At 64.7% G+C, this 115,343-nt stretch carries 93 protein-coding genes and 7 other RNA genes (2 of these 100 running past the window's edge); 45 read left to right on the top strand and 55 right to left on the bottom strand.

Annotation, left to right across the window (positions count from 1 at the left end):
- The 3 genes from ASF90_RS09050 to ASF90_RS09040 form a co-directional block, all read left to right on the top strand.
- Positions 1-915: the 3' portion of a TonB-dependent receptor gene (locus ASF90_RS09050; protein ID WP_055848701.1), read on the top strand. It extends 1,800 nt beyond the left edge of the window; the window shows 915 of its 2,715 coding nt (coding positions 1,801-2,715); its start codon lies beyond the left edge, outside the window; it ends in the stop codon at positions 913-915.
- Positions 916-1,244: 329 nt separating this feature from the next.
- Positions 1,245-2,231: a L,D-transpeptidase gene (locus tag ASF90_RS09045; protein ID WP_055850299.1), complete on the top strand. Its 987-nt coding sequence runs from the start codon at positions 1,245-1,247 to the stop codon at positions 2,229-2,231.
- 2 nt (positions 2,232-2,233) lie between these two features.
- On the top strand, positions 2,234-2,944 hold the full coding sequence (locus ASF90_RS09040) for a M23 family metallopeptidase (RefSeq protein WP_055848697.1): 711 nt from the start codon (positions 2,234-2,236) through the stop codon (positions 2,942-2,944).
- A 119-nt stretch (positions 2,945-3,063) separates the two neighbouring features.
- Here the strand turns inward: ASF90_RS09040 and ASF90_RS09035 are convergent, their stop codons facing one another.
- Complete coding sequence (locus ASF90_RS09035) at positions 3,064-3,828, bottom strand: SDR family oxidoreductase (RefSeq protein ID WP_055848694.1); 765 nt, start codon at positions 3,826-3,828, stop codon at positions 3,064-3,066.
- Between the two features lie 33 nt (positions 3,829-3,861).
- Between ASF90_RS09035 and ASF90_RS09030 the strand changes: the two genes are divergently transcribed.
- Entirely contained in the window at positions 3,862-4,875 is a 1,014-nt protein-coding gene (locus ASF90_RS09030) for a LysR family transcriptional regulator (RefSeq protein ID WP_055848691.1), read from the top strand.
- A gap of 245 nt (positions 4,876-5,120) precedes the next feature.
- Here ASF90_RS09030 and fhuE read toward each other — a convergent pair whose 3' ends face one another.
- Positions 5,121-7,304, bottom strand: coding sequence for a ferric-rhodotorulic acid/ferric-coprogen receptor FhuE (fhuE, locus tag ASF90_RS09025; protein ID WP_055848688.1), 2,184 nt, complete (start codon positions 7,302-7,304; stop codon positions 5,121-5,123).
- A 737-nt stretch (positions 7,305-8,041) separates the two neighbouring features.
- On the opposite strand from fhuE, the gene ASF90_RS09020 reads away from it, so the two are divergent.
- A complete protein-coding gene (locus ASF90_RS09020; protein WP_236699256.1) occupies positions 8,042-8,983 on the top strand; it encodes an alpha/beta hydrolase in 942 nt (313 codons plus the stop codon).
- A gap of 276 nt (positions 8,984-9,259) precedes the next feature.
- Here ASF90_RS09020 and tkt read toward each other — a convergent pair whose 3' ends face one another.
- From tkt to ASF90_RS08955, 13 genes are all read right to left on the bottom strand, one after another.
- Positions 9,260-11,260: a transketolase gene (tkt, locus tag ASF90_RS09015; protein WP_055848685.1), complete on the bottom strand. Its 2,001-nt coding sequence runs from the start codon at positions 11,258-11,260 to the stop codon at positions 9,260-9,262.
- Positions 11,261-11,496: 236 nt separating this feature from the next.
- Entirely contained in the window at positions 11,497-12,777 is a 1,281-nt protein-coding gene (locus tag ASF90_RS09010) for a dicarboxylate/amino acid:cation symporter (protein WP_115513753.1), read from the bottom strand.
- A 1,315-nt stretch (positions 12,778-14,092) separates the two neighbouring features.
- The gene (locus tag ASF90_RS09005; protein WP_055848679.1) at positions 14,093-15,871 is read right to left on the bottom strand and encodes a BatD family protein; all 1,779 of its coding nucleotides are present in this window, start codon (positions 15,869-15,871) and stop codon (positions 14,093-14,095) included.
- Positions 15,868-17,697, bottom strand: a complete 1,830-nt coding sequence (locus ASF90_RS09000) for a tetratricopeptide repeat protein (RefSeq protein ID WP_055850295.1) — start codon at positions 17,695-17,697, stop codon at positions 15,868-15,870. Before ASF90_RS09000 ends, ASF90_RS09005 begins: the two co-directional genes overlap by 4 nt.
- Entirely contained in the window at positions 17,694-18,701 is a 1,008-nt protein-coding gene (locus ASF90_RS08995; protein WP_055848677.1) for a VWA domain-containing protein, read from the bottom strand. Before ASF90_RS08995 ends, ASF90_RS09000 begins: the two co-directional genes overlap by 4 nt.
- Complete coding sequence (locus ASF90_RS08990; RefSeq protein ID WP_055848674.1) at positions 18,698-19,159, bottom strand: DUF4381 domain-containing protein; 462 nt, start codon at positions 19,157-19,159, stop codon at positions 18,698-18,700. The genes ASF90_RS08995 and ASF90_RS08990 overlap by 4 nt, the downstream gene beginning before the upstream one ends.
- A 2-nt stretch (positions 19,160-19,161) precedes the next feature.
- Positions 19,162-20,124 carry a DUF58 domain-containing protein gene (locus ASF90_RS08985; RefSeq protein WP_055848671.1) on the bottom strand — a complete coding sequence of 321 codons (963 nt, stop codon included), beginning with the start codon at positions 20,122-20,124 and terminating at the stop codon, positions 19,162-19,164.
- 22 nt (positions 20,125-20,146) lie between these two features.
- Entirely contained in the window at positions 20,147-21,166 is a 1,020-nt protein-coding gene (locus ASF90_RS08980) for a MoxR family ATPase (RefSeq protein ID WP_055848668.1), read from the bottom strand.
- A 288-nt stretch (positions 21,167-21,454) separates the two neighbouring features.
- Positions 21,455-23,404, bottom strand: a complete 1,950-nt coding sequence (locus ASF90_RS08975) for a type IV pilus secretin PilQ family protein (RefSeq protein ID WP_055848665.1) — start codon at positions 23,402-23,404, stop codon at positions 21,455-21,457.
- A 19-nt stretch (positions 23,405-23,423) separates the two neighbouring features.
- Positions 23,424-23,957 carry a pilus assembly protein PilP gene (locus ASF90_RS08970; protein WP_055848662.1) on the bottom strand — a complete coding sequence of 178 codons (534 nt, stop codon included), beginning with the start codon at positions 23,955-23,957 and terminating at the stop codon, positions 23,424-23,426.
- Entirely contained in the window at positions 23,954-24,619 is a 666-nt protein-coding gene (locus ASF90_RS08965) for a type 4a pilus biogenesis protein PilO (RefSeq protein WP_055848659.1), read from the bottom strand. The genes ASF90_RS08970 and ASF90_RS08965 overlap by 4 nt, the downstream gene beginning before the upstream one ends.
- Positions 24,616-25,401 carry a PilN domain-containing protein gene (locus ASF90_RS08960; protein WP_055848656.1) on the bottom strand — a complete coding sequence of 262 codons (786 nt, stop codon included), beginning with the start codon at positions 25,399-25,401 and terminating at the stop codon, positions 24,616-24,618. Before ASF90_RS08960 ends, ASF90_RS08965 begins: the two co-directional genes overlap by 4 nt.
- Positions 25,401-26,459, bottom strand: a complete 1,059-nt coding sequence (locus tag ASF90_RS08955) for a pilus assembly protein PilM (RefSeq protein WP_055848653.1) — start codon at positions 26,457-26,459, stop codon at positions 25,401-25,403. Before ASF90_RS08955 ends, ASF90_RS08960 begins: the two co-directional genes overlap by 1 nt.
- Positions 26,460-26,578: 119 nt before the next feature.
- Between ASF90_RS08955 and ASF90_RS08950 the strand changes: the two genes are divergently transcribed.
- Both ASF90_RS08950 and ASF90_RS08945 read left to right on the top strand, forming a co-directional pair.
- The gene (locus ASF90_RS08950; RefSeq protein ID WP_115560172.1) at positions 26,579-29,104 is read left to right on the top strand and encodes a penicillin-binding protein 1A; all 2,526 of its coding nucleotides are present in this window, start codon (positions 26,579-26,581) and stop codon (positions 29,102-29,104) included.
- Positions 29,105-29,608: 504 nt separating this feature from the next.
- Positions 29,609-30,256, top strand: a complete 648-nt coding sequence (locus ASF90_RS08945; protein WP_055848645.1) for a hypothetical protein — start codon at positions 29,609-29,611, stop codon at positions 30,254-30,256.
- A 171-nt stretch (positions 30,257-30,427) separates the two neighbouring features.
- Here ASF90_RS08945 and ASF90_RS08940 read toward each other — a convergent pair whose 3' ends face one another.
- From ASF90_RS08940 to kdgD, 11 genes are all read right to left on the bottom strand, one after another.
- Positions 30,428-31,717 carry a citrate synthase gene (locus ASF90_RS08940; RefSeq protein ID WP_039409911.1) on the bottom strand — a complete coding sequence of 430 codons (1,290 nt, stop codon included), beginning with the start codon at positions 31,715-31,717 and terminating at the stop codon, positions 30,428-30,430.
- A gap of 229 nt (positions 31,718-31,946) precedes the next feature.
- Complete coding sequence (locus ASF90_RS08935) at positions 31,947-32,189, bottom strand: type B 50S ribosomal protein L31 (RefSeq protein ID WP_010364531.1); 243 nt, start codon at positions 32,187-32,189, stop codon at positions 31,947-31,949.
- Positions 32,190-32,260: 71 nt separating this feature from the next.
- Positions 32,261-33,199 (bottom strand): nucleoside hydrolase, encoded by a 939-nt coding sequence (locus tag ASF90_RS08930; RefSeq protein ID WP_055848642.1) that lies wholly within the window; start codon positions 33,197-33,199, stop codon positions 32,261-32,263.
- 138 nt (positions 33,200-33,337) lie between these two features.
- Positions 33,338-35,482: an ATP-dependent DNA helicase RecG gene (gene recG / locus ASF90_RS08925; RefSeq protein ID WP_055848639.1), complete on the bottom strand. Its 2,145-nt coding sequence runs from the start codon at positions 35,480-35,482 to the stop codon at positions 33,338-33,340.
- Positions 35,483-35,507: 25 nt separating this feature from the next.
- Positions 35,508-35,888, bottom strand: coding sequence for a RidA family protein (locus tag ASF90_RS08920; protein WP_022972872.1), 381 nt, complete (start codon positions 35,886-35,888; stop codon positions 35,508-35,510).
- 704 nt (positions 35,889-36,592) lie between these two features.
- Positions 36,593-38,134, bottom strand: a complete 1,542-nt coding sequence (garD, locus tag ASF90_RS08915; protein ID WP_055848636.1) for a galactarate dehydratase — start codon at positions 38,132-38,134, stop codon at positions 36,593-36,595.
- A 35-nt stretch (positions 38,135-38,169) separates the two neighbouring features.
- On the bottom strand, positions 38,170-39,441 hold the full coding sequence (locus tag ASF90_RS08910) for an OprD family porin (RefSeq protein WP_055848634.1): 1,272 nt from the start codon (positions 39,439-39,441) through the stop codon (positions 38,170-38,172).
- A gap of 76 nt (positions 39,442-39,517) precedes the next feature.
- On the bottom strand, positions 39,518-40,873 hold the full coding sequence (gene gudD / locus ASF90_RS08905) for a glucarate dehydratase (protein WP_115560173.1): 1,356 nt from the start codon (positions 40,871-40,873) through the stop codon (positions 39,518-39,520).
- Positions 40,874-40,892: 19 nt separating this feature from the next.
- Positions 40,893-42,272: an MFS transporter gene (locus ASF90_RS08900; protein WP_055848631.1), complete on the bottom strand. Its 1,380-nt coding sequence runs from the start codon at positions 42,270-42,272 to the stop codon at positions 40,893-40,895.
- A 116-nt stretch (positions 42,273-42,388) separates the two neighbouring features.
- Entirely contained in the window at positions 42,389-43,969 is a 1,581-nt protein-coding gene (locus ASF90_RS08895) for an aldehyde dehydrogenase (NADP(+)) (RefSeq protein WP_055848628.1), read from the bottom strand.
- Positions 43,969-44,886: a 5-dehydro-4-deoxyglucarate dehydratase gene (gene kdgD / locus ASF90_RS08890; protein ID WP_055848625.1), complete on the bottom strand. Its 918-nt coding sequence runs from the start codon at positions 44,884-44,886 to the stop codon at positions 43,969-43,971. Before kdgD ends, ASF90_RS08895 begins: the two co-directional genes overlap by 1 nt.
- Positions 44,887-45,184: 298 nt before the next feature.
- On the opposite strand from kdgD, the gene ASF90_RS08885 reads away from it, so the two are divergent.
- The gene (locus ASF90_RS08885) at positions 45,185-46,054 is read left to right on the top strand and encodes a LysR family transcriptional regulator (RefSeq protein ID WP_055848622.1); all 870 of its coding nucleotides are present in this window, start codon (positions 45,185-45,187) and stop codon (positions 46,052-46,054) included.
- Positions 46,055-46,146: 92 nt separating this feature from the next.
- On the opposite strand, the gene ASF90_RS21900 is transcribed toward ASF90_RS08885, so the two are convergent.
- Both ASF90_RS21900 and ASF90_RS08880 read right to left on the bottom strand, forming a co-directional pair.
- Positions 46,147-46,223: non-coding RNA, sX9 sRNA (locus ASF90_RS21900), on the bottom strand.
- 55 nt (positions 46,224-46,278) lie between these two features.
- The gene (locus ASF90_RS08880) at positions 46,279-48,450 is read right to left on the bottom strand and encodes a bifunctional (p)ppGpp synthetase/guanosine-3',5'-bis(diphosphate) 3'-pyrophosphohydrolase (RefSeq protein WP_055848620.1); all 2,172 of its coding nucleotides are present in this window, start codon (positions 48,448-48,450) and stop codon (positions 46,279-46,281) included.
- Between the two features lie 199 nt (positions 48,451-48,649).
- On the opposite strand from ASF90_RS08880, the gene ASF90_RS08875 reads away from it, so the two are divergent.
- The 9 genes from ASF90_RS08875 (at position 48,650) to ASF90_RS08835 (ending at position 58,660) form a co-directional block, all read left to right on the top strand.
- Positions 48,650-49,348, top strand: coding sequence for an HAD family hydrolase (locus ASF90_RS08875; RefSeq protein ID WP_055848617.1), 699 nt, complete (start codon positions 48,650-48,652; stop codon positions 49,346-49,348).
- 25 nt (positions 49,349-49,373) lie between these two features.
- A complete protein-coding gene (locus tag ASF90_RS08870; RefSeq protein ID WP_055848614.1) occupies positions 49,374-50,327 on the top strand; it encodes a sugar-binding transcriptional regulator in 954 nt (317 codons plus the stop codon).
- Between the two features lie 185 nt (positions 50,328-50,512).
- Positions 50,513-51,856: a sugar ABC transporter substrate-binding protein gene (locus ASF90_RS08865; protein WP_082473468.1), complete on the top strand. Its 1,344-nt coding sequence runs from the start codon at positions 50,513-50,515 to the stop codon at positions 51,854-51,856.
- A gap of 130 nt (positions 51,857-51,986) precedes the next feature.
- Positions 51,987-53,282 carry a carbohydrate porin gene (locus ASF90_RS08860; RefSeq protein WP_082473467.1) on the top strand — a complete coding sequence of 432 codons (1,296 nt, stop codon included), beginning with the start codon at positions 51,987-51,989 and terminating at the stop codon, positions 53,280-53,282.
- A 102-nt stretch (positions 53,283-53,384) separates the two neighbouring features.
- Positions 53,385-54,254, top strand: a complete 870-nt coding sequence (locus tag ASF90_RS08855; protein WP_055848611.1) for a sugar ABC transporter permease — start codon at positions 53,385-53,387, stop codon at positions 54,252-54,254.
- Position 54,255: 1 nt separating this feature from the next.
- Positions 54,256-55,086: a carbohydrate ABC transporter permease gene (locus ASF90_RS08850; protein ID WP_055848609.1), complete on the top strand. Its 831-nt coding sequence runs from the start codon at positions 54,256-54,258 to the stop codon at positions 55,084-55,086.
- 25 nt (positions 55,087-55,111) lie between these two features.
- Positions 55,112-56,131, top strand: coding sequence for an ABC transporter ATP-binding protein (locus ASF90_RS08845; protein WP_055848606.1), 1,020 nt, complete (start codon positions 55,112-55,114; stop codon positions 56,129-56,131).
- Positions 56,132-56,215: 84 nt separating this feature from the next.
- Positions 56,216-56,995 (top strand): SDR family oxidoreductase, encoded by a 780-nt coding sequence (locus ASF90_RS08840; protein WP_201782820.1) that lies wholly within the window; start codon positions 56,216-56,218, stop codon positions 56,993-56,995.
- Between the two features lie 3 nt (positions 56,996-56,998).
- Complete coding sequence (locus tag ASF90_RS08835) at positions 56,999-58,660, top strand: FGGY-family carbohydrate kinase (RefSeq protein WP_055848603.1); 1,662 nt, start codon at positions 56,999-57,001, stop codon at positions 58,658-58,660.
- A gap of 405 nt (positions 58,661-59,065) precedes the next feature.
- Here ASF90_RS08835 and rpoZ read toward each other — a convergent pair whose 3' ends face one another.
- The 3 genes from rpoZ to ASF90_RS08820 form a co-directional block, all read right to left on the bottom strand.
- On the bottom strand, positions 59,066-59,365 hold the full coding sequence (gene rpoZ / locus ASF90_RS08830) for a DNA-directed RNA polymerase subunit omega (RefSeq protein WP_002812428.1): 300 nt from the start codon (positions 59,363-59,365) through the stop codon (positions 59,066-59,068).
- A 312-nt stretch (positions 59,366-59,677) separates the two neighbouring features.
- Positions 59,678-60,289, bottom strand: coding sequence for a guanylate kinase (gene gmk, locus ASF90_RS08825; RefSeq protein WP_055848600.1), 612 nt, complete (start codon positions 60,287-60,289; stop codon positions 59,678-59,680).
- A 111-nt stretch (positions 60,290-60,400) separates the two neighbouring features.
- Entirely contained in the window at positions 60,401-61,261 is an 861-nt protein-coding gene (locus tag ASF90_RS08820) for a YicC/YloC family endoribonuclease (RefSeq protein WP_055848598.1), read from the bottom strand.
- Positions 61,262-61,374: 113 nt separating this feature from the next.
- Here ASF90_RS08820 and rph point away from each other — a divergent pair, with 113 nt between their 5' ends.
- The 9 genes from rph to ASF90_RS08780 all read left to right on the top strand — a co-directional run bounded on the left by rph (position 61,375) and on the right by ASF90_RS08780 (position 69,178).
- Positions 61,375-62,100, top strand: coding sequence for a ribonuclease PH (rph, locus tag ASF90_RS08815; protein WP_055848595.1), 726 nt, complete (start codon positions 61,375-61,377; stop codon positions 62,098-62,100).
- A complete protein-coding gene (locus tag ASF90_RS08810; RefSeq protein WP_055848592.1) occupies positions 62,097-62,489 on the top strand; it encodes a VOC family protein in 393 nt (130 codons plus the stop codon). The genes rph and ASF90_RS08810 overlap by 4 nt, the downstream gene beginning before the upstream one ends.
- On the top strand, positions 62,486-63,085 hold the full coding sequence (gene rdgB / locus ASF90_RS08805; protein WP_055848588.1) for an RdgB/HAM1 family non-canonical purine NTP pyrophosphatase: 600 nt from the start codon (positions 62,486-62,488) through the stop codon (positions 63,083-63,085). Before ASF90_RS08810 ends, rdgB begins: the two co-directional genes overlap by 4 nt.
- A 16-nt stretch (positions 63,086-63,101) precedes the next feature.
- Positions 63,102-64,259: a radical SAM family heme chaperone HemW gene (gene hemW / locus ASF90_RS08800; protein ID WP_055848585.1), complete on the top strand. Its 1,158-nt coding sequence runs from the start codon at positions 63,102-63,104 to the stop codon at positions 64,257-64,259.
- A gap of 195 nt (positions 64,260-64,454) precedes the next feature.
- A complete protein-coding gene (locus ASF90_RS08795) occupies positions 64,455-66,881 on the top strand; it encodes a DUF1631 domain-containing protein (protein WP_055848583.1) in 2,427 nt (808 codons plus the stop codon).
- Positions 66,878-67,225 carry a PilZ domain-containing protein gene (locus tag ASF90_RS08790; RefSeq protein WP_055848580.1) on the top strand — a complete coding sequence of 116 codons (348 nt, stop codon included), beginning with the start codon at positions 66,878-66,880 and terminating at the stop codon, positions 67,223-67,225. Before ASF90_RS08795 ends, ASF90_RS08790 begins: the two co-directional genes overlap by 4 nt.
- A gap of 59 nt (positions 67,226-67,284) precedes the next feature.
- On the top strand, positions 67,285-68,610 hold the full coding sequence (pepQ, locus tag ASF90_RS08785; protein WP_055848577.1) for a Xaa-Pro dipeptidase: 1,326 nt from the start codon (positions 67,285-67,287) through the stop codon (positions 68,608-68,610).
- 64 nt (positions 68,611-68,674) lie between these two features.
- A non-coding RNA gene (locus ASF90_RS21895) (sX9 sRNA) lies at positions 68,675-68,751 on the top strand.
- A 31-nt stretch (positions 68,752-68,782) separates the two neighbouring features.
- Entirely contained in the window at positions 68,783-69,178 is a 396-nt protein-coding gene (locus ASF90_RS08780) for an XVIPCD domain-containing protein (protein WP_055848575.1), read from the top strand.
- Between the two features lie 99 nt (positions 69,179-69,277).
- Here ASF90_RS08780 and ASF90_RS21890 read toward each other — a convergent pair.
- The 3 genes from ASF90_RS21890 to ASF90_RS08770 all read right to left on the bottom strand — a co-directional run bounded on the left by ASF90_RS21890 (position 69,278) and on the right by ASF90_RS08770 (position 71,469).
- Positions 69,278-69,354, bottom strand: a non-coding RNA gene (locus tag ASF90_RS21890) — sX9 sRNA.
- Positions 69,355-69,581: 227 nt separating this feature from the next.
- The gene (locus ASF90_RS08775) at positions 69,582-70,913 is read right to left on the bottom strand and encodes an aminopeptidase P N-terminal domain-containing protein (protein ID WP_055848572.1); all 1,332 of its coding nucleotides are present in this window, start codon (positions 70,911-70,913) and stop codon (positions 69,582-69,584) included.
- 13 nt (positions 70,914-70,926) lie between these two features.
- Positions 70,927-71,469, bottom strand: coding sequence for a YecA family protein (locus ASF90_RS08770; protein ID WP_055848570.1), 543 nt, complete (start codon positions 71,467-71,469; stop codon positions 70,927-70,929).
- A gap of 237 nt (positions 71,470-71,706) precedes the next feature.
- On the opposite strand from ASF90_RS08770, the gene ASF90_RS08765 reads away from it, so the two are divergent.
- The 3 genes from ASF90_RS08765 to ssrS all read left to right on the top strand — a co-directional run bounded on the left by ASF90_RS08765 (position 71,707) and on the right by ssrS (position 72,504).
- Complete coding sequence (locus ASF90_RS08765; RefSeq protein WP_055850286.1) at positions 71,707-71,928, top strand: TIGR02449 family protein; 222 nt, start codon at positions 71,707-71,709, stop codon at positions 71,926-71,928.
- Positions 71,925-72,224: a cell division protein ZapA gene (locus ASF90_RS08760; protein WP_055848567.1), complete on the top strand. Its 300-nt coding sequence runs from the start codon at positions 71,925-71,927 to the stop codon at positions 72,222-72,224. The genes ASF90_RS08765 and ASF90_RS08760 overlap by 4 nt, the downstream gene beginning before the upstream one ends.
- A 96-nt stretch (positions 72,225-72,320) precedes the next feature.
- Positions 72,321-72,504, top strand: a non-coding RNA gene (ssrS, locus tag ASF90_RS21885) — 6S RNA.
- Between the two features lie 459 nt (positions 72,505-72,963).
- Here the strand turns inward: ssrS and ASF90_RS23400 are convergent.
- Positions 72,964-73,197, bottom strand: a complete 234-nt coding sequence (locus ASF90_RS23400) for a hypothetical protein (RefSeq protein ID WP_153066576.1) — start codon at positions 73,195-73,197, stop codon at positions 72,964-72,966.
- A 149-nt stretch (positions 73,198-73,346) separates the two neighbouring features.
- Here ASF90_RS23400 and ASF90_RS08755 point away from each other — a divergent pair, with 149 nt between their 5' ends.
- The 5 genes from ASF90_RS08755 (at position 73,347) to ASF90_RS08735 (ending at position 76,771) form a co-directional block, all read left to right on the top strand.
- The gene (locus ASF90_RS08755; protein WP_055848564.1) at positions 73,347-73,937 is read left to right on the top strand and encodes a 5-formyltetrahydrofolate cyclo-ligase; all 591 of its coding nucleotides are present in this window, start codon (positions 73,347-73,349) and stop codon (positions 73,935-73,937) included.
- Positions 73,934-74,404, top strand: a complete 471-nt coding sequence (locus ASF90_RS08750) for an EVE domain-containing protein (protein ID WP_055848561.1) — start codon at positions 73,934-73,936, stop codon at positions 74,402-74,404. Before ASF90_RS08755 ends, ASF90_RS08750 begins: the two co-directional genes overlap by 4 nt.
- Before the next feature lie 99 nt (positions 74,405-74,503).
- On the top strand, positions 74,504-75,151 hold the full coding sequence (rpiA, locus tag ASF90_RS08745; protein ID WP_055848559.1) for a ribose-5-phosphate isomerase RpiA: 648 nt from the start codon (positions 74,504-74,506) through the stop codon (positions 75,149-75,151).
- Positions 75,152-75,402: 251 nt separating this feature from the next.
- A complete protein-coding gene (locus ASF90_RS08740; RefSeq protein WP_055848557.1) occupies positions 75,403-75,849 on the top strand; it encodes a DUF192 domain-containing protein in 447 nt (148 codons plus the stop codon).
- Positions 75,850-75,889: 40 nt separating this feature from the next.
- Positions 75,890-76,771, top strand: coding sequence for a SirB1 family protein (locus ASF90_RS08735; protein WP_055848554.1), 882 nt, complete (start codon positions 75,890-75,892; stop codon positions 76,769-76,771).
- A gap of 698 nt (positions 76,772-77,469) precedes the next feature.
- Here ASF90_RS08735 and ASF90_RS08725 read toward each other — a convergent pair.
- Positions 77,470-77,661, bottom strand: a complete 192-nt coding sequence (locus ASF90_RS08725) for a rubredoxin (RefSeq protein WP_082473519.1) — start codon at positions 77,659-77,661, stop codon at positions 77,470-77,472.
- A gap of 72 nt (positions 77,662-77,733) precedes the next feature.
- On the opposite strand from ASF90_RS08725, the gene thiE reads away from it, so the two are divergent.
- Both thiE and ASF90_RS21875 read left to right on the top strand, forming a co-directional pair.
- Complete coding sequence (gene thiE, locus ASF90_RS08720; RefSeq protein ID WP_055848547.1) at positions 77,734-78,357, top strand: thiamine phosphate synthase; 624 nt, start codon at positions 77,734-77,736, stop codon at positions 78,355-78,357.
- Between the two features lie 1,436 nt (positions 78,358-79,793).
- Positions 79,794-79,868: non-coding RNA, sX9 sRNA (locus ASF90_RS21875), on the top strand.
- Between the two features lie 4 nt (positions 79,869-79,872).
- On the opposite strand, the gene ASF90_RS23845 is transcribed toward ASF90_RS21875, so the two are convergent.
- Positions 79,873-83,055, bottom strand: coding sequence for a TonB-dependent receptor plug domain-containing protein (locus tag ASF90_RS23845; protein ID WP_055848545.1), 3,183 nt, complete (start codon positions 83,053-83,055; stop codon positions 79,873-79,875).
- Between the two features lie 305 nt (positions 83,056-83,360).
- Here ASF90_RS23845 and hemL point away from each other — a divergent pair, with 305 nt between their 5' ends.
- Together hemL and ASF90_RS08700 are read left to right on the top strand one after the other, a co-directional pair.
- Positions 83,361-84,650 (top strand): glutamate-1-semialdehyde 2,1-aminomutase, encoded by a 1,290-nt coding sequence (gene hemL, locus ASF90_RS08710; RefSeq protein ID WP_055848541.1) that lies wholly within the window; start codon positions 83,361-83,363, stop codon positions 84,648-84,650.
- Between the two features lie 741 nt (positions 84,651-85,391).
- The gene (locus ASF90_RS08700; protein WP_055848535.1) at positions 85,392-88,160 is read left to right on the top strand and encodes a LuxR C-terminal-related transcriptional regulator; all 2,769 of its coding nucleotides are present in this window, start codon (positions 85,392-85,394) and stop codon (positions 88,158-88,160) included.
- A gap of 153 nt (positions 88,161-88,313) precedes the next feature.
- Here the strand turns inward: ASF90_RS08700 and azu are convergent, their stop codons facing one another.
- From azu to ASF90_RS08670, 7 genes are all read right to left on the bottom strand, one after another.
- Positions 88,314-88,763: an azurin gene (azu, locus tag ASF90_RS08695; protein ID WP_055848532.1), complete on the bottom strand. Its 450-nt coding sequence runs from the start codon at positions 88,761-88,763 to the stop codon at positions 88,314-88,316.
- A 160-nt stretch (positions 88,764-88,923) separates the two neighbouring features.
- A non-coding RNA gene (locus tag ASF90_RS21870) (sX9 sRNA) lies at positions 88,924-89,000 on the bottom strand.
- A 128-nt stretch (positions 89,001-89,128) separates the two neighbouring features.
- Positions 89,129-90,331 (bottom strand): pyridoxal phosphate-dependent aminotransferase, encoded by a 1,203-nt coding sequence (locus ASF90_RS08690; protein ID WP_055848529.1) that lies wholly within the window; start codon positions 90,329-90,331, stop codon positions 89,129-89,131.
- Between the two features lie 30 nt (positions 90,332-90,361).
- Positions 90,362-90,865, bottom strand: coding sequence for a RidA family protein (locus ASF90_RS08685; protein WP_055848525.1), 504 nt, complete (start codon positions 90,863-90,865; stop codon positions 90,362-90,364).
- 22 nt (positions 90,866-90,887) lie between these two features.
- Positions 90,888-91,313 (bottom strand): cytochrome c, encoded by a 426-nt coding sequence (locus ASF90_RS08680; protein WP_055848522.1) that lies wholly within the window; start codon positions 91,311-91,313, stop codon positions 90,888-90,890.
- A complete protein-coding gene (locus ASF90_RS08675; RefSeq protein ID WP_055848519.1) occupies positions 91,310-92,917 on the bottom strand; it encodes a flavin monoamine oxidase family protein in 1,608 nt (535 codons plus the stop codon). Before ASF90_RS08675 ends, ASF90_RS08680 begins: the two co-directional genes overlap by 4 nt.
- 67 nt (positions 92,918-92,984) lie before the next feature.
- Positions 92,985-95,267 carry a TonB-dependent receptor gene (locus ASF90_RS08670; RefSeq protein WP_193552635.1) on the bottom strand — a complete coding sequence of 761 codons (2,283 nt, stop codon included), beginning with the start codon at positions 95,265-95,267 and terminating at the stop codon, positions 92,985-92,987.
- 391 nt (positions 95,268-95,658) lie between these two features.
- Here ASF90_RS08670 and ASF90_RS08665 point away from each other — a divergent pair, with 391 nt between their 5' ends.
- Positions 95,659-96,276 (top strand): HAD-IA family hydrolase, encoded by a 618-nt coding sequence (locus ASF90_RS08665; protein WP_055850284.1) that lies wholly within the window; start codon positions 95,659-95,661, stop codon positions 96,274-96,276.
- A 528-nt stretch (positions 96,277-96,804) separates the two neighbouring features.
- Here ASF90_RS08665 and ASF90_RS08660 read toward each other — a convergent pair.
- Positions 96,805-98,031 carry an acetylornithine transaminase gene (locus ASF90_RS08660; RefSeq protein ID WP_055848513.1) on the bottom strand — a complete coding sequence of 409 codons (1,227 nt, stop codon included), beginning with the start codon at positions 98,029-98,031 and terminating at the stop codon, positions 96,805-96,807.
- Between the two features lie 72 nt (positions 98,032-98,103).
- Between ASF90_RS08660 and ASF90_RS08655 the strand changes: the two genes are divergently transcribed.
- Entirely contained in the window at positions 98,104-98,976 is an 873-nt protein-coding gene (locus tag ASF90_RS08655; protein WP_055848510.1) for an ion transporter, read from the top strand.
- 276 nt (positions 98,977-99,252) lie between these two features.
- Here ASF90_RS08655 and ASF90_RS08650 read toward each other — a convergent pair whose 3' ends face one another.
- The 4 genes from ASF90_RS08650 to ASF90_RS08635 form a co-directional block, all read right to left on the bottom strand.
- A complete protein-coding gene (locus tag ASF90_RS08650) occupies positions 99,253-100,194 on the bottom strand; it encodes a YiiG family protein (RefSeq protein WP_055848506.1) in 942 nt (313 codons plus the stop codon).
- A gap of 125 nt (positions 100,195-100,319) precedes the next feature.
- The gene (locus ASF90_RS08645) at positions 100,320-101,267 is read right to left on the bottom strand and encodes a YiiG family protein (RefSeq protein WP_236699255.1); all 948 of its coding nucleotides are present in this window, start codon (positions 101,265-101,267) and stop codon (positions 100,320-100,322) included.
- Between the two features lie 378 nt (positions 101,268-101,645).
- Positions 101,646-102,461 carry an NAD(P)-dependent oxidoreductase gene (locus ASF90_RS08640; RefSeq protein ID WP_055848502.1) on the bottom strand — a complete coding sequence of 272 codons (816 nt, stop codon included), beginning with the start codon at positions 102,459-102,461 and terminating at the stop codon, positions 101,646-101,648.
- A 134-nt stretch (positions 102,462-102,595) separates the two neighbouring features.
- Positions 102,596-103,255 carry a serine/threonine-protein kinase gene (locus ASF90_RS08635; RefSeq protein ID WP_055848499.1) on the bottom strand — a complete coding sequence of 220 codons (660 nt, stop codon included), beginning with the start codon at positions 103,253-103,255 and terminating at the stop codon, positions 102,596-102,598.
- Positions 103,256-103,417: 162 nt separating this feature from the next.
- Here ASF90_RS08635 and ASF90_RS08630 point away from each other — a divergent pair, with 162 nt between their 5' ends.
- Positions 103,418-105,505, top strand: a complete 2,088-nt coding sequence (locus ASF90_RS08630; RefSeq protein WP_055848496.1) for a bifunctional DedA family/phosphatase PAP2 family protein — start codon at positions 103,418-103,420, stop codon at positions 105,503-105,505.
- A 152-nt stretch (positions 105,506-105,657) separates the two neighbouring features.
- On the opposite strand, the gene ASF90_RS21860 is transcribed toward ASF90_RS08630, so the two are convergent.
- From ASF90_RS21860 to ASF90_RS08610, 5 genes are all read right to left on the bottom strand, one after another.
- A non-coding RNA gene (locus ASF90_RS21860) (sX9 sRNA) lies at positions 105,658-105,734 on the bottom strand.
- Positions 105,735-106,229: 495 nt separating this feature from the next.
- Positions 106,230-107,114, bottom strand: coding sequence for a bestrophin family ion channel (locus ASF90_RS08625; RefSeq protein WP_055848493.1), 885 nt, complete (start codon positions 107,112-107,114; stop codon positions 106,230-106,232).
- 284 nt (positions 107,115-107,398) lie between these two features.
- On the bottom strand, positions 107,399-107,995 hold the full coding sequence (locus tag ASF90_RS08620; protein WP_055848490.1) for an LON peptidase substrate-binding domain-containing protein: 597 nt from the start codon (positions 107,993-107,995) through the stop codon (positions 107,399-107,401).
- Positions 107,995-109,362: a UDP-N-acetylmuramate:L-alanyl-gamma-D-glutamyl-meso-diaminopimelate ligase gene (gene mpl, locus ASF90_RS08615; RefSeq protein ID WP_193552609.1), complete on the bottom strand. Its 1,368-nt coding sequence runs from the start codon at positions 109,360-109,362 to the stop codon at positions 107,995-107,997. Before mpl ends, ASF90_RS08620 begins: the two co-directional genes overlap by 1 nt.
- 342 nt (positions 109,363-109,704) lie before the next feature.
- Entirely contained in the window at positions 109,705-110,268 is a 564-nt protein-coding gene (locus ASF90_RS08610; protein ID WP_055848486.1) for an adenylate kinase, read from the bottom strand.
- A 159-nt stretch (positions 110,269-110,427) separates the two neighbouring features.
- On the opposite strand from ASF90_RS08610, the gene ASF90_RS08605 reads away from it, so the two are divergent.
- The 3 genes from ASF90_RS08605 to ASF90_RS08600 all read left to right on the top strand — a co-directional run bounded on the left by ASF90_RS08605 (position 110,428) and on the right by ASF90_RS08600 (position 112,962).
- The gene (locus tag ASF90_RS08605) at positions 110,428-111,684 is read left to right on the top strand and encodes a 6-phosphofructokinase (RefSeq protein WP_055848479.1); all 1,257 of its coding nucleotides are present in this window, start codon (positions 110,428-110,430) and stop codon (positions 111,682-111,684) included.
- Positions 111,685-112,060: 376 nt separating this feature from the next.
- Entirely contained in the window at positions 112,061-112,492 is a 432-nt protein-coding gene (locus ASF90_RS23385) for a hypothetical protein (RefSeq protein WP_153066577.1), read from the top strand.
- An 8-nt stretch (positions 112,493-112,500) separates the two neighbouring features.
- Positions 112,501-112,962, top strand: coding sequence for a DUF2846 domain-containing protein (locus tag ASF90_RS08600; RefSeq protein ID WP_055848475.1), 462 nt, complete (start codon positions 112,501-112,503; stop codon positions 112,960-112,962).
- Between the two features lie 48 nt (positions 112,963-113,010).
- Here ASF90_RS08600 and ASF90_RS08595 read toward each other — a convergent pair whose 3' ends face one another.
- Positions 113,011-113,535: a hypothetical protein gene (locus tag ASF90_RS08595; protein WP_055848472.1), complete on the bottom strand. Its 525-nt coding sequence runs from the start codon at positions 113,533-113,535 to the stop codon at positions 113,011-113,013.
- Positions 113,536-113,783: 248 nt separating this feature from the next.
- Between ASF90_RS08595 and ASF90_RS08590 the strand changes: the two genes are divergently transcribed.
- Positions 113,784-115,343 carry the 5' portion of a sodium-translocating pyrophosphatase gene (locus ASF90_RS08590; protein ID WP_055848469.1) on the top strand. The gene runs 468 nt beyond the window's last position, so only the first 1,560 of its 2,028 coding nucleotides appear in the window; it begins with the start codon at positions 113,784-113,786; its stop codon lies off the right edge, out of view.

The raw sequence follows: 115,343 nt of genomic DNA, 5'->3' as shown, positions 1-115,343 counted from the left end.
GGCAATTTCGTCGGCACCGGCAGCACCTATGGGCAAGTGTTGCCCGGCATCAGCATCAACTATCGGCCCGACGATCTCACCGTCTACCGCGCCTCGCTACGCCGCAGTTTCAGCCGCCCGGCCTTCGGCCTGATTTCCGGCGAGACGGTGTACACCATCGACGACACCCAGCGCGTGGTCGGCATTTCCAAACCCAACCCCGAGCTGCAGCCGAGCAAGGCCGACAACGCCGATCTATCGGCCGAGTTCTACGACCACAACGGCGGCGTGCTCAGCGCCTCGACCTACTACAAGCGCATCACCGGCTTCATCTACACCTCGCAGTCGGCCACCAGCAACGACAACACACTCGGCGGATTGGTGCCCACCGGCACCACCTTCGAAAACGGCGTGCCGGTGACCATGCCGCAGAACGGCGGCACCGCCACGCTGTACGGGCTAGAGCTAGCCGGTAGCAAGCGTTTGCAGGACTTGCCGGGCATCTGGAGCAACCTTGGCGTCACCGCCAACCTCACTCTGCAGCGCAGCGAAGCGGACAGCAAACGGGCCGATCAGCCGAAAAAAACCTGGTTGCCGCGTGCACCCGAGCGCATCTACAACCTGGATCTGTTCTACGACGATGCGCACCTGCGCGCAGACCTGAGCTACCACTACACCGGCCTGCAATTGCTGGGACTGACCAGCGACCGGCTCAATTACTACCTGCAGCCGGTCAAGTCACTGGACTTCAGCGCCACCTATCACCTGCCGCACCACGTCGACGTGGGCGTGTCGGCCAAGAACCTGCTCAATGCCGCCACGTTCTACGAAACCCAGGGCAAGTCCGATCGCTACATGGCCTACGACCCCGGCGCCGATGGCGCTTATGTGCAGACCGGACGGGCGTACCTGCTGACACTGGGCTATACCTACTGACGACCAAGCGTGTGCGGCACGCGGCCAGGTGCGTGCACTCGCACGTGGGCGCACCAGTCATCCGCCGATTGTCTGCGCATGAGGCAGGCGGTCGATTTCCGGCTGATGGTGCGGACTTGCACATGCGCAGCTATCCGCGACACCACGCGCAACGTGGCGGTGTCGCGCGGGCGGTCGCGCGGGCGGTCGCGCAACGTAGCACCGTATCGTCGTGATTGGCCACTGGCCGCAGCGACACTACGTCTCAAGTCAGTCAACGTGCAGCCATTTCACGCAGAGAGCGCAGCCCGGTCGGGCAAGGTGCGCGCATGCCTTTCCCGGATCTGCACATGCCATCACGCTCTTACGCTCGCGTTTGTTTGCTCGCTCTGTCGTTGAGCGCTTCGCTATCTGCGCTGGCACAGGCACAGCAACCCGCACCTGTCGCCGCACCTGCGCCGACGGCTACGTCTGCCGCAAAAGCCGTCGCGACCGGCGCACGCTCGGATCTGCATGCACAGGTACTGCTGGACCGCGCGCATTTTTCGCCGGGCCAGATCGATGGCGAACGCGGCTCGAATCAAAAGCGCGCGGTGTCCGGGTTTCAGGCCGCGCACAACATCAAGGTGACCGGCGAACTGGACGACGCCACCTGGCAGGCACTGCAGGCCGACAGCACGCCGGCACTGGTGCAATACACACTCACCGATGCCGACGTTGCCGGCCCGTTCCAGCCGATTCCCAAGGGTCCCGCAGAGCAAGCCAAGCTGCCTTCGCTTGGCTATACCTCGGTGGATGAGTCACTGGGCGAGCGCTTCCACGCCGACCCGGCGCTGCTACGCCAGCTCAACCCCGGCGTGGAGTTGAGCAAGGCCGGCGGCGTGATCCAGGTTCCCAACATCGACGGCGTTGCGCCGCTGGCCAAACCGGCCAAGCTGGTCGTGGACAAATCCGATTCGACGCTGCGCCTGTTCGATGCCGACGGTAAGGTCTACGCACAGTTCCCGGTGTCGTCGGGCAGCAAGCATGATCCATTGCCGATCGGGCGCTGGAAGATCCTGGGCATCTCGCGCGAACCGGTATTCAAGTACAACCCCAAGCTATTCTGGGACGCGAAAAAAGGCGATCAAAAAGCCACGTTGCCGGCAGGTCCGAACAATCCGGTTGGCCGGGTGTGGATCGACCTGTCCAAACCGCATTACGGTCTGCACGGTACGCCGGAGCCCGGCCATGTCGGCAAGACCGAATCGCACGGCTGCGTGCGTCTGACCAATTGGGACGTGGTCAATCTGGCCAGCGTGGTCGGCCCGTCGGTTCCGGTGGTAATGCAGGAGTAAGCATGAAACTGCTGATGATTCTGGTTGCAGGCGTGGCAATCGGTGCAGGCGGCTATTGGTGGCTGGAACGCGGCGCGCCGGAGGCAACGGTCACGCCGTCGGCGAGTGCGCCGACGGTGATTGCGCAGCCCACCGACACTGCAGTGGTTGCTGCACCTGCTGCGCAACCCGCACCAACATCGCTGCCATCGGATGCTGTGCCTGCACAGCAAAGTCCGGCCGCGCCCGCACCGCCTGCTTCTACTCTGGCAGCCAATATGACATCAGCTGGCACCGGTCTGCTGATCCCGGTACAGGGCATCGACCGCAGCAAATTGCAGGACACCTTCACCGACGCGCGCAGCGAAGGCCGCGTGCATGACGCCATCGACATCCTGGCGCCGGCCGGTACGCCGGTACTTGCGGTGGCAGATGGCACGGTCGAAAAACTGTTCGACAGCGAACGCGGTGGACTGACCGTGTACCAGTTCGAGCCCGGCGGCACGTACTGCTACTACTACGCGCATCTGGAACGCTACGCCGATGGTTTGGCCGAAAAACAGTCCATCAAACGTGGCCAGGTCATCGGCTATGTCGGCAGCACCGGCAATGCCAATCCGGCCGCACCGCATCTGCACTTCGAGATCCATCGCCTGGGGCCGGAAAAGCAGTGGTGGAAGGGAGAGGCGTTGAACCCCTATCCCGTATTGCATGGCGATCAGCCCCTGCAGTGAGGCAACGACGCAACGCCTGGCATACATCGCCGCGCATCGTCATCGCGCTCCCCGCAATGCGCTGGCTTGCAAGCGGTGATGTCGTCGAACGGCATCGCCGCACTGTCTGACTCATCAAATCAGATCAACATCCCGCCCGAGACCTCGATGCGTTGTGCATTGATCCATCCGGTGCCGGGTGCGAGCAACGCTGCCACCACCGGCCCGATGTCGTCCGGCAGGCCGGGCCGGCCCAGTGCGGTGACCGAGGACACCATCGCATTGACCTGCGCGTTGTCGCGCACGCTGCCGCCATTGAAGTCGGTCTCGATGGCGCCCGGCGCCAACGTATTTGCGCGAATACCACGCGCGCCCAACTCTTTTGCAAGATAACGGGTGAACACTTCCACCCCGCCCTTCATCATCGCGTAGGCCGACGAACCCGGCAGCGCGAAGCGCGCGAGGCCGCTCGACACGTTGAGGATGCGCCCACCATCGGCGATCAGCGGCAGTAGCGTCTGGGTGAGAAAGTACGGCCCCTTGAGATGGATATCCACCAGCGCATCGAACTGCGCGGGCGTGGTATCGGCAATGGCCGCATGCAATCCGGTGCCGGCATTGTTGACCAAGGCATCGAACTGCGTGCGCCCCCAATCGGCGAGCACGTCCTTCAGCTGCGCGGCGAATGCGCTGAAGGTCTCGGCCTGCGCAACATCCAGCGGCAACGCATGCGCGCGCCGGCCCAGTGCCTGGATCTCTGCTACCACGGCGGCGGCTTCGTCGGCCTGGCTGCGGTAGGTCAGCACGATATCGTTGCCTGCGGCAGCGAGCGCAAGCGCGGCATTGCGGCCAAGGCCGCGACTGCCGCCAGTGATCACGGTGATGGGTGTGGTGGTGGTCGACATCGGCACGCTCCGTAGTGGGTGTGGCCCAGGCTATTGCGCTTGCTGCGCTACATAAATCGGCTCACGCTGATTGCACCGTTCAAGATAATCGACCAATCGATGGACACCCTGGAATCCTTGCGCGCCTTTCTGCGCGTTGCCGAGCTGGGCAGTTTCACCCGCGCCGCCGACACGCTTGGCTTACCCAAGGCCAGCGTGTCGACCGCCGTGCAGCGGTTGGAGGCATCTCTCGGCACACAGCTTTTGCATCGCACCACACGGCGTGTGCAACTCACCGGCGACGGCACGGCGTTCTATCAGCGCAGCCGCGACCTGCTCGACGACATGGACGAGTTGCACAGCATGTTTCAGCGCGAGCATGGGCAGCTGCGCGGGCGTCTGCGGGTGGACATGTCGGCGGGCATCGCGCGTCATTTCGTGATCCCCGCCCTGCCCGCGTTCCTGGCACGGCACCCACAACTGGAAGTGGAAATCAGCGGCACCGACCGCCGCGTGGATGTGGTGCGCGAGGGGTTCGACTGCGTGCTGCGTGTGGGCACGCTGGAAGACACCAGCCTGGTCGCGCGCCCGCTGGGCGCGTTTCGCATCGTCAGCTGCGCCAGCGCCGAGTATCTTGCGCGCCGCGGCATGCCAACCTGCCTGGACGATCTGGCGCAGCACGATCTGGTGCATTACGTGCCAACGCTTGGGCAACGCTCGCCCGGCTTCGAGTATCACGATGGGCAGCGTTACCAGCTGCTGCCCATGCGCGGCCCCGTGACGGTCAACAATGGCGATGCGTATCTGGCTGCTGCGTTGGCGGGGCTGGGCATCATCCAGGCACCGGCCAGCCCGTTACGCCCGCATCTGGACAGCGGCGCACTGATCGAAGTGCTGGCCGATCTGGCACCCGAGCCGATGCCCGTCACGTTGCTCTACGCGCAACGCCGCCATCTGCCGCAGCGCGTACGCGCCTTCATGGACTGGGTAGCCGAAGTGATGGCACCGCAGTTGCAGCCTTTGTTGCCTTGGGAGAGTGCGATTGAAGTTGCGATTGCGATCGCGTGAAGAAGATGCTGCGTTTCGATCGAACGGTGAAACTCGCGCATCACTCCTGCAGCGCTGTCACTGCATTCCTGGCAACGGCTGTAAACAGCCTTTGCGGCATGCTGCGCGAATTTTCCACCGCCACCGCAAGCTCCGCGATACATCAGCGCAGAGCGACCCGACACACAAAAAAACACAGGCACCCTTGCAGGTGCCTGTGTCACTTCAGCAGGATCGAACGTCAAACCAGCTGACGTCGCCCTCGATCAGAACGCGTAGTTGAAGGTCAGCATGCCGTTGCGCGATGCGCCCCATGCGCCATAGCCACCATTGAATTGCGCGTAATAGCGCTTGTCGAGCAGGTTATCGACGTTGAGCTGCACCGAGAACTGCGGCGACAGACGGTAGCGAGCGAATGCACTGACCAGGGTGTAGGCACTCTGCTGGAACGTGCCGTACACCGGGTCCACGTAGTACGAACGGTTCTGCCAATTGATACCGGCGCCCACGGTCAGGTCGCTCCACGCACCTTGCGGGGTGTAGCTGTTGAACAACTTGATGGTGGTGCGCGGCAGGTGCGTATTGATCGACGTGCCGCTGTCGTCGCGGGCGGTGTAGTGCGAGGCACCGAAGGTCGCATTCCAGCCAGTGGCCAGACGGCCGGACAGCTCGAAGTCGAAGCCTTCGCTGACCACGCCACTGGCCGCCTCATAAGCAGACTCGCTGCTGCCCGGCACAAAGCCGCCGGTGGCCACGCCCAGGTTGTCCTGCTCGATGCGGAACAGCGCCAGCGAGGCATTGAGCTGGTCGTCGAACCAGGCGGCTTTGACGCCGGCTTCGTAGCCCTTGCCGCTCAGCGGATCGAGGTAGCCGCCGTTGGCATCGCGCAAGGTCTGCGGGTTGAAGATCTCCGTGTAGCTGACGTAGGTCGACCATACGTCGTCGATGTCGTAGACCAGACCGGCGTACGGGGTGACTTCGGTCTGGCTATCGGAGAACGGCACCAGCCCCTGCGCCGCATCGGCGTTGCGGCCATCGATTTGCCAATCGGTATAGCGCGCGCCCACCAGCAGCGTCAGCGGCTCGGCCAGCGAAAAACGTGCGGCCACATAGGCGGCCTTCTGCTTGATGGTGCCTTCGCTCTGCACCGTGCGCGGGCTCCAGTTGGGTTCCGGATACGCGCCGTTCCAGCCGAGGTAGCTGTCCAGCGGCGCCGGGAAATCGAAGGTGCCGTTGTTGACGTACTCGCGGCGGTTGTAGCTGGCGCCGGCCACCAGATGATGCTCGCGGCCAAACAACTGGAACGGACCTTCCGCGTAGACGTCGGCGCCATCGGCCTTGCGCTCGGTCTGGTAGTTGCCCGAATACGGCACCACGCCACCGCCGGTGGCGCGGTCGAAGCCGAAGATCGTATAGAACGGATAGAACAGGTGATTGGACGCTTCGGTCTTCTCGTGGCTCACGTTGGCCTTGAGGGTCCAACCGTTGTCGAAGCTCTGTTGCAGGCTGGCGAAGATACGCTGCAGACGCGTGTCCCAGAACGTCCAGTCGGCGGCGGGATTGAACGAGCGGTCGTAGTTGGTGCGGGTGCCATCGCTGTAGAACAGCGGGAAGCCGCCCCAGGTGACGTCGTCGGATTCCTTCTTCTGGTATTCGTAGCCCACGCTCAGCAAGGTGCTGTCGGTGAGGTCGGCATCGATGATCGCCGAGCCGATCTTCTTGCGCAGGTTATAGCGATCCATATCGGATTCGCCGTCCTGATACACGCCGACCACGCGTGCGCGCACGGTGCCTTCAGGGCTCAACGGCACGGTGACATCGGCCACGCTGCGGGTCTTGTTGAAGTCGCCACCGCCTACCGACACGGTACCGGTGAAGTCGCGGCTCACCGCATGCTTGCGTACCAGATTGATCGAGGCCGACGGGTTGCCCGAGCCGGTCAGCAGGCCGGTGGCGCCACGCACCACTTCCACCCGGTCGTACAACGCCACGTCCAACGCCGAATCGCCATAGCTCCAGGCCTGCTCCATGTACGCCGGAATGCCATCGAACTGGTAGTTGTCGATGTAGAAACCGCGCGCATAGAACTCCAGCCGTTCGCTATCGCTCTGGGCCACCGAGATACCGGAGACGTTGTTGAGCACATCGGTGATGCTCTGCAGGTTCTGGTCGTCCATGCGGTCGCGCGTGATCACGCTGACCGACTGCGGAATCTCGCGCAGCGACAGGTTCATGCGCGTGCCGGCGGTGGTCTTTTCCACCGTATAGCCCTTGACCAGCTCGCCCTGCACGTTGAGCCGGTCCAGCGTGGTGACCTCGGCATCGCCGGTCGGCGTTTCGGCCATGGCCTGACCTGCCGACAATGTGCACAGCGCGGCGAACACCGCATGCGACAGCGCGCGCGGGCGCGGCCCAATGAGAAGAAGACGCATTACGGCAAGACGATTCATCACAACTCCAGCGCAGACAGTCGAGGGCAAGCCGCCACGCGAAGGCGGCGGTATACAGGGGGAGGACGCACCGCGAAACCGCGGCAGTGCAACATTTTAATGGGAATGATTCACATTTTAAATAGGCAACGCCAGGGTCGGCCGGCAGAAAGGCCGGCCCAAGCGAACGCCACAGCAAGGTTTTGCGCCTGCCAGCGGCCTCGACCGGTACACGCTCCTCGGTCAAGCGGACAGCACATCGAGGCGTCACTCGCATGCAGCACGCACACATCGGCGCACTGAACTGGCTGCAGCGCTAGCGCGCGAAAGCGGTGCACTGGTCGGCGACGCTTACGGAGCGCGATCACAACGGCCTGGTCAGCACGGCCATCGCCACCGCTGACACCTGCGCCGCATCGCCTTGCCATCGCAGACCCCAGTCCCACGCGAGTCGCAAACTGATCAGCGTAGTGGCGTGTAGGTACGAGCGAGGACCAGCGATCAACCGATAGATCGCGCACTGCTGCGATCTGCATTGCAGCAGGACTCACGCTGCGGTGATACTCGGATGAGCGCCGCAGGACTGGCTTTGCGTAGCGCAAACACGCAGCACCACGAGGGATCGCATGAAGAAGACTTGGAAGGGTGGCGCGCTGTTGCTGCTTTGCGCCTCTGCTGTCGTCGACGCACACGCGGAAGAAGTCGCAGTGAGCGCTGCCTGCCAGCAGCCGGGTACCAGTGTTGCGGAATCCGGCCTTGTGCAGATCGGCGGCATCGCGCAATGGGTCACCATCGACGGGCAGGATTGCCGCAACCCGGTCGTGCTGATCGTGCACGGCGGGCCGGGCAACCCCAATACGCCCTTTGCGCAGCAGTTGTTCGGCAGCTGGACGCAGCACTTCACCATCGTGCAATGGGATCAGCGCGGCGCAGGCAAGACCTACGCTGCCAGCACGCCGGCCGATGGCGACACGTTGACCGTGCAACGGCTGAGCGAGGATGGCGTGGCGATCGCCCGCTATGCCGCGCAACGGCTGGGCAAGCGCACGTTGATCCTCATGGGTGGCTCATGGGGGTCGGCGCTGGCGGTCAACATCGCCATGGCGCAACCGGACCTGTTTCAGGCCTATGTCGGCACCGCGCAACTGGCCAACTACCAGGACGACATGGCGGCGAGTTACGCAAAGACATTGCAGCTGGCGCGCGCGGCCAGCGATACCGAGGCCATCGGCAAACTGGAAAAGATAGGCCCTCCGCCGTGGATCAACCCACGCAACTTCGGCATCCTGCGGCGTCTGACACGTACCTACGAAGCGCTGCAGACCGAGCCTGCGCCCGCGGGCTGGTTCACCTTCGCGCCGGACTACGACACGCCGGAATACCGCGCCGCGTACGAGGCAGGAGAGGATTATTCGTTCCTGCAGTTCGTCGGTCTGCACGGCGACGGCATGGGCCCGGGCATCGATCTGCGCACACTGGGAACCCGCTTCGCCATGCCGGTCTATCTGTTGCAGGGCGACCAGGACCTGGTCACGCCAGCAGAGGTCAGCAAAGCCTATTTCGATGCGATTTCTGCCCCGAGCAAGGCGTTTTTGCCGCTACCGCGCACCGGGCACGACCCCAACCCGACCATGATGGACGCGCAGTTGAAGGTACTGGAACGGATTCGTGCAGAGACGCTGGTGAAGCACGCGCGCTAGGAGCGGGACGCCACTACTGCACGGCCATCCGGCGGCCTGGTGCTGCGTGGTGCAGCACTCTTGCATCACCGGCATGCCGCGACTGCTTGCCCCACGCGTAGACGCGTTCTGCAACGCAGACCCGCCACCTGGGCATTGCGCCCTCTCAGCATCACAAGGGCCGGGAGCCGCAACCGATTCCGCAGCAATGCGCGCATCCAACGATGACGTCACTGGCAGCCACAACGAAAAACGCCGGCATTGGCCGGCGTTTTTCTTATCCGCAACGCTGCGCGCTTACAGCGCCTTCGCCGCCTGCACCACGTGCTCGGCGGTGATCTTGAAGTACGCGTACAGCTGATCGGCCGGGGCCGAGGCGCCGAAGGTGTCGATACCGACCACATCGCCATCCAGGCCGACATACTTGCGCCAGAAGCCAGTCACACCCGCTTCCACCGCCACGCGCTTGCGCACTGCATTGGGCAACACCGATTCGCGATACGCCGCATCCTGGCGATCGAATACATCGGTGGACGGCATCGACACCACGCGTGTCTTCAAACCGGCCGCATCCAGCGTCTTCTTGGCTTCCACCGCCAGGCCCACTTCCGAACCGGTGCCGATCAGGATCACGTCCGGCGTGCCGCCTTCCGCGTCGGCCAGCACGTAGCCACCGCGTTCGATCAGCTTGATCTGCTCGGCGCTGCGCGGCTGGTGCTGCAGATTCTGGCGGCTGAAGATCAGGCAGCTCGGGCCGTCCTTACGGGTGATTGCGGCCTTCCAGCTCACCGCCGACTCAACCGCATCGCCCGGGCGCCATACATCGTTGTTGGGGATGTAGCGCAGCGATGCCAGGTGCTCCACGGGCTGATGGGTCGGGCCGTCTTCGCCCAGGCCGATCGAGTCGTGCGTGTACACGTGGATGGCATGCGCCGGATTCAACGCGCTCATGCGCACGCCATTACGCGCGTAGTCGCTGAACACCAGGAAGGTGGCGTCGAACGGAATGAAGCCGCCATGCAGCGCCAGACCATTGGCAATGGCGGTCATGCCGAACTCGCGCACGCCGTAATACACGTAGTTGGCATCCGGGTCGTCGGTGGCCACCGACTTGCTGGCCTTCCACAGGGTCAGGTTGGAATGCGCCAGATCGGCCGAGCCGCCGATCAACTCGGGCAGCAACGGCGCAAACGCTTCGATCGCCAGCTGCGAGGCCTTACGCGAGGCGATGGTCTGGCCGTCTTCCTGCGCCTTGGCGATGTAGGCATCGGCCTGGGCGATGAAGTCGGCCGGCAGCTCGGCGTGCGAGCGACGGGTCAGTTCGGCAGCTTCGGCCGCGTACTGCTTGCCGTACTTGTCGAACAACTGCTCCCACTCGGCCTGACGCAGCGTGCCAGTGCCACCTGCGCGCCAGCCGGCGTAGATTTCTTCGGGAATTTCGAACGGACCATACGGCCATTCCAGCGCCTTGCGGGCACCTTCCAGCTCTTCCTTGCCCAGCGGCGCGCCGTGCGAGGATTCCTTGCCGGCTTTGGTGGGCGCACCGAAGCCAATTTTGGTGCGGCAGCAAATCAGGGTTGGCTTGTCGCTGTTTTCCAGCGCCGCTTCAATCGCCGCCTTGATCTTGTCGGCATCATGCCCGTCCACATCGCGGATCACGTGCCAGCCGTACGCTTCGAACCGTGCCGGTGTGTTGTCGTTGAACCAGCCATCGGTGTTGCCGTCGATGGAGATATGGTTGTTGTCCCAGAACGCGACCAGCTTGCCCAGGCCCCAGGTACCGGCCAGCGAGGCGGCTTCGTGCGAGATGCCTTCCATCAGGCAACCGTCGCCCATGAACACCCAGGTCCGGTGGTCGACGATCTGCAGCTCCGGACGGTTGTAGCGCTGCGCCAGCAACTTCTCGGCCAGCGCAAAGCCCACTGCATTGGCGAAACCCTGCCCCAGCGGACCGGTGGTGGTCTCCACGCCGGGGGTTTCGCTGCGCTCGGGGTGGCCGGCGGTCTTGCTGTGCAACTGGCGGAACTGCTTGAGCTGCTCGATCGGCAGGTCATAGCCGGTCAGGTGCAGCAGCGCGTACTGCAGCATCGAGCCGTGGCCGTTGGACAGCACGAAGCGGTCGCGGTTGAACCACTGCGGGTTGTTCGGGTTGTGCCGGAAATAATCGTTCCACAGCACTTCGGCGATATCGGCCATGCCCATGGGCATGCCGGGATGGCCAGACTTGGCGGCTTCGACCGCATCTGCGGCGAGAAAACGGATGGCGTTGGCCAGCTGGCGGCGGGTGGGCTGGGTCATGGGCGTCTATGGAAGCGGAGGGGAACACCGCTGGAAGCGGAGACCCCTATTCTCCCACAGAGCGTGTTAGCGGGGCCGGGATTGGGGGGTGCGGGAATGGAGAATTGAGAATGGGGAATCGGATGCAGTGTTGCAGCTTGGCGGCTAACGCCGCTCGCACCGCAGTCACCGCTGCGACGGAACCTCACATCACCCGTCCCGATCGCACCAGCCCGCTCTTCCCCATTCCCCATTCCCTATTCCTCGCCCTTGGCCACCAGGGTCGTCAACGCCAGATCGCCAGTGACATTGAGTGCGGTGCGGCACATGTCCAGGAAATGGTTCACACCCAGGATCATGCCGATGCCGACCGGGTTGACCCCGACCATGGCGCAGATCAGCGCCACCACCGGCAGCGAGCCCGACGGCACGCCGGCGGTGCCGATCCCGCCCAGGATGCACACCAGCATCACCATGAACTGCTGGCCGATGCTCAGGTCGACATTGAAGAACTGCGCCAGGAAGATCACGGTGACGCCCTCGAACAGCGCGGTGCCGTTCTGGTTTGCGGTGGCGCCGACGGTGAGCACAAAGCGCGACACGCGCGGCGGCAGGCCCATTTCATCGGCCACGCGCAGGGCGGTAGGCAGGGTTGCGTTACTGGAGGCGGTGGAGAACGCCATCATCGTGGCCTCCTGGGTCTGCTTGAAGAAGCCCAGCGGCGAGCGCCCGGCAAACTTCACCGCCAGCCCGTAGCTGACCACCATGTGCAAGCCCAACGCCAACACCACCACGCCCACGTAGGCGCCCAGGCGGATCAGCAGATCGAACCCGAACAGCGCGGCCAGGTTGAACATGAAGCAGGCCACCGCATACGGGGCCAGACGGATCACCAACCCGATCAAGGTCATCGAAATTTCGAAGATGCCTTCGATGCCGCGCTTGAGCGTGGCGACCTTTTCGTCGGCGGTCAGCACCATGCCGACGCCGAACATCACTGCAAAGAACATCAGCGACAGGATCGCGCCATTGCTCGAGGCGGCCGCGACTACGTTGTTGGGAACGATCGACAACAGCATGTCCATGCCCTGCGGCTGGGTGCCGGAGCTGGAGATGATCTCGCGGGTGCGTTCGGCGTTTTCCTGGATCAGCTGATTGGCCAGCTGCGGGTCCACGCCCGCACCGGGCTTGAGCACATTGACCAACACCAGACCGAGCAGCACCGCGATGCCGGACAACACGACGGTGTAGCCCAGCGTGCGCCAGCCCACGCGGCCTAGCGCGCGGATGTCGCCCATCTCGGAGATGCCCATCACCAGTGCCGAAAACAACAGCGGCACGATCAGCATGAAGATCAGATTGAGGAAGATCTGCGAGAACGGCGTGGTCACGTACTTGGTCGCCAGGCGCACCCACTCGGCATCGCTGCCGGCCAGATAGTAGACGGCCAGACCCAGCAATAGGCCGACGGCGAACCCAATGCCCATCTTCCAATGCAGGGGCAGGCCCGGGCGGCGTGCGGCTGGGGATGCAGTCATCTGGTGGGCCTTGATCTGGACACAAAGGCCGGAGCTTAACAAACGCCATCGAGGCAGCCACGCCGCGCTGCACCTGCCCGAGGGTAGGTGTACCTCTCAAGGGCAGTTGCTGCGAGCGTTGCGACGGCAACACACGCATCGCGCGCAAGGCCTGGCAGGTCCGGCCAGTGACCGGCTCGGCTTGAATCAGGAAGCGATTCCCCTACTGCTGCACGCGCTTGTACTGCAGCACGCGCTGGTGGGTTGCTTTGTCGAATGCTCGCGCTTGGATGCTCGTGTCGATGCAGGCTGCCATTGCGCTTGGCGCTTGGCGGTTGGCGCCGGGGCCTGGGACTTTGGGCTTGGCATCAACTCATTTCACTGCGGCTGAGGCTTTGAGCTTTGACACCGGATAACTCTTCTAAAGCCAAGCCGGTCGAGGGCGCGATGCCCTCACCACTTCCGGGACACGCCGTAAATCCGTCCTTGGAGGCTCGGTGGCAGCATCCATGCCGCCACACGGTCCCGCAAGCGGCAAGGACACCGCACCATGACGTTGGTCGGTGTTTGCCTGAAAAAGCTGATCGCAGCGCGTGGCACGCTAGCTTGCCGATGCAAGCAACTGCGTTATCGACTTCAACAAACGTAGGCGCAAAAAGGTAGCGCTAGCGAGCGCCATGGATCGCAGAGCGAACTTACGCATTGCTCGCCCATGCACACCGACCGACGCAACTGGCCCTTGCCCGCTTACCGTCGCGGGACCTTTGGCGGCATGGATGCCGCCAAAGAGCCTACACGGACGTACTTGCGGCGTGTCCCGCGATGGTGGGTGGGCAAGGGCCCTGCAGCGAAGTGGCCGTTGATCTGCTTGCGTTGGAAGGATGACAAAACTCGCCGTTATCCGAACGCAGGCGTCATACCTTGCTTGCACCATGCACACCGACACTATTGATTGGTCCTTGCCCGCTCACCGTCGCGGGACCTTACGCGGCATGGATGCCGCGTAAGAGCTTACAAGGACGTACTTGCAGCGTGTCCCGCGATGGTGGGCGGGCAAGGGCCTCGCAGCCAAATCGCAGCCGCAACGCCTTGTTTTCGGCAACGCAGCTGATCGCAGGAACCAGGAGCTGCAAACAAAACGTAGCAAGCAGTTTTCAGGTACATGCGTCGACGACGCGCTTAGAACCGAAGTGTCCGAATGAGACCTGAGTTCAGAGCGCCAGCCGCACCGACTGGCGACTGCACACGCGTTGTTAACTGCTCTGAGAGCCACAGCGATGCACAACTAAGGCGCCGCTTCATGACCTGTCGGCCTGCGCCGATGCCGCGCAGGCGATCAAGTCGCTGGCGGATACAACGGCGCCAGCACCTCAGGTTCTGCAGCGCTCGCGTGCCGCCAGCGAGGCCCCTTGGCAAAGGCCTCGCGCAATGCCGCACGCGCGCCCGCCACATCGCCATCGCCGCCCCAACGGGCGCGCTGCATGCGTGCCACCGCAACGCGCTGGGCAGGATCCGCCAGCGCCGACAACACGCTGTCGATATCGGCCACGCCAGCCATGCCGCACAGCACGGTAGCCACATCGTCCATGCCACCGCTATCCAGCGCGCGGCGCAACTCGGCCACGCCATGCGTCACGCGCCGGCCAGGCGCGGGCGCATCGCCGCCGTTGGCACTGGGAGCACTGTGCAAGCCACCGCGCTTACGCAACAACGCCCACACCAGCGTGACGACCCATAGCAACGCAAAACCCAGCGCCGCAGCGATCCAGCCCCATGGCCGTTGCGCGGGCAGTGGTGGCTGCAAACTCAGCGTGCCAGCCGTGGGCACGGGCGCTGCAGCAGTGCTCGACGGGCTTGCGGCGGGCGCAGGCGCAGGCGCCGCGAAAGCGCCACTCCCCGCGGCCACGTCCAAGGTCAGATCCGGCACCGAGGCCGTCTTTGCCGCGCCCGCACCGACGTCCCACCACGCCACCTGCAGACCGGGCACGACCAACGGGCCGGCGCGGTTGGGCACGATCGAATAGCGACGGGTCAGCCGCAGCTGCGGCGAGCCGTCCACAAAACGTTCTTCGTATTGCGGCGGCTCGGCGAACACCTGCGCATCGGGCACGCTCGGCGTGGGCAACTCGGGGAACTGTGCCTGGGTAGCGCCACGCGCGCTGGCTTCCACCACGAACTGCGTCGCTTCCCCGGCGGTTGCGCGTTGCGGCGTGGCCGTATAACGCAGCTGCAGGCTACGCAGCGGCAGCCACGGCTGCGGCGCAGTGGCCGGCTGCGCGCGCACCTGCAGCGGAATGCTGGCGCTGCGCGCACTCAGTTCGCCATTGCCACGACCGAAATAATCATCGAAGAAACCGCCCGCCGAGCGGCCATTGAAGCGCGCCGACGGCAACAGCAAGCGGCCGCTGCGCTCGGGCACCAGCAGATAGCGCCGCTCCACCACGTTGTACTGCCGTCCGTTGACCAGCTTGACCGAACTGACGTCATCGCCGATGCGTTGCAGCGATGCGCCATCGGGCGCTTCCAGATCGAGCTCGCCGGAGGCCAGCTGATTGGCGAAGTACAACCGCACCACCACGCCCACACTTTGCTGCACGTAGGGCTGCGGGTCGTCCACCTGCGTCTGGACGAAGACCTCTTCATTGCCCTGCGCTGCGCTTGGCTCGCTGGCAGCAGCGCTGCCGTTGCCGTTGCCACCACCACTGCGATTTCCAGTGCTATTGCTTGCCGGATCGTTCGCCGAGGCCACCACCTGCAGTCGCAGCGGCTCGGTGCGTTCGTTGCCGACCCGGATCGCGGGCACGATCAGCTCGCCGCTCTTGCGCGGCGTCAACACCACGCCGAATAACGCGCGTACCGTTACCGACCCGTTGGTCACCTGCATCTGCTGATTGGCGCTCTTGGCGCCCAGCGCAAAATCGTTGCGCAACGGTGTGTAATCCGGATCGACGCCGCGCTGGTCGGTTTCGATATTCAACATGACCACGTCGCCGGCATTGGCGCTGTCGCGGTCCAGCCAGGCGCGCGTGACCGCACCCACCGGTGTGCAAACGAACAACATCATGCTCGCCAGCATGCCGATCGCACCGCGGCGCAAGTGGTGTGTGCCGATCATCGTCCGTCCCGTTGTCTGCGTTCGTATTCCAGCCTGAATTTGGTGCGCAGCAGGCTGCCCGGATCGTCCGGCACCCGCCGTAACCACGCATCCACTGCCTGACGTTGCTCGCGCTGCTCCGGCGTCTCGCTTGCCATCGCGGCCTCCGGCTTGCCTTTCGCATCGGCGCCCTTGTCGCCGGCCTGCGCCATGGCTTGCTGCATCTTGCGACGCTGCGCCTCGTCGGCCTGCTGCTGCGCCTTTGCATCGGCCGATTGCGGTGGCGTGTCTTGCTTGCTTTGCTCGCCCTTGCCGTCCTTGGACGATTGCTGCTGCGACTTGCCGTCCTGCGGTGTCTGCGCGTCGGACGGTGGATCCTTGCCGTCCTGCTTGCCTTGCTCACCTGGGGTGTTCTGCCCATCTTTGCCGGCGTTTTTAGCGTTCTGCTGGTCTTGCCCGGACGACTCCTGACCGGGCTTGTTCTTGCCCGACTGGTTCTGATCCTTGGACTGGCCTTTGCCATCCTTGTCGTTCTGCTGCTGGCGCTTGCGCGCTGCATCGACCGCCGCGCGATTGGCGATCGCATCGGCCTGCTTGGGATGCTGCTTGAGCGCACGATCGTAGGCCGCAATCGCCTCGTCGTACTGGCCTTGTCGCGCCAGCGCATTGCCCAGGTTGTAAAGCCCCTCGTCGGTCGGCACGCTTTCGAATGCCTTTTGCGCAGCGGCAAAATCGCCCTTGCGGTACGCCTGCACGCCGGCATCCAGGCGCTGCTGCTGCACCTGATCAGCGCGCTGCCACAAGGTGCCGTCGGCCGCCTGTGCAGGCTGCGCCAGCGGCAACACGCACATCAACGCGACCATCGCCACGACTGCGCGGCGTCGAAACGCCAACAGCGAAAACAGCATCACCGGCAGCACCAGCCAGTAGCCTTCGTCGAGCCAGGTCTTGCCGCCGTTGGCTTCTGAGGTTTCATCGGCCAGCGGCTGTTGCGCGGGATCGAGCACCCCCAGCGCTTGCAGATCGGCGTCGTCCGGCGCGATGCGCGCGTAGCGCCCGCCGCCCTGCCCGGCCAGGTCGCGCAGGCTTGCCTCATCCAGTTTTGCCTGCGCGATCTCGCCGCTGCCGGTGCGGTAGGCGGCGCCACGTGGGCTGCCTACGCCGAGTGCGGAAACATGGAACCCACCTGCGCGTGCGGTGCGTGCGGCGCTTTCCGCCGAGCTGTCGGCGCTATCGCTGACCAGCAGGATATCGCCCTGTTTGAAGCCCGCCTGCTGCAACAGCCGGGCGGCTGCATCGATGGCCCTGTCGGCACGTTTGCCGTCCACCGGCATCACCGATGGCGACAGCGCATCCAGAAACAGCGCCACGTTGGCCGCGTCTTCGGTCAATGGCGCAACGGTAAAGCTTTCGCCGGCATAGACCAGCAGCGCCACGTCGCCGCCAGCGCGCTTGCGCAGCAGCGTGGCAAGTTTGGCGCGGGCCTGCAGCAGGCGCGATGGCGGCAGATCGGTCGCATTGCTGCTGGACGACAGATCCAGCACCACCACCAACGGCATACTCGATTGAAACACCGGGCGCTCGATCTGCCGCCAGCTCGGCCCGCTCATCGCCACCACCGCAAGCGCATAGGTCAGCGCGGCCAGCACGAAGCCCCACCAGCCCCGCCGGCCACCGGCAACCAACAAGGCCGGCAACAAATGCGCGTCCACGCTGTTGCGCCACACATTGGCGCTGCGTCGACGCAGGTGCCACAGCAGCGCTGCCGGCACGATCAGCAACAGCGCCCACAGCCAATCCGGGCGCAGCAGATGCAGTGTGGCCAGTCCTTCCGACAGCGCGTTCATCGCCATCTCCGCGGCAGTACGTAAGCAAGCAAGGCAATCAGCAAGGCTGCGCCCAACGGCCAGTAATAGCGCTCCACACGCGGCTGCACCGACGGGCCGACCGCCTTCACCGGCTCCAGTCGATCCAGCTCGGCATAGATGCCGGCCAGCTCTTCGGTATCGCGGGCGCGGAAGAAGCGCCCACCGGTCTGCTCGGCAATCTTGCGCAAGCCCGCCTCATCGATATCGTCGTTGCCGCCTGCCGGGATCGGCACGCCGAACAACGAGTAACCGCCGCGACCGCCGAAGGCGATGGTGTGCACACGCACGCCCTCTGCCTTGGCCAATTCGGCCGCCTTCAACGGATTGAGCACACCGGCGGTATTGACGCCATCGGTGAGCAACACCACCACGCGCTGGCCCTGTTTCTGTTCGCGCAGCCGTTTGACCGACAACGCGATCGCATCGCCAATGGCGGTCTCGCGCCCGGCCAGCCCCACCACGCTGTCGGCCAGCTGGTCGCGTACGGAGGTCAGGTCGGCAGTGAGTGGTGTGAGCGCATAGGCGCGCTGGCCGAAAACCAGCAGGCCGACGCGGTCGCCGTTGCGCCGATCCAGAAAGTCCGACAACACCGCCTTGGCGGCGGTGAGGCGATCGACCACATTGCCGCCAAGCACCATGTCCGGCTCGCTCATGCTGCCGGACAGATCCACCGCCAGCATCATCTGCCGCGCCTCGCGCGGCGGCTGGATCACCTCACCCAATTGCTGCGGACGCGCCAGCGCGGCGCACAACAGAAACCAGCCCAGCCATGCCAGCCAGCGCGGCATGCGCAAGGCGGGCACGCGCCGTGCCTGGGCGACTGCATGCAATTGATCGGCATACGGCACACGTAGCGCGGCCGTGTCGGCACGGCGCTGCGGCCAGAACCACATCAGCAGCGGCAGCGGCATCAACCACCACGCCCATGGCCACGCGCAATGCGCCAACGCGTCCTGCCATTGCGACCACTGCAGCCAGTTCATCGCTGGCCCCGCATCAGCCGCAAGAAACGTTGCCGCGCCAACGCCTGCACGGCATCCAGATCGGTCACTGCCGGTGCGCGTTGAAACCCACCTTCGAGCAAGGCCCGTCCTGGCCCCTGCGAAAACGCCTGGGTCTTGCTCTTGCGCCCGTCCAGAAACCGCAACCACGCCTCGCCCTGGAAGCGGTCGGCCTGCGTATCCACCGTGCGCGCCGCGCGGCGCAACAGCATCGACAAGGTCGCCAGGCGCTGCGCAGGCGTCGTCGCACGCTGCAGCTCGGCATCGAAGGCAGCCAACCAGCCGCGCTGCTGCCGACGACGACGCCACCACCAGAACCACGCACCAACCAGCATCAGCACGACCACAGCGATCACCAGCCACCACCCCGGCGCCAACGGCCACCACGACGGCGACGGCGGCAGATGGACATCGCGCAGCGGAAGCGACTGCGGTGCCATCGTCATGCGCCCCGCATCAGCGTACTGCCGCTCAACCACGCATCGCTGGCATCGTCGGTAGACAGCCGATGCAAGCGCACGCCACGCGATCGCAGCGTCGTGGCCAGCTGTTCCAGCGGCGCGACGAACTCGGCCTGCCAGCGCGCACGCGCGGCCTGGCTTCCGAGGTCCACCGCAATGCGCTCGCCTCGCACATCGAAGCTCAGCGCCCGCGCCGGCGGCGACAGTTCCAGGGGATCGACCAACACGATCACCACCACCTCGTGATGCAACGCCAGACCAGACCAGCGCGTCGCAGAAATCTTGCTCGCACTTCGCGCATCGGCCAGCACCGTCAGGCGCGCACCAGGACGCAGCAGGCGCGCCGCATGGTCCAACGCAACCTCCAGCCCGGCATCGCCAGACGGCGGCTGCGCATACCAGCGCGCCAATGCATCCAGCACCGGCAGCACACCGCGCTGACCCGACCGAGGTGCAATCGGTGCTTCGCTGGCGGTACCCCGCAACGCGGCAATCCGGTCGCCCTGCCGCTGCGCCAGCCATGCTGCCACCGCGCCAGCGCGCGCCGCCTGCACCGACTTGTAGCGCACCCGCGTCCCGAAAAAGAGCGCAGGCGAGGTATCGGCAACGATCAGACTCAAGCGTTCGCGCTCGGCCTGAAACAATTTGGTATGCGCACGCCCGGTCCGTGCGGTGACGCGCCAATCGATATGCCGCGCATCGTCGCCGGCGACATATTCGCGCGACTCGGCGTACTCCATCCCACGCCCGCGGGTGGTGGCCGGCACTGGCCCCACCAACCCATGTCGGCCACGCCCCGGCTGCCCGCGATGCAACGCAGTGCCACGCAATGCGATCAACTCGGCAAGGCTTGGGCGCAGGCCATCGCCGGCAACGGACGAAGCGGGATGTGCGGGGGAGGAAGACGGCATCGAAGACATCGGAGTCGGGCGAGAGGGCAGCATCCCTCGGCAACCCGCTGCCCGATCAGGGCAGCGGAATCTTGTCCAGCAACGCAGCAACCAGGCGTTCGCCATCCCAGCCTTCCGCCGTGGCTTCGTAACTGGGCAACACGCGGTGGCGCAGCACGTCCGGCGCGATGGCGCGAATGTCGTCCGGGGTCACGTAGTCGCGCCCGGCCAGCCACGCACGCGCACGCGCGCAGCGCTCCAGTGCAATCGAGCCACGCGGGCTCGCGCCCCAGGCAATTCGCCGCGCCAATGCAGGGTCGTAACGTTGCGGATCACGCGAGGCCAGCACGATTTCGATCAGATAGCGCTCGAGCTGTGGCGCCAGATGCACATCCAGCACCACACGTCGTGCGGCGAAGACGTCTTCCAGCGGAATCTTGTCCGGCACGGTCTCGTGCTTTTCCAGCGTGTCGCGCGCCGCTTCGCGTGCCAGACGCAGGATTTCCGCCTCCGCGTCGGCCTGCGGATAACCGATGCGCACATGCATCAGGAACCGATCCAGTTGCGCCTCGGGCAACGGGAACGTGCCTTCCTGCTCGATCGGGTTCTGGGTCGCCATCACCAGGAACAGCTGCGGCAACGCATAGGTATGACGACCGACAGTGACCTGCCGCTCCCCCATCGCTTCCAGCAACGCAGACTGCACTTTGGCGGGCGCGCGATTGATCTCGTCGGCCAGCAGGATGGGATGGAAGATCGGCCCTGGCATGAACTCGAAACGGCTGTCCTGCGGACGCCAGATCTCGGTACCGGTCAGATCGGAGGGCAGCAGGTCAGGAGTGAACTGCACCCGCGCGAAGTCGGCTTCCAGTCGCGAGGCCAGCGCACGGATCGCGGTGGTTTTGGCCAACCCTGGCGCGCCCTCGACCAGCAAATGGCCATCGGCCAGCAAGGCGATCAGCAGCCGCTCGACCAGCGCAGACTGACCGACGATGCGCTGCGCCAATGACTCGCGCAGAGAAGTGAATTGACGATGCAGCCGGTCCTCGGCGGGCGCGGCAGCGGCTTCGGGGGGCAATAGCGGCGGTGCGTTCATAGGACCAGTGTGACCGATTCGAACGCAATTGGTTCACTTGCCGATGGCGAGAGGTTCAGTGAGTGACCGGGGTCATGCTCCTACCCAAGCCATAGCGAGCGTGACCATTTACCGGTTAACAGCGCAGGGCAAACCTGAGAAGCAGAGATCTGGATAGATGATCACACGATCATCAGACTATGCATACACCGCGCTCGGATGCGCGCTTGGCAGCACTCAAGCAGTCTCTAAAAAGTAGACCCTGAAAAAGAAGAAGGCCGCTTTCGCGGCCTCCTTCATGCATTGCGTTCAGCGCGCTGCGCTTGCCACTCGCAATACCTTTGGGGTGACAAAGACCAACAACTCGGCCTTCTCCTTGCTGCGCCCACGCTTCTTGAACAGATTGCCCAGGAATGGGATATCGCCCAGAAACGGCACCTTCGACACGCTTTCACGATCTGTGAATTCGTATACACCACCGATCACTACCGTCTCGCCATCACCCACCAATACTGCCGTATTGACTTCCCGACGGTTAATTTCCGGCACGGTACCGTACTGCGGCAGGTCGATAAATCGCGCAACCTCATCCTTTTTGACATTCATATTTAAGAACACGCGATTGTCGTTCGTAATCGTCGGCGTGACCTTCAGTTCAAGCAGGACTTCCTTGAACTGCACGTTAGCCTGCGAGCCGCCGCCTGCAACACCTGCACCGCTGATCGTTACATAGCCGATTTCGCGACCCTGCTTGATCACACCCTCGCGCTGGTTGGCGGTCACGATGCGCGGATTGGAAACGACTTCGCCGCGCCCTTCTTCCTGCATCGCCGACAGCTCGATATCCAGGTTGAAGTTAGAACCCAACAAGGTATAGGCGAGACCCGCCGCACCACTGTTCGTGAAGCCTCCTGCCCCAAGATCGAGATTCAGCCCGGACGGAAACAGATGCGCCGGCAACGTCGTCTGTGTGCCGCCATTAGCACGCTCCAGGCGAGCTTGCGCAGAAGTGTTGAGGTAGTTGACGTTACTTTCCAGCGAGCCGCTGAGGATACCCCGGCCAGTCGCGCCCGTGACACCAAAGCGCGCACCAAGATCCCGCGCAAACGTATCAGTCGCAATCACGATCCGGCTTTCGATCAGCACCTGATCCACCGGGCGATCGATATGCGAAATCAACTCGCGCATCTGCGCGACCTTCTTCGGAATATCACTGATCATCAAGGTGTTGGTGCGCTCGTCCGCCACCAAACGGCCGCGCGGTGATAGGAACCCATTGTCCTGCTGACCGCCACCGCCACCGCCACCACCCTGACCGCCACCACCACCACCGCCACCAATCCCCTTCGCCTCAGTCAGCGCTTTAAAGATCACAGCAGCATTGTGGTAATTGATCTGCACGTAGTCGGTGATCAAATCCTCGCGGTTTTCGATCGCGATGCGGGCGTCTTCCTTGTCCTGCTCGAACTTGGCCAGCTCCGGCTGCGGGGCGACCCACACCACGCCACCGTCGCGGCGCTTGTCCAGGCCCTTGGCCCGCAGCACGATGTCCAGCGCCTGATCCCACGGCACGTTCATCAAGCGCAGCGTGACATTGCCCTGCACGGTGTCGGAGGCGACGATGTTGAGATTGGATTCCTCGGCGATCAGCTGCAGCACGGTGCGCACCGGCACGTCCTGGAAGTTGAACGTCACCGGGCGACCGCTGTAGCCGCGCGCTGCAATCTGCGCGGCGGCCTGGGTCACCGCTGCCGAGCTCACGCCGCCGACGGCCGGCTGGCCCTTGCGCGGGGTGATCTCGACCACGTACTCGTTACCGGTCTGGTAGGCCAGCGAGTCGAACGCACCCTTGGTCGACAGCACCAGCTGCGAACCCGAGCCAGACGGCTTGACCTCCACCCGCTGCACCGGCGTTGCGAAGTCGGTGACGTTGAGGGGGCGCTGCAGTTCCGGCGGAAGCTTGGCGTTGCTGATATCCACCAGCACGCTGTCGCCCTGGGTGCGCAGGTCCGGGCTGGCGCCCTGACCGTCGAACTTCAGGATCAGACGGCCAGCGCCATCTTCGCCGCGTTTGAAATCGATCTTGGACACCGTCAGGCTCGCCGGAGCGGCCTTGGCCGGATCCTGCGCAGGCTGGGTCAGCGCGGCGGCTGCGAACGAGCTGCCACTGGCCAGCGCCAGCGCTAATCCCAACGCGCAAGCCTGGAGCATCGCGTGGCGCCGAACCGGACGCAGCCGCTGTGCATTGGAAAACGTCATCGTGCTATCCCCTATCACTTTATTGATCATCCAATGCGAGTGCGGCCGGCCGTTCAAGCCATCCACCCGCACCGTCCGGCACAAGTTCAATCAGCTCGATGCGGTCTTCGTAGACCCCGGTTACCCGGCCATCGCTCTGTCCCAGATACACACCCGGCCGCACCCGGTACGTCACCTTGTCCGGTGCCATCACCAGCGCGATCAGACCCGAGCCGCCTCCAATGGTCCCCACCATGTCGAGGGCGTCGAGCGGGAAGGCTTCCAACGGTTCCTTGCGCCGGTTCGGATCGGGCCGCGTGCCATTGCTGCCTTCCGCAGTCACCCACGCATCGCTGAACGGGTCGCGCATCACTTGTGCTGCGTATTCGAATGTCTCGAACTGCTGCATCACCGGCAGCGGCTCCAGCGGTGGCGCAGGACGCGCACGCACTTCGGCCACCCAGGCATCTAGATTCGGCGCATCGCCGGGCGTGCTGGTCACGCCACGCGTACACGCCGGCAATACTGCAATTAGCGCCACGCAGGACAATATCTTGAGCAATTTCATGGTCATTGGCCGCCCTTCTTCGCAGCGTCGGCCGCAGCCTTCTCCTGCACGGCCATTTCCTCATCGTCTAGATAACGATAGGTCTTGACCGTGCCGGACAGCTCCAGTGCACCGCGCGGCGTGATGCCGGCCTTGGCATCCCTGGGCTTGAGGTTGATGTCGTGCATGGTCAGGATCACCACGCGCGGCAGCGAGGCCACGCCGCTGACGAAGGCACCGAACTGGTGGTAGCTGCCCACCATGCGCAGAGCGATCGGCTTCTCGGCGTAGAACTCCTTCGGCGATTCCGGACCAGGCTGGAACAACTCGTTCGACAAGCCGCTGGACAGCGCGGTCTGCGAAATGTCGATGATCAGATCCGGCATTTCGGTCTTGCTGGGCAGCTGACGCAGCATCTGCTGCAGCACCTGTTCCATCTGCGCGAGCTGCTGTTTGAGCGGCTCCAGATTCACCGCCCGCCCCTGCTGGGTCTCGAACTCGGTGCGCAGCTGGGATTCGGTGCCTTCCAGTCCTTCCAGTTCATCGCGTTTGCTGCTGATCAACAGGAACCAGGCCAACACCATGATGAACAGCCCGACCAGCACACAGAACACGATGCGCGCCTGCTGCGGCCAACCGCCGATGTTGTTGAAGTCCAGATCGCTGAGCTTGAATGATTTCTTACTCATGACGCCGCCCCCTCCTGCGGCCGATTGGCAGGCGCCGGCGCTGCCTGCGGTGCAGCTGCAGGTGCGCTCGGCGGCGTTGCTGGCGCAGGCGCCGCTGCCGGAGCAGCAGGCGTCGTACCGGCCGGCGTTGCACCTGGTGCGGCAGTACCCGGCGCAGCCGGATCCACCACCGCGGGCGCGGCGCCGTTCTTGTCAGTCTCGTTCGGGTTGGCCAGCTTGACCTTCAGCGTGAACACGTACGGCAACGCCTTGGTGTCCATCGACGAAGCCGCAGGCTGGCCCGCCGCCTTGTCCTGGCTCTTGGCCTCGATGATCGACAGGTCCGGATTGGTCATCCAGCCCGAGCCTTCCAGATTGCGCATGTACGCACTGACGCGCGCATTGGACTGCGAGCGACCTTCCAGGGTCAGGATGTCGCCGTCCTGCTTGATGTTGGTCAGCGCCACGCCATCGGGAATGGTGCGGACCAGCGAATCGAACAGGTGCACCATCTGCGAGCGGTTGGCCTGCAGTTCTTCGATCACCTTCTTGCGGGCGAGCAGACGGTCCTTTTTCTTGTCGAGTTCCTTGATCTCTTCGTTCTGCGCCTTGACCTTGTCGATCTCGGCGGTCAGGAACGCATTGCGCTCGGTCTGCCCACTGATCTGCCCGTCGTAGTAGAACCAGATCAGCGCCGACAACAACACGCCGCCCAACGCGGCGAAGCCCAGCATGGAATAGAACTCACGCTCGCGCGCCTTCCGGCGCTCGGCGCGCCAGGGCAATAGATTGATTCTTGCCATCAGTCAAAGCTCCTCAGGGCCAGGCCGGTGGCGATCATCAATGCAGGCGCATCCAGCGCCAGCGCGTGGGCCTGAACCTTCGGACCCAGCGTCATCTGCGCGAGCGGGTTGGCGACCACGGTGGTCACGCCCAACTGCTCTTCCACCATCTCCGGCAGGCGCGACAGCGCGGCGCAACCGCCAGCCAGCACGATGCAGTCGACGCGATTGAACTCGCTGCCCGCATAGAAGAACTGCAGCAAACGGCTGATCTGCTGCACCGTCGCTTCCTTGAACGGCTCCAGCACTTCGACCTCGTAGCTCTCCGGCAACCCGCCCTGACGCTTGGCCAGGCCGGCCTCTTCGTAGGTCAGGCCATAGCGGCGCATCACTTCGTCGGTGAGCTGCTTGCCGCCGAACACCTGTTCGCGGCTATACAGGCTACGACCGGAGCGCAGCACGCTCAGCGTGGTCATGGTGGCGCCGATGTCGACCAGGGCCACCACCGCATCGGCGGCCACCGGCAGTTCGCTAGCGACCAGGGCAAAGGCGTTTTCGACCGCGAAGGCCTCCACGTCCATCACCTTGGCGGTCAGACCACCGAGTTCCAGCGCCGATTGGCGCAGTTCCACATTCTCCGAGCGCGAGGCGGCCAGCAGCACCTGGACCATGTCCGGGCTGTTGGGCATCGGGCCGAGCACCTCGAAGTCGAGATTCACTTCCTCGATCGGGTACGGAATGTAATTGGTGGCTTCCAGTTCGACCTGGGCCTCCAGATCGCTGTCGTCCAGATCGGCCGGCATCGGGATCAACTTGGTGATCACCGCCGACCCGGCCACGGCCGCAGCGGCATTCTTTGCCTTGCTGCCGGAGCGGTTGATGGCGCGGCGAATGGCTTCGCCCACCGCCTCCACTTCGACGATGTTCTTTTCCACGACCGCATTCGGCGGCAATGGTTCCACCGCGTAATGTTCCACGCGATAACGGTTCCCGCTGCGCGACAGCTGCAAGAGCTTCACGGCAGTAGAACTAATGTCGACACCAATGAGTGGCGACTGACTCTTGGGTAAAAGCCCCACGGTAACTCCCCTGCCGACGGGCACTTGGACGCATGTCTGCGCCCTCGTATTAATAATCAAATTTTAACAGTTGACAAGCCCTTCACGCGCCAGGCAATGACCTCGCGAACGTGACCCCAGTGCTGTCTTCTGCGATCCCCAGAGTTCGGCCCCAGCCAAACTCGGCGTCATCTATACTCTGTGGCCAAGAAATCTGCAATCGGAATCTCTCTTACATGCCCCGTATTCGCCGTTGGCTGGGCTGGATCCTGGCCACGCTCGTTGTGCTCGCACTGCTCGGCGCTATTGCTGCCGGCGGCCTGTATTACGCCATTTCCTCGAAGTTGCCGGACGTGCAGTCGCTCAAGCAGGTCGAGCTGCAGGAGCCGATGTACGTCTACTCCAGCGACGGCCGGCTGATGGCCGTCTATGGCGAGACCCGGCGCTACCCGATCCAGATGAAGGACGTGCCGCTGCGCTTGAAGCAGGCCTTCCTGGCGACCGAGGACGCGCGTTTCTACGAGCACGGAGGCGTGGACTACAAGGGCATCGCCCGCGCAGTGTGGCTGCTGGCCAGCACCGACGCCAAGCGCGTGCCGGGCGGCTCGACCATCACCCAGCAGGTGGCGCGGCAGTTCTTCCTCAGTTCCGAATACAGCTACACCCGCAAGCTGGCGGAGATCCTGCTGGCGCGCAAGATCGAGAGCGAGCTGAGCAAGGACGAGATCTTCGAGCTGTATCTCAACAAGAGCTTCTTCGGCAACCGCGCCTATGGCGTCGGTGCCGCCGCCGAGTACTACTACGGCAAGAAGATGAGCGAGTTGAGCCTGGACGAGATGGCCTCGCTGGCCGGTATCCCCAAGTTCCCGTCCAGCGGCAACCCGATCAGCAACCCCGAGCGCGCGCGCGAACGCCGCGACTACTACGTGCTGCAGCGCATGGCCGACCTGGGCTTCGTGACCCAGGCCGAGTCCGACGCCGCCAAGGCGGTGCCGATGCACGCCAAGCCGCACGAGCCGCCTGTCGAGGTGTACGCCCCGTACGTGGCCGAGCTGGTGCGCCAGGAGATGATCGCCAAATACGGCGGCGATGTGCTCAACAAGGGTTACCACGTCACCACCACCATCGATTCCACCTTGCAGACCGGTGCCGATGCTGCGATCAGCGAAGGCCTGCGCCTGTACGACCACCGCCACGGCTGGCACGGTGTGGAGCAGCATTTCGATGTTGCCGCCGATGCGGATGCGCCGGCATTGGCCAAGCATCTGTCGGGCGTGTTTACTCAGGGCGGCCTGCGCGCAGTGATCGTGGCGCGCACCAATGCCGACGGCGGCGTCACCGTCGTGCAGAGCGACAAGACCGAGCTGACCCTGCCGGCCAGCGCCAGCCGCTGGACCAACAAGACACCGGCCAAGTTGCTGACGCGCGGCGACCTGACCCGCATCCGTGCCGGCGAGAAGGACGGCGAATGGATCATCGACCAGCTGCCGCGTGGCCAGGCGGCGCTGGTGTCGCTGGATGCCAACAGCGGCGCACTGCGCGCCCTGGTCGGCGGCTTCAGCTTTGCCGGCAACAAGTTCAATCGTGCCACCCAGGCGCGGCGCCAGCCCGGCTCCAGTTTCAAGCCTTTCGTGTATGCCTCGGCGTTCGAAAAAGGCTTCAACCCGGCCTCGATCGTACTGGATGCGCCGGTGGTGTTCCGCGATCGTCGCGGCAAGACCTGGTCGCCGCAGAACGACGGCGGCGGCTTCCGCGGCCCGATGCGTCTGCGCGAGGCGCTGGTGCAATCGCGCAACCTGGTGTCGGTGCGCCTGCTGGATGCGATCGGCGTCGACTTTGCACGTAAATACATCAGTCAGTTCGGTTTCCAGGAAGCCGAGTTGCCGCCCAACCTGTCGATGTCGCTGGGCACCGCGTCGCTGACGCCGCTGTCGGTGGCGCGCGGCTACGCAGTGTTCGCCAATGGCGGCTCGCGCGTGGACACCTGGATCGTGGACGAGGTGAAAGATCGCGACGGCAATGTGGTGTTCAAGGAAGTGCCGGCGGTGGCCTGCCGCACCTGCGCGTTGCAGGGCGGCACCGCCGCGCCGGTGAGCCAGGTAGTGGACGGGTTCAACTTCGGCGCGCAGGCGCCGGCCACGCCGCCCGCGGCTCCGGCTGCCGATGCAGCACCGACGCCAGCAGAAACCGCGCCAGCGGCAATCGCCGAAACCAAGATCGCACCGCGCGCCATCGATGCGCGCACCGCTTACCAGCTGGTGTCGATGATGCGCGACGTAGTCCAGCGTGGCACCGGCACGGCGGCCAAAGTGCTGGGACGCGAAGACGTAGGCGGCAAGACCGGCTCGACCAACGATCACCGCGATGCCTGGTTCTCCGGCTTCGGCGGCCCGTACGCCACCACCGTGTGGGTGGGCCGCGATGACTTCCGTTCGTTGGGCTATCGCGAGTACGGCGGCAAGGCCGCACTGCCGATCTGGATCGACTACATGCGCGTGGCACTGAAGGACAAGCCGATCGCCGCCAACGACCCGCCCGAGGGCATGACCCAGGCCACCATCAATGGCGCGGTCGAATGGGTCAAGAACGAAGATCTGGATCGCCTGCAGGATTACGACTACGGCCTGCAGGAACAGCAAGACGAGAAGGCCTTCGATATCTTCTGACGGCGGGGATCGGGAATCGTGAGTGGGGAATCGTGACGGCGTGGCTGTCCGGTTCCCCATTTTTTTGGGCGCACATTTTTGGGTAAGTAGCTCAAGCTGCACGAGTCACCCGTGAGTGGCGCTGGAGCAGGGCGCGACGCGCTGCTTAGTTACCAGTCCTGGCTGGGCGGACATAGCCGGCGACGCTACACACTGTCCCTTGCTACGCACCAGCCCGGTCGCCAACGCACTGCCCGGACCGATCTTTTGCGCGAGCCGGCAAGGCCAGCAGCTGTTCGACCACGCACTATCGCGACTCGCTGCAGGCCTGGTTGCCGGCGCGGCAGCGCCTGCATCTCACCGGTTGATACCCTCCTCCCGAAGCCGCGGCCGTGCCCTCCGACACGCAAGGTATCGGCATCGCGCTGCTACGCGATCGCTTCCTCGGAGGGGCCGGGAAGCATTCGCCACGTTTTCATGCGGCTGTTGTAGAGTCGAGCTCAGGTTCATCAGGGGAGCCCGGTCATGCATCACGCACGCCAACACGCCGATACGCGCACCCGAGAACGCCGTCATCGGCTCGCCCACGAGGCCGCCAGATTGATGGCAGAAGGCGGTATCCGCGACTTCCACCAGGCCAAGCTCAAGGCTGCCAGCCGGCTCGGCATCCATGACGACGCATCGCTGCCGCGCAATCGCGAGATCGAAGACGCACTGCGCGAGTACCAACGTCTGTTCGCCGGGCCAGACCACGCAGCGCGGTTGCGTCAACGCCGAGAAGCCGCCTTGCGTGCGCTGGATTTTCTCCGCCCATTCCAGCCGCGGCTGACCGGCCCGGTCCTGGATGGCACCGCCGATGCGAACGCCCCGGTACAACTGCAGCTGCACAGCGACGATCCGGACGCGGTGCAGCGGTTTCTGGAAGAACACCGCATCCCTGCCGAGGCGCGCACGCGCCGTCTGCGACTGGACCGCGAGCGTAACGGCGACTTCCCGGTCTGGCTGTTCAGTGCCGAGGAACTGACCTTCGACCTGACCGTGCTGCCTTACGACGCCCTGCGCCAGGCGCCGCTGTCGCAGCTGGACGAAAAACCGATGCCACGCGCCTCGGCTGCACAGCTGCGGCAGTTGCTTGCCGAACAGGAGAGTGCCGCCTACCAGCAGCGGGACTGAGCGCACGCACTCCATTGCTGAGCGCGCCATCAGCACTCACCCGAAAGATTGCGCGCTACGTTTTTCCAGCCCTTCTTGGCAAGCGCGCCCTGTTCCACTAAACGCACCAGGCCACAACGAAAACGCCCCGCAAGTGCGGGGCGTTCGTTTACGCAGACGACTTTGAGCCGATTAACGCTTGGCGCTGTCGGTGTAGTCGCGCTTGTCGTAGCCGGTGTAGATCTGGCGCGGACGGCCGATCTTCATTTCCGGGTCGACCTGCTGCTCCAGCCAATGCGACACCCAACCGGCGGTGCGCGCGATGGCAAACATCACGGTGAACATTTCCACCGGGATATTGAGCGCCTTGTAGATCAGGCCCGAATAGAAGTCGACGTTCGGATACAGCTTGCGCTGCACGAAGTAGTCGTCCTTCAATGCGGCTTCTTCCAGCTTCAATGCCACTTCCAGCAGCGGATCGTTGACGCCCAGCTCACCCAGCACCTTGTGGGTCATCTCGCGGATGATCTTGGCGCGCGGGTCGAAATTCTTGTAGACGCGATGACCGAAGCCCATCAGACGGAACGAGGAGTTCTTGTCCTTGGCCTTGGCCACGGCCGACTCGACGTTATCGGCAGTGCCGATTTCTTCGAGCATCTTCAACACCGCTTCGTTGGCGCCGCCGTGTGCCGGGCCCCACAGTGCGGTGATGCCGGCAGCGACCGACGCATACGGATTGGCACCGGTCGAACCGACCAGACGCACGGTCGAGGTCGAGGCATTCTGCTCGTGATCGGCGTGCAGAATGAACAGCAGGTCCAGCGCCTTGGCGACAACCGGGTTGATCTCCAGCGGCTCGCTCGGCACTTCGAACATCATGTGCAGGAAGCGGTCGACGTAGTTCAGATTGTTGCGCGGATAGCGGATCGGCCAGCCGATCGAGTAACGATACGCCGCAGCCGCCAGGGTCGGCACCTTGGCGATCAGACGGATGGCGGCCTGACGGCGCTGCTCCGGATCGTTGAGGTCCAGGGTGTCGTGGTAGAACGCCGACAGCGAGGCGACCGAACCGGCCAGCATGGCCATCGGGTGCGCATCGTGGCGGAAACCGCCGAGGAAGTTCTTCAGCGACTCGTGCATCATCGTGTGATGCGTCACTTCGTGGTCGAACTTCTTGAATTCGTCCGCCGTGGGCAGTTCGCCGTTCATCAGCAGGTACGAAACTTCCAGGAAGCTGGACTTCTCGGCGAGCTGTTCGATCGGATAGCCGCGGTACAACAACACGCCGTTGTCGCCATCGATATAGGTGATGGCCGACTTGCAACTGGCGGTGGCGGTAAAGCCCGAGTCGTAGGTGAACAGACCGGTTTCTTTGGTCAGCTTGGAAATATCGACGCAATCATTGCCCAACGTGGGCTTGAGAACCGGCAGAACAACCGACTTGTCGCCGGCGTTGAGCGTGACCTGATCAAGATCGGACACTGTGTACGCTCCTTCAGTGGAAGGCGCCTGATCCCACATGGGCAGGCACGTGATGGAAGTCCAAGGCATCGCCTCGGATCACGTCATTATCGCACAGCAGCATTTTGGCCGTCGCTTGGACAGAAGTCGTAGACGCACCTGTCGGGACCACGCAAACGAAGCGCCCACGCCCCAAAAAACAACGGCCGCGCAATGCGCGGCCGTTGTCGGTACAGCCCGTCCTGCAAGTTCAGCGCGCGTAGCGCTTCTGGAACTTGTCGATACGGCCGCCGGTGTCGATCACCTTGTGCTTGCCGGTATAGAACGGGTGCGACGCGGAGGAAATTTCCACCTTGATCAGCGGATATTCCTGGCCGTCTTCCCACTTCACGGTCTCTTTCGAGCCCATGGTGGAACGGGTCAGAATCTTGAAATCGGACGTCACGTCGTGAAAGACGACGTCTTTGTAGTTGGGATGCACGTTATCTTTCATGGACTTGGCGCCGGGCTGCCTGGATAAGCCGGTCATTATAGCGGCCTGCATCCGCCCGGCGCAAGTTGGCCCTAGACGCCCGCCAATGCCGCCCCGACCAGGCCGTAGAACCGCTGGCGGTCGTACTCCAGCAGCAGATTGGCATTGTCGGGCGAGCCGCCCTGCCGGTTCCAGTCCACCAGGGTCATGCCGCGGGTGTGCGTGCCGGACAATTCGATATGCACCGGGCGCTGCTCCAGACGCTGGGCGCCGTCCGGGTGCAGGGCGAACGCCATCGCCAGTGCGTCGGCGGCGTACCAGTACTCGCCGCGGCTGTCTTCGGACCACAGGCGGGTCTTGCGCGAGATTTCTTCGTAGAAGCGGGCGCGAGCGCTATCGGCGGCCAGCCATTGCTCGACATCGCGATGCAGCAGGCCGTGCGCGATGGTGGCTTCCCAGTCGGCCACGTCGAAGTGCGGGAAGCCACGGAACACGATGTGTGCGGCCTCCGGGTCGAAGCCGATGTTGAATTCAGCGGCAGGCGTGATGTTGCCGTGCCCGGTCAACGCCCCACCCATCACCACCAGCCGGCCGACGCGCTGCGGCAGGCTCGGGTCCAGGGTCAGCGCCAGGGCCAGATTGGTCAGCGGGCCCAGGGCGACCAGCAACAGCTCGCCCGCGTAGTCGTGCGACAGGCGCAGGATGGCGAGCGCAGCATGCTCGGCCTCGGCGCTGCGCTTGGCCGCCGGCAGGCCGACATCGCCGAAGCCATCGATGCCGTGCACGTGCGCCGCATCGACCGAGGGGTGCAACAGCGGCTGCGGGCAGCCGGCGTACACCGGCACATCCGCGCGGCCGGCGACCTCGCAGACCTTCAAGGCGTTGCGCACGGTGTGCTCCAGCCCCACGTTGCCGGCCGCGATGGTCAGGCCAACCACCTCGTGACGGGTGTCGTTGAAGGCCATCAGCAGCGCCAGCGCGTCATCCACGCCCGGGTCGGTGTCGATCAGCAGCGGTATCTTTTTTGTCATGGGAGTCGGGATTGGGCATTCGGGATTCGTTGCAGCATCTTCGCAAGGATCGGCCGGTCACGCGAACGCCCAGGATATACAGGCGGCGGCAGCGCTTGCTTTTACGATTCCCGATTCCCGATTCCCGATTCCCACCACTCAAGCGGCGGCATACCGCACTGCGCTGCCGATCCAGCGTGCAACGACACGGTCGGCAATCTCCGGCGCTTCGGCCAGCAACCGCTCGGCCAGCACCTGCACGCGCGGCAGCAACCCGGCGTCGCGGGCCAGGTCGGCGATGCGGAAGCTGGCCAGACCAGTCTGCCGGGTACCGAGCAATTCGCCGGGACCGCGCAATTCCAGATCCTTTTCTGCAATCACAAACCCATCGTTGGTCTGGCGCATGGTTTCCAGGCGTTGGCGCGCCATCATGGACAGCGGCGCCTGATACAACAGCACGCAACTGGACGCTGCGGCGCCGCGGCCGACGCGGCCACGCAGCTGATGCAGCTGCGCCAAGCCGAGACGCTCGGCGTTTTCGATGATCATCAGCGAGGCGTTGGGCACGTCCACGCCGACTTCGATCACCGTGGTGGCGACCAGCAAATCGCTGCGGCGCTGCTTGAAATCGAGCATGGCCTTCTGCTTTTCGGCGGGCTTCATGCGGCCATGCACGAGCGCGACGCGCACGCCGGGCAACTGCGCCGATAAGGCCTCGAAGGTGACTTCGGCAGCCTGCGCTTCGATGCGCGGCGGGCCAGCCGGTGCGGCCTTGCCGGGGTCTTCGCTTTCTTCGATGAGCGTGCACACCCAATATGCCTGCCGTCCTTCGGCGCAGGCGGCGCGGATGCGTTCGACCAGATCGGGGCGCCGTTCTGCGCTCAGGACAATGGTCTGCACCGGCGTACGGCCGGGCGGCAGTTCGTCGATGGCCGACACGTCCAGATCGGCGTAGGTGGACATCGCCAGGGTGCGCGGGATCGGCGTGGCAGTCATCACCAGCTGATGCGGCACGCTGCCGGCGCCCGCCCCCTTGTCGCGCAGTGCCAGACGCTGATGCACACCGAAGCGGTGCTGCTCGTCGATGATGGCCAGCGCCAGGTCGTGGAAGACCACCGCTTCCTGCATCAAGGCATGCGTGCCGACCACCACCTGGGCCTGGCCGGAGGCGACCTCGGCCATCGCCGCAGCGCGCGCCTTGCCGGTGACCTTGCCAGCCAGCCAGACGATGCGCACACCTAGCGGCTCGAGCCAGCCGCGCAGGTTGGTGAGATGTTGCTCGGCCAGCAGTTCGGTGGGCGCGGCCAGTGCGACCTGCTTGCCCTGCTCCACCGCCAGCATCGCTGCCAGGGCCGCAACCACGGTCTTGCCGCTGCCGACATCGCCCTGCACCAGCCGCAGCATCGGCGAGGGCTGCGCCAGGTCGTGCGCGATCTGTTCGAACACGCGTTGCTGCGCACCGGTGAGCTGGAACGGCAATGCGGCGCGCAGCCGCTGCACCAGCGTGCCGTTGCCGGGCAACACAGGCGCATGGAACCGCTGCAGGGCGATGCGTTGGCGACGCAGGCTGAGTTGGTGCGCAAGCAGTTCTTCGAGCGCCAACCGCTGTTGTGCCGGGTGCCCGCCGGCGAGCAGCTGCTGCGGGTCGGTGTTCACCGGTGGGCGGTGCATGGTCAGTAATGCAGTGCGCAGCGAAGGCAGGTGTTCGTCCTGCAGCCAATGCGGCGGCAGCAATTCCAGTGCGGCTTCTGGCGGCAACCGCTCGAGCGCCTGGCCGATGAATTTGCGCAGCGTGGCCGGGCCGACGCCTTCGAGCACCGGATAGACCGGGTCCAGGCTGTCGCCCAGTTGCGCGTCTTCATCCGCCGCCAGCACGCGGTAACTGGGATGGACAATTTCCCAACCGTTCTGGCCGGGCTTGGGCGTGCCGAACACGCGCACGCGCGTGCCGACCGCAAACTGCGCGACCTGCGCGGCGCGAAAATGAAAGAAACGCAGCACCACGCTGCCGTGCGAGGCGTCCGAGATCGCCACGCGCAGCACCGGACGGAAGCGGAAGCCGCGCTCCACCGCCTCCACGCGCCCCTCGATCTGCGCCGGCACGCCGCTTTGCAACTGCGCGATCGTGGTCAGCCGGGTACGGTCTTCGTACCGCAGCGGCAGATGCAGCCACAGGTCCTGCACGCTCAGGATGCCGCGCGCGGCGAACTTGTCGGCCACTTTCGGGCCGACGCCGGGCAGGCTGGACAGCGGAGCCTGGCCGGCGACGGCCAGGCTCGGCGTGGCGACGCGCGCTCGCGGCACGGCGGGTCGGATCAGTCGCGCCGGATCACTCGAGCACCATCACCGCATCGACTTCGAAACCGGCGCCCTTCGGCAGGCCGGAGACTTCGATGGTGGAACGCGCCGGGAACGGGGCCTGGAAGTAGTCCTGCATCACCGCATTGACGGCGGCGAACTGGCCCAGGTCGGTGAGATACAGACCCAGACGCACGATCTTGTCGAGCGAGCCACCGGCGGCTTCAGCCACGGCCTTGAGGTTGTCGAACGCGCGGCGCGCCTGCGCACCAATGTCGCCCGGCACGATCTCGCCGGTGGCCGGATCCAGCGGGATCTGCCCGGAGAAATACACGGTGTTGCCGGCGCGCACTGCCTGCGAGTAAGGGCCGATGGCGGCAGGCGCCTGGTCGGTATGGATGATCTGGGACATGGCGACTCCGTCAACACTGAAAACGAACGCGCATTGTATCGGCGCATGCCGTTGACGGGCGAATGGGAGGATCTGCGGTGACGGCGCGAGGGCGGTGGCTGGTGGCGTAGCGGCGGGTTGCGTGGTGGCTTGGGTATCTTGCGATGGTGGTAATGGTGATGGTGGCCGTGGCTGTTTGTTTTCGCCTACGCGCGATGGTTTCGGTGCGGCTGTCCGTGTGCGTTGTTGGCGGCTGCGTGACATGGCGGATGAGGCTGCGCACGTACCCTCATCCGCCCCTTCGGGGCACCTTCTCCCGGCGGGAGAAGGGAACAGTGAGCCCTCACCCGCCACGAGGGCATCTTCTGCCGATTGGAGAAGGGAAGTGGCGAGCCCCTTTGTTGCTGGGAACGCTAGGCCCTCTTCTGCGGGAGAGGGTTGGGGTGAGGGTCCGGGCGAAGCCCCGTTAAGTGACTGGCGCCATGGCGCGGCAAGCGCTGCGTCGCTGCGATGCTCCAGGGATGCGAGAGATGGCGCGCAGTCGTCACGACGCGCGGATGCGCTCACGACACCGAAGACGCGTAGCACCACACCGCCCACACCGACTCTGCACGGTCCACACCGACTCTGAAAAACCGACCACGCCTGCGCGGCAGCGGAACAGTCGCGCCAAGGGCTGTGTCGTGCCGCTGCCCGGGAACGCAGAGACGCGCAAACCAGCAGGATTAGGTAATCGGCGCCGGATTGAACAAGGCCAGATCGTTATGCAGGCGGTGATGCTCGGTCCAGGTGGGCTGGCCGCTGGCCACGTCCAGATAGCGCTGAAACAACTCCCAGCCCAATTGCTCCAGCGTCTTGGCGCCGGTCGCCACGCCGCCGGCGTCGATGTCCATCAGGTCGGACCAGCGCTGCGCCAGTTCGCTGCGGGTGGCGACCTTGATCACCGGCACCATGCCCAGGCCGTACGGCGTACCGCGCCCGGTGGTGAAGACATGCAGATTCATGCCGGCCGCCACCTGCAGCGTGCCGCAAACGAAATCGCTGGCCGGGGTGGCGCAGTACTGCAGCCCGCGTCCTTTGACGCGCTCGCCGGGCGGCACCACGCCATTGATCGGCGAGGCGCCGGATTTGGCGATCGAGCCCATTGCCTTTTCGACGATGTTGGCCAGCCCGCCCTTCTTGTTGCCGGGCGTGGTGTTGGCGCTGCGGTCGGCCTGGCCGCGCGCCAGGTAGGCGTCGTACCAGGCCATTTCGCGCACCAGCGCCTTGGCCACCTCGGCAGTGGCGGCGCGCGGCACCAGCAGGTGGATGCCGTCGCGCACTTCGGTATTTTCCGAGAACATCACCGTAGCACCGGCGCGCACCAGCAGGTCGGCAGCCACGCCCAGACCCGGGTTGGCGGTGACGCCGGAAAACGCATCGCTGCCGCCGCATTGCATGCCCACCACCAGTTCGCTGGCCGGCACGGTTTCGCGGCGACGCAGGTCCAGATGGCGCAAACGCTCTTCGGCCATGGCCATGATCGAGCCCACCATGTCGGCAAACCCCAGGCTGGCTTCCTGCAGGCGGTAGACGGCGCTGTCGTCGGCGCTGGCATCGTCCGGCAGCAGGCGCTCGGGTGCGAGTTTTTCGCAGCCCAGGCCCACGATCAGCGCCTGCCCGCCGAAGTTGGGGCTGCGCGCGATGTTGCGCAACGTGCGGATGGGGATGATGGCTTCGGGCGCGGTGATCGCCACGCCGCAACCGTAGACGTGATTGACCGCCACCACGTCGTCGACATTGGGATACTTGGGCAGCAACTCGGTGCGAATGCGGTCCACCGCGTGACCGAGCACACCCACCACGCACTGCACGCTGGTCATGATGCCCAGGATGTTGCGCGTGCCGACGCTGCCATCGCGGTTGCGATACCCCTGGAAGGTGTAGCCCTCCAAGGGCTCGGGTGCGGGCGCCGCTTGCAGCGACAGATCCAGCGCAGCCAGATCGGGCGCTTCGGGCATGTCCAGCAGGTGCTCGCTCACCCAGGCGCCGCGCGCGATGTCGGCATTGGCGGTGCCAATCACTGCGCCCAGGCGGATCACCGGCGCGCCGGCGGGCAGGTCGAGCAGCGCCATCTTGTGGCCCTGCGGAATGTGTTCGATGGCGGTGAGCCCGTCCGGAAAAGTGGCACCGGCCGGCGCGCCATCATCGTTGACGACGATGGCGACGTTGTCGCGCGCATGGGCGCGAATGCTGAGCCAACGAGTGGGTTGCTGGGTTGCGGACATCGTGGGGCTACCTTGCAAAACGGGGATGGAGTGCATTACCGGTCGGGGCTGTCGAACTGACGGCGGTACTGCAGGATCAAGCGGTTTTCATCGACATTGCGCTGGTAATTGGAGCGGAAGGTGCCGTTGAACCAAATGACGCTCACATGCTTGAAGCGCTCGCTCTGGAATTGATAGGTGGTCAAGACATCCCGGGCCCATTCGCGGCCTTCGCCGGCATAGGTTGCCGGCTGTGCATGGTCGCCGCTGATGTAGCGCGCCATGACGCTGAGCCCGGGGATGCCGATGCTCTTGCCATCGATGCTGTAACGCAGCTGCCAGCTGCGCTCGCCGCGTTCGAGAAAGTCGTTGATGAAGGTCCAGTTGAAGACATTGCCATCGGTGCCGCCCGGCCAGGGCATGGCACTGGGGCCGGATAGGCGTTGATAGCCGGCGCCGAATTCCTGCCCACCCGTGCGCCAGGACAGCATGCTGCTGAACATGCGGTTGTCGATCGGCCCGGCACGCGATTGGCCGATGTCATCGGTGCGGAAATAGCGCAGGTCCACACGCAACTGATCCTTGCCGAATTTATGGGTCTGGATCAGGTTGTAGAGCTGCTGCCGGTAGATGTCTTCCATCACCGCGCCCTGATAGCGCAGCTGCGTGCCGGGTGCAACGCTGTAGGTAGCCGAGACCAGATTCAACGCATCCGAATCCGGCGTGCCCAGAAAGCGACGGTTCTTGTTGGTCAAGGTGATCGGCACGCGCGAGTCGCCGTCGCGGTACCAGGCGCTGGTGAAGCGGGCCAACAGCAGATCGAGCTTGGGCACGTCCTTGGATTCCAGCGTCACGCCTTGAAACGTCTCCGGCATGATGCGGGTGATGCTGGCGCGCACCAGCGGCTCGTTGGGAATGAAGCTGCCCCACTTCAATTCGGTCTGCGAGGCACGCAGTTTGAGCGTCGGCGCCACTCGCGTCAGTGCATGTTGCGCGGTGCCGTCGTCGTTATTGGGCAGCAGGCCGGTGCCGCCTTCGGCGCGCACGCCATCGAGCTTCAAATCACCGATGCCGAGCAGATCCAGCCCTACTCCGATAGGGCCGTGCGTGTAGCCGCTCTTGGCATCCACCACGACGCCCTGCGCCCATTCGGCACGCTTGCCCTGCCCTTCGCCGCTGCGGAAATCGCGGTTGTAATAGAAGTTGAGCGCGGTGACCTCGGCCGTTGCGCCATTCCAGAATCCTGCGTCCGGTTCCTGCGCACGCGCACGTCCGCCCGCACCGACCGCCAGCAGCGCCGCGCTGCCGAGTGCCATTACATGTTTCATCGACCAGCTCTCCACCTGCCAGACCTCTTGGACGCAGCCGCTGCATGCCGTGCATTCGGCTGCAGCCACCGCACGGTTAGCGCACCAGGCACGGGCGCTTGTTGTCGAAGGTCCAGTTGGGAATCAAGGCCTGCATCGCGGCAGCATCATCGCGCGCGCCCAGGCTCAGATTTTGGTAAGTGCGATGCGCCGCTTCCAGCGCATCCATATCGAGTTCGACACCCAAACCGGGCTTTGCCGGCACCTGGATCTGGCCACCGACGATCTGCAACGGGTGATGGGTCAGGCGTTGGCCGTCCTGCCAGATCCAGTGCGTGTCGATCGCGGTCACCTGCCCCGGCGCTGCGGCGGCCACGTGGGTGAACATCGCCAGCGAAATATCGAAGTGGTTGTTGGAGTGCGAGCCCCAGGTCAGGCCCCAGTCGCGGCACAGTTGCGCCACCCGCACCGAGCCTTGCAACGTCCAGAAATGCGGGTCGGCCAGCGGGATATCCACCGATTGCAGCTGGATGGCGTGGCCCATCTGCCGCCAGTCGGTGGCGATCATGTTGGTGGCGGTCGGCAAGCCGGTGGCGCGACGGAACTCGGCCATGATCTCGCGGCCGGAATACCCCTCCTGCGCACCGCACGGGTCTTCGGCATAGGCCATCACGCCGTGCATGTCGCGGCACAGGGCAATGGCCTGATCCAGCGACCACGCGCCATTGGGGTCCAGCGTGATGCGTGCCTGCGGAAAACGTTCGTGCAACGCGTGAATGGCATCGATTTCGTCTTCGCCACGCAATACGCCGCCTTTGAGCTTGAAGTCGCGAAAGCCGTATTTTTCGTAGGCCGCTTCGGCCAGGCGCACGACCGATGCCGGCGTCAAGGCTTCCTGGTCGCGCACCGCCTCCCAGTCATCGCGGGCACCGCTGCCGTCGCGATAGTCGAGCCCGGTTTTGCGCCGGTCGCCGATGAAGAACAGATAACCCAGCACATCCACCGCGTCGCGTTGCTGGCCTTCGCCGAGCAGGGCAGCGACCGGTTGATCGAGGAATTGCCCCAGCAGATCCAGCAACGCCGATTCGATGGCGGTCACCGCGTGGATGGTGATGCGCAGATCGAAGGTCTGCAGACCACGTCCGGCGCTGTCGCGGTCGGCAAACGCGGTGCGCACCTGATTGAGGATGCGTTGATACTCGGCGATGGAGCGGTCGCGAATGAGCGGCGCCGCCTCGTGCAGCAAGCCGGCGATGGCCGCGCCGCCAGGCACTTCGCCCACGCCGGTGCGGCCGGACGAATCGCGCAGCACCAGCACATTGCGGGTGAAATACGGCGCGTGCGCGCCACTGAGGTTCAGCAGCATGCTGTCCTGGCCGGCGACCGGTACCACGCGGATGTCGGTGATGCGCGGCGTGGCGCCGATGCTTGCAGGTGCGGTGTGGATATTCATCGAAAATCTCCGAAGACGGTCACAGCGGTGCGGGCACGGGCATGGACGGGCCGCCGGGCGGCGCCTTGAGTTCCACGCGCTTGATTTCGCCCACCACCACCAGATAGGACACCACCGCCAGCAAGGCATTGAGCCCGACGAACACCAGCGCCCATTCGAAGGTGCCGGTGGTGGACACGATGTAGCCGATCACGATCGGCGTGGTGATGCCGGCGATGTTGCCGAAGGTATTGAACAGGCCACCGGACAGGCCGGCAATTTCCTTGGGCGAGGTGTCGGCCACCACCGCCCAGCCGAGTGCGCCGATGCCCTTGCCGAAGAAGGCCAGCGCCATCAGCCCCACCACCATCCATTCGGCCTGCACGTAGTTGCAGCCGATCATCGTCACCGACATCAACATGCCGACCACGATGGGCGTCTTGCGCGAGACGGTGAGCGAATAGCCACGCCGCACCATGCGGTCGGACACATAGCCGCCCAGCACGCCGCCGATAAAGCCGCACACCGCCGGCAAGGAGGCCACAAAGCCGGCTTCCAGGATCGACATGCCGCGCTCCTTGACCAGATACACCGGAAACCAGGTCAGGAAGAAGTACGTCAGCGTGGTGATGCAGTATTGGCCGATGTACACGCCCAGCAACATGCGGTTGCACAACAGCTGTTTGGCGTAATGCCATTGCGTGCCCTTGGGCTGGCTACCGGGCTTGTTGCCCTGCTCCATGTCCACCAGCGCGCCGTTGCGCTGGATATAGTCCAGCTCCTGCGCGCTCAAGCGCGGATGTTCGCGCGGGGCATAGATGGTCTTGCGCCATACCAGCGCCAGCAACACACCTGCCGCGCCCATCACCAGAAACACGTGTTCCCAGCCCCAGGCGTGCACCAGCCAACCCATCAGCGGGGCGAAGGCCACGGTGGCGAAGTACTGCGCGGAATTGAAGATCGACGCGGCCAGGCCACGCTCGGCGGTAGGAAACCACGCCGCCACGATGCGGCTATTGCCCGGGAAGGACGGCGCTTCGGCAATGCCGACCAGAAAGCGCAGCACGAACAAGGTGGTGACCGCCCAGGTCACCGGCACCCAATCGATAAAGCCCTGCAAGGCGGTGAACAGCGACCAGATCAGCAGCGACAGGCCGTACACGCGCCGCGAGCCGAAGCGATCGAGCAACCAGCCGCCGGGAATCTGCCCGGCCACATACGCCCAACCGAACGCAGAAAAAATGAAACCCATCTGCAGCGCGTCGATGCCCAGCGCATCCTGGACTGCGGAACCGGCGATGGACAAGGTGGCGCGATCTGCATAGTTGATCGTGGTCACCACGAACAACATCAGCAAGATCAGGTAGCGCCTGCGCGGAACCGTCGTTGAATCGACTGTCTTTGAATCGATAGCCATCATCGTTCCTCACCTATGACGATGGAAGCGCACTGCGCTCCGGTACTCCAAGTGGCGCCTGCAGATGGCGCACCGGACCCTCCTCCGGCACGCCTCAGGCATCGTTGCCGCCGCTGCTGTCAGTCGTGTCCCAGCGCGCCATCGACGCGTCGCCACAGTCCGAGTGGGTTGCCGTGCGCCACTGCAGCGGGCAATAGCGCGGCCGGCAGATCCTGGTAGCAGACCGGGCGCAGGAAGCGATCGATCGCCAGCGTGCCCACCGAGGTGCTGCGGCTGTCGGAGGTGGCCGGGAACGGGCCGCCATGCACCATCGCGTGGCAGACCTCCACACCGGTGGGCCAGTCGTTGACCAGGATGCGCCCGGCCTTGCGTTCCAGCACCGGCAGCAACGCGGCGGCCAGGTCGGTATCGGCTGCATCCATGTGCAAGGTGGCGGTGAGCTGGCCTTCCAGGTGCTCGCTCAGCGCGCGCAGCTGATCGATGTCCTTGCAACGCACCAGCAGCGAGGAGGCACCGAAGACTTCGGCCTGCAGCGCCTCATCGGCCAGAAAGGCATCGGCGTCGGTGCCGAACAATGCGGCCGGGCAGCGACCCGCTTCCGGTGCGGCGCCACGTGCCAGCGTGCTGACCTGCGGATGCGCGGCCAGACGCTGCACACCCTGCGCATAGGCCTGGCCAATGCCTGCGGTGAGCATTGCTGCCGGCGACACCGCGTGCAGCGTTTGCGTGGCCGACGCGATAAACGCATCCAGCGCCGGTGAATCGATCGCCAGCAGCAAGCCGGGGTTGGTGCAGAACTGCCCCGCGCCCAAGGTCAGCGAGCCGACGAACGCTTTGCCCAGATCGGATGCACGCGCCTGTAGCGCCTGCGGCAGCAGATACACCGGATTGATCGCACTCATCTCCGCATACACCGGAATCGGCTTGCGGCGTGCGGAAGCGATCTTGACCAACGCCATGCCGCCAGCACGCGAGCCGGTGAAACCCACCGCCTTGATGCGCGCGTCGGCCACCAGGTGCGCACCGATCTCGATGCCGGCGTCGAACAGCAGCGAGAACACGCCTTCGGGCAGCCCGCACTGCGCCACCGCCGCCTGGATCGCACGGCCCACCAATTCCGACGTGCCCGGATGCGCACTGTGCGCCTTGACCACCACCGGGCAACCGGCCGCCAATGCCGACGCGGTATCGCCACCGGCCACCGAGAATGCGAGCGGGAAATTACTGGCGCCGAACACCGCCACCGGCCCCAGTGCGATATGCCGCTGGCGCAGATCCGCGCGCGGCAACGGCGTGCGTTGCGGCAGCGCGGGGTCGATGCGGGCCTGCAGCCAGCTGCCTTCGCGCACCACGTTGGCGAACAGACGCAGCTGGCCAACGGTGCGTCCGCGCTCGCCTTCCAGACGCGGGCGCGGCAGGCCGCTTTCGCACATGGCGCGTTCGATCAATGCATCGCCCAACGCCAGAATCTGCTCGGCGATGGTTTCCAGAAAGACCGCGCGCGCTTCCAGCGGCGTTTCGCGATAGGTGTCGAACGCCGCCTGCGCCAGCGCGCAGGCCTGCTGCAGATCCTGTGCACTCACCGAACCGAACGCCGGCTGCAATGCCGCGCCGCTGGCCGCATCCACCGCATGAAATTCCGCCCCGGCGCCGCGCACGCTGCGCTGCCCGATCAGCGATTCGCCCTTGAGGGTGTGCATCAGCGGCGGCCTCCGATCAGTTGTTTGAGCTGCGCGAATTCGTCTTCATTGAGATCAGCCAATGGCGTGCGTACCGGACCGGCCGGGCGGCCAACCGCGCGCATGCCGGCCTTGACGATAGACACCGCATAACCGGCGCGACGATTGCGCAGCACCGTGTACGGCAACACGAAGTCGTTGAGCTCGCGGTAGATGGTGGCGTGGTCGCGCGCGCGCACCGCCGCATAGAACGCCAGCGCCCACTCGGGCAGGAAATTGAAGATGGCCGACGAATACGTGGTCACGCCCATTTCCAGATACGGCAGCGCGAAGGTTTCGGCGGTGGGCAGGCCGCCCACGTACAACAGCCGGTCGCCCAGCCGCGCATAGATGCGGGTCATGCGATCCACATCGCCGATGCCGTCCTTGTAGCCCACCAGGTTGGGGCACCGCTCGGCCACGCGCGCCAGCGTCACATCGTCGAGCTTGGCATTGGCACGGCCGTAGACGATCACGCCCAGGCTGGTCGCCTTGCAGACGCGCTCGACATGGTCGGCCACTCCGTCGGCATCGCACTCGGTGAGGTACGGCGGAAACAGCAGGATGCCGTCGGCATCGTTGCGCTCGGCGGCCTGCGCCATCTCGATCGCAATCGCAGTGCCATAGCCGGCCGGGGCGATCACCGGCATGCGGCCGGCAGTCTCGGTGACGGCTGCGCGCACGGCGCGGTTCACTTCGTCCAGCGTCAGCGAAAACAGCTCGCCGGTGCCGCCCGCCGCAAACAGGCCGGCGGCCGGATGCGAGGACAGCCAGTCCAGATTGCTGCGATAGGCGGGTTCGTCGAAGGCCAGGTCGGCATCGAAATGGGTCACCGGAAACGACAACAGCCCGGCGCCAAGCGCTTGGGCCATTTCGGACGGGGTGTATCTGCTGCTCATCGGACAAACGCTCCTGGGCGGGGGATGCGGTTGATCCTAGAAACGCAGATCGTTGCTGGTCCAAACCAAAGGACGTATTGTTTGATACATAAGTTGAATCAATCGCATCACAGACTGACGTAGTGCGCCGCAAATGGCTGCTTTGCAACGCTTTTTCGACGCGACGTAATTATGGGTGGTTGCGTCCGCCAGCGTCCTTTCTGGCCGAGCGTCGCCTATTCATTCGTGCTGGCCGCGCCGGGATGTTGCGGGTGCAGCATCCGATTCGTGTGTTTTTGCAATGCGAGGCCCGCCCGCCATGTTCGATCTGCAACAACTGCGTTGCTTTGTCGCCGTCGCCGACGAACTGCACTTTCGGCGCGCAGCCGAGCGCCTGAACATGACCCAGCCGCCGCTCAGCCGCCAGATTCAGCTGCTGGAACACAGCGTCGGCACCGCGCTGCTGGAGCGCAACAGCCGGCATGTGCGGCTGACCCAGGCTGGCCGCAGCCTGCTGGCCGAAGCGCGCGCGATCTTGCGCATGGCCGAAAATGCAGGCCTGCGCGCGCGCCGGATCGGCACCGGCGATGCCGGCAGCGTGTCGGTGGGTTTCACCGCCGGTGCCAGTTACCGCTTCCTGCCCGAGGCCATCGCGCGGTGGCGCAGGCAAGCGCCCGATGTGGATCTGCAACTCAAGGAGATGGTCAGTCTGGCGCAACTGGACGCGCTGGATGCCGGCCGGCTGGATATCGGCCTGCTGCGCCCACCGATCCAGCGCCAGGGTCTGCACAGCCGCTGCGTGGCACGCGAACCGCTGATCGCCGCGCTACCGGAAGACTCGCCACTGGCGCAACACGACAGCCTGCGCCTGCAGGATTTCGACGGGCAGCCGCTGGTCAATTACGCACCCGATGAAGCGCGCTATTTCTACGATCTGCTGGCGCAGTTGTTCGGTGCGCGCGGCATCGCGCCGCGCTCGGTGCAGTACGTCAGCCAGATCCACTCGGTGTTGGCGCTGGTGCGCGGCGGCATGGGCATGGCACTGGTGCCCGAAGGCGCCAGCGGCCTGCGTTACGCCGGCATCGTGTACCTGCCGCTGCGCGATGAAACCCCTGCCACGCCGGTGGAACTGCATCTGGTGTGGAAGCAGGACAACGACAACCCTGCGCTGCGTCGCTTGATCGCCTGATCGCCTGATCGCCTGAGCCAGGCAACACGCTTGAGCTGTCACACAGCCGCTGCAGCGCATCCACTGCCCAACGCAACGATCCGATTTAGAGCGGCTAACACCAGGTAACGAGCAGTCGTCACGTGGGTGTGGACGGCGCGCTCAGAACCGGAACATACGCGTGGTACATGCCGCACCGATCACCGCCTACATGGCGGTGAGCACAGGCCTTTTGCTAGATGCTCTTACTGGCGTCCCACGCTCTGCACCACATGCAGGCGCCGCAGCCGGCGCATCACTTCGGCCAGATGGCGGCGGTCGCGCACCTGGATATTGAAGCGCAGCACCGCCGCATTGAAGTCGCGGTCCAGGTAGTCCACACGTTCGATATTGGATTTGCTTTGCGCGATCGCTGCGGCCAACTGCGCCAGCACGCCGGTGCGGTTTTCCACTTCCACCACCAGCGCGGTGTCGTAGTCGCCGGTGACGTTGGAGTCCCAATCGATCGGTACCCAGCGCTCGGGCGATTTGCGCAGCTCGGCCAGGTTGGGGCAATCCAGGCGGTGCACCACGATGCCCTTGCCGGCAGTGTGATAGCCCATGATTTCGTCGCCGGGAATCGGCTGACAACAGTTGGCGAAACTGATCACGCCGCGCTCGCTGCCGTCGATCAGAATCTTTTCGTGCGAGTGCTTAGAGTGCCCGCCGCCGCGCAATTCCGCGTACGCCATCAAGGCCTGTGCCGCCTGGGTAGGCATCCAGTTGCCCAACGCGACATCGGCGAGCAGCGCTTCCAGCCGCGGGTAACGGTGTTCGTTGAGGAAGGCATCCAACCGGCCCTTGGGCAGACGTTCCAGCGAAGAATCCATCGCTTCCAGCGCGCGATCGAGCATGCGATGACCCAGCTGCACGGCATCTTCGTGTTCGAGCTGCTTGAGCTGGTGGCGGATCGCGGTGCGCGCCTTGCTGCTGACCACAAACTCCAGCCACTGCGGCTTGGGCGTGGCCGAACGCGCGGTGATGATTTCCACTGCCTGCCCGCTGACCAGCTTGGTGCGCAAGGGCACCAGCTTCTTGTCCACGCGCGAGGCCACCGCGCGGTTGCCCACGTCGGTATGCACGGCGTAGGCAAAATCCAGCGCGGTGGAATTGCGCGGCAACGCCAGGATCTTGCCCTTGGGCGTGAACAGATAGACCTCGTCCGGGAACAGGTCCACCTTGACGTTGTCCAGGAACTCCAACGACGAGCCGGCAGCGCGCTGCGAGTCGATCAGCTCCACGATCCAGTCGTGCGCGCGGCTCTGCGCACTGTTGGGCGAGGCCGAGCCCACCTTGTAGGTCCAGTGCGCAGCCACGCCGCGCTCGGCGATCAGGTCCATTTCTTCGGTCCGGATCTGCACCTCGATCGGCGAGCCGTAGGGACCAAACAGCACCGTGTGCAGCGACTGATAGCCGTTGGCCTTGGGGATCGCGATGAAGTCGCGGAAGCGCCCGTCCAGCGGTTTGAAGGTGGCATGCACCGCACCGAGTGCGTGATAGCAATCGGCCACGGTGCGCACCACCAGCCGGAAGCCGAACACGTCCATCACCTGGTCGAAGGATTTGTTCTCTTCGTGCATCTTGGAATAGATGCTCCAGGGCGTCTTGATGCGGCTGACCAGCCGATGTTCCAGCCCTTCCTTGGCCAACCGCTGTGACAGCTGCACTTCCACCTGCGCCATCGATTCGCGCCGCACCACCGGCTGGCTGCGGATATGTTTTTCGATGATGGCGTGACGCCACGGATACAGCGCGCGGAAGCCCAGGTTCTGCAACTCGGACTTGATCAGGCTCATGCCCAGGCGCTGGGCGATGGGTGCGTAGATTTCCAGGGTTTCGCGCGCGATGCGCCCGCGTGCCTCGGTGCTCTGCGCGCCGAGCGTGCGCATGTTGTGCAGCCGGTCGGCGAGCTTGATCATAATCACGCGCAGATCGCGCGACATCGCCAGCAACATCTTGCGGAAGCTTTCCGCCGCCGCTTCCTGGCGGTCGCGGAACTTGAGCTTGTCCAGCTTGGTGACGCCATCGACCAGCTCGGCCACCGCTTCGCCGAATTCGGAGGCCAGCTCTTCGCGCGTCAGCGGCGTGTCTTCGATGGTGTCGTGCAGGATCGCGGCGATCAGCGATTCCATGTCCAGGCCCAGCTCGGCAAGCACGCCAGCCACGGCCACCGGATGGGTGATGTAGGGCTCGCCGGACTTGCGGGTCTGGCCGGCATGCGCCATGGCGCCGACTTCCCAGGCACGGCGCAGGATCGGCAGCTGCTCCTTGGGAAGGTAGCTGGCAGCGCGTTCGAGGTGCAGGACGTAGTCGGGGATAGCCGGGTCGGAAGACGGGGACGTCGCCACGGTCGCCTGGGCAGTGGGGCCTGGGTTCATGCGCGAAGACTATGCCAGTGGCCGGTTTGCGGCAACGCGGCATGCGTGCCGCACGCGCTGGCGGCCGGCGATCGGTCGCTGTGCGGCCGCTTCACGCCAGCCGCAGCGGCCACAGATGCGCTATCTGCAACTTTGCCCAGCGAAGCGACATTTGCCCGACTGCTACACTCGGGCCCGCGTTAGTCCAGGGACCACACCCATGCTCGCTCCGCCCGACCTGCTGATCTTCGACTGCGACGGCGTGCTGGTCGACAGCGAGCCGTTGGCGTGCGCGGTACTGGCCCAGGCACTGCAACAACATGGCGTGGACATCGACATCGACGGGGTCCAGCAGCACTTCCTCGGGCGCAGCCTGGGCAGCGTGCGCGCGCATGTGCAGACGCTGGGGCGCACCCTACCGGACACCTTCGAGCGCGACCTCAATACCGCGTTGCTGGCCCGCTTTGGCACCGAATTGCAGCCGATCCCGGGCGTGGCCGCGCTGCTGGACGCAGTGCAGACACAGCGGTGCGTGGCCTCGTCCAGCCATCTTGAGCGGGTTCGCCTGTGCCTGCAGGTCACCGGCCTGGCGGGGCATGTCGGCGCGCACATCTACACCGCCGAGCTGGTTGCCCGTGGCAAGCCTGCGCCGGACCTATTCCTGTTCGCCGCCGACCGCATGCAGGTGGCGCCCGCGGGCTGCCTGGTGATCGAAGACAGTCCCAGCGGCGTGCAAGCCGCATGCGCGGCCGGGATGCAGGTGTGGGGATTCACCGGCGGCGGCCATCACCGCGCAAGCGCTGCGGCCGCCGCGCTGCTCGTTGCCGCAGGCGCATCGCAGGTGTTTGCAGACATGCCGGCCATCGCCACCGCACTGGGCGCCATCGGCACCAAGCGCCTGGGCACTACGTTAGGCTGAGACTTCCACGCAGACAGATGTGACGATGGCCAACCCCGATAACGACACCAGCCGACTCGATGCCGCAGCCAGAGCGGGCTGGCTGTACTACATCGCCGGCAACACCCAGGACGAGATCGCGCGCAAGCTCAAGGTCTCGCGCGCCACCGCGCAGCGCCTGGTGTCGTTGTGCCTGAGCCAGCGGTTGATCACCTTCCGGCTGGAACATCCGATCGCCGCCTGCATGGATCTGGCCGCGCAGTTGCAGGACCGTTTCGGCATGCGCTATTGCGAGGTCGCGCCCACCGATCCGGCCGACCCGCACCTGGTCACCGGTGTCGCCGAACGCGCGGCAGCGCTGCTGGAATCCACCTTGCGCAGCGATAGTCCGAGCATCATCGGCATCGGTACCGGCCGTGCCATGCGCGCGGCGGTGGAGCGCATTCCTGCGATGCAAACGCGCAATCATCAGCTGGTTTCGCTGGTCGGCAACATTTCCCCGGATGGCTCGGCCAGCCCGTTCGACGCAGTGGCGCGCCTGGCCGATCTGACCGGCGCGCAGCACTACCCGATGCCGCTGCCGGTGTTTCTGTCCTCGCAGGAAGAACGCGAAACGCTGCTGGGGATCGAAGCGGTGCGCCGGGTCCGCGCGATCGCCGCAAAGGCCGATCTGCGCCTGGTCGGTGTTGGCCAGCTCGATCAGACCGCGCCGCTGCATGTGGACGGCTTCATCAGCCGCAACGAACTGCTGGACCTGATCCGGCTGGGCGCGGTGGGGGAGGTGATCGGCTGGGCGCTCACCGCAGCCGGCGACATCATCGATGCAGGCACCAACCTACGTTTGACCAGCGTGCCGCATCCGGTGCCGGCCACCAGCCTGTCGATCGGCGTGGCCGTGGGCAACGCCAAGGTGGGCCCGATCAAGGCCGCGCTGAAGGGCCGCATCCTCAACGGCCTGATCACCGACGAGCACACCGCCAAGGCCTTGCTCGCCAGCTGAGCTGAGCGCATCGCAGCGGGCGTAATGGCAGTTCATTGCTGAAATTTCCCGGCATGCGCGGGCGCCTTGGCGTGCGCCGCGATGCTGCGCTGCAAGATCGAAAGTGCTTTACAGCGTGGCGACGTCGTGGGCATATGCGCATCACACGGGCATTTGCTCAACCAACCTCAAGCTGAGGCACCGGTATGAACACTTCGATCAAGACCCTGATCTGCGCGGCACTGAGCGCATCACTGGCGGCATGCGGCGGAGGCGCGAACAACAGCGACGCTGCGTCCAAGCAGGACACCCTGGTCATCGCCACCGTCAACAACGGCGACATGATCCGCATGCAGAAGCTGACCTCGGATTTCACCGCCACCCATCCGCAGATCAAGCTTGAGTGGGTCACCCTGGAAGAGAACGTGCTGCGCCAGCGCGTCACCACCGACATCGCGACCAAGGGCGGCCAGTTCGATGTGCTGACCATCGGCACCTACGAGGTGCCGATCTGGGCCGAGCGCGGCTGGCTCAAGCCGCTGACGTTCGATGCGGACTATCAGGTAGACGATCTGATCCCGCAGATCCGCGATGCGGTCAGTCACAAGGGCCAGCTGTATGCAGCGCCGTTCTACGCCGAAGGCTCGATGCTGATGTACCGCACCGACCTGCTGCAGAAGGCCGGCCTGAGCATGCCGGCGCAGCCCTCGTGGAGCTTCGTGGCCGAGGCCGCCCGCAAGATGACCGACAAGCAGGCCGGCATCTACGGCATCTGCCTGCGCGGCAAGGCCGGCTGGGGCGAGAACATGGCCTTGATCAGCTCGATGGGCAATGCCTTCGGTGCGCGCTGGTTCGACGAACAATGGAAACCGCAGTTCGACCAGCCGGAATGGAAGGCCGCGCTGCAGACCTATGTAGATGTCATGAAAGACGCCGGCCCGCCGGGTGCTGCGTCCAATGGCTTCAACGAGAACCTTGCGCTGTTCACCGCAGGCAAGTGCGCGATGTGGGTCGATGCCACGGTGGCCGCATCGTTCATCAGCAACCCGAGCGAATCCAAGGTGTCGGACAAGGTCGGTTTTGCCGCGGCGCCGGATGCCGGCAAGGGCAAGACCACCGGCTGGCTATGGGCGTGGAATCTGGCCATCCCGGCAAGTTCAAAAAAGGCCGACAAAGCGCAGGCATTCATCGCCTGGGCCACCAGCAAGCACTACACCGAACTGGTGGCCGGCAAGGAGGGCTGGGGCAATGTGCCGCCGGGCACGCGCCAGTCGCTGTACGCCACGGCCGAGTATCTCAAGGCCGCACCCTTCGCCAAGCAGACGCTGGCCGCCATCCAGGGCGCCGACACGCATCACCCCACGGTCAAGCCGGTGCCTTACGTCGGCGTGCAGTACGCGGCCATCCCCGAATTCCAGTCGATCGGCACGACGGTGGGCCAGCAGTTTTCCGCGGCGCTCACCGGCTCGATCAGCGTGGATGAGGCATTGAAGAACGCGCAGGCCGCCACCGAGCGCGAGATGCAGCGGGCCGGCTACCCCAAGCGCTAAGCGCAGCGCTCGCTACGTTTTATCAGCTGCTCCAAGTACAGGTCCGCTGGGCCGGGCACCCTGCCCGGCCCGCCCCTGGCCACAGCCATGCTCCGGCGTTACGGCGCCGCACCTTCCCACGAGGCAATCGATGAAGATCAGGCACACCACACCTGCGCTGACGATGTTGCTCGCCGGCCTGGCCTGCACACAGGCCAGCGCCCAGGCATTCGATCCGGACAAACACATCGGCGGCGACTGGGGCGGCCTACGCAGCAAGCTGGCCGATGACGGTATCCAGTTCAAACTGGCGCACTTCAGCCAGACCGCCCACAACACCTCCGGCGGGCTCCGCGAGCGCACCGCCTATGCCGACCAGTTCTTCCTGGGCGGGTACTTCGATCTGGAACGGCTATGGGGCTGGTCCGGCGCCGATTTCAAACTGGAGATCACCAATCGCAACGGCGAGTTGATCAACAACACCGCCGGCATCCCCACGCTATTGCAGTCGCAGCAGATCTTCGGACGCGGCGATGTAACGCGCCTGACCCAGTTCTCGCTGACCCAGCGCCTGTTCGACGACAAGCTGACGCTGAAAGCCGGCCGCCTGTATCCCAGCGCCGATTTCTTCGCGCTCAACTGCAACTACCAGCACCTGACCTTCTGCAGCGGCGGCTCGTCCAACTACATCAGCAACAACTGGTATGGCGACCCGCTCAGCGCCTGGGGCGGCGTGGTCACTTTCAGCCCGGACAAACGCTGGTTTTTCCGCGTAGGCGGCTACGATGCCAACCCGCAAAACCGATCCACCGACCAAGGCTTGAAGCTTGGCACCTCCGGCGACGACCATGGCACCCTGCTGGTAGCCGAAGTGGAGTACAAGCCCGACTACGGCAATGGGATCGATGGCGACTACCGCATCGGTGCGACCCGCAACAGCAACGATCAACTGCGCGTCTACACCCGCTCGGGCGTGCCGACCAGCCTCGGCACCGATCCGGCCGCGCTGCAGGACACCGATCGCGCGTTCTACGCCAACTTCGAACAACAGGTCACCAGCAATGGCGCCGGGGGTGGCTTGCGGCTGTTCGCAAGCGTCATCGACGCCGACGACGAGGTCAGCACCGTGGGCCAGGTGCTGGCGATCGGCGGGTTCTGGAAAGGACTTTCCGCTGCGCGACCGAACGACCGCATCGGCGTGGCCGTCGGCCGCAATGCGCTCAGCGATCGTTTGCGTACGGCGCAAACCCGCTACAACCAGCGCTTGCCCGCGGGCGCGGCGGCCATTGGCGTGCAGCGCTACGAATACCCCATCGAGCTCAATTACAACATCGCCGTCAGCCGCGGGATCGAAGTCATGCCCAGCGTGCAGTACATCCGTCATCCGGGTGGACTGGATGGCGACAACGCCACCATTGTCGGCCTGCAGGTCAGCCTGAATTTCTGACGACCACCCGGCCGTGCGTTCGACGCCTATCCCTGCGTCGACGCATCCGGCCGCTGCCATGCATTGCAGGCGCGCTGCCTGCCCCCACCCTGGACCTTGCCGATGGCCACCCATCAAACGCAAAAACTCGCACGGTTCCTGATCGCCCCGTCGATCGTGCTGTTGCTGGCCTGGATGATCGTGCCGCTGGCGATGACGGTGTGGTTTTCCACGTTGAACTACAACCTGCTCAACCCGGAACAGACCTTTGTCGGACTGGGCAATTACCGCTACTTCCTGAGCAACCCGGCGTTTCTCTCTTCGCTGGGCAATACCTTGTTGCTGGTCGGCTCGGTACTGGCGATCACGGCCGTCTTCGGTGTGTTGATCGCGCTGCTGCTGGACCAGGTGTTCGTGGGGCGCCGCATCGTGCGCTTGATGCTGATCGCACCGTTCTTCGTGATGCCGACGGTGAGCGCGCTGATCTGGAAGAACCTGCTGATGCATCCGGTGTCCGGGTTGCTGGCATGGCTATGGCAAAGCGTTGGCCTGACCCCGATCGACTGGTTCACCCAGTACCCGATGTTCTCCATCATCGTCATCGTGGCCTGGCAATGGTTGCCGTTTGCGGTGCTGATCCTGCTGACTGCGCTGCAGTCGCTGGATGAAGAACAACAGGAAGCCGCGCTGATGGATGGCGCCGGTGCGTTCGACCGCTTCTTCCATCTGACCCTGCCGCATCTGGCGCGCCCGCTGACTATCGTGGTGCTGATCGAAACCATCTTCCTGCTCACCGTGTTCGTGGAGATCTACGTCACCACCGGCGGCGGGCCCGGCCTGCAAACCACCAATCTGGCGTACCTGATCTATTCGCAGGCACTGCTGCAGTACGACGTGGGCGCCGCATCGGCAGGCGGATTGATCGCCGTGGTGCTGGCCAATATCGCGGCCATCTTCCTGGTGCGCATCGTCGGCAAGAACCTGGAGACCTGAGATGGCACGTCGTACCTCAACGCTGCAGATCCTCGTCACCACGGTTGCCGCATGGGTGGTCGGCGGCGTGATCTTCTTCCCGATCCTGTGGATGCTGCTGACCAGCTTCAAGACCGAGGTCGATGCATTTTCCAGCCCGCCCAGCTTCGTGTTCTTCCATTGGACGCTGGAAAACTACGTCGCCGTGCAGGGACGCAGCGACTACTTCGCGCATGCCTGGAATTCGGTGGCGGTATCGCTGGGGTCAACCCTGATCGCGCTGGTCATCGCCATCCCTGCCGCGTGGTCGATGGCGTTCTCGCCCACCAAGCGCACACGCGGGATTCTGCTGTGGATGCTATCCACCAAGATGCTGCCGCCGGTGGGCGTGCTGGTGCCGATCTATCTGCTGTACCGCGACTCCGGGCTGCTGGATACCCAGCTGGGCCTGATCATCGTGCTGTGCCTGAGCAACCTGCCGATCATGGTCTGGATGCTGTTCAACTACTTCAAGGACATCCCCAAGGACATCCTGGAAGCGGCGCGCATGGACGGCGCCACCATCGGCAAGGAGATCCTCTACATCCTGGCGCCGATGGCGGTTCCCGGCATTGCGTCTTCGCTGCTGCTCAACGTGATCCTGGCCTGGAACGAGGCGTTCTGGTCGTTGAATCTGTCCTCGTCCAAGGCCGCACCGTTGACCGCGTTCATTGCGTCGTATTCGAGCCCGGAAGGCCTGTTCTGGGCCAAGTTGTCGGCCGCCTCGACGATGGCCATCGCGCCGATCCTGGTGCTGGGCTGGTTCTGCCAGAAGCAGCTCGTGCGCGGGCTCACCTTCGGCGCAGTGAAGTAGATCACTCAACTTTGATAGGTGGTTCATGGGACGCATCACACTGCAAGGTGTCAGCAAATCCTTCGACGACACACAGGTCATCCACGGCGCGGATCTGGAGATCGACGACGGCAAGTTCGTGGTCTTCGTCGGCCCCTCCGGCTGCGGCAAGACCACGTTGTTGCGCTTGATCGCCGGGCTGGAAGATGTGAGCGGCGGACGCATCCTCATCGACGGCCAGGACGTGACCGGCCTGGCGCCGGCCAAGCGTGGCTTGTCGATGGTGTTTCAGTCGTATGCGCTGTATCCGCACATGAGCGTGCGCAAGAACATCGCGTTCGGCCTGAAGATGGCGCGCGTTCCCAGTGCCGAAATCGAGCGCCGCGTGGCGCAGGCCGCCACGGTGCTCAACCTCACCGATTATCTCGACCGCAAGCCCGGGCAGTTGTCCGGCGGCCAGCGCCAGCGCGTGGCGATCGGCCGCGCCATCGTGCGCGAGCCCAAGGGCTTTCTGTTCGACGAGCCGCTCTCCAATCTGGACGCCGCCTTGCGCGTGCAGATGCGCCTGGAAGTCACCCGCCTGCAGAAGCAGCTCAAGACCACCGCGGTGTATGTCACCCACGATCAGGTCGAAGCGATGACCATGGCCGACGAGATCGTGGTACTGCAGGCCGGACGCATCGAACAGGTCGGCACGCCACTGGAGTTGTACGAGCGCCCTGCCAATGTATTCGTGGCCGGCTTCATCGGCTCGCCGCGCATGAATCTGCTGCAGGGCGAGGTAGCCGCGCGCCATGGTGCGGTCACGCTCGGGGTGCGCCCGGAGCACATCGCCGTGCAGCGCGGCAGCCCCGCAACCGGCACCGGCGATGCCTGGCAAGGCAGCGTGATCCAGGCCGAGCATCTGGGCAGCGACACCTTCGTGTACGTGGAGATCCCCGGCGTGGGCACGGTCGATGCGCGTTGCACTGGCGATCTGCGTGTGCACGTCGGCGAGACGGTGACCCTGGTCCCCGACCCGCAGCACCTGCACCGCTTCGACGCGCAGCAACAGGCCATGCGCTGAGCGCGCGCTCCCTCCCAAACCTCCCTCCCCCCTCGTTCCTCCCCCGTTTTCGTTCCTCCCCCACGATCAACACCAGCAGGAGACATGCCGATGTATCTGGACAAGTTCAAACTCGATGGCCGCGTGGCGGTCGTCACCGGCGGCGGCCGCGCGATCGGCCTGGCGATTTGCGAAGCGCTGGCCGAAGCCGGCGCCAAGGTGGTCATTGCCGATCACGATGGCGCTGTGGCCGAGCAAGGCCTGGCCACCCTGCGCAGCAAGGGCCTGGATGCAGAGTTCGTGCAGATGGACGTGACCGATTCGGCACGCGTCACCAGCGTTGCCGATACATTGAACGCCCGGTTCGGCAAGGTCGACATCCTGGTCAACAACGCCGGCATCGCCCGTAGCCAGACCCCGGCCGAAACGGTCACCGACGAGCACTGGCTCAACGTCATCGACGTCAACCTCAATGGCACGTTCTGGTGCTGCCGTGCGTTCGGCAAGCACATGCTGCAAAGCGGCGATGGCGTGATCGTCAACGTTGGCTCGATGTCAGGCTTCATCGTCAACAAACCGCAGGCGCAGGCCTACTACAACGCCTCCAAGGCAGCGGTGCATCACCTGACCAAATCGCTGGCTGCCGAATGGGGCGCACGCGGCGTGCGCGTCAATGCCGTCGCGCCGACCTATATCGCCACGCCACTCAATGCTTTCGTCAAGGAAGACCCGGCGATGTACGACGCCTGGATCGGCGGCACGCCGATGGGACGGCTGGGCGAAGTGGAAGAAATCGCCTCGGTGGCGCTGTTTCTGGCCTCCCCTGCCGCCAGCCTGATGACCGGCAGTATCGTGCTGGCCGACGGCGGCTATACCTGCTGGTAAGCCATGCAACCGACCAACGAGGCGATCTATATCGGCGTGGACGTGGGTACCGGCAGCGCCCGCGCCGGGTTGTTCGACGCGCGCGGCCAGTTGCTCGGCACCGCGCGCCATGCCATCCAGACCTGGTACCTGCCCGGCGAGATGGTCGAGCAATCTTCCGCAGACATCTGGCAGGCCTGCGTGCAGGCGATCCGCGCCGTGCTGGCACACACCGGCGTGGACGTCGCGCGGGTGGCGGGCATCGGCTTCGATGCCACCTGCTCGCTGGTGGCGGTGGCCGCCGACGGCGGGCCGGTGTGCATCAGCCCCAGCGGCCAGGCCGACCGCGATGTGATCGTGTGGATGGACCACCGCGCCATCGCCCAGGCCGCGCACATCAACGCCACCGACGAGCCGGTGCTGCGCTATGTCGGCGGGCAGATCTCGCCGGAAATGCAGACCCCCAAGCTGCTATGGCTCAAGCAGCACCTGCCCGACAGCTACGCACGCGCGGCGCATTTCTTCGACCTGGCCGACTGGCTGAGCTGGCGCGCCACCGGTAGCACCGCACGCTCGCTCTGCACGGTGACCTGCAAGTGGACCTACGTGCAGCACGAAGGCGGCTGGAGCCGGCGTTATTTCGAACGTATCGGCCTGGCCGACCTGCTGGACGATGCGGCGGCGCGGATCGGCAGCGAGGTGGTGCCGCCCGGCACCGCGCTGGGCCAGGGGCTTTCGGCGCAGGCTGCCGACGAATTGGGCTTGCGTGCCGGCATCGCGGTAGGCGCGGCGTTGATCGACGCGCATGCCGGTGCCATCGGCACGCTCGCCAGCCCGTCCGCAGATGGCCAGCCGATGCCGCTCACCGCGCGGTTGGCCTATATCTTCGGCACCTCGGCCTGCGTGCTGGCCAGCACCCAGACGCCCTGCTTCACGCCGGGCGTCTGGGGGCCTTACGGCTCCGCACTGGTCCCGGGGCTATGGCTCAACGAGGGCGGCCAATCTGCGGCGGGCGTGGCAATCGACACCCTGGTGCGCTCGCATCCGGGGTATGCCGACGCCAACGCACAGGCGACCGCGGCAGGCCAGGATGTGCTGCAGTGGCTGGAAGAACGCGTGCTGGCGCGCGTCGGCAGCGCGTCGCAGGCCGCCGTACTGGCGCGCGGGCTGCATGTGCTGCCGGACTATCTGGGCAACCGCTCGCCCGATGCCGACCCCAACGCTCGCGCCATGATCGCCGGGCTGACCATCGACCACGATCTGCAAGGTCTGGAAGCGCTGTACGTGGCCGGTGTCTGCGGTCTGGGCTACGGGCTGGCCGACATCATCGATGCGCTGCGCGCGCAGGGGGTGAGGTTCGACAGCGTGATCATGAGTGGCGGCGCCAGCCACAGCCGCCTGGTCCGCCAATTGATGGCCGATGCCTGCGGCGTGCCGGTGCAGGTTGCCGCCACCGCCGAACCGGTGCTGCTGGGCAGCGCGATGCTGGCCGCGGTGGCCAGCGGCGGCTTTGCCGATCTGCCGGCAGCGATGTCCGCCATGAGCGGCCTGGGCGCGAGCACCACCGCGACGCCGGTGCCCATCGCGCGCCTGCATGCCGCAAAGCGACGTGGCTACCAGGCCATGCAGGCGCTGGACCGGAGCCTGCGTGATGAGATGGCGCAGCTGCCGGCGGACGACAACTAATTCCTGCGACGCGCGATCCACCAGCGGCCTGGCGGCAGTTGGTGCAGACATGCCCACCAGCGCGCCGGCCGGGGGCTGCACCGTCGCCCGCGACACGAGATAGCGCAGGTGTTGGCAGACAACTCCTGAAGCGCGCGCCGCGCGATCGGCGAGTCTATGCGGCGCATCGACGTCGATGAAAACTGCCGACGCACTGCGGCGAGCAGCCGTCGGGCAGCGCCTGCGACGCGCGGGAACCGGAGGGCATGCGCGCCACACGGCGATGCAGCGCGTGACGGCCGCACACGTTTCACCGAAGCGCAAGCATCCTGTTGCTCACACCACAGGCCTCAAAACGCAAACAGCCCGCACGAAGCGGGCTGTTTGGACATCGTCATCGTCGGCCACCGCAGTGGCGGGTGACGATCAGTCGTCGTTCTTCGACATGTCTTCGTCGGCGACCACTTCGGCGGCTGCCCATTCCAGCGCTTCGCGCTCGGCACGCTCGCGTTCGGCCTTCTCGACTTCATCGATCAGGGCATTGTCGATCCGGCGGGCAGCGATCTCGCGCAGCGCCATCACGGTGGGCTTGTCGCTGGCGTCTGCGTTTTCGATCAACGGCTGCACGCCGTTGGCGAGCTGACGGGCGCGCTTGGAGGCCATCATGACCAGCTCGAAACGGTTGTTCACGACTTCCAGGCAATCTTCTACGGTAATGCGGGCCATGCGGGCTCCCGGCGACCAGCAACGGCCGCGCATCGAATGAGGGAAAGGGGGCGGAGTGTACGCCCGCGCCGCTGGCCGGGCAACCGGCGGCCATTCAGTTTGCTTTGGAATCAGCTACTTGGACCACATCGACCAACCCGCACCGGCGCCCCGGTGCGCAGAACACCCCTGCAGGTCCGGCCGCTCAGCCGCCAGCCCAGGTCATTCACAACTGCACGCATGCCGGTCGTCGACCTGCCGCGTTATGGCGTCGGAGCAAGCGCTGCGGGCAGCGTGCATCACGCGCGTGCAAGCGGCCACCCGGCGGCGGTCTCAGTCCAGCAATGCCTGGATCAAGCCGGCATGCCGCTGCTGCTGCGCCTGCCGACGCAACCGGCTGGCGGTGAAGATGGCGCACATCTCCGAGACCGCGGTGTCGAAGGTCTCGTTGATGATCACGTAATCGAACTCTTCGAAATGCAGCATTTCTTCGCGTGCGGCGGCCAGCCGCTGCGCCATCACGTCTTCGCTGTCCTGCCCGCGCTTGCGCATGCGCTCGTCCAGCGCCTGGCGCGACGGCGGCAGGATGAACACGCTCACCGCATCGGGCACTTTCTGGCGGACCTGGCGTGCGCCCTGCCAATCGATCTCCAGCAGCACATCGTGGCCGGCGGCCAACTGCGGCTCAACCGACTGCCGCGCAGTGCCCTTCCAGTCGCCATGCACCCGCGCATATTCGAAGAAATCGCCCGCTTCGATCATGCCCTGGAACTCGTCTGCCGACACAAAATGGTAGTGCTCGGCATGCCGCTCGCCCGGCCGCGGCGCGCGCGAGGTGAACGAGATCGACAACGCGATCTTCGGGTCGCGCGCCAAGGTGGCGTTGACGATGCTGCTCTTGCCGGCGCCCGAGGGGGCCGCAACGATATAGAGGGTGCCGCGCATTTTAGGGAATAGGGAGTCGAGAATAGGGAATGGGGCACCGCGCGGAGCAAGCAGGCCGTGGGGAATCGTACCTGCTTTGACGATTCCCCATTCCCGATTGCCTATTCACGGCTATTCGATGTTCTGCACCTGCTCGCGGATCTGGTCGATCAGCACCTTCAGATCCACCGCGGCGTTGGAGGTGCGGCTGTCCACCGACTTGGAGCCCAGCGTATTGGCTTCGCGGTTGAACTCCTGCAGCAGAAAGTCCAGCCGGCGGCCGACCGGTTCGCGCTGCTTGAGCACGCGGCGGATTTCGGAAATGTGGCTGGACAGACGGTCCAGTTCCTCGTCCACATCGAGCTTCTGCAGCCACAGCACCAGTTCCTGCTCGGCGCGGCCCGGGTCCACCGGATGCGGCAGATCGGCCAGGCGTGCAGCCAGCTTGGCGCGCTGCCCCTCGCGAATCGCCGGGATCAAAACGCGCACCTCGGCGGCGATGCGTTCGATCGCATCCACACGCTCGCTGATCGCCTCGGCCAGCTTGCCGCCTTCGCGCTCGCGCGCAACCACAAAACTGTCGACCACTTCGTCGAGCAAGGCCAGCGCCTGGGCCTGCAGCGCGGGCGCATCCACGTCCTGCACCTGCAACACGCCGGGCAGCTGCAGCAGATCGGTAAAGCCCACCTGCAACTTGGGAAACAGCCCGTCCAGCCGCGTGGCCAGCGCACCTAGTTCCTGCAGCAGCGATTCGTTGACCGCCAGCGTCTGTGCGTTGTCCGGCGCGCGCAAGCGCAGCGTCAGGTCCAGCTTGCCGCGGCTGTTCTTGGCTGCCACGCGTTCGCGCAGCAGCGGCTCCAGCGCACGCAATTCTTCGGGCAGGCGCACGCCCACTTCCAGAAAGCGGTGGTTGACCGAGCGCAGCTCGCAACCAAGCGTGCCCCAGGGCGTGATGCGTTCGCCGCCAGCAAACGCGGTCATGCTTCGGATCATCGTGAATCCCGTGCCGTCAAAGCGCGAATGGTACCCTAGCCGCCCACACCGGCCGGCTGCTGCCCGCCGTGCATTGGCGCCAAGACCCACCTCCCGACTTCCGGACTCATCGCATGACCTTTTCCCGTCCCAGCGGCCGCATGGCCGATCAGCTGCGCCCGGTGCGCATCGAACGCTCCTTCACCCGCCATGCCGAAGGCTCGGTGCTGGTGAGCTTCGGCGACACCCGCGTGCTGTGCACCGCCAGCGTGGAAAACCGCGTGCCGAACTTCCTGCGCGGCAAGGGCGAAGGTTGGGTCACCGCCGAATACGGCATGTTGCCGCGCTCCACCCACACCCGCTCCGACCGCGAAGCCGCACGCGGCAAGCAGGGCGGGCGCACGCTGGAAATCCAGCGGCTGATCGGCCGCGCCTTGCGCGCCTGCGTGGATCGCAACGCACTGGGCGAGCGCACCATCACCCTGGACTGCGACGTGCTGCAGGCCGACGGCGGCACCCGTACCGCCGCGATCACCGGCGCCTACGTGGCGCTGGCCGATGCGGTGAACCTGCTGCTCAAGCGCGGCGACATCAAGAAGCATCCGTTGATCGGCGCCGTCGCTGCGGTGTCGGTGGGCATCTATCGCGGCGAGCCGGTGCTGGATCTGGATTACCCGGAAGACAGCGACTGCGACACCGACATGAATGTGGTGATGAACGATGGCGGCGGCTTTATCGAGCTGCAGGGCACCGCCGAAGGCCACGCGTTCCGCCGCGAAGAACTCAATGCGCTGCTCGCCCTGGCCGAAAAGGGCATGGGCGAACTGTTCGCACTGCAACGCGCTGCACTGGCCGGATGAGCCGGCGCATTGCCCTGACCACGCTGCTGGTCGCCGATTACGATGCGGCCATTGCCTGGTACACCGGCGCGCTGGGCTTCCAGGTGCTGGAAGATCGCGCGTTGGGCGACGGCAAACGCTGGGTGGTGATCGGCCCGGGCAGCGCGCAGGATGCCGGCTTGCTGCTTGCGCAGCCGGCCGACGCCGCGCAGCAGGCGCGCATCGGCGACCAGACCGGTGGGCGGGTGGATCATTTTCTCTACACCGACGACTTCTGGCGCGACCACGCGGCGATGCAGGCGTTTGGCGTGGAATTTCTGGAAACCCCGCGCGAAGAACCGTACGGCACGGTCGTGGTGTTCCGCGATCTGTACGGCACCAAGTGGGATTTGCTGGAGCCCAAGCAATGAAACAACTGGTCCTGGCCAGCGGCAACGCCGGCAAGCTGGAGGAACTGCGCGCGATGCTGGCCGCACTGCCGCTGCGCATCGTCGCGCAAGGCGAACTCGGAGTAGAGGACGTGCCGGAAACCGGCCTGACCTTCGTCGAGAACGCGTTGATCAAGGCACGCCATGCCAGCGCCGTCACCGGCCTGCCCGCGCTGGCCGATGACTCCGGCCTGATCGTCGATGCGCTTGGCGGTGCGCCCGGTTTGTACAGCGCGCGCTATGCCGGCAGCCCGACCAATGCGCAGGCCAACAACGCCAAGTTGCTCGATGCCATGCGCGATGTGCCCGCCGAACGCCGCAGCGCGCGTTTTTACGCGGTGATCGTGCTGCTGCGTCACCCGGAAGATCCGCAGCCGCTGATCGCCGAAGGCAGCTGGGAAGGCGTGATCACCACGCAACCGCGCGGCGATGGCGGCTTTGGTTACAACCCGGTGTTCCTGGACCCGGTCTACGGCCTGACCGCGGCGGAAATGGACAGCGAGCTGAAGAACCGCTTGAGTCACCGCGCAGTGGCGCTGGCCACGCTGCAGCACAAACTGCACGCGCTCGCGCTGTAACGGACGACCTCACGCAGTGTCCGACCTGATCCCGCCCCCGCTCTCGCTCTACGTGCACCTGCCTTGGTGCGTGCGCAAATGCCCGTATTGCGACTTCAATTCGCACGCGGCCAAGGGCGTATTGCCGTTCGAGGACTACGTGGATGCATTGATCCGCGACCTGGATGCAGATCTGCCGCTGGTATGGGGACGCGTGGTGCATTCGGTGTTCTTCGGTGGGGGCACGCCCAGCCTGTTTCCGGCCGAGGCGATCGACCGCTTTTTGCAGGCCGCAGCGGCGCGGCTGCGGTTTGCGCCGAACCTTGAAATCACCCTGGAAACCAACCCGGGCACGGCCGAACATGGCCGCTTCGAGCACTACCGCGCGGCCGGTGTGAACCGGCTGAGCTTCGGGGTGCAGACCTTCGATGATGTGGCATTGCAGCGGCTGGGTCGCATCCATGACAGCGCCGACGCCGAGCGCGCGATCAAGCTGGCGCAGGATGCCGGCTACGACAATTTCAATATCGACCTGATGTATGCGTTGCCCGAGCAGACGCTGCTGCAGGCCGAGCACGATCTTGAGCGCGCCTTCGCGCTGCAGCCCACCCATATGTCGCATTACCAGCTCACGCTGGAACCCAACACGGTGTTCTTCGCGCGGCCGCCCAAGGGCATTCCCGACGACGATGCGGCCTGGGATATCCAGGAACATTGCCAAGCGTTGCTCGCCGAAGCCGGCTATGCGCAGTACGAAGTCAGCGCCTACGCCAAACCCGGGCGGCAGTGCGCGCATAACCTCAATTACTGGCGCTTCGGCGATTACCTGGGCATCGGCGCCGGCGCGCACGGCAAGATCAGTTCCGGTGCCGAGCAGCACGTGCTGCGTCGCTGGAAGCACAAGCACCCGCAAACCTATCTGGCCAGTGCCGGCACCGCCGCGTCGATCGGCGGCGATGAAGTCGTGCCGCGCGAGCGTTTGCCGTTCGAATACATGCTCAATCTGTTGCGGCTGCATGAAGGGTTTCGCCTGAGCGATTTCGAGGCATCGACCGGCCTGGCTGCCGCGGCCATCGCTGCGCCGGTGGCGCGTGCGGTGGCACAGGGGTGGCTGATCGAGCAGCAAGGACGTGTGGTGCCCACCGAACTGGGCCGCCGCTTTACCAACGATGTGGTCGAACTGTTCCTGAGCTGACCGCGCACGTCGCTCTGCAGGCGTTGTCGGCAACACGCTGATACGACGGCTGGCAACGCTGCAGCCACCGGCGCACGCTCCTGCCGACGTACACGCACAGACAGCGACGCATCGACTGCCAGCGCCCACAGGGTCGCTGGGCAGTGGGAAAACATGCTACATAGCTCACGCTTCGCATCGAGCCCACCCTCCCGGATGTCCACGCCCGTTTCTTCCCTGCAGCCCACACTCAGCGGCCCGATCGCCGAGGCACCCGTGTCCGCGCGTGGCCGTCGCCTGCTGGGCATGCTGCATGCGCACTGCGTGCAGGCGCTCAACGGCTCACTGCGGTTGACCATCGTCGAGCTGGAGCGCGAACTGCTGCACCGGGCCGAACATGCGCGCAACAGCCAGATTCAGGCCGATACCTACGCGCAGATGCGTGGGCTACGCGATCACATCGACCAATTCCCGCAGCTGTTCCTGCAGCACCTGGCGCAGGATCTGGCCCTGCTGCGCGAACGCCCCACGCTGGTGCCTCCCGCCGAGACAACGGCCCAGCCGCAGATGCTGACCCTGGTGGAAGACACCGATATCGACCGCGATATCGTGCTCAGCGAGATCGCCCGCCGCGAAACGGCACGCCGTGCCGATGCGCTGCAATTGCTGGCACAGCGGCTGGCGGTGATCGGCGCGGTGCCGGAGTTCGAGCTGGACGCCTTGCCGCTTGGCCCCTACGCGCTCTGCCGGATCCTGCGCGAGTGCGGCCAGCTGCTGGGCCTCAACCTGGATGGTCAACTGGCGCTGTACAAGGTGTTCGAGCACCAGGTGATGGACCGCCTGGGCGACCTGTACGAGAGCGCCAACGCCACGCTGGCGCAGGAAGGCATTCTGCCGGGGCTGATCTACCACCCGTATCTGGTCAGGCCCACGCAGGTGCAGACACGCCGCACCTTGCCGGACAGCGCAGGCGCGCCCAGGAACGCTGCCACCTCTGGCACGCCCGGCGCCGCGCACCCCGGCGCGCGCCCGGCCACCGCATGGGCCGGCCAATCCGCGCCAACCGCATGGCAGAGCGCGCTACTCGATGCGCACGGTACGTCCGCGGTTGTGCCCACCGCAGCAACAAGCGCGCAAGCGACCTCACCCGCGCTGGACGACGCCGCACACGCGCTGGACAGCCTGATGTCCTCGGCCCGCCAGTCGCAGGCAGCAGCCAGCGCTGGCATACATCAGCGCGGCGCGCCGGGCAGCCTGGTGCAGGCCGCCGCTGCGCAACCGTCTGCACAGCCCTCTGCGCAGCCCTCCGGCCCTGCCCCGGTCAGCGTGCCCAAGGCCGCGCTCGGCGAGGCGCTGGCCAGCCTGCAAGGCGCGCTGGGCGCGCAGCCAGCTGCAGCGTCGCAGGGGTCCGGCATCGATGCGGTGCAGCGTCAGGTGCTGGCACTGTTACGCGCCGAGCACGGCGCGGATGCCGCGCTCTCGCCGCAAGATAACGACACCTTCGACCTGCTCGGTCTGCTCTACGCGCAGATGCAGCGTGAAGTGCGCGAGCACACGCCCGCGCAGGCCCTGCTCGCCAAGCTGCAGGTGCCGGTGGTGCGCGCCGCGTTGGCCGACACGCACTTCTTCGTGCGCGACCAGCACCCGGTGCGCGAGTTGCTCAATACCGTGGCCGAGTCCGGCGCGGTGTGGCTGGGTGACGACGATGTCGACCCGCAGCTGTTGCACAAGCTGGGCAGCGCAGTCGACACAATCGTCAACAACTACCAGGGCGACGAGGCGGTGTTTGCAACCGCAAACGACGATATCCAGACGCATCTGCGCAACCTGGCGCGCAAGGCCGAAGTGGCCGAACGCCGGCATGTGGATGCCGCACGCGGCAAGGAACGGCTGGAATCGGCCAAGCAGCAGGCGCAGGCGCGCATCGAGCAACTCTGCGAAGACAGCGCGCCGCCGCGCTTCGTGCAATCGCTGCTGCGCCAGGCGTGGTCGGACGTCCTCACGCTCACCCTGCTGCGGCAAGGCGAGCAATCGCCCGAATGGGACGAGCGCCAGGCCCTGACCGCACGCATCGCCGAAGTCACCTGCCGCAGCAAGGGCTTGCCGACCGACATCGCGCTGGGCACCGACGTCGAAACCGCGTTGCTGCAGGTCGGCTATCACCACGATGAAGCGGCAGCGATCGCGCGACGCCTGTCCACGCCCGGTGGCGACGATGCGCTCACCTCACGCACCGAGCTCACCGCCAAACTCAAGGCGCGCGCGCGGCTGGGCGACCAGGGCGACACCGCCGCGCGCAAGCCGGCCATCACGCCGCGAACGCCGGACGAAGAAGCCTGCTACGTGCAGCTGCGCAGCCTGCCTTTCGGCACCTGGTTCGAATTTGTGATCAATCAACAAGGCGACCTGCGTCGGCAGCGCCTGTCCTGGTACAGCCCGATGACCGGCAACGCGCTGTTCGTCAATCAGCGCGGACAAAAGCTCGGCGAGCAATCGCTGGATGGTCTGGCGCGGCTGATGGCCAGCGGCCAGGCACGCTTGCTGGTGGAAGAAAAATCGCGGCTGATCGACCGCGCCTGGCATGCCACCGTGCGCACGCTACGCAGTCTGGCTGGCCACTCCCCCACCGAGGCCTCTGCATGATCCAGGACACCCGCCGCGCCCCGCGCCGCCAGCCCAGCGACATGGTGCCGGTCGTCGACATGCTCAGCGACGCGCAGATCGGCCGGGTCGGCAATGTCTCCGAAACCGGCATGTTGCTGCTGGCCTCGGTTCCGTTGCACGACGACGCGCTGTATCAGCTGCGTTTCAGCCTGCCCGAGCGCATCGGCCGCGCCACCGAAATCGATGTCGGCGTGCACTTGCTGTGGTCCGAGGCCGCACATGCGCCGGGGCAGGCCTGGGCCGGCTTTCGTTTCCTGAGCATGTCCGAGCCGCATCGCCTGCGTCTGCGCGCATGGATCGCCGAAGAACACATGGTCGGCTGACCGATTCACAGGCTTTGCGGCAAACTTGCGCCCTGCCTTGCATCGCGACCGAGTTCCGCATGACCCAGCCTTCCATGAGCCGCCTGTATTCCGACCACCTGCGCACGCTCACCGCGCGCACGGATGAAGCGCTGCAGCGCGGCGGCTTTGATCACCTGGTGGTGCCCAGCGGCACCACGCACTACCAGCTGTTCGACGACCGCGATTACCCGTTCGCGGTGAACCCGCAGTTCAAGACCTGGGTGCCGCTGACACGCATCCCCAACAGCTGGCTGATCTACACCCCCGGCCAGCGCCCGACGGTGCTCTTCTATCAGCCGTTCGACTACTGGCATGTGGTGCCCGACGCCCCCAGCGGCTGGTGGGTGGAGCATTGCGACATCCACATCATCCGCACCCCGGACGAGGCGTTGAAGCTGCTGCCCGCGCGCAGCGCACGCTGCGCCATCCTGGGCGAGGCGCAGAGCGCGTTGGGCGCCTACGTGCCCAACAACCCACAGCCGGTCATCGATTACCTGGACTATCAGCGCGCCTTCAAGACGCCGTACGAACTGGCGCTGATGCGCGTCGCCCAGCAACTGGCGGTGCGTGGGCATCGCGCGGCCGAAGCGGCGTTTCGCGCTGGCCAAAGCGAATTCGGCATCCATATGGCCTACTGCGCAGCAGTGGGCCAGGACGCCAACACGCTGCCCTACGGCAACATCATCGCGCTCAACGAACATGGCGCAGTGCTGCATTACACCGAGCTGGGCCAACATGCGCCGCAACCGCTGCGCAGCTTTCTGATCGACGCCGGTGCCTCCGCAGACGGTTACGCAAGCGACATCACCCGTACCTACGCCGCCGACATCGGCAGCGAGTTTCAGGCGCTGATCGACGCCGTCGATGCCGCACAGGTGCGCATGGGCCAGAGCGTGCGCGCCGGGGTGGATTACAAGCAACTGCATGTGGACGCGCATCTGGCCCTGATGGGCATCCTCAAGGATTTCGGCATCCTCACCGTGTCGGCCGAAGCCGCACTGGCGACCGGCGTCAGCGCCGCGTTCTTCCCGCACGGCCTGGGCCATCTGATCGGCCTGCAGGTGCACGATGTGGCCGGCTTCGCCGCCAGCGATCGCGGCGGCCGCATCGAACGCCCGGCAGGCCATCCGGCTCTGCGTCTGACCCGCGTCCTGGAACCCGGCATGGTGGTGACCATCGAGCCCGGCGTGTACTTCATCGACATGCTGTTGGACGAAGTGAAAAAGAACGGCCACGCCGCCAGCGTCGACTGGCAGCGCGTGGAGCAGTTCAAGCCCTACGGCGGCATTCGCATCGAAGACGAAGTGGTGTGCACCGATGACGCACCGGAAAACCTGACCCGGCCGGTGTTTGCCGCACCTTGATTTAGAGCGGCTCACAAACCGACTGCGCAGCCGCCAGGCGGGCGCGGGCGACGCTCGGTGCGGCATGCACCACTCGTACACTCCGGTTCTGAGCGCGCCGTCCACACGCACCTGACGACCGCTCGCCACGGTTTGTTAGCCACAATTACACTGCACAGCACGGAGCATCGCCATGAACGATCCACGCCAGACCTCGCACCCCGACCACCCGATGTATCAGCAGATCGAACGCGGCGTGCATGCGATCGACGCCGCGCATGGGCGCGACCCAGACCAGACCAGCGCGCGACTCACTGCCGCCTTGCTGCCATTGGCGAAGGAAGGCGGGCTGTCGCGCGTGGATCACGTGCTGATGAGCGAAGCGAACAAGACCGGCGTGCACGGCGGCGAAAACGTGTTCGTGGTGCAGGGGGATCCCGCCAACCCGACACATCTGCGCGCGCACATGAAAACCGAGCAGGCACTGGCAACGCCCGAAGAACAGTCATTCGAGCGTGCGCGGCAGATCGCCGCACCTGGCGAGGCACTGCAACAGCCAGAGCGCACGCAGACACCGCAGCTGGGCTAGTGACACTGCTGGCGCGTTGTGGCGACGGCGCGTCAGGCAAAGTCACCTCGATGGCGCACGCGCTGGTTGGAAGCACGCTCGGCGCGAATCATTGAGATCGGCTCACACAACGCAGCGAGTCGTCGTCAGGTGGATGAGGACGACGCACTCAGAAACGAAGTGCACGCGCGGTACATGCCGCACCGAGCACCAGCCAAGCCTGCCTGGCGACTGCACAGTCGTCTTGTTAGCTGCTCCAAGTCCATCGCGCATCTTGAGTTGCGTGTGCGGTTGCGCCGGCCGACCAGCCGATTGCGGTGACGCATCGCAATGCCAAGCGTCCAGCGTCTGTGTGGAAGGTACTGACGGCAACGCGGCTGGCGATCCAGACAATCGACCTGCCAGACGCTCGACCTGTCAGCAACTACACACTGACCCCAGCCATCTCCGCTTCGATCTCATCGGCGCTGCGCGCAAGCGCATCGGTGAGCACGCGATGGTCATCGGCGGTGATCAGCACATTGTCTTCGGTGCGGATGCCGATGCCGCGCCACTTGGCGTCCACGCTCGTATCGTCGGCGGAGACGTACAGCCCAGGCTCGATGGTGAACACCATGCCGGGCTCCAGCAGGCGCGAGTCGCCGGCCAAGCGGTAATCGCCAACGTCGTGCACATCCAGGCCCAGCCAATGCCCGGTCTTGTGCCGATAGAAGCGTTTGTAATGCTCCTCGGCAATGTTGCGCTCCAACTTGCCCTTGAGCAGGCCCAGGCGCAGCAGCCCCTCGGTCAGGGTTTCCACTGCAGCCAGATGGCCGGCCTCGTAAGGCACGCCAGGACGCGCCTGTGCGAGCGCAGCCGCCTGCGCCGCACCGACCAGTGCGTGCAGCGCGCGCTGCGCGGGCGTGAAGCGGCCGTTGACCGGGAAGGTACGGGTGATATCGGCCGCATAACCGCGGTATTCGGCACCGGCATCGATCAGCACCAGCTCGCCTTCGCGGCTACGCGCATTGTTGGCGCGGTAATGCAGCACACACGCGTTGCTGCCGGTGCCGACGATACTGCCGTACGCCGGCCATGCATCGGCAGCGCGGAATTCGCGCTCCACCTCCGCCTGCAGTTCGTACTCGTGCACGCCCGGGCGCGCCAGCCGCATCGCCGCACGGTGCGCGCGCACGCTGATGTCGGCCGCCTGCTGCATCAAGGCGATTTCGTCGCGCGATTTGAACAGGCGCTGCTCGTGCAGCAGATGCCCAAGCTCCAGAAATTCGTGCGGCGGCTGCGCGCCATGACGCACCTGCTCGCGCACCCGCTTGAGCCAGCCGATCAACTTGAGATCGAAATCGACATCGCGCCCGAAGTGGTAATAGACCCGGGTGCGACCCTCGAGCAGACCCGGCAGGATCTCGTCCACGTCGTCTATGGGGTACGCATCGTCCATGCCGTAGCGTTCCACCGCCCCTTCCTGGCCCTCGCGCGGGCCATCCCAGGCTTCGCGCTCGGCATCGCGCTCGCGGCAGAACAGGATCGCTTCGCCATGCTTGCGCCCGGGCACCAACACCAGCACTGCTTCCGGCTCGGGAAACCCGCTCAGATACCAGAAGTCCGAATCCTGCCGATACGGGTAATGGGTGTCGTGGCTGCGGATGCGCTCGGGCGCAGCCGGCAGGATCAGGATGGCCTGCTCGCCGGCCATCTGCATGAGCTGCTTGCGCCGGCGCGCGTATTCGGCCGCGCCGATCCCGGTGAGCTTTTTCATATCGGCGCGGCGATCAGTTCAAGCGTTGACGGAAACGCGGCCCCATCACGCAGTCGCCATGCAGCAACAGCACTGCCACGCGCACGAACTCTTCGATCTCGGCCAGCGCGGTGTCGTCTTCTTCGCCGGCATCGAAGTCGTCGCTAGAGGCCTGCGCCAGACGCGCCAGATCCTGCAACGCTTCCTCGCCCTCTTCGCTCAGCGCCGGGCGCTGCTGCGCGGCCAGCCCGAAACCGCCCAGAAACGCGCGGCACCAGTCGAACAAGGCATCGGTGCGCGCCGGCAGCGGGGCGCCGTCTTCGACCAGCAGCAGCTCAAACGCGAAATCGCGATCTTCCAGCTGCGCCACCGTGACCTGGCGCATCTGATCCAGCGCGCCACCCTGTTTGGGCGACACCTGCGCGGTGTCGGCCAGGATGCGCGCCAGCCAGTCGCCGCTGTCGGCACCACCGCCGGACAGCCATCCACATAGCCCGCCATGCAACTCAGCCGCAGAGGACGCCAGCTCGAGCTGACGACTTTCAGTTTGCACAGCGGTTACGTCAGGCAGATCCATCGACTCATCCAGGCTAAGGGCAGAAGGCGCCCACGCATGCGCGGGCGATCAGACTTCCCAGTGTATCAAGGCACCCCGTATCGGCTGCTACCGCGACGTTCCATGCAGCGTTCCACGCGCGCTACGCCGGACTGGCGCGATCTGGCCCAAGGCCTTGGCGGGCTTGGCCTGACGGCACGTAAGCCACCGGTCGTCCGGCGCTTGACCGCCGCGCGCACGCGCCCCTATCGTGAGCGCATGGATAACGCTGCCGCCCTCGCTCAACTCCGCGCACTTGCCGCCCGCGTGGAGGCGCTGGTCGAGCGAACTCAACGGCTGACCGACGAAAACCGCAGCCTGCGGCACCAACAGGAACAGCTGATCGGCGAGCGCTCGCAGCTGCTGACCAAGAACGAGCAGGCCCGTTCACGGGTGGAAGCCATGATCGTACGGTTGAAGTCATTGGAGCAGCACACGTGAGTACCACCGAGCCGGTCAGCGTGCGTATTCTGGATCGTGAATACACGGTTGGCGTGACCGCAGAAGAGCGCGAGAGTCTCACCGCCGCAGCGCGGCTGCTGGATCTGCGCATGCGCGAGATTCGCGGCAGCAACCGTATGGCGGCGGTGGATCGCGTCGCGGTGCTGGCCGCACTCAATCTTGCGCACGAACTGCAGCAGGTGCGCGATCAGCAGGCGCTCTACGATCGCGAACTGGCCAACACGCTCGACACCTTGAATCGTCGTCTGGACAGCGTTGCCGACACGCCGCGTTGAGGCCTACGTCGCAGTGTCGTCGCAAAGATGAACTTTGCAGGGCGCGCGCCGACGAATGGGCTAGCCATCGCGCAACAGAGGTCTATAATTCGATTGCGTTCTCTGCTGTAAACGACAGCGTGCAAAACATTCGCCTTGTCCCTTAATTACGACCATGGGGGCGCGACGAAGCCGGGTGTGCAAGTCCGCCTTGTAGCGGGAAGCCCGATGGCCTCACAACGTCCCCACTTGAACCCCGGGTTCAAGGTCGTTTCGCCCGCATCGTCACGGCGGAGAATGCAAATCTGAAACGGCGCCTTCGGGCGTCGTTTCTTTTTGTGCGTTCGAAGCCTGTCCGTTTGTGCATCCACTTGTGCATCCACCGCTTGCAGCTGAGGCGTGAGCATGACCTTGCGGCAGTGCTGCGATGTGCGTTCGCACGCTATCTGTGCTCGCGCAGCTATGCCCTGGCGCGTTTACGCCGATTGACACCGCACTGGTGCGACGCGTCGCCGGATTGCCGCGACCATGCCACTGCCCACGGACTCCGTGCTGGGATCGCAGGTGCGCGAACCCGAACCCAACATCACCGAATCGGCACCGTACGCCGATTGACACCGCACTGGTGCGACGCGTCGCCGGATTGCGGCGGCCATGCCGCTGCCTACCGACTCCGTGCTGGGATCGCAGGTGCGCGAACCCGAACCCAACACCACCGAATCGGCACCGAAGGCGATGCGTGCGCCTTGCACTGATGCACTTAGGGCTGGCCGCGCCTGAACTCATCTCCTTTCATTGGTTCGATCTCCAATAAAACCAGTTGGCGGATCCGCAGCGCGTGCTCTTCCAGTGACGAAGCCAGATCCTTGCCGCGCGCAGCGGTCCAACCCATCGCGCCACGCGCTCCTGCGAGGATGGTCCACGTGCCGATGGCGCGACCGCATGCATGACCACCCACGCATGACGTCGCGCACGCGATGGAATGACGTGACATGCCGTGAGAGTGATCCGTACGACGACACAGCCAAAAAGATCGGCTTGCGTGAAACGCGACGGGCTGCCAACACGCCCTTCCGGACACACCGCTAGGCAGGTGGACGCCTGCCACCGACAATGTGCCTCCCTCACTGCCGCGAGACCCCAATGACCGAGGACCGAGAGGCGTTGCGTCAGCAGCTACGCGCGCAGCGGCGCAGCCTGCCGGCCACGCAGCGCTTGGCCGCTGCCGATGCACTGGCCGAGCAGTTGCTGGCGCTGCCGTTTGCGCCGCATACCGGCGCGGTGGCCGGGTATTGGGCGATGGATGGCGAGATCGCCTTGCATCGCTGGCAACTGAGCTTGCCAGCGGGGGTGCGCTATTGCCTGCCGGTGCTGGACGGCCGCGTGCTGCGCTTTGCGCCGTGGCGGCCGGGCCAGGGCCTGGTCAGCAATCGCTACGGCATTCCCGAGCCGGACGTGGAGCGCACCGAGCTGCTTGCACCCGAAGAGATGGCGCTGGTGGTGACCCCGCTCACCGGTTTCGACGCCGCGTGTCGGCGGCTGGGCATGGGAGGTGGCTGGTATGATCGCAGCTTCGCGTTCCGGCATCGCCAGGCGCCACCGCCCTGGCTGGTCGGCGTCGGCTTCGCTGCGCAACAGGTGCCTGCGTTGCCGACCGAATCCTGGGACGTGGCGATGGATGCCATCTGTACCGAACACGCCACTTTCCTGAAAGACGACACCCTCTCTGTATGACTGCCCGCAAGCGCTATTGGTTGATGAAGTCCGAGCCGGACACGTTTTCCATCGATGATCTGGAGCGTGTGGGCACCGAGCCGTGGAACGGCGTACGCAATTACCAGGCGCGCAATTTCATGCGCGACGGCATGCAGGTCGGCGATGGCGTGTTTTTTTATCACTCCAACTGCAAGGTGCCCGGCATCGTCGGCATCGCCAAGGTGGCGAGCGCGGCGTACCCGGACGACACCCAGTTCGACCCCAGGTCCGATTACCACGACCCCAAGGCCAGCCGCGAAGACCCGCGCTGGATGCTGGTGGACGTGGCGTTCGAGCGCAAACTCAAACGCACGATTTCGCTGGACGAGATCAAGCAGCACGCCGATGCGTTGGGCGAAGGCTTCCCGCTGATTGCGCGCGGCAACCGCCTATCGATCCTGCCGGTGACCGCCGCGCAATGGAAATTGTTGCTGGCGATGGAGTAGCCGGGAGTAGGGATTCGGGATTTGCGAGTTGCAAATCCCGGCCCGGCCCAGCCGCTCTTGCGATTCCCGATTCCCGACTTCCTAATCCCGAGCCCAAACATGTCCGAAGCAAAACGCCTGGCCGCCGAGAAGGCAATCGATTACGTGGAAGACGGCATGATCGTCGGTGTCGGCACCGGTTCGACGGTGGCCTACTTCATCGATGCGCTGGGACGTATCGGCCATCGCATCAAGGGGGCGGTGTCCAGCTCCGAACAAAGCACCGCGCGCCTGCGCCAGCACGGCATCGAGGTGCTGGATCTCAACCACACCGGCACGCTGTCGCTGTACGTGGACGGCGCCGACGAGTGCGACCCGAACCGCTGCCTGATCAAGGGCGGCGGTGCGGCGCTGACGCGCGAGAAGATCATTGCCGAAGCCAGCGAGCGCTTCATCTGCATCGTCGACCCCAGCAAGCAGGTGCCGGTGCTGGGTACGTTTCCACTGCCGGTGGAAGTGATTCCGATGGCGCGCAGCCTGGTCGCCCGCCAGATCCTGGCAATGACCGGCGGCCAGCCGGTGTGGCGCGACGGCGTGGTCACCGACAACGGCAACGTGGTGCTGGACGTGCATAACCTGCAGATCACCGACCCGGTGGCGCTGGAGCGCAGCTTGAACCAGATTCCCGGCGTGGTCTGCGTGGGTTTGTTCGCGCGCCGCCCGGCCGATGTGGTGATCGTCGGCGGCGAACCGCCTCGCGTGCTCTGACGCGACTGGCCGTTGCCCGCCTACCGCACGGGACCTTCTGCGGCATGGATGCCGCATCCGCGCCTTCCTGGATGGATTCACAGCGTGTCCCCTGCCGGTAGGCGGGCAGCGGCGCAGCAGCCAAGCCGCAGATCAACCGCCGAATCGATCTCGGCGCGTGCGCGACCAACACGCACGTACCCATGCACCGGCTTGACGCACGCCGGTGCATGGCAGAAGGTGCGCCATCCCTCGCCCCGTCGGTATGTCGCATGCGCCCTGTCCGCTTCCTCGTTCTTGCGTGTCTGATCCTGCTCGGCGGCTGCGCCAGCAGCGGTCCCTGGGTGGAACTGGCCGGCACGCGCTATCAGGTGGAGCTGGCGCAGAACGATGCCGACCGCACCAAGGGGCTGATGTTCCGCGATGCCATGGATGAAGATCGCGGCATGCTGTTCATCCACGATCGCCAGGAGCCGATGGCGTACTGGATGAAGAACACCAAGATCGCGCTGGACATCCTGTATTTCGACGACCAGCGCCGGCTGGTGTCGCAGCAGCGCAATGTGCCGCCCTGTTCGGCCGGCGATGCCTGCCCGCCTTATCCCAGCAAGGCGCCGGCCCGCTATGTGCTGGAGCTCAATGCCGGCCAGGCGGCCAAGCTCAACCTGCAGGACGGGGCGGAACTTGGTTTCAGTGCGGATATTCCCAAGCTGAAGTGATTCACAGCGATGCGGTGTCTCCTGTCAGGAAGTACCGGACTTGAACCCCGCGCCGCTTGCCGACACTCTTGTCGGCATGGTCGACATGCTCCCACTTCCCCATTGGACCGCGCTCGCCAGCCTGGACGACGATGCGGTGCCGTTGATGTCCACCGCGCTGCTGATCGCGCGCGACGAATATCCGCAGCTGGACGCCGAGCTATACGACACGCTGGTGCAGAGCCACGTCGAGCATCTGCGCCGCGAAGTGGATGCGATCGATCTGTGGCCGTTGAAGATGGCCGCGGTCAATCGCTATCTGTTCGATGAGCTGGGCTACTCGGGCAATCACGACGAGTACTACGACCCGCGCAACAGCTATCTCAACCAGGTATTCGAGCGCCGGCTGGGCAATCCGATCTCGCTGGCGATGGTGCAGATCGAAGTGGCCCGGCGTCTGGGCATCCCGCTGGCGGGCGTATCGTTCCCGGGACATTTCCTGGTGCGGCTGCCGGTGGACGACGGCGTACTGGTGATGGACCCGTTCAATGGCGGTCGCCCGTTGGGCGTGGACGAGCTACGCGAACGCGCGCGCCCGCACCTGGGGGGCGAAATTCCCGACGACCGCGCACTGGCGCAGATTCTCGACCCCGCCCCACACCGGGCGATCCTGATCCGCATCCTGCGCAATCTGCACGGCGTCTACGCCGATGCCGAACACTGGGACCGCGCCGCACGCAGCGCCGACCGCATCCTGAAGCTGGTACCCGACCAACCCGAAGCGCTGCGCGACCGCGGCATGGCCTACCTGCACCTGGGCCACCGCAACGGTGCGCGGCATGACCTGACGCGTTATCTGCTGCTCAACCCCAGCGCGCAGGATGCTGCAAACCTGCACGAGCATCTGGTGGAATTGAACAGCCAGCGCGCTCGCTCGCACTGACTATTGCCGTCGGGAAACAGCCCCATCCACTAGTGGGGCTTGCCTTGAGCCGACCGTGGCAGCTGATACGCGGTTATATACTCGCCGTTCGCGCCATATATAACGATATTATTATAATTGGCATCACTGTAAACCATGTGCGCATGGCAAGGACAGTATGCCTGGGCTGTCAGCGTTCCATTCGATTGCAGAGTGGCGTCTTGCGCACTCGTTGCTATGGGCAGTCGGGATGCTGCGCCTGGCACAAGCGATAGCACCGCCAGCACATCGTCATTCAGCGCGTTGATCTGAAGAAATTTAAGCCCAGCCTTTTCGAAAACATAGGCTTTGAAGCGCGGTGACAGGCTCAGATTCGCCTTACCCGTCGGCAACCGCTCACCCAAGCCCTGAATCAGGGACGGTTGGTCGGCCGTGGACGCACTCGCCCCGAATGGAGCTGTAAGGGCCAAGGCCAAGAACGTCGCCCGCGGCGATATCTTCAACATAAAAATCCTTTTTAGTATTGAAACGATTTCGGAACCTTGCCCAGCACAGGTACCAACCGAAAAGCAACGGAGGTTATTGCAGCGACTGCTGGCTACCCAGCGAGGCTACTCTTGTGAAATTCGGATTTCCAATTCCGCACAGCTCTTATCCAGCGAGATCATTCCATTAGTCTCCAAAGATAAGATCAATAAGATTTCTCTGTCAGCGTCTCTTCAATCGATCTCCACCATCTCGAAGTCTTCCTTGGTCACGCCGCAGTCCGGGCAGGTCCAGGTGTCGGGCACGTCTTGCCAGGCGGTGCCGGGCGCGATGCCTTCTTCGGGGATGCCGTCGGCCTCGTGATAGAGAAATCCGCAGACCACGCACATCCAGGTGCGGTAGGTGGTGGTGGATGTGTCGCTCATTGGATAATCGCGGTCACGCAACGGTGGGACCTGCATTGTCCCATCCCACCTACCGCTTTCGGAAGCGCTGCCATGCCCCAGCTGCAAGACGCCCGCGGCGTCTACCTGATCACCCCCGATGACGCCGATACGCCGCGCCTGCTTGCGCGTACCGCGCCGCTGTTGTCGGGCATCACCTGGCTGCAGTACCGCAACAAGCAGGCGGACGCGGCACTACGGCTGCAGCAGGCCAGCGCCCTGCGCGAGGCCTGCGCCGCCCATGGCGTGCCGCTGATCATCAACGACGATGCGCCGCTGGCAGCGCAGGTCGGCGCGCACGGCGTGCACCTGGGCGAAGACGATGGCGATGTGGCGGCGGCACGCGCGCTGCTGGGGCCGCAGGCGATCATCGGGGTGTCGTGTTACGACGAGATCGAGCGCGCGCGCGTCGCAGCGGCCGCAGGCGCCAGCTACGTCGCGTTCGGCGCGTTTTTCCCCACCACCACCAAACAGACGACCCGTCGCGCCACGCCCGCGCTGCTGCAACAGGCAGCCAACCTCGGCGTGCCGCGGGTGGCAATCGGCGGGATCGCGCCGCCGCAGGTTGGTGAGCTGGTCGCTGCAGGCGCCGCGTTGATTGCCGTGGTCAGCGGCATCTATGCCGCACCCGACCCAGTTGTTGCATTGCAGGCGTATCGAGCAGGGTTTGCGCAATAGCGTCGCTGGCAGATGACAGCGTTACGGGCGATACGCGCCACTCCAGACAGAAGTAACGTCTGGAACACGTGTGCGACCGCGCTTGCGAAGCGTTGCTTTGTCTGGATGCGATCGAATGCCAGCGCAACACCGCAGTGGCGAGGGCACGGTGCGCTCGCCATTCCAGACAGAAGCTAGGGTCGGGAATATGCGTAAGACCGCGATGTCCAAGCGTCGCTTTGTCTCGGTGCCATCGAATGCCAGCACAACAGCGCAGTGTCGAGGGCACGGTGCGCTCACCATTCCAGACAGAAGCTAAGGTCTGGAACATGCGTAAGACCGCAATGTCGGAGCGTGGCTTTGTCTGAAGGCGATCGAATGCCAGGGCAACACCGCAGGATCGAAGGCACAGTGCCCTCGCCATTCCAGACAGAAGCTAGGGTCGGGAGTATGCGTAAGACCGCGATGTCGAAGCGTCGCTTTGTCTGAAGGCGATCGAATGCCAGGGCAGCACTGCAGGATCGAGGGCACAGTGCCCTCGCCATTCCAGACAGAAGCTAGGGTCGGGAGTATGCGTAAGACCGCGATGTCCAAGCGTCGCTTTGCCTGGATGCGATCGAATGTCGGGGTAATACCGCAGGATCGAGGACACGGTGCCCTCGCCAGGACGATGGTCGGTGCCTGGATAGAAAGCTGATTGCAGCACCTCGCGCCGGCTGCCCCCTGTGGGTCGCATCGTCATCGCATTCAACAGACGCTGGCGCAGAGAGGCCTGAAGCTGGCACCCATCGCATACGCATAGCAACGCAGTGCACCGCTCGCACCACGCACACCGCCCCTCTCGACAGGTCCTTGCCCGCCCGCCCTCGCGGGACCTTTGGCGGCATGGATGCCGCCAAAGAGCCTACAGGGACGTACTTGCGGCGTGTCCCGCGAGGGTGGGCGGGCAAGGGCCCTGCAGCCAAGCCGCAGATATACCGCTCTACCATTGATCTCTCTGCGCAACCAAACCACGCACTGCCAAGACAATCGCACTTCGCATCGTGCGTCATTCAGATGCAATCCATCGCCGAATCAACAATGCAGCAAGTCGAGCGCGCGGCGACTCGCCGCTTACCGGACACGCAGTGCTCCATCCGTGAAGCCCCCGTAGCCGCATCCGTACCACCACAGGGTTCCGCGAGCGTCGAGGACAGCGTCGAAGACACCACACCGTGCACTTGATCGGTGACTGGTTGGAAAGCCAATTGTTGTGCAGACCGTGTCGAGTTGCTGTGGCGAGTCGCTAGTCAGCCCGGAAGATCGAACCCACTGAACACCCTATCGCCCCAACGAAAAACAGCGACGCGTACAAAACGCGTCGCTGCCAGAACACAGTTCTTCGAAGCTATCGCTACGAGCCGCTAACAACGCTACTGCGTCGCTACCAGGCGGGTGCAGCCGGTACTCGGAGCGGTATGTACTGCGCGTACACCCGCTTCTGAGTGCGCCGTCCACACCCGCCTGGCAACTGCTCGCTACGTTTTTTAGCTGGGCTTAGAAGTCGTAGCTCAATGTCACCCGGCCCGAGCGCGGCGCCTGGTACGCCACCACCTGATTCCACAGCGGGTTGGTGGTGTTGTCGGGCAATTGCGAGAACGGGTAGATGTTGGTTGCGGTCTGCTCGTTGGTGATGTTGAACACATCGAAGCGTAGCGCCAGCTTGCCGTCGGCAAACGCCGGCTTGTAGGTCACGCCCATGTCGAGCTGGGCGATCCAGCCCAGGCGGCCCTGCGAACCGGGGGGCGATGCACTGCCGGTGCCGGTTTCCGGGTTGTAGCAGTAGTGGTACGGCCCGCCAGTGATCGCACTGCCGCCATAGCCGGCCGGATCGCGGCCGCTGTACTCGGTGCCGTAGTAGTTACCCAGGCAGTTATGTGGCGCACCGGAGATCAGGCTGAAGTTGGCCGAAGCGCCCCACTGCGGATTGAACTGGTAGAAGCCGAACAGCTTGAGCTGATGACGATGGTCGTTGGATTGATCGCCGTTAAAGTGCTCCATCAACGCCGCATGGTCCCAGCTCTGCGTGGTCGACACCGAGGCCTGGCCCTGGTAGCTGCCCAACGCGCCGCCGGTGCGCCACAGGTCCGAACGCACCTGGCCTTCGGTGGTGCCGTAGCTATGCGACCAGACATAGTTGACCTTGGCGTACCACTGACCGTCGAACGGGCGCTCCAGGTTGAATTCCACCGCCGAATAGTTGCGCTTGAACTTCGGGAAGCCCGCCGCCTCGCGGCTCACCGATACCTCGTGGAACTGGCCGTCGGTACCGATCACGCCCCAGGTATTGGTCTGGCCCGGATTGATCAGCGATGCACCGGCAACTTGCGAGAAGTCGATGGTGACGCCTTGCGCCGCCGCCGCGTTGATCAGCGCCGTGTTGGAGACGTCGTAATTCTGGTCGTCGATGCCGGCATTGAGACGACGATGCGTGCCACGCACGCCCAGCACCCAGCCACTTTCGAGTTGCTTGGTAAAGCCGAGGATGACCTCGTCCTGATTCTCGCCTTCGATGTCCTTGGCCACCGCAGTGCGCACATCGGCGATGCGGCCGAAACGCGAGTTGGCCGACACCGCAGAACCCAGTTGCTGCGCCAGCACCGGCGTGCCATCGGCATTGATGCCGCTGTAGGTGAAGTAGGTGTCGGTGGTGGTGGCGGGGGTGAACAGGCTCACCGCCGACAGCGGCAGACCGAGGTAGTAACGACCGAGGTTACCGAACACCTTCAGGCTGGAATCGCCGTTGACGTCCCAGCTGAAGCCCAATCGCGGTGCCCAGGCATTGTCCACTTCGATATAGGGGTCGCCGAACGGGGTGTAGTTGGTGAACTCGTCCTTGCGCAGGCCGATGCTCAACAGCAGGTTGTCGGTGACCTGCCACTTGTCTTCGATGTAATACGCGCGTTGCTTGGCTTCGTACGAGTACAGGCTGGTGTTGATGTTGCGCACCGCGTAATAGCCGCTCGAGCCGTTGACCGGATCGACCAGGCCGGGGCTTGGTGCGCCGATGCCGCCGGCTTCGTTGGCCGACTGGCTGACCAATCCGCCGGTCGCCAGTCCGTTGGGATCGTTGGTCTGGCCGTAGGTCCACGCAAAGCCGGGGCCGGACAGCACCGAGCCGACATCGATGCCTTCGGACTTCTGGTTGTCGATACCGAAGTTGAGCGTGTGGTGGCCGAGACGCCATTCCAGATTCAGGCGCTGATTGTCTTTTTTGTACTCGCGATCGGGCGAACTGACCGAGGTCACCAGCTGATTGCCAATGCGCGGGGTGCCGCCGGTATACGCCGGATTCTGCAGTGCGGCGCTGTTGATGACAGGGCCACCAGCCGCGTCGTAGTTGAACGGGGTCAGTTCGTCCGGCGTTGTCATCTTGCCGTACAGCGCGGTCACGGTGAGGTTGTCGCCGAGGTAGCCGGTGTACTTGCCGGTGAACAGCGTGGGGCCGGTTTTCCAGGTGGATTCGTCGGTGAAATAGCTGCCGCGCTGGCGGTCGACATAGTTGTAGCGATAGATCGAGCCGTTGGTCTCTGCCTTGTCGCTGGCACCGGTCACCTCGATCAGGTGGTTGTCGGTGATGTTCCAGTCCACCTTGGCGTACCAGCGCTTTTGCTTGTAATCGTAGTCGGTGAGGCCACCGGTGCGGCCGTTGTCGGTGTCGCGATTGGTGCCCACGCGCACGCCGTCCGAATCCACCTGCTCGGCGGCCAGGAAGAAGAACAATTTGTCCTGGATGATCGGCCCGCCGACGTAGGCGCTGTAGGTGGTCTGGTTGGCTTCGGCCTCGCTGGCCGGCTGGTACAGGCCGTTGGCTGCTCGCGCGTAGCGGTAAGCGGCGTTGTTGACGGTGCTGCCCTGGCTGTCCGGGCGCCAGTAGATATCGCGCTGATTGGCGCGCAAGCCGTTCGGCTCCCAGATGACCGCTGCGCCGAACTTCCATTCGTTGGTGCCGCGCTTGCCGATCTGGTTGATCACGCCACCATTGGCGCGACCGTATTGCGCGCCGTAGCCGCCGGTGAAGATTTCCTGCTGATCGATGGCGCCGTACGGCAGGGTCAGACCACCCAGGTTGTTGCTGATGGTGGTGGTGTTGAAGCCGTTGAGGTAATAAGCGTTTTCGCTGGCGGCCGAGCCGCCGAAGCTGGGCAGCGAACCACCGAGCGGACCGTTGTCGAAGCCGCCGCTGTTGACCACCACACCCGGCGCCAGCAGCGCGATCGCTTCGGCGGTGCGGCCCAGCGGCAGTTGCTGCAGCTGTTCGGCGGTGATCACGGTGCGCGTATCCACGCTGCTGACGTCGATGGTGGTCAGGCCGGCGGCGGTGACGGTGACACTGTCCATGGTCTGCACGCCGCTCCCCGCGGCGTTGGCGGCGGCAAACGACACATCGGTGTTGGCGCCGACGGTGATGCTGACGTTCTCGCGGGTTTCCACCACCGCGCCATCGCGCTTGACCGTCACCTTGTAGGTGCCCAGCGGCAGGTTGCCGGCGGTGTAGCGGCCGCGCGCATCCACCGGCACTTCGCGACTGAGGCCGCTGTTGTTTTCCACCACCACGCTGGTGCCATTGCCCTGCCCCACGCTGCCGACGATGCTGCCGGTGGTCGACTGCGCGTGTGCACTGCCGATGGCCACAACCAGCGCCAACGCCAAAGCACGCTTCTGGATACTACGGTTCATGCGTTCTCCCCAAGATGGAAACTGCCGGCAACGCGGCTAAATGAACGGGGCCAACGGCCACCGCAATCACACTTTCTGAACATCGGCAGCGGGGCGCCAATGACCGCACGCCATCAGCTCATACCCAAACTGTCGATACCGTCGCGTTCGATCATAGGCAGCCAAGTTCCCCTACCCGGCGGCTCCGACGGGTAGGCGGGCCTCTGCCGGGTAGGCGCGCGAGGCCGCAGGCCTGACAATGGCGGACGCGATGCCCGTTGCCGGGCGTCGATGCCCCCATCGGTATTCCTCAAGGATCTGCGCGCATGAATCACACCCGCTCCCACGCCCTGTTCGCCCAGGCGCAGACCCTGTTGCCCGGGGGCGTCAATTCACCCGTGCGGGCGTTCAAGTCGGTCGGCGGCGAGCCGTTCTTCGTGGCGCGCGCCGATGGCCCGTATCTCTATGACGTCGACGACAATCGCTACATCGATTACGTGGGCTCGTGGGGCCCGATGATCGCCGGCCACAACCACCCTGCCGTGCGCGACGCGGTGGAACGGGCAATCCGCGATGGGCTGTCGTTCGGTGCGCCCTGCGCGGCCGAGGTCACCATGGCCGAAACCATCACCCGGCTGGTGCCGTCGTGCGAGATGGTGCGCATGGTCAACTCCGGCACCGAAGCCACGCTGTCGGCGGTGCGGCTGGCGCGCGGCGCCACCGGGCGCAATCGCATCATCAAGTTCGAAGGCTGCTATCACGGCCACGGCGACTCGTTCCTGGTCAAAGCCGGCAGCGGCATGCTGACCCTAGGCGTGCCCACCTCGCCAGGCGTGCCGGCGGGCTTGAGCGAGCTGACCGCCACGCTCAGCTTCAACGACTTCGAAGGCGCCACCGCGCTGTTCGACGAGATCGGCGCCGACGTGGCGGCAGTGATCATCGAGCCGGTGGTGGGCAACGCCAACTGCATTCCGCCGCTGGCCGGCTACCTGCAGCATCTACGCACGCTGTGCACGCGGCATGGCGCGCTGCTGATCTTCGACGAAGTGATGACCGGCTTCCGCGTCGCACTGGGGGGGGCGCAGGCGCTGTACGGGGTGACGCCGGATCTGACCACCTTCGGCAAGATCATCGGCGGCGGCATGCCGGTGGGCGCGTATGGCGGCCGTCGCGACCTGATGGAGCAGATCGCTCCGGCCGGGCCGATCTATCAGGCCGGCACCTTGTCGGGCAATCCGGTGGCGATGGCGGCGGGCCTGGCGATGCTGGAGCTGGTGCAGGAGCCGGGCTTCCACGCACGTCTGAGCGAGGCCACCAGCGCGCTGTGCGAAGGCCTGGAAGATGCCGCCCACGCCGCCGGAATCGCGGTCACCACCAATCAGGTCGGCGGCATGTTCGGACTGTTCTTCACCGACGAAATCGTGGACAGCTACGCGCAGGCCATTGCGTGCGACACCACCAGCTTCAATCGCTTCTTCCACGCGATGCTGCAGCGGGGCGTGTATCTGGCGCCGTCGGCGTACGAAGCGGGCTTCATGTCCAGCGCGCACGATGCGGCGGTGATCGACGCCACGCTTGCGGCGGCACGCGAGGCGTTTGCGGACGTTGCGCGCTAAGCGCGCCTTCGCCGACCCGCGTTGCCAGCATGATCGCCGGCCGTGGCCAGCCCACGCCGGCGACCGACCAGGGCATCGACGCCGCACGGGCAGTTGCAAGCGTTGATGAGCCGCTGCAGTCCGGGCAGCGCGCCTGCGCGGCAAGCGTCGCATCTGCACGCAGTGAACCTGTGCTGCCCGTTTGCTTCTCAGTTGCAACCGTTGATGCGCCGCTGCAGGCCAGGCAATGCGCCTGCGCGGCAAGCGATGCATCTGCACGCAGTGAGCCTGCACTGCCCGTTCGATTCGGCCGCTTTACGCGAACGTGCCTAGTTTCCCAGCTGCACCGGAGGCAACTGACAAGGCTCCGCAGCGCCCGCGCGGCGATGCGAATCGGAGTGACCGGCCGGCGCTCGCAGAGCAGCCGACGCACGCTGGCTGCGATGAATAGGCCCTACCACTCTCCTGCCCCTCCGCACGGAACAGCCCAACGGGGCGAACAGTGCTTGACCCAGCGCACAGCCTGCACGGTCGCCTGCGACGGCCACCGCAGTTAGCCCCAGCACACTTTGCTTTTGTCTTACGGCTGTCATACCTTTCTGAAAGGTGCTCACGGACGGGCATGGGTGGGGACCCTCGAAGCAGCCGATCTGTCGTTGTCGCCGTTGTGGTGACAGGCTGGCCGTCGCCGCTGTTTCACTCTGGTTGTGCAGCGTGTCGAGCCGGCGCGCTGCTGACGCTTGTCAGGGCCGCCCTCGCCTCATGTTCAAGCCTGTTGCGTTGCTCACCCCGCGCCCGTCGCCATCGCGCGACCATGCGCTTCCCGATTGGCTGCTTGCCAGCAAGCTGGAACCGCCACTGCCGCGCCCGGGTGCGGTGGTGCGCGAGGTCTTGCTGACAGCACTGGATCAGGCGCAGCTGCGGCCACTCACGCTGCTGCTGGCCCCGCCGGGGTTCGGCAAGACCACCTTGCTTGCGCAATGGCATGCGCGCAGACGTGCGCACGACGATGCGGTGGCGTGGCTGTCGCTGGATGAAGAAGACGCCGATGCGGCACGTTTTCTCGGCCACCTTGCGCTGGCGCTGCAGGGCGCGGGTGCAGATCCGGCGCTGTGTGCCGGCGTGATGCACAACCGCGACCAGGACCCGCGCGATGCGGCCACCGTGTTGATCCGCGCGCTGCGCAGCGCACCGCGGCGCATCAGCGTGATCCTCGACGACTACGACCGGCTCGGGAATGGCCCGGTCGATGAGCTGGTGTTGCGACTGGTCGAACACAGTGGCGGGCGCCTGCATCTGTTGCTCGCCACGCGTCGCGTGCCGGCGTTGCCGCTGGCGCGGCTGGATCTGCAGGCGCAACTCAGCCGCCTTGGCAGCGCGCAATTGGCGCTGGACAACGACGAAGCGCGCGCACTGCTGGGACCGCACATCCCGGCACCGGTGGTCGACGAGCTGTTGCGCTACACCGAGGGCTGGCCGGTCGCCTTGCATCTGGCGCGACTGTGGCTGGAAGGCAATGCGCAACGTCAGCAGGAAGTCGCCGCACGTTTTTCCGGGCGCAGCACGCAGATTGCCGCGTATCTGGCCGAACAGGTCGTCAACGATCTCGATGCAGACACGCGCGATCTGCTGTTGCGCACCAGCCTGCTCGATCGCGTCAACGCCGCGCTCGCCGATGCCGTGCGCCAACGCGACGACAGCGGCCGGCTGTTGGCGCGACTGGACCATTTCCATGGCCTGCTGGTGCCGCTGGATGGCGAGCGCGAATGGTTCCGCTATCACCCGTTGTTTGCCGATTTCCTGCAGCAGTTACTCGATCGCGACCATCCCGGCCAGGCCGTGCAGCTGCATCAGCGCGCGGCGCGCTGGTTCGGCGAGCACCAGCATCTGGCCGACGCCGTGCGCCATGCCGCACGTGGCGAGTGCGGCGACCTGGCCGCCAGTTACATCGCGCGCGCCGGTACCTGGCAATTACTGCTGACCCACGGCATGCATGAAGTGCGCGCGTTGCTGCGCCATTTCGAGCACCGCAGCATCCGCGACACGCCTGCACTGAATCTCACCCAGGCGTATCTGCATCTGAAACTGGGCGAGTTCAGTCATGCGCGCCTGTTGCTGGAACGCTTCCGCGATTTCCCGGCCGCCGTGCGCGAGCCGCTGCAGCGCGACTACACCGTGGTGGTGGCATTGCTACGCGATCGCCTGGACGAGATCTGCGGCAATCCGCATGGCCTGACCCAGATTGCCGCGCAGGCGAGCGCATTGGACGAAGACGATCATCTGGGCCGCGGCACCTTGCTATGCATCTGTGCGACGACCGCGCTGGCACAGGGCGGGTTTGCCGTGGCCGAGCGGTATGCCCTGGCTGCGCGCGATGCGATGCACCGCGGCGGCAGCGATCTGGGTGCCAGTCAGGCGTTGCTCTCGCTCGGCCAGAGCTTTTTCTACCGCGGGCGGCTCGGCGACGCCGAAGCCTGTTATCGGCAAGCGCTGAGCTGGTGCGCACGCACGCCGCAACTGGACCGCGTGCTGGAAGCGGCCGGCAACTGTCTGCTCGCGCAAGTGCACTACGAGCGCGGCCACCACGACGATGCCGCCGACCTGCTGCATCCGGCATTGGAACTGCTCGAGCAGCACGATGGCGGCGTGGACGTGCTGGCGGCCGCGTACGACACCACGCTGGGTCTGGAACGCGTGCGCGATCACAGTGGGCGCAGTGCGCTGGTGCTGCTTGAGCATGTCGAGCAGATCGCGCATGGGCGCAAGCTGGCGCGACTGTCAGAGCTGGCGTCGGCATGGCGCTTGATGTTGCTGCTGGAGCACCCCGGCAACGCTGCAATCGATGTGGTGATCGCGCGCACTGGCGGCGAGTCCGGGCTGGCGCACACCCTGCGCTCGGCGCATCGCTGGCGCGATCGTGCGGCGATGGGCTTTGCGTTGGCACGTTGGCATCGCCTGGCCGGACGCAGCCATGCGGCGCTGACCATTCTCGGCCAGATCGAGCAGGCTTGCCTGAGTAGCGATAACGCCTGCCATCTCGCGCGCACCCGCGCCCGCATCGCACTGGTGCTGCAGCAGCGCGGCGAACTGCTCGCTGCCCTGCCGCATTTGTACAGTGCGCTGGACCACGTGGCGCTGACGCAGAGCTGGCAGGCGATCATGGAGCTTGGGTTGCCGGCAAAAGCGATGTTGCGCTCGCTGCGCCAACACGACCCGCAAACGGTTGGCGGCACCACGCGTGCATTGACCATCCAGGCGCTGCTCGAACGCCTCAGTGGTGACGAGGATCCCGCCAGCGATGTGTTCAGCGAACGCGAACTGGAAGTGCTGGCGCAACTGGCGCGCGGTTATTCCAACAAGCAGATCGCCCGCCACCTGCACCTTTCGGAAAACACGGTCAAATTCCATCTGAAGAATCTGTATCGCAAGCTCGACGCACGCAGCCGCGAAAGTGCATTGGCGCAGGCGCTGCAGCGCGGAGTGTTGCGCGGCGAGGACACGCAGCAGACATCGGATACGCCGCCGCGCTGAGCGGCGTGCACATCATCATGCATCGCGCATGCGCACGCCTGTGATCGCGAAGAACAATTGCGCATGCGTGGCGATGCGGTGGCTGTCGCCTGATCGATGCGGCTGCGTCAACGCGGCGAAGGGCGCTGGAGACAGACTCCAAGCGCCCCACCATCACCCAAACTTCAACGTGCCTTTCATCATCGCCCAGTGCCCGGGGAACGAGCAGAAGAACGTGTAAGCGCCGCCCTTGGTGAGTTTGCTGGTTGCAAAGCTGACCGTGGTGCTTTCGCCGCCACCGACCACCTTGGTATGCGCGATCACACGCGCATCGGCCTTGGGCAGATAGCTGTCGGCAATGGTCGAGCGCATGCCGTCATTGGCCACCGCCTGGAAATCGGCGGACTTGGTCAGCACCCAGTTGTGCCCCATCACCGTGGCGGCCATCTTGCCGGCGTGCTTGAGCGTTACATCCACTTGAGTGCAATCGGGTGCAATCGTGATGGCGCTTTGATCGAACTTCATCTGATCGTTGCCGGTGATGGTCACCGCGCAGGTCCGCGCCCAGGCCGAGGGCGCCATCGCTATCAAGCCAAGCACAGCAATCGTCGAAAACAGCTTCAAAGGCAGTCCTCCTGCAATAAGAAAGCGCGGTATGTGCAAGCGACCGACGCTCGCGCCTGCGCCAGTGCGGTCAGAGTACCGCCTTGCCGTTGCCGATGCAGTGCTGCGCCGCCGCACAATCCACTGTGCGCGGCGATCGAGATGCGCCGACGCTAAGAGCGGCTAACAAAACGTAGTGAGCAGTCGTCAGGTGGGTGTAGACGGTGCGCTCAGAACCGGAGCGTACGGGTGGTGCATGCCGCACCGAGCACCGGCCGCGCCCGCCTGGCGGCTGCACAGTCGTTTTGTTAGCTGCTCTAAATATCCAGCGCATCAGGCGAGAACCACACCGGCAGGATCACTGCGCGGCAGTCGCGCAGACGAGGCTATGCATAGCGGAAGAAGTCCCGCATTGGGTCGTGCACATCGGCTGCGGCCTGCGGCAGCGGCAGCGGGCCGCGCTTGCCGGCCATCACCTGCACGAACGCCTGCTTGAAGCGTGCCATCTCCGCCTCGGTTCCCACGGTGATCCGCGACCAGGTGGGCCACACCGGCCAACTGCGGCCGATGAACACGCCAAAGGTCGCCATGTCGTCCTTGAAACCTGCTGCGGGCCGCTTCACATCGACCATGAAGCAGTTACTCTCCGACGCCGTGCACGCGTAACCCTGCTGACTGAGGAAGTCGATGACGTCCTGCCGCGTAGCAGCGGTGCGTGCACGGCGCTGCGGCACCAGATCGGGGTCGCGCAAGCTGGCCAGACCTGCAGCGGCCGCCGTCACCGGCAAGCTGTTGACGCTGTAGAACATCAGCTTGGCAAGCAGCTCCGGGCGCGCGGCCGCGTACCCCAGCCGGATGCCGGCCATGCCGTAGAGCTTGGAGAAGGTGCGCAACACCACCACGTCCTCGCCGGCAGCCACCATGTCCACCACGCTGCGGGTACTGCGCGCGAAGTGGATATAGGCCTCGTCCACCACCAACACGCTGCCCTTGGGCTTGTGCGCCAATGCGTACTCCAGATCCTTGCGTGCGGTGACCGAGCCGGTGGGATTGTTGGGGTTGCAGATGTAGATCACACCGGCATTGGCGTCGGCGGCGCACATCGCCTGCACGTCGTGCGAAAAATCCCTGCGCAATGGCACCTTGATCAACGTGGCGCCATTGCGCGTGGCAGCGCGCCACCCCGATTCGTATGTCGGGTCGGCAGTGACCAGCGCGGCACTGGGCGAGGTGAAGGCCAGCATCGTGTAATCCAGCGGCTCGGTGGAGCCGGCGTAGGCCATCAGATGGTTCACCGGCAACTTGAGCTCGGCCGCCAGCGTGGTCATCAGTTCCATCTGGACCTCGCGCAGATAGCGCCCGCCCTGCGGTGCGATCTGCGCAATGGCCCTGACCGCTGCCGCAGACGGGCCATCCGGGAACTCGTTGGAGCCGATCATCACCGGCGACAGCGTGCTGGCGGTGATTGGCACAACGGCAGCGGTGCGTTCGGCGGCGCTGGCAAACAGCGGCAATGCACCGGTCCCGGCGGCGCCGGCAAACAGGGCGGAATCACGCAAAAATCTGCGGCGCGACAGCGGGGTATTCATGGTGACCTCCTGCAGGGCGGTGAGGTGAACTCAAGGACGCACGGCGACCACTTCGATCTCCACCCGATACAGCGGATTGCCCAGCGCAGCGATCTGGAAGGCCGAGCGTGCCGGCAGATTGGGCTGTTCCTTGGTGCCGAAGAACTGCCGGTAGCCTTCCATGAATCCGTTGAAATCCATCTTGCCGCCCATCGCCGGGTCGCCGACCAGAAACACCTGCATCTTCACCACATCGCCCATGCCCAGGCCGAGCGATTTGAGCTGGTCCTGGATCTGCTTCAACACGCTCACCGTCTGCGCCTTGGTGTCGCCGTAGGCGGCTGCAGAATCCTTCGGTGCGCTGGTGTCCACCACTGCCGGCACTTTGCCGCTGACATACACGGTGGCCTTGCCGGCCGGAACTTCCACCGCTGCGGCAATGGGGAAATCGCTGTTGGGAATCTTGTGGCGGATCACCTCGGCAGCAGTTGCAGCGCTGAGGCCTGCAGACAACACGACGGTGGCAACGAGGGCATTGACGGCGGGACGGAACATGGCAACTCCTTGGAAGAGAGAATCAGTGGCGCAGCAGCTTGACGTCGTCGGCGGTGACACGCTCGGCATGGTCGTTGCCGAAATGGGTGCGCACATAGCTCACCACTTCGGCCACCTGACGATCTGTGAGCATGTCGCCAAATCCCGGCATGCCGGCGTTGCCGTCGAGCACCATCATGGTGACGTAGGGCGCAGCCGCCAGCTTGGGATTTCCCGCAAGCGCCGGGTAGTCGCCGGCACCCTGCGCACCGCTGCCGGCCGGCATGTGGCAGCCCTGGCAGACCGCACGGTAGACATGCTCGCCGGAGGCGGTGGCGAACCCCTTTTGTGGATACAGCGCGGTGGCGTCGGAACTTTGCGCCTGCGCATCGCGCAGACCGGGCGGAAGCAGCGCAGTGCCGATGACCAGCGCAACGGCCGCAACACACACACGTGGCAACAGACTCATGCGCGACCTCCGCCGGCAATGACCTTGCGATGCAGGCGGCCGACGACATCGTGTGCCGACAGGATCGCGCCCTCCTGCCAGGCCGGGATATAGGACACATGCTCGCCCGCCAACGCCAGGCGGCCGTCGATCTGACAGAGCGGCTCGTAATGTTCGGCACGCGCCTGCTCGCTCCACATGCCGAAGCAGCCATGCGTGAACGGCACACGATGCCAACCGACCGCAATGCCGTTTTCGAATTCGCGCGGATATTGCGGGTGCAATTGCGTGCCGTATTCGACGGCCTTGCGCACACGCTGCTCGGGACTCATCGAAGTGAATTGATAGGCATCCAGCCCCCACACGTAGGCACCGAGCAGCACCCCCTTGCCGGCGCTGTGATAACCGGTGCTGGGATAGCTGATCAAGGTGATCGGCAGATCGGTGTAGCTGATGCCGCCGTAGATGGCCTCGTCCTCTTCCCAGAAACGTCGCTTGAATTGCAGGCCCACCTTGACCGATGCGGCATACGGCACCTTGCCGATCGCGGTGGTCATCGCGTCGCTGGCGGTGGTGGGAATCCGGCTGAGCACCGACAACGGAATCGTGCAGATGCACCAGTCCGCACTGGCCACGCGTTCTTCGCCACCGCGGGTGGCGTCCTGCCAGGACACGCGCACGCCACTGCCGTCCTGATCGATCTTGGTGACCTTGGCGTTGTAGGTGATGGCATCGCCGAGCTGGCGCGCGAACGCCTTGCCGATCTGGTCCATACCGCCCACCGGCTGAAACATGGTGGTCTGCATTTCGTAGTTGTTGCCGGCCGCCAGCGTGGTCCATAGCCGCGAACGCAGCACGTCCTGCACGCTGAAGGGGTCTGAAAATTCCGGTTTGCCCGACAAGCCACCACCGGGGTAGCGCGCAAAGCCACGCCGCTCGCTGCTGTCCTTGCCTTTGACGTAGCCGAAGTTGCGATCGAGCGCCCCCCAGGTACGTAGCGATTCCAACAGCACTTCCTGATCCTCGCGGCTGACTGCCGTATCCAGTGCGTGCTGCTGTGTGCACTTGGCCAGCAACTCGGAGACATGGCCCTTGTAATCGGCATCGATCGCGCGGAACCGCTGCGGTGTGCCATCGAAGCCTTTCTGGCTATGCAGCAGCGCGTTGTAGTTGACCTGGTTGAACGCTTCCAACGCCACACCGAACTGCTTGCAGTAACTCAACACCGCCTTGTGGTGATGCGGAATGCGCCACGGCCCCGGATTGAGATACAACCCATCGTCGAACTGGCAGTGCTGGGTTGCGCCACCGAGTTCGGTGTAACGATCGCCGCCACGCAACGTCCAGTTACGGCCACCGGGGCGGCCGTTGTATTCCAGCAGCTGCACGCGATAGCCGGCCTTGCGCAATTCGAAGGCCGCGGTCATCCCCGCCAGGCCCGCGCCCAGAATCAGCACCGATGCGCCCTTCGGGTCGCCATCCAGCTGCAGTGGGCCGGTAAAACGCGATTCGGCCGCCATGCCCAGGCTGCTCATCGCCTGATACATCATCGCGCCGCCAGCGGTCATGCCGATGCGCGCCAGCAATTGCCGCCGCGTCATCGCCCCAGTGTGATTGCCTCGCATCAACGCACATCCCCTGCATGTCATGGACAGTCGCGCGGCCGGCCGCAATGCCAGCCGCGTCGATCACTCAAAATCGGTAAGACAGGCTTGCGAACAGCTGGCGCGGCGCGATCAGCTGGTAGGAGCCAGAGCTTTCGTTGGGAAACACCGCGCCGATCGCATCGTCTTTGTCGAACAGGTTGTAGGCCGACAATTGCAAACGACCACCGGCAAGAAACCCGGCAGCGCCGCCTTGATACCCAACGCTGCCATTGACGATGAAGGTGGCATCCACCTGATCGGTATTGAGCGTGTCGCCGTAGCGCTTGCCGGTGTATTTGGTATCGAGGTTGGCGAAGAAGTGCTCGCCTTCCCAACCGCCGTTGACGCTGAACATCAGCTTGGGCGCATCCGGTACGTCGTTGCCTTCCACCTGCACCAGCGCGCCGCTGACCGGGCCGAAATAGTTGTCCTGGAACTCGGAGGTGTTCCAGGTCAACGATGCACCGAGCCGCCAGCCCGGCGCCGGCTTCCACATGCCGGACAGTTCCGCACCATAGGTCTGTACGTCGCCGACGTTGGCGTACACGGTGGGCGCCACCACCAGCGGGTCCGGGTCGGTCAGCGCGATGATGCGGTTGGAATAATCGATCTTGTAGGCGGCCAGATAACCGCTCCACTGCGTGGATTCGGCACGGATGCCGATATCGATGTTGGTGGATTCTTCCGGCGCGATATCCGGATTGAACGCACCGGAGGTCAGCGCCAACCGCGGCGCGGAACTGAAGTTTTCCGCGTAGTTGGCAAATACCTGCACGCCCTCGGCCAGCTGGAAGCTTGCACCGACCTGCGGCTGAAACCAGTCGCTGTTCTTGATGGTCACAGATCGGCGCACACCAACGTTGAAGTCGTCCAGATTGGCGATCCCGTTGTAGTCGCGTTTGACATCCAGCCCCTTGGCGCCGAATTCCATCGTCAACCGATCATCCAGCAGACGCAGCGTGTCCTTGACGTAGAGCTGCTTCACCTCGGTGGAGAAGTGGTTGTCGTAGTAGATGACGATGGGCAGAGCGTTCTTGAGCAAGGCGCCGGTGGCCGGGTCCAGGTTGTACAGCGGGCGCACCTGATCGAAGTCGTAACTCTCGTACCAGGCGCCCACTTCCAGCTTGTTGTGCTCGGTCTCCCACGCCACGGCCGTGGTCAAACCGTAGCGATCGCCGCCCATGATTTCTTCGCGCCGCGTCATCGCACCGACGCGGATGACATTGCCAGTGGCATCGACAATCTGCGGGTCGTTGATGGCGACATCGGTGCGCCCTGGGGTGCCGGCAATCGCATCGTTGTAGAACCCGGTAGCGGTACTCGGCGGCGTGCCGCCGACGCCGTAGCCGTGCTTGTTTTCGTAGTAACCGGTGAAGGTGACGCCGATGGCGTCGTTGAACATGAAATCGCCGTGCAAGCTGAGCAGCGAATCGCGGCGGCCGTTCTGCCATTCGCTGTAATGCTCGGCATCCACTTCCGGATTGCCGGTGATGCGTTCGTGCAGATCCCACGACACCGAACCGTCGGAGTTGTACGACTGCACGTCGTAATCCTTGCGGTTGTTGTAGATCCAGCCCAACGTCAGGCTGCCGGCATCCCAGGCCTGGCGCACCTTGGCTTCGAAGTGATCGCTCTTCTGTGTGGCCGGCTCCATGTCCCACACCCCGCCCTGCGTGCGGGATGCGGAGAGGTAGGCACTCGGCCCGCCGTCCCACCACTCCGGCGTATCCAGACGCACAAAACTGCGTACCAGATCGTCCGAGCCGATGGTCTGGGTGAGATTGCCGCTCCAGCTATCGCCGCCCTTGGGTGGCAGACTGGTGTAGCGGATCGCGCCACCGAGTGCGTGATAGGAGGGCTGGGTGACATCGCCCGAGCCGGCGGACACCGTGACATCGAGCAGGTTTTCGCTGGAGACGTAACGGGTGATCGGCCCGCCTTCGCGGGTGTCGAAGGTTTCGATCGGAATGCCGTCCAGCGTCACGCCGATCTGGTTGGCGGAAAATCCGCGAATGGTCATCGAATCGCCGAACTCGTACAGCCCGAACGGGTCGGTGGTCTGCACGTTGACGCCGGGCAGACTGGCCAGCAGCTGTTGCGGTGCCACGCCCGGTACCTGGGCCTGGATCTCGTCCATCGAAATGGAGGCAGTGGTGCGCGTGGAGCCGGTGCCAACCACGCTGACCGCATCCAGAGTGCGTGCGTCCTGCGCCAGTGCCGGCAGGCTATGCGCACCGGACATCAGCAGGGTCATCGAGGCGAGCGTGTGGCGACGCGTGGCGGCGGTGAGAATGGCGGCCATCGCGGTCGCCAACCGATCGGTGTTCAAGCGCTTAGGCATGCAATCGACCCCTGGAAAGTGCTGCGTGCTGAGTGACCGGACCCGCTCCCCAAGACCGGCTGATACCGCAGATACGGCATGGATCGACCATACCCAGCGAGGTTGCGCCGCAGACGCGGTGCGGAGGGTAGGGTCTGCGCGTGCGGGTAGGTTCTTACCGAGCTAGAACCTTTGAATCCGTAGCGCAGACACTCAGGTTGGCGTGCCCGTGGACGCGCAGGGCTTCCGCAATAAGGCGTGCGCGACCGCCGTACGCGGGTGTGAGACGTCGCGCGCCACGCGCCTACCCGTTCACGCGTATCCGGGCATAGGAGATCCCGCATGCTTGCGATGCAGCGGCAGATCGACAACGCTGCGTGCCCACCTCATGAGCACGCCCATGCCGTCTATACGCCCGTCCTTGCTGCTGCTCGATTTCGATGGCGTGTTGGCCAGCTATTCGCGTCCGCGCCGGCTGGCCGCACTGGCGACTGCAGCTGCATGTCCGCCGCAGCGCGTGCAGCAGGTCCTGTTCGAACAGGGACTGGAGCGTGCCTACGATGCCGGTGAGCTCGACACGCAAGCCTATCTGACGCAATTGAGTGACAGGCTAGGACATCCGATCGACCGCGCCACCTGGATCGCGGCACGCGTGGCAGCGTGCTGCGCGGATCCCGCGGTGGTAACGCAGGTGCTGGCGGTGTCGGCGACGACCGCGGTGGCGGTGCTCACCAACAACGGCCCATTGATGGCGGAGGCGATCGCGCAACTCGTGCCGTCGCTGTTTCCGTTACTGCAGGGCCGCGTACTGTGCAGCGGTGCGTTAGGCGGCAGAAAACCGCAGCTGCAGGTGTATCAGCGTGCGCTTGCGCAGCTGGGTGCGGAACCGGCACGCACCTTGTTCGTCGATGACCTATTCGTCAACGTCCGCGGCGCCCGCGCCGCCGGATTGCATGCCGATACCGTGCGCGATGCGCGCGCATTGCGACGTGTGTTGAAGCGGTATGGGTTGGGGTGAAATTGGGAATTGGGAATTGGGAATTGGGAATCGGGAATCGGGAATTGGGAATCGGGAATTGGGAATGGGGAGTCGGAAGTCGGAAGTCGGAAGTCGGAAGTCGGATCAGCGTTCGCCGACCTGCGTGAGAGATCAACGCTGTGCCGAGCGACCAGAGGCGGCTACATCTGCACGCGAATGCGCTGCCAAGTACCACGCCCCCCCGAGTGGACGCACGCTGGCCACGCTGCGATGGATCAGGCCAAGTACGCCGTCATCGATATCCCATCCGCCCGCGTGCCCTCCTCTGCGCACGCGCAAGAAAACACGGTCAATCGTGCACAAATACGCAACCAGACCAGTCGCAGCAAAACCCAACTGCACCAACTAGCCCCTCTCCCGTCGGGAGAGGGGTTGGGGTGAGGGTACGGTGTTGCGATACAGGGCCGTCACCTAGACACCGCCTTACGCAATCCACAAACGCACCGGCTCACGCCTTACCAGCCAGCGCCCTACCAGCCACCAACACGCAACCGACCAAGCAACCCATCACCGCTGCGCGGCGTACTCGGCAATCGCCAGGCGTAGACGCGCCAGGCCGTCGGCCAGCTCGGCATCGGTCAGATTGAGTGCCGGCACAAAACGCAGCACATCCGGGCCGGCCTGCAATACCAACAAACCATGCTTGGCTGCCAGATCCAGCAGCGCACCAGCCTGCCCGGCATGCGCCGGTGCCAGTACCGCGCCGAGCATCAACCCACGCCCGCGCACCTGTGCGAACAGGCCGAACTCGGCATTGAGCGCGTCCAGGCCCGCACGCAACGCCGCCGACTGCCGCTCCACATTCTCGGCAATCTGCGGCGAAGCCAGCTTGCGCAGCGCCACGCGCGCCACCGCGGCAGCCAGCGGATTGCCGCCGAAGGTGGTGCCGTGCGCGCCGAACTGCATGGTCTCGGCGACCTTGGGGCCGGCCAGCATCGCGCCGATCGGGAACCCACCACCCAGCGCCTTGGCCAGCGTCACGATGTCCGGCGTCACCTGCTCCTGCCAATGCGCGAACAACGTGCCGGTGCGGCCCATGCCGCATTGAATTTCGTCCAGCACCAACAAGGCATCGTGTCGATCGCACAGCGCGCGCACCTGCGCCAGGAAGCCCGGCGCCGCCGGCATCACCCCGCCCTCGCCCTGGATCGGCTCCAGCATCACCGCGGCTACGTCGCCGCTGGCCATCGCCGCTTCCAGCGCCGCCACATCGTTGAAATCCACATAGCGGAATCCGCCCGGCAGCGGCTCGTAGCCTTCCTGATATTTCGGCTGCGCGGTGGCGGTGACCGAGGCCAGCGTGCGTCCATGGAAGCTGCCACGGAACGTCACGATGACGCGCTTGTCGGCTGGGCGGCCCTGATTGCTGGCCCACTTGCGCACCAGCTTGATGGCCGCCTCGTTGGCTTCGGTGCCGGAGTTGCACAGAAAGACTTTTTCGGCAAAACGCGACGCGCCGACCAGTTCCTCGGCCAGCCGCAGCGACGGCTCGCTGTAGAAGATGTTGCTGGTGTGCCACAGCTTGCCCGCCTGCTCGGTGAGCGCGGCGACCAGATCCGCATCGTTATGGCCCAGCCCGCTCACCGCGATGCCGGAGGACAGATCCAGATATTCGCGCCCCGCGTCATCCCATACGCGACTGCCCTGACCGCGCTCCAGCACCACCTGGCGCGGGCGATACACCGGCAGGTAGTAGTGCGCGAGGGACAGGGGCGAATCGGCAGCGGTGCTCATGATGGTGGGTCGCAGAAGCGGAGGGAGAACCCGCATTCTCGCGCATTCGCCGGCCTGCGGCACAATGTGCGCATGCGCCCTTTCTCCGATCCTCAGCTCACTCCCGCCACCACCGACGGCTGGCGCCGGCAGTGGTTCGACATCATCTACCGCCACGACACGCGCCCATCGCGTAATTTCGACCTGATGCTGGTGGTGGCGATCCTGACCAGCGTGATCGTGATCATGATCGATAGCGTGCCGCGCATCCATGCGCATTCGGCGCACTGGCTGGTGCCGCTGGAATGGGCATTCACGGTCCTGTTCACCATCGAATACGTGGCGCGCCTGGCGGTGGTGCGGCGCCCGCTGCACTACGCGCTCAGCGTGTGGGGCGTGATCGACCTGCTGTCGATCCTGCCCAGCTATCTGTCGTTCTTCGTGCCGGGTGCACAGACCCTGCTGGTCGTGCGCGTGCTGCGCATCCTGCGCCTGTTCCGCATCCTCAAACTCACCCGCTATATCCAGGAAAGCGGGCAATTGGTGGACGCGTTATGGCGCAGCCGCCGCAAGGTGCTGGTGTTCCTGTTCACCGTGCTCACTATCACCGTGATCGCCGGCGCCACGATGTATGTCATCGAAGGCCCGCAACACGGTTTCACCAGCATCCCGACCAGCATGTACTGGGCCATCGTCACCATGGCCACGGTGGGCTTTGGCGATCTGGTGCCGCAAACCACGCTGGGCCGCTTCGTCACCTCGGCACTGATTCTGATCGGCTATAGCATCATCGCCGTACCCACCGGCATCTACACCGCCGAACTTGCCACCACGCTGCGCGAAGGTGGCCACACCGGTCGGCGCGACGTTCGCAACTGCGCCCGCTGCGGGCTGGAAGGCCACGCATCGGACGCGCGCTATTGCCGGCAATGCGCCGAGCCGCTGCCGGATATCGCCAACGGCTGACGCAAGGCGGCAGCGCGCAGGCGTCGACGGGAGGCAAATTACGTGGTGGGCATCACCACCGTAAGCTGTGTGACCGGTGAGCAGGCAATCGCCGCTCACACTGCCGCAGCACGAGGTTGGCGCAGCCGTCTCGCAGCACAGTGGCCAACCGACAACCGGCGCGCGATCGCCGGCACGTTGCGGACCGCATGACCGAAGCAACCCACGTCCTGCCAATGCAGCCCTGGCACCCGAAAGAGCGCGCCAGGTGTTGAGCGCAGCCGCTGCATGTCGCGCTTACTGCGACATGCGGTTACTCATGTCGATCAGATCGTTGTAGCTGGCCAGCACTGCCTGGCGCGTGCCGCCCGGTGGGATCGAGCCGCTTTCCAGCAGCATCTGCTCGCTCTTGCTCAGCGGGGTGTTGGTGCGGATGCGCTCGACCAGACGTCCGGACTCGCGCGCCAGCTTATCGGCAGCGCGTTCCATGTGTCCCCACATCGCATCGCCCTGGCCCACCTTGGCTTTCTGCGCCTCTTCCAGAATGCTCTGGTAACGCGCGAGCTGGCTTTGCGCTGCCGCAAGATCCGGTGCATTGCTATCCAACACCTGCACCAGATGCTTGCCTTCGCCGGTGATCTTCAAGTGATACCACGACGCGCTGCGGCCTTCTTCCTTCTCGATCGCATCGATCCGCGCCTGACGCCGGGTGTCTTCGTTACGGTCCAGCGCCGCATTCATCGCGTCGCCCGCATCGAAGAACGCTGCGTAGGCCTGCATCAATGGCGCATGCAGCGCACGCATGCCCTTGCCGTCGTCGCGCAGATAATCCTCGCGATCGTAATACCGCACCGCTTCGCCGATACGCTCATTGAGCGTGGCAAACCGCTGCTGATACGTCGTCGCTACCGGGTCGAGTTCGGCGTTGGCCGGTTGCTGCGCCAGTGCGGCAGTCATCGGTGCGCCGCAGGCCTCGACCCGATGCGACAGCACCGTTCCCGGTGCACGGATATTCTCTTCCTTGCCCGTTGGCCCGGCCTGCGGGTCCTTCATCCAGCCGGTGTAGGTCTGGTAACTCTCATGCAGTGGCTGCTGGACACCGTTGAAGCAGGCGATGTAGGCATTGATCTTGTCGGCATCGGGCGCAGCCGCAACCGGCGCATCTTTCTGGCAGCCGGCGAGCAGTGCGGCAAGTGCAACCGCTGCGCTGAGCGGTGCGTAACGACGTGGATGGCGCATGCGGTAGTTCCTGTGCGGTGGTGAAGAAATGAGGTGAGGTGAGGTGAGCAACGGTCGATCGCGTGCGTTGTCGTCAGCGCCCGGCATATGGCCGCACGCGCTGCATCGTGCGATGAGGCTGGCAACTACTGTCGATTGCTCTCGGACACCAACGCGTTGTAGGTATTGAGCAACTTGCGCGGCGATCCTTCCGGCGCCAGCGAGGGGCTATCGAGCCAGCCCTGTTCGATGCGGCTGTAGGGCGTCTTGTCGACCACGCGTTTTACCCGCGCCTTGGCCTGCCTGCGGAAGTCTTCCGCAGCGGTTTCGAAGCTGTTCCATTTGAGTTTATCCGGCTCCTGGTCGGCCACCTTGGCATGCGCCTCGTCGGAGAGGCGGTTGAAGCCCTCCAGCAGCGTGTTTGCACGCGCGGTGTCGAACTGATCTTCCTGCAGTACGTCGGTCAGTTGCTTGGCATCGAGCATCATCGACAGCCGGTAATACTCGCGCGTGCGTCCCTCCTCGCGCTCCAGCGTCTTGAGCGTTTCGCGATGCGCTGCATCGTTCTGCGCTTCCAGCTCGGTACCGAATGCGCTGCTGGCCTCGGCATAACGCTCCAGCGCCGCCATCAACGGCGCGTGCAGTTGCTTGCCCTTGGCGAACTGGTCGTCTTCATCATCCTGACGCGCGTAGTAATCGGCCACCTGGTGACTGATCGGCCGCAGCGCCTGCAATGCCGCGTGATATTCCCGAGCCGCAGCATCCAGTGCCGGCAGCGACGGTTGCGCCGCAGCCGCCGCGCTGACCGGCGCATCGCACTCCTTCATGTCGACGTCGCTGATGTCGTAGGGGCCGGCCACGCGCGTTTCGCGCCCGCTGGGGCCGGCGGCTGCATCGTCAATCGAACCGATGTAATGCTTGGCACCGGTATGCACCGGCAGATCGACGCGGTTGAAGCAATCGATATACGCACCCAGTTTGGCGTTGAGCGCATGCTGCGCATCGCTCGGCGCATCGGCGCTCTTGCTTGCCGCCGCGTTGCCGGTCGGCGTGGTCTGTTTGCTGCAGCCGGCGCAGAGCGCAAACACGAACAGGGCGGGCGCAAACGCGCCGGGCTTCAGGAACACGGGCAAACGTCCTTGTTGGAAACGATTTCAGCCGCGCACGATAGCAAACTGCGGCGTGAAATCATCGTGCTCGGCAGCGAAGTGGACGGCGGCGTTCGTCTGCGCGGCAGGCGGTGATGCGCACAAGGTCAATCCGGCTTTTCGTGGACGAATGACTCGCAGCGTCTGCATCGATGTATCGGCGCACGGCCGCCTGCACCGCGCTTGGAGCTATATAAACCAGAGCGAGCAGTCGTCAGGCAGAGGTGGACGGCGCGCCCAGCACCGCAACGGATGAGTGGCACACACCGCATCGAGCACTCGCCTTGCCCGCTTGGGGGTGAGCACAGGCGTTCTGTCAGCCACTCAGTCGAGAAACAGATCCGGCAACAGGCTCCGCGACGGATCGACCGCATAACCGCTGAAGTCGGTGACACCGGCCTGCGTCAGCACCGCTTCGTCGATCAGAAACTGCCCGTGGAAACCGGCCGCAGTGCGGGTCAGCACCGCATGCGCCGCATCGGCCACGATCTCGGGGCGACGGCAGGCAGCGGCGTCCACGCCCGGCAGCATGTTGACCGCATCGGTGGCAATCACTGTGCGCGGCCACAACGCATTGACCGCCACGCCCTGCGGGCCGAACTCAGCGGCCAGCCCCAGTGTCACCAGACTCATCCCCATCTTGGCCAGCGTGTAGCCGGTATGCGCGCCCCACCACGCCGGGTTCAACGATGGCGGCGGGGCAAGGCTGAGGATGTGCGGATTGGGCGCCTTCAACAGATGCGGCAGGCAGGCTTGCGCGCACACAAAACTGCCGCGCGCGTTGACCTGTTGCATCAGGTCGAAGCGCTTCATCGGCGTGTCCAAGGTGCCGCGCAACCAGATCGCACTGGCGTTGTTGACCAGGATATCGATGCCGCCAAACGCTTCCACGGTGGCGGCAACGGCGGCGTGCACCTGCGCTTCGTCGCGGATATCGCATTTGAGCGCCAGCGCCTTTCCACCTGCCGCAACGACTGCTGAGGCAGCGCTGTGAATGGTGCCGGGCAGCTTGGGATTGGCCACCGCCGATTTGGCCGCGATGACCACATTCGCCCCATCGCGCGCCGCCCGCAACGCGATCGCCAAGCCAATCCCACGCGAGGCACCAGTGATGAAGAGCGTTTTGTCTTTTAGCGTCATGGGAATCGGGAATCGGGATCGGCAATCGCAAGAGCTTAGCGCCTTGAACGTCCAGCAGCCGACAAACAATCAACTCACGCGATACGCTTTTGCGAATCCCCAATCCCCAATCACTGATGCCCAATCCCGGCTCCTCAGGGCTTCGGCCCCTGCCCTTCGTTGTCTTCCCAGTGCAGGATGCGCCGGGTCACAAAGCGGTAGACCGGTTTGCCGGTGGCGAACCACAGCTCGCGCACCCACGACCTGCGCTTGAGCACGCGACGTTCCACTGGCGTGATCGCGGCCGGGCAGTACATGCGTTTGTGCTTGAGCAGGTGACGCAGGTCTTCGCGTGCAAGCAGACGCATCCAGCGCGCGCGCGGGTGGCCGCGCACCGCCAGCTGGAAATCGATCACCGCCGGGCTGCCATCGTCCTGCACCAGCCAGTTGGCTTCCTTGGCCAGATCGTTGTGGGCAACGCCACACCGATGCAGCTGCTGCAACAGCCTGCGCGCCTGCCTGAAATACGCCAGATCACCGCGTGGCGGACGCTGGTACATCGCATCGCCGGCCAGATAGCTGCGGTCCAGATGGCGCCCGTCCCAGCGCAACAGCCGTGGTGTGTGTGGCAGGCCATCCAGCTGCCGCAGCGCCAGCGCTTCGCGACGTGCCAGCCACCAGGCCACCCCACGCAGAAGCCATGGCGCCACGCTCAGGTCGCGCCGCACGAACACCCGGCCAGCGTCGCGGATCAACAAAATGCGCCCGAACGTATCGGACTTCAGCGGGAGATTGTCGGCGGGCTCGTGACTCATTCCCCATTGTAGGCGGGCAGCCCGCATCGCCGTACTGTCGTTGCAGCGCGTGCCGATGACACACACCCGCACCGTGGCCTGGTTGCAACCTCAGGTGAAGCCAACCGGCCGATGTGAGCATGGCGCAAGTCAGTCGTCGCCCTGCCCACTTATAATTCGGGAATGAACTCATGGATCGACGCCACGCTGGAGTGGATCGGACACCACCCCACCTTGGCTGGCGTGGTGATCTTTGCCATCGCATTCTGTGATGCGGTGATCGTGCTCGGTGCCATCGTGCCCGCGCTGCCGCTGCTGTTCGCCATCGGCGTGCTGATCGGGCTCGGCCAGATCAACGGCCCGTATGCAGTGGTGTGCGCCACCCTGGGGGCGTTTATCGGCGATGCGTTGAGCTTTTGGGTGGGCCATCGCTGGGGCCACCAGTTGCACACGTATTGGCCGTTTCGGCGCTATCCCCAGTTGCTGGAACGCGGTGAGCTGCTGTTCCGACGCAACGCCTTCAAGAGCATTCTGATCGCGCGCTATGTCGGCGCGGTGCGGCCGTTCGTGCCCGCCATCGCCGGCATGTCGCACATGCCGTTCAAGCGCTATCTGTTCGCCAGCGGGCTGGCCTGCGTGTCGTGGGCGCTGCTGTTTCTGGTGCCGGGCTGGGTGTTGGGCACCGCCTACGACGCGGTCGCTGCAGTCGCCGGGCGCCTGTTCGTGGTGGTCACCCTGCTGGCTGCGGTGATCGGCCTGGCCTGGGCGGTGGTGTTGTATTCGTACCGCTGGTCGGCAGGCCATCTGGATGCCCTGCTGGCGCGGTTGCTGGAGTGGTCGCATCGGCACCCGGTGCTGGGCAACTGGTCGGTCAGCGTGTTCGACCCACGCCGGCGCGAATCGGTCCCGCTGGCGATGATGGCGCTGATGCTGTTGCTGCTTGGCTGGGGTTGGTTCGTGTTGCTGATGGTGGTGCTGGCGCATGGCGAACCCCTGCGCGTGGACCTGGCCGTGCACGACCTGATGCTGGCGCTGCGCAACCCGCTGGCCGACTACCCGATGGTGGCGCTGGCCTCGCTGGGCGATTGGCAGGTGTTGTTGCCGGCGATCGCCGCAGCGATGGGTTACCTGGCCTGGCGTCGGCGCTGGATGGCGGTGGCGCATTGGGTCATCGCACTGGCATTTGGCCTGGCCCTGACACAGTTGCTGGGCGCCACCGTGCAGGTGGTGCGCCCGCCGGCCGCCAGCAGCGGTTTCGGATTTCCGTCGGTGGCGGTCACCATGGCCACGATCGGGTTCGGGTTTTTCGCGCTGTTGATCGCACGCGAACTGCCCGGCCGCCGCCGCGTCTGGCCGTATCTGGTCAGTGGCGCCATCGTCTCGCTGATCGGCTTCGCACGCCTGTACCTGGGCGCGCATTGGCTCAGCGACGTGGTCGGCGGCATGTTGTTCGGCATCTTCTGGCTGCTGGTGCTGGGCATTGCGTATCGCCGCCGCGCCACGCGCGCGTTCTGGGTCAAGCCGGTGTCGTGGATCTTCTACGGCGTGTTCGTGAGCTGCGCGATCTTCTTTGCGCCGCGTAATCTCGGCACCAAGCTGGCCAAGTTCGAACCGCCACCGCCGCTGCTGATGGACCTGCCCGCCAGCGACTGGTGGGAGGGCCAATGGCGGCTACTGCCGGCACGTCGCAATGAATTCGACGACGACCAGCGCTGGCCGCTGGACGTACAAGTGGCCGGCCCGCTCGCGCCGCTGCAACGCCAGCTCGAAGCAAGCGGCTGGCGGGCACAACCGCAGGCTGGCTGGGAACAGGCACTGCACCTGCTGGATGTCAGCGGCCGCCCGGACGAAGTGCCGATTCTGCCGGCCACGCTGGACACCCAGGTCGAAGCCTTGTTGATGGTGCGTCATGCCGCGCCAGGGCACGTGCATGTGTTGCGTCTGTGGCCTGCAGCCGCGCGACTGCAGCCCAGCGCACAACCGCTGTGGGTAGGCAGCACGCAGACTTTGCGCTACAGCCGCCACTTCAGCCTGATCGGCCTGTGGTACCCATTACGCGGCGTGGACCCTGCACTCAGCGCGCTGCGCGACGCACTCGGCCCGCTGCCGCATCGTGTGGAGCAGCGTCGCCGCTCGCAGGTGCCAGTGATCTTGATCGACAGTACGTCGGGAAATGCGGTGCGGCGAGAGGACAAAGACAACGCCGCACCGCAGACCGAAACCACTGTGTCCGACCCGGCTGCATCGGGTCAGCCACAACAGCGCCGTTGATCGATCGGGTAACAGCGGCGATCGGCCGGCGAACGCGCAGTCCGGTTGATAAGAACTGCTAGTAAAACGTTTTGAACGCTGTCTCGATGGTGGCAACGCGTTGCATCGCTTAGATGCAGCCGCATGTTTAGGTCAACAGCCTTGGTGAGAGCGGCTAACAAAACGTAGCGAGCAGTCGTCAGGTGGGTGTGGACGGCGCGCTCAGAACCGCAGTGTACGAGTGGTACACGAGGATTCCGAGCACCGGCCGCGCCCGCCTGGCGGCTGCACAGTCCTTTTGCTAGCTGCTCTTAGTCGAGGGCGCGGCGCCCTCGCCGCTCGCGGGACACCGCACCAGGACGTTGGTCGGTAGCTGCTTAAAAGAGCTGGTCGTCTCGCGAGTCGCAGTGGCCTGCTGATGCGGATCGCACACACATGTGAGCTAGCAAAGTAGAAGCACATCATGCATTGCTTGCACCAAGCACACCGCCCATCTCGACTGGCCCTTGCCCGCCCACCGTCGCGGGACCTTACGCGGCATGGATGCCGCGTAAGAGCTTACAAGGACGTACTTGCAGCGTGTCCCGCGATGGTGGCCGGGCAAGGGCCCTGCACCCAAGCCGCAGATCAGCCGCTCTACAACCAACGCATCCGCACCATTCCATTACCTCTCAAGGTGACCGAGAGCTTGTGCTTCAGCGCCGTTTGGATGCGCACAAGCCGCATTGGTCAAGCGCGCAACACCTCACCACAACACCCCATCCACCGGCTGCATCGGCTCCGGCGCGGGTTCGCCAATCGCCTGCAGGGCATCGATCTCAACCGTGCGGCACATGGTGTCCAGCGGCAGATCGTGGATGGTGTTGGCGAACGGGTCGACCAGCTCATCGCCGATCTTCAGCACCGCCAAAAACATCAAGCCGGCGACCGTCGATCCTACCGGCGTGGCGTATTGCAACGTTTCCACCAGACCGATCGGCAACAGCACGCAAAACAGCCGTGTAAACAGGTTCGGATAGAAGCGGTACTGATATGGCAGAGGCGTATTTTTCAGCCGCTCCATGCCGCCCTGCGCGTTGGCGATATCCACCAGAATGCGCTCGACGCTGGCCTGCTGGATGCTGTCGATCCAGCCATCGCGACGCGCCTGTTCCACGGCACGGCCAGTCGTATCGAGCAAGCCATTGGCCACGTTCGTACGCGTGATCACCGCTGCCACTTCGTCGGCATCCAACCGCGACTCCAAGGCCATCGCCACCGGCAACCGCCGCAGCTGGCAGCGCAATGCATTGACATAGGCGATCTGCCGTAGCGCGATCGTGCGCCCCAGCGCTAAAGCTTCTGGTGCAGACAGGATACTGACGCTCAGGCGTACCAGATTGCGCGATGCATTGATCATCTGGCCCCACAGCACGCGGCCTTCCCACCAGCGTTGATAGGTGGAATTGGCGCGAAAGCCCAGGAATAACGCCAGTGCCGAACCGAAGATGGTCAACGGCAATGCCGGCGCGCGGAACGGCAGCACGTAATAGATGATCGTGATCAACACGTCCCAGACAAACAACACCGCCAGGGTCCGCCAGACCTGACTGAACACATCCGCCACACGCGGTTTCACATCGATGATCAAGGCACACTCCCTCACTAAAAACGCGTATCGCCCTTGCGCGCATCCAGTGCATGGATGCCATCGCTAGCGCACTCAAGCGTAAGAAGTCTGCCGCCACGCCGGTGCAAGTGCGGTGATGGGGCGATAAAAGCAGTGCCTCGCGAGCGCAAAACACTTCTGCGCGATCATTGACTAGGTGCGGCCCATGCCCCGAAGCGGCATGCAGTGCCTATCCACGTTCGCTTCCTTCGCACCCGATGCGCAGCGGCGCCTGCTGATTGGCCGCGCTACGTGATTGCCCGCGCTCAGGGCATCCAGGCCAGCAACTGCTCCAGACGCTGATGCGGGTCGTCCTGCTGCAACAACGACAAACGTTGCTGCTCGGTCAATGGCAACAACTCGGCCAGCCGCCATCCCACCCATGCGGACTGATCCAGCAACCCCGGACCGACCGAGGCAAATTCGCCGCCCACCTGTTCGAGCATGCGCTCGAGCACGGTTGCCAACAGGCTGTGCTCGGGCCGCAATTCGTCGTCGGGGTCGGGCTCGCACCAGCTCACCTCGCCCACCAACAAGCCGTTGTCGCGGATACGCGAGCGCTGCACATGAAAGCGACGCGTGCCACGCAGGCGCAGCACCAGCACGCCATCGGCGCCGACATCGAAATCCTCGATCCGCACTTCGGTGCCGAACGCCGCCGGCGTTGCCGGTACGCCTACCTCATTGCCATCCAGGATCAGACACACGCCGAAGCTGGTGCCGTTGCGCCCGCATTCGCGCACCAGATCCAGATAGCGGCGCTCGAATACGCGCAGCCCCATCGCCGCGCCCGGCAACAACACGCTGTGCAGCGGAAACAGCGACAAAGCGCTGGTGTCGTCAGTGTCCGCGATCGACGCCATCACGACAGCTGCGCCAGAAAGCGACGCGGCGCGCCGTCGAATCCGCCATTGGACATAAACACCACATGGTCGCCCGGCTGCGCGATGTCGCCCAGCGTCTGCAGCAACGCCTCCACGTCATGCGCCACGTGTGCCTGCCCGCGCACCTGCGCAATGATCGGTGCCGCATCCCATGGCAACTCGGGACGATGCAGGAACACCACCGCGTCGGCATCGTGCAGCGACGGCGCCAACGCCTGCGCATGCGCGCCCAACCGCATCGAATTGCTGCGCGGCTCCATCGCCACCAGCACACGCGCCGCGCCCACCTTCGCACGCAGCCCCTGCAAGGTGGTCGCAATGGCGGTGGGATGATGCGCGAAGTCGTCGTAGATGGTGATCCCTCGTGCCTGCCCCAACACTTCCAGTCGGCGTTTGACGCTCTGAAAGTGCGCCAGCGCCGGCATCACCGTTACCGGATCCACGCCCACCGCATGCACAGCCGCCAGTGCAGCCAATCCGTTGAGCACGTTGTGCCGGCCCACCAGCGGCCACTGCACCTGGCCGATCTCCACGCCGCGATGCGCGACCGCAAACACGCTGCCATCGGCGGCCACCAAGCGCGCGCTCCACTCCAGCGCCGCATCGAAACCGAAGCGCTCCACCGGCGTCCAGCAGCCCATCGCCAACACCTCGGCAAGCCGCGCGTCTTCGCCATTGACGATCAGCCGCCCGCGCGCCGGTACGGTGCGGACCAGATGATGGAACTGCCGTTGGATGGCGGCCACGTCAGGGAAAATATCGGCGTGGTCGTATTCGAGGTTGTTGAGGATCGCCACCAGCGGCCGGTAGTGCACGAACTTGCTGCGCTTGTCGAAGAAGGCGGTGTCGTATTCGTCTGCTTCCACCACGAACGCGCGCCCCTGCCCCAGCCGTGCCGACACGCCGAAATCCTCGGCCACGCCGCCGATCAAAAAGCCCGGCGCGCGCCCGGCCGCCTCCAGCAGATAGCTCAGGATGCTGGTGGTGGTGGTCTTGCCATGGGTACCGGCGACCGCCAGCGTGTCGCGGCCCGGCAGCACCTGCTCGGCCAGCCATTGGGCGCCGGAGCTATAGCGGCGGCCTGCATCGAGCACCGCTTCCACAGCCGGATTGCCGCGCGACAAGGCATTGCCGATGACCACCTCGGTGGCGTCGGCGGAGATATTGGACGGCTCGTAGCCCTGGGCCAGCGAAATCCCGAGCGTTTCCAGCTGGGTGGACATCGGTGGATAGATGGCCTGGTCGCTACCTTCTACCTGCCAGCCCAGCTCGCGTGCCAGGGCGGCCACACCGCCCATGAAAGTCCCGGCGATGCCGAGGATGTGGAGTTTGCTCATGGAGCACATTGTCGCCGATCACCGGAGTTGCAGGACATTCCGATCCGCACCCGGCGCCGCTGTCAGGAAACTCCTACCGTACTGTCGGGAATTTCCCGATATGCGAACTGCGTCACATCCCTCACTATGCTGAACGCCAGTCGCAGCACCCTTTGGTTCTACTCCCCAAGAGACCAAATCCCCAGGGAGCTCATGCTGTTGGGGCTCTGAGCAAGCTCATTACTGGCGTTATTCTGCCCCGGTCATCTTGTATGGCCGGGGTTTTTCTTTTCCAGGGTCTTGATCTGCAGAAGGCGCGGCCAACAGGCACGCGGTAAACACAGACCGGGCGTTGCGCCCGGTCCGGGTGACTCAGCGGCCGAGCGCCTTGCTGATGCGTTCCAGCACTTCGTCCAGCGACCCAACGCCATCCACACGCGCCAACTTGCCGCGCTGCTCGTAGAAGCCGATCACCGGCGCGGTGGAATCGGTATAGACCTGCAGACGCTTGCGCACCGATTCCGGGTTGTCGTCCTCACGGCCTTCGGCCTTGGCACGCCCGGCGATGCGCTCGACCAGCAACTCGCTGGCCACGTCCAGCTGCACCACCGCATCCAATGGCTGACCGATCTTGCTGAGCAGGTTGTCCAGCGCATTGGCCTGCGCCACATTGCGCGGATAACCATCGAGGATGAACCCCTTGGCGACATCGGCCTGACCAAGCCGCGACTCCAGCATGCCGAGCAGGATGTCGTCGGACACCAGATCGCCGCGTGCCATGACTTCCTTGGCCTTCAGGCCGAGCGGCGAGCCGGCGGCCACTTCGGCACGCAGCAGGTCGCCGGTGGAAATGTGCGGGATCTCAAATGAATCTTTGAGACGTGTCGCCTGGGTGCCCTTGCCCGAACCGGGCGGTCCCAACAGAACCAATCGCATCAGTGGACTCCACTTTCGAATAAAAACGCGTTGCGGTTGGCGGCGTTAGACTCAAGCCTTCGCCGGCACTGACCGTATGGTCGTGCAGCTTACCCCATCCGGGGAATGTCCCGGCACTGTCCCCTGCGCCATGTTTCCATGTGAGGAGTCCGTCCCCCTATGTCCACTGGCAACTTGTTGTATGCCCAATCCGGCGGCGTCACCGCCGTCATCAACGCCACCGCTGCCGGCGTTATCACCGAAGCGCGTGCGCGCAAGATCAAGGTGTTGGCCGCCCGCAACGGCATCCTGGGCGCGCTGCGCGAGGAGCTGATCGATACCTCCAAGGAATCGGCGTCCGCGATCGCCGCACTGGCGCAGACACCCGGCGGCGCGTTCGGCTCGTGCCGCTACAAGCTCAAGTCGCTCGAACAGGACAGCGCCAAGTACGAACGCCTGCTCGACGTGCTGCGCGCACATGACGTGCGCTGGTTCCTCTACAACGGCGGCAACGATTCGGCCGACACCGCATGGAAGGTCTCGCAGCTGGCCAAGGCCTACGGCTACCCGCTGCACTGCATCGGCGTGCCCAAGACCATCGACAACGATCTTGCGGTAACCGACACCTGCCCCGGCTTCGGCTCGGCGGCCAAATACACCGCGGTGTCGGTGCGCGAAGCCGCACTGGATGTCGCCGCGATGGCCGACACCTCCACCAAGGTTTTCATCTACGAAGCGATGGGCCGCCACGCCGGCTGGCTTGCGGCCGCAGCGGGGCTCGCAGGTCAGGGCCCGGACGATGCACCGCAGATCATCCTGCTGCCCGAGCGCGCCTACGACCAAGCCGCGTTCCTGGCCAAGGTGAAACAGGTCGTCGAGAAGGTCGGCTGGTGCGTGGTGGTCGCCAGCGAAGGCATCCAGGACGCACACGGCAACTTCGTCGCCGATGCCGGTGGCGCAGCCGACTCATTCGGCCACGCGCAACTGGGCGGTGTGGCCGCATTCCTGGCCGCACAGGTCAAACAGGAACTGGGCTACAAGGTGCACTGGACCCTGCCGGATTACCTGCAGCGTTCCGCGCGCCACCTCGCCTCCAAGACCGACTGGGAACAGGCCCAGGCCGTCGGCAAGGCCGCCGTGCAATACGCACTCAAGGGCATGAACGCGGTGATTCCGGTGATCGAACGCGTCAGCGACGCCCCCTATCGCTGGAAGATCGTGCCCGCCCCGCTGCACAAGGTGGCCAATCACGAAAAGAAGATGCCGCCCAGCTTCCTGCGCAAGGATGGCTTCGGCATCACCGACCGCGCCCGCCGCTATTTCGCCCCACTGATCAAGGGCGAAGCCCCGCTGGCCTACGGCAACGACGGCCTGCCGAAGTATGTGACGTTGAAGAACATGGCGGTGGCGAAGAAATTGCCGGTGTGGGAGGGGTGAGGCCGCCAAGGCGACGGCTAGCAGTGTGAGACGTCGCCTTGTCCTGGATCGAGCCCGAGCTATGAACGCGGCACATATGTTGTGCGCGCCGTCACAGTTGCGATAGGCTTGAGACGCACGCTGACCGCAACGGCCAGCGCTGCATCCAGGGGAAACAACAGTGCAGGGAACGCCGTCTCATCCATTAATCGTGGGCGTCATTTTTTTGCTCGCATTGCGACTGTTGGGCGATGGCGCGTATGCAGAACAGGCGTCTGAACCTAGACGTGCTTCATGGCATTTGTCAGCGCCACCATCTCCCGTATCTTTCGGCATCCAAACGCCAGGGTCTGACCAAGCAAAATCTTCCGCTTCCGTCATTCCGGAAGGAACATCGGTGATCGTTGAACTCACCGAAGTCCTGTCGTCATCGACGCATCGGCGCGGCGATCGCTTTCGACTGCAGTTGGCCGAACCACTGGTCATTGATGGACAGCAGGTACTCGCTGCGGGAATCGCTGGCGTGGGGGAAGTGGTGCATGCCGCAGTGGCTCGCAGCGGCGGTGCAGCGGGAGAACTGCTACTTGCCGCACGCAGCCTTCAATGCAACGAGCAGACCATCGTATTACGCGGCTTCAAATTGGGCGCCACCGGAAAAGACCGTAGCGCGCCCGCGATTGGCGTTGCCACGCTGGGCGGGCCGCTGGGAATGTTTATCCGTGGCGGAGAGATCGAAATCCCGTCAGGCACGCGTGGCACTGCAAAACTGGCAGTCGCAGTACCGCGCGCAATATGCGCACCTCAAACCTTTCCCTCTACCACTTCTTAGGAGCAACCATGCGTCAACTGTTGAGCATCACCTCACTGGCCCTCTTGCTGACGGCGGCGCAAGCCTCAGCGCTCCCCGTCAACGCAGTGAGTACTGCTACCACCGAGGCCGCCGCTTCGGCCAACGCCGGTTTGATTGGATCCGCTCCAGCAGACAAGGCGCAGATTGTGTTTTTCAGACCATCAAAGTTTGCCGGCGGAGCCGTCGGATTCAAGGTGCGCGAGGGCGAAACCGAATTGGGCAAACTGCGTAGCGGAAAGTATTTCGTGGCGCTGGTGCAACCGGGGACGCATCAATACGCCGTGCATTCCGAAAAGAAAGACATCCTGAACATCGAAGTCGAGGCGGGTGAGACCTACTACGTCCAGGGTGGCATCACCATGGGCATCCTAGCTGGCCGTCCGAATCTCTCACCCTCTGATCAAGCGACATTCGAAGGCATGGCTGCCAAGCTCGAACGCGCGGAATAACGCCAAGGTTCGCAATGGGCTTGCATAGCGCGTTGCGAACACGACTTCCTACTGACAAGCCTTACCTTCGACCGCCATCTGCGCAGCAAACATCGGCACCTGCGGAATCTTGCCGGCGGCCGCCTGTTGTTTGGCATCTTCCAGGTAGATGCGTGACTGGCCTTGGCCGTCGAGCTGCGGTTTGGCATCCACCGGTTTGCGCCACACGCGCACGACCGCCTGTTGACTCGGGCAGGCCGCGCTTGGGACGCGGATCACGTCGTTGAAGATCCAGCCCGACGCAACACTCGGTGTTGCCTTGGCGTAGTCCACAAAGCGCGCACGTGGCTGACAGGTGGGGCTGCTGCGCACGACCGAGAACGTGTAGGGCTGTGCAGCATTGCCGGTGAACACACCTTCTAAGCGGGCACAGGCTTCTGGAATCTGTCGCAAGGTGTGTACTGCACCGACGGCTTGCGCAGTGCCAGGCGGGCGGGCCTTCAACTCCGGCGTTGGATCTGCAGCGATTGCGCTACCGGTAAACAGCATGGCGGCCAGCACAGCGGCGCACCTGGACGCGGCATCGTTCGACATAGTTACTCCTGGATCGGCTCGGTCACGTTGGCCGCAGGCTGTCATGTCGCGACTGAACGACGCGCCAAAGCCGCGGTGGTGGCACCCCTGCAAGCTGCGGCGCATACTCGATCGCGATCCGGCCACCTGAACATCGCGACGCGCATTACGGCCCTTGTGACCGTCGAGTTCGTATTCGTTGTCACTCGCTGCGTGCGTCGCCCTTGGTTCGTCCCGACCGGATGACATCCATTCTCTTGGGAGGGGTCATGCTGGAACACTACGGGTTAGGGCTTGCGCTGGGCTGTGCGGTATTGGCAATTTTGTACGGGATCGTGTCGGCGCGCTGGGTGGTCGCGCAGCCAAGCGGTAACGCGCGCATGCAGGAGATCGCGGCGGCGATCCAGGAAGGCGCCCGCGCCTATCTCAATCGGCAGTACCTCACGATTTCGATCGCCGGCGGCGTGCTGTTCGTATTGGTCGGGCTGTTTCTGAGCTGGTACACGGCGATCGGGTTTGCGCTCGGCGCGGTGCTGTCGGGGTTGGCCGGCTATATCGGCATGAATGTGTCGGTGCGCGCCAACGTGCGCACTGCCGAAGCCGCACGGCATGGCATCGGCCGTGCGATGGATGTGGCATTCCGGGGCGGCGCCATCACCGGCATGTTGGTGGTGGGACTGGGCTTGTTGGGCGTGGCCGGTTATTACGCCGTGCTGCAGGCCATGGGGTTGCCGCTGGAGCAGAACCTGCATGCCTTGGTCGGCCTGGCGTTTGGCTCATCGTTGATCTCGATCTTCGCGCGTCTGGGTGGCGGTATTTTCACCAAGGGGGCGGACGTGGGGGCGGATCTGGTTGGCAAGGTCGAGGCCGGCATCCCCGAAGACGACCCGCGTAATCCTGCGGTGATTGCCGACAACGTCGGCGATAACGTGGGCGACTGCGCGGGCATGGCAGCGGATCTGTTCGAGACCTACGCCGTCACCGTGATCGCCACCATGCTGCTCGGCAGCCTGACCCTGGCCGAAACCGGGCCGCATGCGGTGCTGTATCCACTGGTATTGGGCGGTGTCTCGATCATCGCATCGATCGTGGGCGCGGCCTTCGTCAAGGTCAAAGCAGGCGGCTCGATCATGGGGGCGCTCTACAAAGGCGTGATCATCTCCGGCGTGCTGGCTGCGCTGGCCTATTGGCCGATCACCCAGACACTGATGCGCGACAACAGCCATGGCGCGACCTCGCTCTATGCCTGCGCATTGATCGGCCTGGTGCTCACCGGCTTGATCGTGTGGATTACCGAGTACTACACCGGCACCCAATACGCACCGGTGCAGCATGTCGCCTCTGCCAGCACCACCGGACACGGCACCAACATCATCGCCGGCCTCGGTATCTCGATGAAATCCACCGCGCTGCCGGTGATCGCGGTGTGCGCAGCGATCTGGGGTGCGTTTCACTTTGGCGGCTTGTATGGCATTGCGATCGCTGCCACGGCGATGCTGTCGATGGCCGGCATGATCGTGGCGCTGGATGCGTATGGCCCCATCACCGACAACGCCGGTGGCATCGCAGAAATGGCCGAACTGCCACCGGAAGTGCGCGCGATCACCGACCCATTGGATGCCGTCGGCAACACCACCAAGGCGGTCACCAAAGGCTACGCGATCGGCTCGGCCGCTCTAGCGGCGCTGGTGCTGTTTGCCGACTACACCCACAACCTGCAGGCGGCCAATCCCACTGAAGTCTTCGCCTTCGATCTGTCGGACCACACCGTGATCATCGGTCTATTGATCGGCGGATTGATCCCCTATCTATTCGGCGCAATGGCAATG

Origin of the sequence: Xanthomonas sp. Leaf148 (genome assembly GCF_001423585.1) — a bacterium.
Taxonomy (GTDB): Bacteria; Pseudomonadota; Gammaproteobacteria; order Xanthomonadales; family Xanthomonadaceae; genus Xanthomonas.
The sequence above is the reverse complement of the archived record's forward strand: the minus strand, read 5'-3'. Positions and strand labels throughout refer to the sequence as shown.

What these genes read in the sequence shown, in the direction of transcription:
- ASF90_RS09045 (WP_055850299.1), top strand. Translation starts at nt 1,245, where the DNA reads ATGCCATCACGCTCTTACGCTCGCGTTTGTTTGCTCGCTCTGTCGTTG.
- ASF90_RS09040 (WP_055848697.1), top strand. Translation starts at nt 2,234, where the DNA reads ATGAAACTGCTGATGATTCTGGTTGCAGGCGTGGCAATCGGTGCAGGC.
- ASF90_RS09035 (WP_055848694.1), bottom strand. Translation starts at nt 3,828, where the DNA reads ATGTCGACCACCACCACACCCATCACCGTGATCACTGGCGGCAGTCGC.
- fhuE (WP_055848688.1), bottom strand. Translation starts at nt 7,304, where the DNA reads ATGAATCGTCTTGCCGTAATGCGTCTTCTTCTCATTGGGCCGCGCCCG.
- tkt (WP_055848685.1), bottom strand. Translation starts at nt 11,260, where the DNA reads ATGACCCAGCCCACCCGCCGCCAGCTGGCCAACGCCATCCGTTTTCTC.
- ASF90_RS09010 (WP_115513753.1), bottom strand. Translation starts at nt 12,777, where the DNA reads ATGACTGCATCCCCAGCCGCACGCCGCCCGGGCCTGCCCCTGCATTGG.
- ASF90_RS09005 (WP_055848679.1), bottom strand. Translation starts at nt 15,871, where the DNA reads ATGATCGGCACACACCACTTGCGCCGCGGTGCGATCGGCATGCTGGCG.
- ASF90_RS09000 (WP_055850295.1), bottom strand. Translation starts at nt 17,697, where the DNA reads ATGAACGCGCTGTCGGAAGGACTGGCCACACTGCATCTGCTGCGCCCG.
- ASF90_RS08995 (WP_055848677.1), bottom strand. Translation starts at nt 18,701, where the DNA reads ATGAACTGGCTGCAGTGGTCGCAATGGCAGGACGCGTTGGCGCATTGC.
- ASF90_RS08990 (WP_055848674.1), bottom strand. Translation starts at nt 19,159, where the DNA reads ATGGCACCGCAGTCGCTTCCGCTGCGCGATGTCCATCTGCCGCCGTCG.
- ASF90_RS08985 (WP_055848671.1), bottom strand. Translation starts at nt 20,124, where the DNA reads ATGCTGCCCTCTCGCCCGACTCCGATGTCTTCGATGCCGTCTTCCTCC.
- ASF90_RS08980 (WP_055848668.1), bottom strand. Translation starts at nt 21,166, where the DNA reads ATGAACGCACCGCCGCTATTGCCCCCCGAAGCCGCTGCCGCGCCCGCC.
- ASF90_RS08975 (WP_055848665.1), bottom strand. Translation starts at nt 23,404, where the DNA reads ATGACGTTTTCCAATGCACAGCGGCTGCGTCCGGTTCGGCGCCACGCG.
- ASF90_RS08970 (WP_055848662.1), bottom strand. Translation starts at nt 23,957, where the DNA reads ATGACCATGAAATTGCTCAAGATATTGTCCTGCGTGGCGCTAATTGCA.
- ASF90_RS08965 (WP_055848659.1), bottom strand. Translation starts at nt 24,619, where the DNA reads ATGAGTAAGAAATCATTCAAGCTCAGCGATCTGGACTTCAACAACATC.
- ASF90_RS08960 (WP_055848656.1), bottom strand. Translation starts at nt 25,401, where the DNA reads ATGGCAAGAATCAATCTATTGCCCTGGCGCGCCGAGCGCCGGAAGGCG.
- ASF90_RS08945 (WP_055848645.1), top strand. Translation starts at nt 29,609, where the DNA reads ATGCATCACGCACGCCAACACGCCGATACGCGCACCCGAGAACGCCGT.
- ASF90_RS08935 (WP_010364531.1), bottom strand. Translation starts at nt 32,189, where the DNA reads ATGAAAGATAACGTGCATCCCAACTACAAAGACGTCGTCTTTCACGAC.
- ASF90_RS08930 (WP_055848642.1), bottom strand. Translation starts at nt 33,199, where the DNA reads ATGACAAAAAAGATACCGCTGCTGATCGACACCGACCCGGGCGTGGAT.
- ASF90_RS08920 (WP_022972872.1), bottom strand. Translation starts at nt 35,888, where the DNA reads ATGTCCCAGATCATCCATACCGACCAGGCGCCTGCCGCCATCGGCCCT.
- garD (WP_055848636.1), bottom strand. Translation starts at nt 38,134, where the DNA reads ATGTCCGCAACCCAGCAACCCACTCGTTGGCTCAGCATTCGCGCCCAT.
- ASF90_RS08910 (WP_055848634.1), bottom strand. Translation starts at nt 39,441, where the DNA reads ATGAAACATGTAATGGCACTCGGCAGCGCGGCGCTGCTGGCGGTCGGT.
- gudD (WP_115560173.1), bottom strand. Translation starts at nt 40,873, where the DNA reads ATGAATATCCACACCGCACCTGCAAGCATCGGCGCCACGCCGCGCATC.
- ASF90_RS08900 (WP_055848631.1), bottom strand. Translation starts at nt 42,272, where the DNA reads ATGATGGCTATCGATTCAAAGACAGTCGATTCAACGACGGTTCCGCGC.
- ASF90_RS08895 (WP_055848628.1), bottom strand. Translation starts at nt 43,969, where the DNA reads ATGCACACCCTCAAGGGCGAATCGCTGATCGGGCAGCGCAGCGTGCGC.
- kdgD (WP_055848625.1), bottom strand. Translation starts at nt 44,886, where the DNA reads ATGAGCAGCAGATACACCCCGTCCGAAATGGCCCAAGCGCTTGGCGCC.
- ASF90_RS08885 (WP_055848622.1), top strand. Translation starts at nt 45,185, where the DNA reads ATGTTCGATCTGCAACAACTGCGTTGCTTTGTCGCCGTCGCCGACGAA.
- ASF90_RS08880 (WP_055848620.1), bottom strand. Translation starts at nt 48,450, where the DNA reads ATGAACCCAGGCCCCACTGCCCAGGCGACCGTGGCGACGTCCCCGTCT.
- ASF90_RS08875 (WP_055848617.1), top strand. Translation starts at nt 48,650, where the DNA reads ATGCTCGCTCCGCCCGACCTGCTGATCTTCGACTGCGACGGCGTGCTG.
- ASF90_RS08870 (WP_055848614.1), top strand. Translation starts at nt 49,374, where the DNA reads ATGGCCAACCCCGATAACGACACCAGCCGACTCGATGCCGCAGCCAGA.
- ASF90_RS08865 (WP_082473468.1), top strand. Translation starts at nt 50,513, where the DNA reads ATGAACACTTCGATCAAGACCCTGATCTGCGCGGCACTGAGCGCATCA.
- ASF90_RS08860 (WP_082473467.1), top strand. Translation starts at nt 51,987, where the DNA reads ATGAAGATCAGGCACACCACACCTGCGCTGACGATGTTGCTCGCCGGC.
- ASF90_RS08855 (WP_055848611.1), top strand. Translation starts at nt 53,385, where the DNA reads ATGGCCACCCATCAAACGCAAAAACTCGCACGGTTCCTGATCGCCCCG.
- ASF90_RS08850 (WP_055848609.1), top strand. Translation starts at nt 54,256, where the DNA reads ATGGCACGTCGTACCTCAACGCTGCAGATCCTCGTCACCACGGTTGCC.
- ASF90_RS08845 (WP_055848606.1), top strand. Translation starts at nt 55,112, where the DNA reads ATGGGACGCATCACACTGCAAGGTGTCAGCAAATCCTTCGACGACACA.
- ASF90_RS08840 (WP_201782820.1), top strand. Translation starts at nt 56,216, where the DNA reads ATGCCGATGTATCTGGACAAGTTCAAACTCGATGGCCGCGTGGCGGTC.
- ASF90_RS08835 (WP_055848603.1), top strand. Translation starts at nt 56,999, where the DNA reads ATGCAACCGACCAACGAGGCGATCTATATCGGCGTGGACGTGGGTACC.
- rpoZ (WP_002812428.1), bottom strand. Translation starts at nt 59,365, where the DNA reads ATGGCCCGCATTACCGTAGAAGATTGCCTGGAAGTCGTGAACAACCGT.
- gmk (WP_055848600.1), bottom strand. Translation starts at nt 60,289, where the DNA reads ATGCGCGGCACCCTCTATATCGTTGCGGCCCCCTCGGGCGCCGGCAAG.
- ASF90_RS08820 (WP_055848598.1), bottom strand. Translation starts at nt 61,261, where the DNA reads ATGATCCGAAGCATGACCGCGTTTGCTGGCGGCGAACGCATCACGCCC.
- rph (WP_055848595.1), top strand. Translation starts at nt 61,375, where the DNA reads ATGACCTTTTCCCGTCCCAGCGGCCGCATGGCCGATCAGCTGCGCCCG.
- ASF90_RS08810 (WP_055848592.1), top strand. Translation starts at nt 62,097, where the DNA reads ATGAGCCGGCGCATTGCCCTGACCACGCTGCTGGTCGCCGATTACGAT.
- rdgB (WP_055848588.1), top strand. Translation starts at nt 62,486, where the DNA reads ATGAAACAACTGGTCCTGGCCAGCGGCAACGCCGGCAAGCTGGAGGAA.
- ASF90_RS08795 (WP_055848583.1), top strand. Translation starts at nt 64,455, where the DNA reads ATGTCCACGCCCGTTTCTTCCCTGCAGCCCACACTCAGCGGCCCGATC.
- ASF90_RS08790 (WP_055848580.1), top strand. Translation starts at nt 66,878, where the DNA reads ATGATCCAGGACACCCGCCGCGCCCCGCGCCGCCAGCCCAGCGACATG.
- pepQ (WP_055848577.1), top strand. Translation starts at nt 67,285, where the DNA reads ATGACCCAGCCTTCCATGAGCCGCCTGTATTCCGACCACCTGCGCACG.
- ASF90_RS08780 (WP_055848575.1), top strand. Translation starts at nt 68,783, where the DNA reads ATGAACGATCCACGCCAGACCTCGCACCCCGACCACCCGATGTATCAG.
- ASF90_RS08775 (WP_055848572.1), bottom strand. Translation starts at nt 70,913, where the DNA reads ATGAAAAAGCTCACCGGGATCGGCGCGGCCGAATACGCGCGCCGGCGC.
- ASF90_RS08770 (WP_055848570.1), bottom strand. Translation starts at nt 71,469, where the DNA reads ATGGATCTGCCTGACGTAACCGCTGTGCAAACTGAAAGTCGTCAGCTC.
- ASF90_RS08765 (WP_055850286.1), top strand. Translation starts at nt 71,707, where the DNA reads ATGGATAACGCTGCCGCCCTCGCTCAACTCCGCGCACTTGCCGCCCGC.
- ASF90_RS23400 (WP_153066576.1), bottom strand. Translation starts at nt 73,197, where the DNA reads ATGTCACGTCATTCCATCGCGTGCGCGACGTCATGCGTGGGTGGTCAT.
- ASF90_RS08755 (WP_055848564.1), top strand. Translation starts at nt 73,347, where the DNA reads ATGACCGAGGACCGAGAGGCGTTGCGTCAGCAGCTACGCGCGCAGCGG.
- ASF90_RS08750 (WP_055848561.1), top strand. Translation starts at nt 73,934, where the DNA reads ATGACTGCCCGCAAGCGCTATTGGTTGATGAAGTCCGAGCCGGACACG.
- rpiA (WP_055848559.1), top strand. Translation starts at nt 74,504, where the DNA reads ATGTCCGAAGCAAAACGCCTGGCCGCCGAGAAGGCAATCGATTACGTG.
- ASF90_RS08740 (WP_055848557.1), top strand. Translation starts at nt 75,403, where the DNA reads ATGCGCCCTGTCCGCTTCCTCGTTCTTGCGTGTCTGATCCTGCTCGGC.
- ASF90_RS08725 (WP_082473519.1), bottom strand. Translation starts at nt 77,661, where the DNA reads ATGAGCGACACATCCACCACCACCTACCGCACCTGGATGTGCGTGGTC.
- thiE (WP_055848547.1), top strand. Translation starts at nt 77,734, where the DNA reads ATGCCCCAGCTGCAAGACGCCCGCGGCGTCTACCTGATCACCCCCGAT.
- ASF90_RS23845 (WP_055848545.1), bottom strand. Translation starts at nt 83,055, where the DNA reads ATGAACCGTAGTATCCAGAAGCGTGCTTTGGCGTTGGCGCTGGTTGTG.
- hemL (WP_055848541.1), top strand. Translation starts at nt 83,361, where the DNA reads ATGAATCACACCCGCTCCCACGCCCTGTTCGCCCAGGCGCAGACCCTG.
- ASF90_RS08700 (WP_055848535.1), top strand. Translation starts at nt 85,392, where the DNA reads ATGTTCAAGCCTGTTGCGTTGCTCACCCCGCGCCCGTCGCCATCGCGC.
- ASF90_RS08690 (WP_055848529.1), bottom strand. Translation starts at nt 90,331, where the DNA reads ATGAATACCCCGCTGTCGCGCCGCAGATTTTTGCGTGATTCCGCCCTG.
- ASF90_RS08685 (WP_055848525.1), bottom strand. Translation starts at nt 90,865, where the DNA reads ATGTTCCGTCCCGCCGTCAATGCCCTCGTTGCCACCGTCGTGTTGTCT.
- ASF90_RS08680 (WP_055848522.1), bottom strand. Translation starts at nt 91,313, where the DNA reads ATGAGTCTGTTGCCACGTGTGTGTGTTGCGGCCGTTGCGCTGGTCATC.
- ASF90_RS08675 (WP_055848519.1), bottom strand. Translation starts at nt 92,917, where the DNA reads ATGCGAGGCAATCACACTGGGGCGATGACGCGGCGGCAATTGCTGGCG.
- ASF90_RS08665 (WP_055850284.1), top strand. Translation starts at nt 95,659, where the DNA reads ATGCCGTCTATACGCCCGTCCTTGCTGCTGCTCGATTTCGATGGCGTG.
- ASF90_RS08660 (WP_055848513.1), bottom strand. Translation starts at nt 98,031, where the DNA reads ATGAGCACCGCTGCCGATTCGCCCCTGTCCCTCGCGCACTACTACCTG.
- ASF90_RS08655 (WP_055848510.1), top strand. Translation starts at nt 98,104, where the DNA reads ATGCGCCCTTTCTCCGATCCTCAGCTCACTCCCGCCACCACCGACGGC.
- ASF90_RS08650 (WP_055848506.1), bottom strand. Translation starts at nt 100,194, where the DNA reads ATGCGCCATCCACGTCGTTACGCACCGCTCAGCGCAGCGGTTGCACTT.
- ASF90_RS08640 (WP_055848502.1), bottom strand. Translation starts at nt 102,461, where the DNA reads ATGACGCTAAAAGACAAAACGCTCTTCATCACTGGTGCCTCGCGTGGG.
- ASF90_RS08635 (WP_055848499.1), bottom strand. Translation starts at nt 103,255, where the DNA reads ATGAGTCACGAGCCCGCCGACAATCTCCCGCTGAAGTCCGATACGTTC.
- ASF90_RS08630 (WP_055848496.1), top strand. Translation starts at nt 103,418, where the DNA reads ATGAACTCATGGATCGACGCCACGCTGGAGTGGATCGGACACCACCCC.
- ASF90_RS08620 (WP_055848490.1), bottom strand. Translation starts at nt 107,995, where the DNA reads ATGGCGTCGATCGCGGACACTGACGACACCAGCGCTTTGTCGCTGTTT.
- mpl (WP_193552609.1), bottom strand. Translation starts at nt 109,362, where the DNA reads ATGTGCTCCATGAGCAAACTCCACATCCTCGGCATCGCCGGGACTTTC.
- ASF90_RS08610 (WP_055848486.1), bottom strand. Translation starts at nt 110,268, where the DNA reads ATGCGATTGGTTCTGTTGGGACCGCCCGGTTCGGGCAAGGGCACCCAG.
- ASF90_RS08605 (WP_055848479.1), top strand. Translation starts at nt 110,428, where the DNA reads ATGTCCACTGGCAACTTGTTGTATGCCCAATCCGGCGGCGTCACCGCC.
- ASF90_RS08600 (WP_055848475.1), top strand. Translation starts at nt 112,501, where the DNA reads ATGCGTCAACTGTTGAGCATCACCTCACTGGCCCTCTTGCTGACGGCG.
- ASF90_RS08595 (WP_055848472.1), bottom strand. Translation starts at nt 113,535, where the DNA reads ATGTCGAACGATGCCGCGTCCAGGTGCGCCGCTGTGCTGGCCGCCATG.